Source organism: Rhodopila sp. (genome assembly GCF_965277825.1).
Classification (GTDB): Bacteria; Pseudomonadota; Alphaproteobacteria; order Acetobacterales; family Acetobacteraceae; genus Rhodopila.
In genome coordinates, this window is sequence record NZ_OZ255846.1 from 1,688,260 (window position 1) to 1,799,674 (window position 111,415).

Annotated in this window: 115 protein-coding genes and 1 pseudogene (1 of these 116 cut by a window edge); 47 read left to right on the forward strand and 69 right to left on the reverse strand. The window is 65.0% G+C overall.

Features of this window, described 5'->3' with window-relative positions; all coding sequences use genetic code 11:
• Positions 1–33 precede the first annotated feature (33 nt).
• The 5 genes from rpoD to ACQY4T_RS08540 all read right to left on the reverse strand — a co-directional run bounded on the left by rpoD (position 34) and on the right by ACQY4T_RS08540 (position 5,263).
• A complete protein-coding gene (gene rpoD, locus ACQY4T_RS08520; protein ID WP_428540147.1) occupies positions 34–1,977 on the reverse strand; it encodes an RNA polymerase sigma factor RpoD in 1,944 nt (647 codons plus the stop codon).
• A gap of 61 nt (positions 1,978–2,038) precedes the next feature.
• Positions 2,039–3,859 carry a DNA primase gene (gene dnaG, locus ACQY4T_RS08525; RefSeq protein ID WP_428540150.1) on the reverse strand — a complete coding sequence of 607 codons (1,821 nt, stop codon included), beginning with the start codon at positions 3,857–3,859 and terminating at the stop codon, positions 2,039–2,041.
• Between the two features lie 23 nt (positions 3,860–3,882).
• Positions 3,883–4,341 carry a GatB/YqeY domain-containing protein gene (locus tag ACQY4T_RS08530; RefSeq protein ID WP_428540153.1) on the reverse strand — a complete coding sequence of 153 codons (459 nt, stop codon included), beginning with the start codon at positions 4,339–4,341 and terminating at the stop codon, positions 3,883–3,885.
• Positions 4,342–4,453: 112 nt separating this feature from the next.
• The gene (locus tag ACQY4T_RS08535; protein WP_428540156.1) at positions 4,454–4,708 is read right to left on the reverse strand and encodes a hypothetical protein; all 255 of its coding nucleotides are present in this window, start codon (positions 4,706–4,708) and stop codon (positions 4,454–4,456) included.
• A 69-nt stretch (positions 4,709–4,777) separates the two neighbouring features.
• Positions 4,778–5,263: a GFA family protein gene (locus ACQY4T_RS08540; protein WP_428540158.1), complete on the reverse strand. Its 486-nt coding sequence runs from the start codon at positions 5,261–5,263 to the stop codon at positions 4,778–4,780.
• 106 nt (positions 5,264–5,369) lie between these two features.
• Between ACQY4T_RS08540 and carA the strand changes: the two genes are divergently transcribed.
• Positions 5,370–6,749: a glutamine-hydrolyzing carbamoyl-phosphate synthase small subunit gene (carA, locus tag ACQY4T_RS08545; RefSeq protein ID WP_428540161.1), complete on the forward strand. Its 1,380-nt coding sequence runs from the start codon at positions 5,370–5,372 to the stop codon at positions 6,747–6,749.
• Between the two features lie 35 nt (positions 6,750–6,784).
• On the opposite strand, the gene ACQY4T_RS08550 is transcribed toward carA, so the two are convergent.
• The 6 genes from ACQY4T_RS08550 to ACQY4T_RS08575 form a co-directional block, all read right to left on the reverse strand.
• A complete protein-coding gene (locus ACQY4T_RS08550) occupies positions 6,785–8,503 on the reverse strand; it encodes an N-acyl-D-amino-acid deacylase family protein (protein WP_428540164.1) in 1,719 nt (572 codons plus the stop codon).
• A 203-nt stretch (positions 8,504–8,706) separates the two neighbouring features.
• Positions 8,707–10,254 (reverse strand): efflux transporter outer membrane subunit, encoded by a 1,548-nt coding sequence (locus tag ACQY4T_RS08555; protein ID WP_428540167.1) that lies wholly within the window; start codon positions 10,252–10,254, stop codon positions 8,707–8,709.
• 331 nt (positions 10,255–10,585) lie between these two features.
• Positions 10,586–12,985, reverse strand: coding sequence for a xanthine dehydrogenase family protein molybdopterin-binding subunit (locus ACQY4T_RS08560; protein WP_428540170.1), 2,400 nt, complete (start codon positions 12,983–12,985; stop codon positions 10,586–10,588).
• The gene (locus tag ACQY4T_RS08565; protein WP_428540173.1) at positions 12,982–13,239 is read right to left on the reverse strand and encodes a hypothetical protein; all 258 of its coding nucleotides are present in this window, start codon (positions 13,237–13,239) and stop codon (positions 12,982–12,984) included. The genes ACQY4T_RS08560 and ACQY4T_RS08565 overlap by 4 nt, the downstream gene beginning before the upstream one ends.
• Positions 13,221–13,361 carry an NmrA family NAD(P)-binding protein gene (locus ACQY4T_RS08570; protein ID WP_428540176.1) on the reverse strand — a complete coding sequence of 47 codons (141 nt, stop codon included), beginning with the start codon at positions 13,359–13,361 and terminating at the stop codon, positions 13,221–13,223. Before ACQY4T_RS08570 ends, ACQY4T_RS08565 begins: the two co-directional genes overlap by 19 nt.
• A gap of 45 nt (positions 13,362–13,406) precedes the next feature.
• Positions 13,407–13,817 (reverse strand): DoxX family protein, encoded by a 411-nt coding sequence (locus ACQY4T_RS08575; protein ID WP_428540179.1) that lies wholly within the window; start codon positions 13,815–13,817, stop codon positions 13,407–13,409.
• A gap of 132 nt (positions 13,818–13,949) precedes the next feature.
• Between ACQY4T_RS08575 and ACQY4T_RS08580 the strand changes: the two genes are divergently transcribed.
• Positions 13,950–14,855 carry a LysR family transcriptional regulator gene (locus tag ACQY4T_RS08580; RefSeq protein WP_428540182.1) on the forward strand — a complete coding sequence of 302 codons (906 nt, stop codon included), beginning with the start codon at positions 13,950–13,952 and terminating at the stop codon, positions 14,853–14,855.
• 606 nt (positions 14,856–15,461) lie between these two features.
• Here ACQY4T_RS08580 and ACQY4T_RS08585 read toward each other — a convergent pair.
• Both ACQY4T_RS08585 and ACQY4T_RS08590 read right to left on the reverse strand, forming a co-directional pair.
• Positions 15,462–16,568 carry an OmpA family protein gene (locus ACQY4T_RS08585; RefSeq protein WP_428540185.1) on the reverse strand — a complete coding sequence of 369 codons (1,107 nt, stop codon included), beginning with the start codon at positions 16,566–16,568 and terminating at the stop codon, positions 15,462–15,464.
• 342 nt (positions 16,569–16,910) lie between these two features.
• Positions 16,911–17,807: a ferritin-like domain-containing protein gene (locus tag ACQY4T_RS08590; RefSeq protein WP_428540188.1), complete on the reverse strand. Its 897-nt coding sequence runs from the start codon at positions 17,805–17,807 to the stop codon at positions 16,911–16,913.
• A gap of 492 nt (positions 17,808–18,299) precedes the next feature.
• Between ACQY4T_RS08590 and ACQY4T_RS08595 the strand changes: the two genes are divergently transcribed.
• Positions 18,300–18,533: an FmdB family zinc ribbon protein gene (locus tag ACQY4T_RS08595; protein WP_428540191.1), complete on the forward strand. Its 234-nt coding sequence runs from the start codon at positions 18,300–18,302 to the stop codon at positions 18,531–18,533.
• 108 nt (positions 18,534–18,641) lie between these two features.
• Positions 18,642–20,009 (forward strand): glutathione-disulfide reductase, encoded by a 1,368-nt coding sequence (gorA, locus tag ACQY4T_RS08600; protein ID WP_428540194.1) that lies wholly within the window; start codon positions 18,642–18,644, stop codon positions 20,007–20,009.
• 46 nt (positions 20,010–20,055) lie between these two features.
• Here gorA and ACQY4T_RS08605 read toward each other — a convergent pair whose 3' ends face one another.
• Positions 20,056–21,411: an MFS transporter gene (locus ACQY4T_RS08605; protein ID WP_428540197.1), complete on the reverse strand. Its 1,356-nt coding sequence runs from the start codon at positions 21,409–21,411 to the stop codon at positions 20,056–20,058.
• Positions 21,412–21,943: 532 nt separating this feature from the next.
• Entirely contained in the window at positions 21,944–25,372 is a 3,429-nt protein-coding gene (locus ACQY4T_RS08610; RefSeq protein ID WP_428540200.1) for an indolepyruvate ferredoxin oxidoreductase family protein, read from the reverse strand.
• 142 nt (positions 25,373–25,514) lie between these two features.
• Between ACQY4T_RS08610 and ACQY4T_RS08615 the strand changes: the two genes are divergently transcribed.
• Positions 25,515–25,988 carry an Lrp/AsnC family transcriptional regulator gene (locus ACQY4T_RS08615; protein ID WP_428540203.1) on the forward strand — a complete coding sequence of 158 codons (474 nt, stop codon included), beginning with the start codon at positions 25,515–25,517 and terminating at the stop codon, positions 25,986–25,988.
• A gap of 53 nt (positions 25,989–26,041) precedes the next feature.
• On the opposite strand, the gene ACQY4T_RS08620 is transcribed toward ACQY4T_RS08615, so the two are convergent.
• Positions 26,042–26,821 (reverse strand): inositol monophosphatase family protein, encoded by a 780-nt coding sequence (locus tag ACQY4T_RS08620; RefSeq protein WP_428540206.1) that lies wholly within the window; start codon positions 26,819–26,821, stop codon positions 26,042–26,044.
• A gap of 273 nt (positions 26,822–27,094) precedes the next feature.
• On the opposite strand from ACQY4T_RS08620, the gene ACQY4T_RS08625 reads away from it, so the two are divergent.
• On the forward strand, positions 27,095–27,847 hold the full coding sequence (locus tag ACQY4T_RS08625; protein ID WP_428540209.1) for a 3-deoxy-manno-octulosonate cytidylyltransferase: 753 nt from the start codon (positions 27,095–27,097) through the stop codon (positions 27,845–27,847).
• Positions 27,844–28,695: a prephenate dehydratase gene (locus tag ACQY4T_RS08630; RefSeq protein ID WP_428540212.1), complete on the forward strand. Its 852-nt coding sequence runs from the start codon at positions 27,844–27,846 to the stop codon at positions 28,693–28,695. The genes ACQY4T_RS08625 and ACQY4T_RS08630 overlap by 4 nt, the downstream gene beginning before the upstream one ends.
• Positions 28,696–28,726: 31 nt before the next feature.
• On the opposite strand, the gene ACQY4T_RS08635 is transcribed toward ACQY4T_RS08630, so the two are convergent.
• Complete coding sequence (locus ACQY4T_RS08635; RefSeq protein ID WP_428540215.1) at positions 28,727–28,957, reverse strand: hypothetical protein; 231 nt, start codon at positions 28,955–28,957, stop codon at positions 28,727–28,729.
• Between the two features lie 119 nt (positions 28,958–29,076).
• Here ACQY4T_RS08635 and ACQY4T_RS08640 point away from each other — a divergent pair, with 119 nt between their 5' ends.
• The 4 genes from ACQY4T_RS08640 (at position 29,077) to ACQY4T_RS08655 (ending at position 32,334) form a co-directional block, all read left to right on the forward strand.
• Positions 29,077–29,463, forward strand: coding sequence for a PRC-barrel domain-containing protein (locus ACQY4T_RS08640; RefSeq protein WP_428540217.1), 387 nt, complete (start codon positions 29,077–29,079; stop codon positions 29,461–29,463).
• Positions 29,464–29,644: 181 nt separating this feature from the next.
• Positions 29,645–30,820: a mandelate racemase/muconate lactonizing enzyme family protein gene (locus tag ACQY4T_RS08645; RefSeq protein WP_428540220.1), complete on the forward strand. Its 1,176-nt coding sequence runs from the start codon at positions 29,645–29,647 to the stop codon at positions 30,818–30,820.
• A 28-nt stretch (positions 30,821–30,848) separates the two neighbouring features.
• Positions 30,849–31,895 (forward strand): C-terminal binding protein, encoded by a 1,047-nt coding sequence (locus ACQY4T_RS08650; protein ID WP_428540223.1) that lies wholly within the window; start codon positions 30,849–30,851, stop codon positions 31,893–31,895.
• 202 nt (positions 31,896–32,097) lie between these two features.
• The gene (locus tag ACQY4T_RS08655; RefSeq protein ID WP_428540226.1) at positions 32,098–32,334 is read left to right on the forward strand and encodes a hypothetical protein; all 237 of its coding nucleotides are present in this window, start codon (positions 32,098–32,100) and stop codon (positions 32,332–32,334) included.
• Between the two features lie 195 nt (positions 32,335–32,529).
• On the opposite strand, the gene ACQY4T_RS08660 is transcribed toward ACQY4T_RS08655, so the two are convergent.
• On the reverse strand, positions 32,530–32,925 hold the full coding sequence (locus ACQY4T_RS08660; protein WP_428540228.1) for a nuclear transport factor 2 family protein: 396 nt from the start codon (positions 32,923–32,925) through the stop codon (positions 32,530–32,532).
• A 68-nt stretch (positions 32,926–32,993) separates the two neighbouring features.
• Between ACQY4T_RS08660 and ACQY4T_RS08665 the strand changes: the two genes are divergently transcribed.
• The 8 genes from ACQY4T_RS08665 (at position 32,994) to ACQY4T_RS08700 (ending at position 39,621) form a co-directional block, all read left to right on the forward strand.
• On the forward strand, positions 32,994–33,800 hold the full coding sequence (locus tag ACQY4T_RS08665; RefSeq protein WP_428540231.1) for a hypothetical protein: 807 nt from the start codon (positions 32,994–32,996) through the stop codon (positions 33,798–33,800).
• A 22-nt stretch (positions 33,801–33,822) separates the two neighbouring features.
• Entirely contained in the window at positions 33,823–34,248 is a 426-nt protein-coding gene (locus ACQY4T_RS08670) for a sugar ABC transporter substrate-binding protein (RefSeq protein ID WP_428540234.1), read from the forward strand.
• On the forward strand, positions 34,245–35,855 hold the full coding sequence (locus ACQY4T_RS08675) for a sugar ABC transporter ATP-binding protein (RefSeq protein ID WP_428540237.1): 1,611 nt from the start codon (positions 34,245–34,247) through the stop codon (positions 35,853–35,855). The genes ACQY4T_RS08670 and ACQY4T_RS08675 overlap by 4 nt, the downstream gene beginning before the upstream one ends.
• Positions 35,852–36,052, forward strand: a complete 201-nt coding sequence (locus tag ACQY4T_RS08680) for a hypothetical protein (RefSeq protein WP_428540240.1) — start codon at positions 35,852–35,854, stop codon at positions 36,050–36,052. Before ACQY4T_RS08675 ends, ACQY4T_RS08680 begins: the two co-directional genes overlap by 4 nt.
• Positions 36,053–36,060: 8 nt before the next feature.
• Complete coding sequence (locus ACQY4T_RS08685; RefSeq protein ID WP_428540243.1) at positions 36,061–36,864, forward strand: ABC transporter permease; 804 nt, start codon at positions 36,061–36,063, stop codon at positions 36,862–36,864.
• A gap of 82 nt (positions 36,865–36,946) precedes the next feature.
• Positions 36,947–37,576, forward strand: coding sequence for a pyridoxamine 5'-phosphate oxidase family protein (locus tag ACQY4T_RS08690; RefSeq protein ID WP_428540246.1), 630 nt, complete (start codon positions 36,947–36,949; stop codon positions 37,574–37,576).
• A gap of 115 nt (positions 37,577–37,691) precedes the next feature.
• A complete protein-coding gene (locus ACQY4T_RS08695; protein ID WP_428540249.1) occupies positions 37,692–38,663 on the forward strand; it encodes a 2-hydroxyacid dehydrogenase in 972 nt (323 codons plus the stop codon).
• Position 38,664: 1 nt separating this feature from the next.
• Complete coding sequence (locus ACQY4T_RS08700) at positions 38,665–39,621, forward strand: 2-hydroxyacid dehydrogenase (protein ID WP_428540252.1); 957 nt, start codon at positions 38,665–38,667, stop codon at positions 39,619–39,621.
• A gap of 220 nt (positions 39,622–39,841) precedes the next feature.
• Here the strand turns inward: ACQY4T_RS08700 and ACQY4T_RS08705 are convergent, their stop codons facing one another.
• Positions 39,842–40,261 (reverse strand): hypothetical protein, encoded by a 420-nt coding sequence (locus tag ACQY4T_RS08705; protein ID WP_428540255.1) that lies wholly within the window; start codon positions 40,259–40,261, stop codon positions 39,842–39,844.
• 425 nt (positions 40,262–40,686) lie between these two features.
• Between ACQY4T_RS08705 and ACQY4T_RS08710 the strand changes: the two genes are divergently transcribed.
• Positions 40,687–40,923: a cupin domain-containing protein gene (locus tag ACQY4T_RS08710; RefSeq protein WP_428542768.1), complete on the forward strand. Its 237-nt coding sequence runs from the start codon at positions 40,687–40,689 to the stop codon at positions 40,921–40,923.
• A gap of 120 nt (positions 40,924–41,043) precedes the next feature.
• A complete protein-coding gene (locus ACQY4T_RS08715; RefSeq protein WP_428540258.1) occupies positions 41,044–41,925 on the forward strand; it encodes an arylamine N-acetyltransferase family protein in 882 nt (293 codons plus the stop codon).
• Positions 41,926–42,393: 468 nt separating this feature from the next.
• On the opposite strand, the gene ACQY4T_RS08720 is transcribed toward ACQY4T_RS08715, so the two are convergent.
• On the reverse strand, positions 42,394–42,600 hold the full coding sequence (locus ACQY4T_RS08720; protein WP_428540261.1) for a DUF1272 domain-containing protein: 207 nt from the start codon (positions 42,598–42,600) through the stop codon (positions 42,394–42,396).
• Between the two features lie 36 nt (positions 42,601–42,636).
• Positions 42,637–44,292, reverse strand: a complete 1,656-nt coding sequence (locus tag ACQY4T_RS08725; protein ID WP_428540264.1) for a flavin-containing monooxygenase — start codon at positions 44,290–44,292, stop codon at positions 42,637–42,639.
• Between the two features lie 191 nt (positions 44,293–44,483).
• On the opposite strand from ACQY4T_RS08725, the gene rplM reads away from it, so the two are divergent.
• Together rplM and rpsI are read left to right on the forward strand one after the other, a co-directional pair.
• Entirely contained in the window at positions 44,484–44,951 is a 468-nt protein-coding gene (gene rplM, locus ACQY4T_RS08730; RefSeq protein WP_428540267.1) for a 50S ribosomal protein L13, read from the forward strand.
• Between the two features lie 5 nt (positions 44,952–44,956).
• Positions 44,957–45,493 (forward strand): 30S ribosomal protein S9, encoded by a 537-nt coding sequence (gene rpsI / locus ACQY4T_RS08735; RefSeq protein WP_428540270.1) that lies wholly within the window; start codon positions 44,957–44,959, stop codon positions 45,491–45,493.
• 98 nt (positions 45,494–45,591) lie between these two features.
• Here the strand turns inward: rpsI and ACQY4T_RS08740 are convergent, their stop codons facing one another.
• Positions 45,592–45,945, reverse strand: a complete 354-nt coding sequence (locus tag ACQY4T_RS08740) for a GNAT family N-acetyltransferase (RefSeq protein WP_428540273.1) — start codon at positions 45,943–45,945, stop codon at positions 45,592–45,594.
• A 216-nt stretch (positions 45,946–46,161) separates the two neighbouring features.
• Between ACQY4T_RS08740 and ACQY4T_RS08745 the strand changes: the two genes are divergently transcribed.
• Positions 46,162–46,971: a methyltransferase domain-containing protein gene (locus ACQY4T_RS08745; protein ID WP_428540276.1), complete on the forward strand. Its 810-nt coding sequence runs from the start codon at positions 46,162–46,164 to the stop codon at positions 46,969–46,971.
• 41 nt (positions 46,972–47,012) lie between these two features.
• Here the strand turns inward: ACQY4T_RS08745 and ACQY4T_RS08750 are convergent, their stop codons facing one another.
• Positions 47,013–47,378: a VOC family protein gene (locus ACQY4T_RS08750; protein ID WP_428540279.1), complete on the reverse strand. Its 366-nt coding sequence runs from the start codon at positions 47,376–47,378 to the stop codon at positions 47,013–47,015.
• A gap of 155 nt (positions 47,379–47,533) precedes the next feature.
• On the opposite strand from ACQY4T_RS08750, the gene ACQY4T_RS08755 reads away from it, so the two are divergent.
• Entirely contained in the window at positions 47,534–48,511 is a 978-nt protein-coding gene (locus ACQY4T_RS08755; RefSeq protein ID WP_428540282.1) for a hypothetical protein, read from the forward strand.
• Between the two features lie 111 nt (positions 48,512–48,622).
• Here ACQY4T_RS08755 and ACQY4T_RS08760 read toward each other — a convergent pair whose 3' ends face one another.
• The 9 genes from ACQY4T_RS08760 to ACQY4T_RS08800 form a co-directional block, all read right to left on the reverse strand.
• Complete coding sequence (locus ACQY4T_RS08760; RefSeq protein ID WP_428540285.1) at positions 48,623–49,891, reverse strand: chloride channel protein; 1,269 nt, start codon at positions 49,889–49,891, stop codon at positions 48,623–48,625.
• 212 nt (positions 49,892–50,103) lie between these two features.
• Positions 50,104–51,126, reverse strand: a complete 1,023-nt coding sequence (gene rutA, locus ACQY4T_RS08765; RefSeq protein ID WP_428540288.1) for a pyrimidine utilization protein A — start codon at positions 51,124–51,126, stop codon at positions 50,104–50,106.
• Positions 51,127–51,140: 14 nt separating this feature from the next.
• Positions 51,141–51,719: a hypothetical protein gene (locus ACQY4T_RS08770; protein WP_428540291.1), complete on the reverse strand. Its 579-nt coding sequence runs from the start codon at positions 51,717–51,719 to the stop codon at positions 51,141–51,143.
• On the reverse strand, positions 51,716–52,213 hold the full coding sequence (locus ACQY4T_RS08775; protein WP_428540294.1) for a hypothetical protein: 498 nt from the start codon (positions 52,211–52,213) through the stop codon (positions 51,716–51,718). Before ACQY4T_RS08775 ends, ACQY4T_RS08770 begins: the two co-directional genes overlap by 4 nt.
• Positions 52,214–52,229: 16 nt before the next feature.
• Positions 52,230–52,412, reverse strand: coding sequence for a hypothetical protein (locus tag ACQY4T_RS08780; RefSeq protein ID WP_428540297.1), 183 nt, complete (start codon positions 52,410–52,412; stop codon positions 52,230–52,232).
• Positions 52,413–53,019: 607 nt separating this feature from the next.
• Positions 53,020–53,169 (reverse strand): hypothetical protein, encoded by a 150-nt coding sequence (locus ACQY4T_RS08785; protein ID WP_428540300.1) that lies wholly within the window; start codon positions 53,167–53,169, stop codon positions 53,020–53,022.
• 231 nt (positions 53,170–53,400) lie between these two features.
• Complete coding sequence (locus tag ACQY4T_RS08790; protein ID WP_428540303.1) at positions 53,401–53,553, reverse strand: hypothetical protein; 153 nt, start codon at positions 53,551–53,553, stop codon at positions 53,401–53,403.
• Positions 53,554–53,723: 170 nt separating this feature from the next.
• Complete coding sequence (locus ACQY4T_RS08795) at positions 53,724–54,218, reverse strand: cupin domain-containing protein (RefSeq protein WP_428540305.1); 495 nt, start codon at positions 54,216–54,218, stop codon at positions 53,724–53,726.
• Position 54,219: 1 nt separating this feature from the next.
• Positions 54,220–55,254 carry a ligase-associated DNA damage response exonuclease gene (locus tag ACQY4T_RS08800; RefSeq protein WP_428540308.1) on the reverse strand — a complete coding sequence of 345 codons (1,035 nt, stop codon included), beginning with the start codon at positions 55,252–55,254 and terminating at the stop codon, positions 54,220–54,222.
• A gap of 91 nt (positions 55,255–55,345) precedes the next feature.
• Here ACQY4T_RS08800 and ACQY4T_RS08805 point away from each other — a divergent pair, with 91 nt between their 5' ends.
• From ACQY4T_RS08805 to ACQY4T_RS08825, 5 genes are all read left to right on the forward strand, one after another.
• Positions 55,346–57,868, forward strand: a complete 2,523-nt coding sequence (locus ACQY4T_RS08805; protein ID WP_428540311.1) for a ligase-associated DNA damage response DEXH box helicase — start codon at positions 55,346–55,348, stop codon at positions 57,866–57,868.
• Positions 57,865–58,551, forward strand: coding sequence for a ligase-associated DNA damage response endonuclease PdeM (gene pdeM, locus ACQY4T_RS08810; protein ID WP_428540314.1), 687 nt, complete (start codon positions 57,865–57,867; stop codon positions 58,549–58,551). Before ACQY4T_RS08805 ends, pdeM begins: the two co-directional genes overlap by 4 nt.
• 120 nt (positions 58,552–58,671) lie before the next feature.
• A complete protein-coding gene (locus ACQY4T_RS08815) occupies positions 58,672–59,121 on the forward strand; it encodes a DUF29 domain-containing protein (protein WP_428540317.1) in 450 nt (149 codons plus the stop codon).
• Positions 59,114–59,542: a DUF29 domain-containing protein gene (locus ACQY4T_RS08820; RefSeq protein WP_428540320.1), complete on the forward strand. Its 429-nt coding sequence runs from the start codon at positions 59,114–59,116 to the stop codon at positions 59,540–59,542. Before ACQY4T_RS08815 ends, ACQY4T_RS08820 begins: the two co-directional genes overlap by 8 nt.
• 114 nt (positions 59,543–59,656) lie before the next feature.
• On the forward strand, positions 59,657–59,917 hold the full coding sequence (locus ACQY4T_RS08825; protein ID WP_428540323.1) for a type II toxin-antitoxin system Phd/YefM family antitoxin: 261 nt from the start codon (positions 59,657–59,659) through the stop codon (positions 59,915–59,917).
• A 367-nt stretch (positions 59,918–60,284) separates the two neighbouring features.
• Here ACQY4T_RS08825 and ACQY4T_RS08830 read toward each other — a convergent pair whose 3' ends face one another.
• The 5 genes from ACQY4T_RS08830 to ACQY4T_RS08850 form a co-directional block, all read right to left on the reverse strand.
• Positions 60,285–61,010: a hypothetical protein gene (locus ACQY4T_RS08830; protein ID WP_428540326.1), complete on the reverse strand. Its 726-nt coding sequence runs from the start codon at positions 61,008–61,010 to the stop codon at positions 60,285–60,287.
• Positions 61,011–61,554: 544 nt separating this feature from the next.
• Positions 61,555–62,859: an NAD(P)H-dependent oxidoreductase gene (locus ACQY4T_RS08835; protein ID WP_428540329.1), complete on the reverse strand. Its 1,305-nt coding sequence runs from the start codon at positions 62,857–62,859 to the stop codon at positions 61,555–61,557.
• Positions 62,860–62,928: 69 nt separating this feature from the next.
• On the reverse strand, positions 62,929–63,396 hold the full coding sequence (locus ACQY4T_RS08840; protein ID WP_428540332.1) for a thermonuclease family protein: 468 nt from the start codon (positions 63,394–63,396) through the stop codon (positions 62,929–62,931).
• 171 nt (positions 63,397–63,567) lie between these two features.
• Positions 63,568–65,079 (reverse strand): CHAD domain-containing protein, encoded by a 1,512-nt coding sequence (locus ACQY4T_RS08845; RefSeq protein ID WP_428540335.1) that lies wholly within the window; start codon positions 65,077–65,079, stop codon positions 63,568–63,570.
• On the reverse strand, positions 65,079–65,615 hold the full coding sequence (locus tag ACQY4T_RS08850; protein WP_428540338.1) for a SixA phosphatase family protein: 537 nt from the start codon (positions 65,613–65,615) through the stop codon (positions 65,079–65,081). Before ACQY4T_RS08850 ends, ACQY4T_RS08845 begins: the two co-directional genes overlap by 1 nt.
• A 117-nt stretch (positions 65,616–65,732) precedes the next feature.
• Here ACQY4T_RS08850 and ACQY4T_RS08855 point away from each other — a divergent pair, with 117 nt between their 5' ends.
• Complete coding sequence (locus ACQY4T_RS08855; RefSeq protein ID WP_428540341.1) at positions 65,733–67,286, forward strand: cryptochrome/photolyase family protein; 1,554 nt, start codon at positions 65,733–65,735, stop codon at positions 67,284–67,286.
• A gap of 38 nt (positions 67,287–67,324) precedes the next feature.
• Here the strand turns inward: ACQY4T_RS08855 and ACQY4T_RS08860 are convergent, their stop codons facing one another.
• The 7 genes from ACQY4T_RS08860 to ACQY4T_RS08890 all read right to left on the reverse strand — a co-directional run bounded on the left by ACQY4T_RS08860 (position 67,325) and on the right by ACQY4T_RS08890 (position 74,279).
• A complete protein-coding gene (locus ACQY4T_RS08860) occupies positions 67,325–68,005 on the reverse strand; it encodes a metallophosphoesterase (RefSeq protein ID WP_428540344.1) in 681 nt (226 codons plus the stop codon).
• Between the two features lie 102 nt (positions 68,006–68,107).
• Positions 68,108–69,532, reverse strand: coding sequence for a cryptochrome/photolyase family protein (locus ACQY4T_RS08865; RefSeq protein ID WP_428540347.1), 1,425 nt, complete (start codon positions 69,530–69,532; stop codon positions 68,108–68,110).
• Positions 69,533–69,701: 169 nt separating this feature from the next.
• Positions 69,702–70,889: a cation:proton antiporter gene (locus ACQY4T_RS08870; protein WP_428540350.1), complete on the reverse strand. Its 1,188-nt coding sequence runs from the start codon at positions 70,887–70,889 to the stop codon at positions 69,702–69,704.
• 64 nt (positions 70,890–70,953) lie between these two features.
• Positions 70,954–71,688, reverse strand: a complete 735-nt coding sequence (locus ACQY4T_RS08875; RefSeq protein WP_428540353.1) for an ABC transporter ATP-binding protein — start codon at positions 71,686–71,688, stop codon at positions 70,954–70,956.
• 40 nt (positions 71,689–71,728) lie between these two features.
• Positions 71,729–72,457 (reverse strand): ABC transporter ATP-binding protein, encoded by a 729-nt coding sequence (locus ACQY4T_RS08880; protein WP_428540356.1) that lies wholly within the window; start codon positions 72,455–72,457, stop codon positions 71,729–71,731.
• On the reverse strand, positions 72,447–73,418 hold the full coding sequence (locus ACQY4T_RS08885) for a branched-chain amino acid ABC transporter permease (RefSeq protein ID WP_428540359.1): 972 nt from the start codon (positions 73,416–73,418) through the stop codon (positions 72,447–72,449). The genes ACQY4T_RS08880 and ACQY4T_RS08885 overlap by 11 nt, the downstream gene beginning before the upstream one ends.
• Positions 73,419–73,421: 3 nt before the next feature.
• On the reverse strand, positions 73,422–74,279 hold the full coding sequence (locus ACQY4T_RS08890; protein WP_428540362.1) for a branched-chain amino acid ABC transporter permease: 858 nt from the start codon (positions 74,277–74,279) through the stop codon (positions 73,422–73,424).
• A gap of 321 nt (positions 74,280–74,600) precedes the next feature.
• Between ACQY4T_RS08890 and ACQY4T_RS08895 the strand changes: the two genes are divergently transcribed.
• The 4 genes from ACQY4T_RS08895 (at position 74,601) to ACQY4T_RS08910 (ending at position 78,299) form a co-directional block, all read left to right on the forward strand.
• Entirely contained in the window at positions 74,601–75,359 is a 759-nt protein-coding gene (locus ACQY4T_RS08895) for a hypothetical protein (RefSeq protein ID WP_428540365.1), read from the forward strand.
• 213 nt (positions 75,360–75,572) lie between these two features.
• Positions 75,573–76,523 (forward strand): thiamine-phosphate kinase, encoded by a 951-nt coding sequence (gene thiL / locus ACQY4T_RS08900; RefSeq protein ID WP_428540368.1) that lies wholly within the window; start codon positions 75,573–75,575, stop codon positions 76,521–76,523.
• 36 nt (positions 76,524–76,559) lie between these two features.
• Positions 76,560–77,741, forward strand: a complete 1,182-nt coding sequence (locus tag ACQY4T_RS08905) for an MFS transporter (protein ID WP_428540371.1) — start codon at positions 76,560–76,562, stop codon at positions 77,739–77,741.
• A 96-nt stretch (positions 77,742–77,837) separates the two neighbouring features.
• Positions 77,838–78,299 (forward strand): DUF29 domain-containing protein, encoded by a 462-nt coding sequence (locus ACQY4T_RS08910; protein WP_428540374.1) that lies wholly within the window; start codon positions 77,838–77,840, stop codon positions 78,297–78,299.
• A gap of 393 nt (positions 78,300–78,692) precedes the next feature.
• Here the strand turns inward: ACQY4T_RS08910 and ACQY4T_RS08915 are convergent, their stop codons facing one another.
• The 5 genes from ACQY4T_RS08915 to ACQY4T_RS08935 form a co-directional block, all read right to left on the reverse strand.
• A complete protein-coding gene (locus ACQY4T_RS08915; protein WP_428540377.1) occupies positions 78,693–79,856 on the reverse strand; it encodes a serine hydrolase domain-containing protein in 1,164 nt (387 codons plus the stop codon).
• Between the two features lie 155 nt (positions 79,857–80,011).
• Positions 80,012–81,493: a tetratricopeptide repeat protein gene (locus ACQY4T_RS08920; RefSeq protein ID WP_428540380.1), complete on the reverse strand. Its 1,482-nt coding sequence runs from the start codon at positions 81,491–81,493 to the stop codon at positions 80,012–80,014.
• 21 nt (positions 81,494–81,514) lie between these two features.
• On the reverse strand, positions 81,515–82,465 hold the full coding sequence (locus ACQY4T_RS08925) for a TIGR03619 family F420-dependent LLM class oxidoreductase (protein ID WP_428540383.1): 951 nt from the start codon (positions 82,463–82,465) through the stop codon (positions 81,515–81,517).
• Between the two features lie 58 nt (positions 82,466–82,523).
• Positions 82,524–82,682, reverse strand: a complete 159-nt coding sequence (locus tag ACQY4T_RS08930) for a BrnA antitoxin family protein (protein ID WP_428540386.1) — start codon at positions 82,680–82,682, stop codon at positions 82,524–82,526.
• Positions 82,682–82,840: a hypothetical protein gene (locus ACQY4T_RS08935; protein ID WP_428540389.1), complete on the reverse strand. Its 159-nt coding sequence runs from the start codon at positions 82,838–82,840 to the stop codon at positions 82,682–82,684. The genes ACQY4T_RS08930 and ACQY4T_RS08935 overlap by 1 nt, the downstream gene beginning before the upstream one ends.
• A gap of 378 nt (positions 82,841–83,218) precedes the next feature.
• On the opposite strand from ACQY4T_RS08935, the gene ACQY4T_RS08940 reads away from it, so the two are divergent.
• The 4 genes from ACQY4T_RS08940 to ACQY4T_RS08955 are packed head-to-tail and all read left to right on the forward strand — an operon-like array spanning position 83,219 to position 86,470.
• A complete protein-coding gene (locus ACQY4T_RS08940; protein WP_428540392.1) occupies positions 83,219–84,106 on the forward strand; it encodes an ABC transporter substrate-binding protein in 888 nt (295 codons plus the stop codon).
• 13 nt (positions 84,107–84,119) lie between these two features.
• Positions 84,120–85,082 carry a hydroxymethylglutaryl-CoA lyase gene (locus ACQY4T_RS08945; RefSeq protein WP_428540395.1) on the forward strand — a complete coding sequence of 321 codons (963 nt, stop codon included), beginning with the start codon at positions 84,120–84,122 and terminating at the stop codon, positions 85,080–85,082.
• Positions 85,079–85,852: an enoyl-CoA hydratase/isomerase family protein gene (locus ACQY4T_RS08950; RefSeq protein WP_428540398.1), complete on the forward strand. Its 774-nt coding sequence runs from the start codon at positions 85,079–85,081 to the stop codon at positions 85,850–85,852. The genes ACQY4T_RS08945 and ACQY4T_RS08950 overlap by 4 nt, the downstream gene beginning before the upstream one ends.
• Positions 85,853–85,909: 57 nt before the next feature.
• On the forward strand, positions 85,910–86,470 hold the full coding sequence (locus ACQY4T_RS08955) for a metallophosphoesterase family protein (RefSeq protein WP_428540401.1): 561 nt from the start codon (positions 85,910–85,912) through the stop codon (positions 86,468–86,470).
• Here ACQY4T_RS08955 and ACQY4T_RS08960 read toward each other — a convergent pair.
• Entirely contained in the window at positions 86,419–86,655 is a 237-nt protein-coding gene (locus tag ACQY4T_RS08960) for a hypothetical protein (protein WP_428540404.1), read from the reverse strand. The genes ACQY4T_RS08955 and ACQY4T_RS08960 overlap by 52 nt on opposite strands.
• Before the next feature lie 206 nt (positions 86,656–86,861).
• Between ACQY4T_RS08960 and ACQY4T_RS08965 the strand changes: the two genes are divergently transcribed.
• Complete coding sequence (locus tag ACQY4T_RS08965) at positions 86,862–88,016, forward strand: ISNCY family transposase (RefSeq protein WP_428540407.1); 1,155 nt, start codon at positions 86,862–86,864, stop codon at positions 88,014–88,016.
• A gap of 171 nt (positions 88,017–88,187) precedes the next feature.
• Here the strand turns inward: ACQY4T_RS08965 and ACQY4T_RS08970 are convergent, their stop codons facing one another.
• Positions 88,188–89,708 carry a YifB family Mg chelatase-like AAA ATPase gene (locus ACQY4T_RS08970; RefSeq protein WP_428540410.1) on the reverse strand — a complete coding sequence of 507 codons (1,521 nt, stop codon included), beginning with the start codon at positions 89,706–89,708 and terminating at the stop codon, positions 88,188–88,190.
• 67 nt (positions 89,709–89,775) lie between these two features.
• Here ACQY4T_RS08970 and ACQY4T_RS08975 point away from each other — a divergent pair, with 67 nt between their 5' ends.
• A complete protein-coding gene (locus tag ACQY4T_RS08975; RefSeq protein WP_428540413.1) occupies positions 89,776–90,180 on the forward strand; it encodes a DUF2237 family protein in 405 nt (134 codons plus the stop codon).
• 163 nt (positions 90,181–90,343) lie between these two features.
• Complete coding sequence (locus tag ACQY4T_RS08980; protein ID WP_428540416.1) at positions 90,344–91,276, forward strand: alpha/beta fold hydrolase; 933 nt, start codon at positions 90,344–90,346, stop codon at positions 91,274–91,276.
• Between the two features lie 103 nt (positions 91,277–91,379).
• Here ACQY4T_RS08980 and bfr read toward each other — a convergent pair whose 3' ends face one another.
• The 6 genes from bfr to ACQY4T_RS09010 all read right to left on the reverse strand — a co-directional run bounded on the left by bfr (position 91,380) and on the right by ACQY4T_RS09010 (position 97,998).
• Positions 91,380–91,871: a bacterioferritin gene (bfr, locus tag ACQY4T_RS08985; RefSeq protein WP_428540419.1), complete on the reverse strand. Its 492-nt coding sequence runs from the start codon at positions 91,869–91,871 to the stop codon at positions 91,380–91,382.
• A 71-nt stretch (positions 91,872–91,942) separates the two neighbouring features.
• A complete protein-coding gene (locus ACQY4T_RS08990) occupies positions 91,943–92,137 on the reverse strand; it encodes a (2Fe-2S)-binding protein (RefSeq protein ID WP_428540422.1) in 195 nt (64 codons plus the stop codon).
• Positions 92,138–92,354: 217 nt separating this feature from the next.
• Positions 92,355–93,869, reverse strand: a complete 1,515-nt coding sequence (locus tag ACQY4T_RS08995) for a S41 family peptidase (protein WP_428540425.1) — start codon at positions 93,867–93,869, stop codon at positions 92,355–92,357.
• On the reverse strand, positions 93,869–95,929 hold the full coding sequence (gene rnr, locus ACQY4T_RS09000) for a ribonuclease R (protein WP_428540428.1): 2,061 nt from the start codon (positions 95,927–95,929) through the stop codon (positions 93,869–93,871). Before rnr ends, ACQY4T_RS08995 begins: the two co-directional genes overlap by 1 nt.
• A 439-nt stretch (positions 95,930–96,368) precedes the next feature.
• The gene (locus tag ACQY4T_RS09005; protein WP_428540431.1) at positions 96,369–96,839 is read right to left on the reverse strand and encodes a cupin domain-containing protein; all 471 of its coding nucleotides are present in this window, start codon (positions 96,837–96,839) and stop codon (positions 96,369–96,371) included.
• 133 nt (positions 96,840–96,972) lie between these two features.
• The gene (locus tag ACQY4T_RS09010) at positions 96,973–97,998 is read right to left on the reverse strand and encodes a polyprenyl synthetase family protein (RefSeq protein WP_428542771.1); all 1,026 of its coding nucleotides are present in this window, start codon (positions 97,996–97,998) and stop codon (positions 96,973–96,975) included.
• Positions 97,999–98,053: 55 nt separating this feature from the next.
• Between ACQY4T_RS09010 and ACQY4T_RS09015 the strand changes: the two genes are divergently transcribed.
• Both ACQY4T_RS09015 and ACQY4T_RS09020 read left to right on the forward strand, forming a co-directional pair.
• The gene (locus ACQY4T_RS09015; RefSeq protein WP_428540434.1) at positions 98,054–98,488 is read left to right on the forward strand and encodes a DUF2007 domain-containing protein; all 435 of its coding nucleotides are present in this window, start codon (positions 98,054–98,056) and stop codon (positions 98,486–98,488) included.
• Positions 98,485–99,246, forward strand: a complete 762-nt coding sequence (locus ACQY4T_RS09020; RefSeq protein WP_428540437.1) for a tRNA1(Val) (adenine(37)-N6)-methyltransferase — start codon at positions 98,485–98,487, stop codon at positions 99,244–99,246. Before ACQY4T_RS09015 ends, ACQY4T_RS09020 begins: the two co-directional genes overlap by 4 nt.
• Before the next feature lie 150 nt (positions 99,247–99,396).
• Here ACQY4T_RS09020 and ACQY4T_RS09025 read toward each other — a convergent pair whose 3' ends face one another.
• The 9 genes from ACQY4T_RS09025 to ACQY4T_RS09065 all read right to left on the reverse strand — a co-directional run bounded on the left by ACQY4T_RS09025 (position 99,397) and on the right by ACQY4T_RS09065 (position 106,582).
• The gene (locus tag ACQY4T_RS09025; RefSeq protein WP_428540440.1) at positions 99,397–99,717 is read right to left on the reverse strand and encodes a hypothetical protein; all 321 of its coding nucleotides are present in this window, start codon (positions 99,715–99,717) and stop codon (positions 99,397–99,399) included.
• Between the two features lie 613 nt (positions 99,718–100,330).
• Entirely contained in the window at positions 100,331–100,633 is a 303-nt protein-coding gene (locus tag ACQY4T_RS09030; RefSeq protein WP_428540443.1) for an EthD family reductase, read from the reverse strand.
• Positions 100,630–101,331 (reverse strand): ATP-binding cassette domain-containing protein, encoded by a 702-nt coding sequence (locus ACQY4T_RS09035; RefSeq protein ID WP_428540446.1) that lies wholly within the window; start codon positions 101,329–101,331, stop codon positions 100,630–100,632. The genes ACQY4T_RS09030 and ACQY4T_RS09035 overlap by 4 nt, the downstream gene beginning before the upstream one ends.
• Positions 101,324–102,202 (reverse strand): ABC transporter permease, encoded by an 879-nt coding sequence (locus ACQY4T_RS09040; protein WP_428540449.1) that lies wholly within the window; start codon positions 102,200–102,202, stop codon positions 101,324–101,326. The genes ACQY4T_RS09035 and ACQY4T_RS09040 overlap by 8 nt, the downstream gene beginning before the upstream one ends.
• Positions 102,189–103,157: an ABC transporter substrate-binding protein gene (locus ACQY4T_RS09045; protein ID WP_428542774.1), complete on the reverse strand. Its 969-nt coding sequence runs from the start codon at positions 103,155–103,157 to the stop codon at positions 102,189–102,191. The genes ACQY4T_RS09040 and ACQY4T_RS09045 overlap by 14 nt, the downstream gene beginning before the upstream one ends.
• On the reverse strand, positions 103,157–104,005 hold the full coding sequence (locus ACQY4T_RS09050; RefSeq protein WP_428540452.1) for an ABC transporter permease: 849 nt from the start codon (positions 104,003–104,005) through the stop codon (positions 103,157–103,159). Before ACQY4T_RS09050 ends, ACQY4T_RS09045 begins: the two co-directional genes overlap by 1 nt.
• On the reverse strand, positions 104,002–104,751 hold the full coding sequence (locus ACQY4T_RS09055; protein WP_428540455.1) for an ABC transporter ATP-binding protein: 750 nt from the start codon (positions 104,749–104,751) through the stop codon (positions 104,002–104,004). The genes ACQY4T_RS09050 and ACQY4T_RS09055 overlap by 4 nt, the downstream gene beginning before the upstream one ends.
• Before the next feature lie 180 nt (positions 104,752–104,931).
• Entirely contained in the window at positions 104,932–105,360 is a 429-nt protein-coding gene (locus tag ACQY4T_RS09060) for a GFA family protein (RefSeq protein ID WP_428540458.1), read from the reverse strand.
• Between the two features lie 220 nt (positions 105,361–105,580).
• Complete coding sequence (locus ACQY4T_RS09065) at positions 105,581–106,582, reverse strand: ribonucleotide-diphosphate reductase subunit beta (protein ID WP_428540461.1); 1,002 nt, start codon at positions 106,580–106,582, stop codon at positions 105,581–105,583.
• A gap of 246 nt (positions 106,583–106,828) precedes the next feature.
• Here ACQY4T_RS09065 and ACQY4T_RS09070 point away from each other — a divergent pair.
• Both ACQY4T_RS09070 and ACQY4T_RS09075 read left to right on the forward strand, forming a co-directional pair.
• Positions 106,829–108,469 (forward strand): annotated as a pseudogene (locus ACQY4T_RS09070) (thiamine pyrophosphate-requiring protein); the annotation flags it as partial.
• A gap of 246 nt (positions 108,470–108,715) precedes the next feature.
• The gene (locus tag ACQY4T_RS09075; protein ID WP_428540464.1) at positions 108,716–109,159 is read left to right on the forward strand and encodes a GNAT family N-acetyltransferase; all 444 of its coding nucleotides are present in this window, start codon (positions 108,716–108,718) and stop codon (positions 109,157–109,159) included.
• Positions 109,160–109,213: 54 nt separating this feature from the next.
• On the opposite strand, the gene ACQY4T_RS09080 is transcribed toward ACQY4T_RS09075, so the two are convergent.
• Positions 109,214–109,444, reverse strand: a complete 231-nt coding sequence (locus tag ACQY4T_RS09080) for a hypothetical protein (RefSeq protein ID WP_428540467.1) — start codon at positions 109,442–109,444, stop codon at positions 109,214–109,216.
• Between the two features lie 120 nt (positions 109,445–109,564).
• On the opposite strand from ACQY4T_RS09080, the gene ACQY4T_RS09085 reads away from it, so the two are divergent.
• A complete protein-coding gene (locus ACQY4T_RS09085; protein WP_428540470.1) occupies positions 109,565–110,287 on the forward strand; it encodes a maleate cis-trans isomerase family protein in 723 nt (240 codons plus the stop codon).
• Between the two features lie 81 nt (positions 110,288–110,368).
• Here the strand turns inward: ACQY4T_RS09085 and ACQY4T_RS09090 are convergent, their stop codons facing one another.
• Both ACQY4T_RS09090 and ACQY4T_RS09095 read right to left on the reverse strand, forming a co-directional pair.
• Positions 110,369–110,776, reverse strand: a complete 408-nt coding sequence (locus ACQY4T_RS09090; protein WP_428540473.1) for a chromate transporter — start codon at positions 110,774–110,776, stop codon at positions 110,369–110,371.
• A gap of 118 nt (positions 110,777–110,894) precedes the next feature.
• Positions 110,895–111,415, reverse strand: partial view of a chromate transporter gene (locus tag ACQY4T_RS09095; protein WP_428540476.1) — the 3' portion only. Its footprint extends 58 nt past the window's final position; only the last 521 of its 579 coding nucleotides appear in the window; the start codon falls outside the window, past its right edge — the gene reads right to left on this strand; its stop codon occupies positions 110,895–110,897.

The window sequence follows — 111,415 nt, forward strand, 5'->3', positions numbered from 1 at the left end:
CGACATACCGGTCGGCCGCAACGCCGAGCAGCATCAATCGTCCAGAAAACTCCGCAGCTTCCGGCTCCGGCTCGGGTGCTTCAGCTTGCGCAGCGCCTTGGCCTCGATCTGGCGGATGCGCTCGCGCGTCACATTGAACTGCTGGCCGACCTCTTCCAGCGTGTGGTCGGTGTTCATGCCGATCCCGAACCGCATCCGCAGCACCCGCTCCTCCCGCGGCGTCAGCGACGACAACACCCGCGTCGTCGCCTCCCGCAGGTTCGCCTGGATCGCCGCGTCCAGCGGGATCACCGCGGCCTTGTCCTCGATGAAGTCGCCCAGATGCGAATCTTCCTCGTCGCCGATCGGGGTCTCCAGGCTGATCGGCTCCTTGGCGATCTTCAGCACCTTGCGGACTTTTTCCAGCGGCATACCCAGCTTGTCGGCAAGCTCCTCCGGCGCCGGTTCACGACCGATCTCGTGCAGCATCTGTCGCGATGTCCGCACTAGCTTGTTGATCGTCTCGATCATGTGCACCGGAATCCGGATGGTGCGCGCCTGGTCGGCGATAGACCGAGTGATCGCCTGGCGGATCCACCACGTCGCATAGGTGCTGAACTTGTAGCCGCGGCGATACTCGAACTTGTCCACCGCCTTCATCAGCCCGATGTTGCCCTCTTGGATCAGATCCAGGAACTGTAGGCCGCGATTGGTGTACTTCTTGGCGATCGAGATCACCAGCCGCAGGTTGGCCTCGATCATCTCCTTCTTCGCCCGGGCGCTGTCGCGTTCGCCGCGCGACACGGTCATGTAGACCCGGCGGAACTCGGCGATCGGCAGGCTGGCATCGGTCGCCACCGCCGAGATTTGCCCGCGCAGCTTGCCGATGTCGTCGGGGTGCTTGATGACGAACACCTTCCAGCCCTTGCCCGGCATCCGCCCGACCCGGTCAAGCCAGTTCGGATCAAGCTCAGCGCCGCGATAGTGCTTCAGGAAATCCTCGCGGTTGACCTTGCAGCTTTCCGCCATCCGCATCAGTTGGCCTTCCAGCGTGGTCAGCCGCTGGTTCAGCAGCTTGAGCTGGCTGACCAGCTCCTCGATGCGGTTGTTGTGCAACCGCACTTGGCCGACTTTCTCGACCAGTTCCTCACGGATCTTCTCGTAGCCCTTCTCCGACCGCGTGCTCATTTCCTCGCCGCTGGTGATGGTCTCCAGCCGGCGGTGCTGCATCTTGTGCAGCTTCTTGTATAGGTTCTCGATCTCCTCGAAGTTCGCCAGCACTTCGGGCTTCAGCTTCTCCTCCAGCGCCGACAGCGACATGCTGGGGCCGCCGTCCTCGTCGTCGGCATCGATGTCGTCGTTGGCGGCGAAGTTCTCCGACGCGCCCGCCGAGGCCCCCTCGCCAGCATCCGCCGCCGGCGCCCCGGCGCCATCGGTGGCCTCCAGGTCGACGATGTCGCGCATCAGCATGCGCCCGGCCTTGAGCTGTTCGTGCCAAGTGATGATCGCGGCAAACGTCAGCGGGCTCTCGCACAGCCCGTTGATCATCATGTCACGCCCGGCCTCGATCCGCTTGGCGATGGCGATCTCGCCCTCACGCGACAGCAGCTCGACGCTGCCCATTTCGCGCAGATACATCCGCACCGGGTCGTCGGTGCGGCCAAGGCTCGCCTCGTCGACGTTGCCGGTCTGCTCCTCTTCCTCGGCTTCCTCGGCCTTTTCCGCCTTGGCGGCGGGCAGTTCGCCCTCCTCGTTCTCCTCGCTCTCGACAACCTGGATGCCCATTTCGGAGAAATTGGCCATCACGTCTTCGATCTGTTCGGAGCTGTTCTGATCCGGCGGCAGAATCGCGTTCAACTCGTCGAAGGTGACGTAACCGCGTTCCTTGCCCTTGGCGATCAGCCGCTTGACGCCGGCCGCGGTCACATCCAGCAAGGTTGTCTCGGCATCCTGCTCAGCCGTTGCGGTATCGCCGGCGACCATGGGTTTCGTGGCCATTGCTCAGGGCACTCCTTCGTCCGACGCAGCATGGCTTGCGGGCGCCATCACTCCATCCTGTTCATACATCTACGAATCCGACCCCGTCCGGTTCACCGCTGCGAATCTTATTGAAAGCCTCGCTCAGCGCCAGGAGCCGGCGCTGGGTGTCGGGGGTCAGGTTGCGCGCGGCGTCTGCTTCAGCCAAGGCGACCTCCTCGCGCAAATGTTCCACATTTAGAAAGCCAAAAATATGCCACCAACCAGCTTCCGCCTCGGCTGGCATTGCCTCGGCGGACGCGCAGGCAGGCAATGGCATTTCTGCACCGGCCAGGACGTGCCGCACGTCCTGCTCAAATCCCGATTTCGTGAGGTGGTTCGTCAAGCCGACAGAGTCAAGGGTTTCGCTGGTGGCGGCCCACTGTTCGATGGCCTCGCGCAGCTTCTGCAGCGCGGGTTGCATCGGCAGCGCGGCATAGGCCTGAGCGACGTCGTTCAGCAGAAATGGGTGGCGTAGTAGAATGGCGGTCAGGATCCGTGCCCGTTCGCCGGCGGCGTGGTCCTGATGCAGCAGCGGCCGGGGCGCGCGCGGCCGATCGGCGACGCCGCGCCGGTTCCACTGCTCACCGCCGCGACCGGACCGGGCGCGGAACCGGTTTGCCTTGAACCGAGCCAGCACGGCGTCGCGATATTCCCAGGCCAGCGATTTGTTGCCGATCCGCCCGCAGGCCTCGATCAGGCGGGAGCGCAACGCGGCGCGTTGTTCGGGGGTGGCGTCGCCCGCGTCATCGCGGACCATGTCATACAGCGTGTCGGACGGTGACCGCGCGGCATCGAGCACCGCCTGCAGCGCTGCGGCCCGACCCTTGCGCAGCAGGCTGTCGGGGTCCTCGCCGGCCGGCAGGGTGGCGAAGCGCAGCATCCGTTCCGGCGTCAGCATCGGCAGCGCCAGTTCCATGGCGCGCGAGGCGGCGCGCGCGCCGGCGGTGTCGCCATCGAAGCATAGCACCGGGCTCGGCGACAGGCGCCACAGTTCGTCCAACTGTTCGCTGGTCAGTGCCGTGCCCAGGGGCGCGACGGCGGCGGTAAATCCGGCCTGGGCGGCGGCGATGACATCCATGTATCCCTCCACCATGATCAGCGTTCCGCCATTTCGCACCGCATCCCGTGCCAGACTGAGCCCATAAAGGCTGCGGCGCTTGGAAAATACCGCGCTTTCCGGTCCGTTGAGATATTTCGGCTGGCCGCTGGTCAGGATCCGGCCGCCGAAGCTGATGATCGAACCGCGGCGATCCAGGATCGGAAACATTACACGGTGGGAGAACAATTCGAAACTGCGATCGGTTTCCTCATCGCGGCGAATCAACCCCGCCTCAATCAGCTGCGCGTGATCGACGCCTTCTCGCCCCATTTCGGCGGTCAGCGCGCCGCGATCCCCCGCCCAGCCCAGGCCGAAGCGGGCGATCGTAGCCTCAGTCAGGCCGCGGCTCAGCAGGTAATCCCGAGCGGCGCGACCTTCAGGCAGCGCGAGGCGGCGCTGGTAATGGGTACGCACAGCGGCGAGCACCGCGACGGTATCGAGGCGGCGGCGTTCCGCTTCGATCGCGCCCGGCGCAGCTTGCGGAACGTCAAGTCCGGCCTCGGCGGCGAGTTGGCCGATGGCTTCGATGAACGCCACGCCCTGGGTCTGCATGACAAAACTGATGGCATCGCCGTGCGCGCCGCAGCCGAAGCAGTGATAGCCGTCGTCGTAGACATAGAAGCTGGGGGACTTCTCGTTGTGGAACGGGCAGCAGCCCTTCCACTGCTTGCCGGACCGAACCAGCCGCACACGCCGGCCGATCAGCCCGGACAGCGGAGTGCGGATGCGAAGCTCGTCTAGGAAGCTGGCGGGAAGCGCCATTGGCGATATTGTTGCCTGTTCGGTTAAATTGACAAGCGGGCTTTGACCATCGCCCCGGCCTTCGCCATGTCGAGGCTGGCGGCGTGTCTGGCGCGCAAAACCGCCATCACCTTGCCCATGTCCTTGATCCCGCCCGCGCCGGTTTCCGTCAGTGCGTCGGCCACCGCGCGCTGCATCGCCGCCTCATCCATCTGCGCCGGCAGGAAACTTTCGATCACCGCGATCTCGGCTTCCTCCTTGGCGGCAAGTTCGGGACGATGGCCCTGGCGGTACAACGCCACCGATTCGCGACGCGATTTCACCATGCCGCGCAGCATGGCGATGATTTCCTCGTCGGGTACCTGCTCGATGCCCTTCGGACGCGCCGCGATGTCGGTGTCCTTCAGCTTCGCCATCATCATGCGCAAGGTCGAGGTCCGCGCCGGGGTGCCGGCTTTCATCGACAGCTTCATCTGCTCGGCGAACGATTCTCGCAGGCTCATGGCAGCACTCCTGGGGGCGAACAGTTGTCGCTATACTACAGGGGGCGCCCGCACGTCAGGCTTCCTGACGCCGGCCCATCAGACCCGCACGTATCCGACGAAGCGCCCTGCCTCAGCCCTCCTCCAGTTCGTCCCCGCGCCGCGGCGGCTCACCCCGCTTGCGGCCCATCAGCCGGTCGGACGCCTCCCAGTCAGCGCGACCACGGCGCTCTGCGAAGTAGCTGGCTGTTCGCAGCGCAGCCACCTTCTCGGCCACCGCCGTCGCCACGAACTGATTGAGGCTGGTGCCTTCGAAGGCCGCCAACTTCTCGGCTTCGCTCTTGATCGAGACCGGCAGGCGGAGCGGGTAGGTCGAAGTCCTGGCCATCACAACACTCTCCGAATCACGTCCGCCGGCCCGGTGTCAGACATCGCTGCCCAAAGCCACAACCCGATGTCAACCACGCCCCGTTCGCCCGTTCGCCGTATCATGGTCCGGGTGCTGATGACTGACGATCTCCCGCGCCGCGCTGCTGCTGGCCGAGGTCGGGGTATCCGGCAGCCGGCCGGGCAACAGCCGATCGATCCACGGCAGCCGCGACTCGCTGCCGAAATTCATCGTCGGCGGCACTGCGGCGGCGTCATCCAGGCTGCCGGTAGTGACCTCGATCGCGTCGCCGTCCAGATAGCGAAACGTCAGCGGCGTGCCGCAGGCGGCGCAGAACTGGCGTTCGGCGGCGGAGGAGCTTCGGAAGCTCGACGGCGAGCCCCGGGTCCAATGGAAAGTGGCTGTCTTCACCTTGCAGAACGCCGCGAACGGACCCCCGACCGCCTTTTGGCACATCCGGCAGTGGCACACGGTGGACTCCGGCTTCTCGGACAACGCGTAGCGCATCGCTCCGCACTGGCATCCGCCGGTCATTGTTGCGCCTGTATTATCCATTTTCCGACCCCTTCCGCCGAGGATTGCCGCTGCGTTCGGGAAGAAAATTCCCAAACAAAAAGCCAGCGGTTGCTACGGGAAGATCCCTCCCGTATGATCTCGACCCATGCCGATTTCGATCGACCAGATCATAGAACGCATGGGCGGACCAGACGCTGCCGCCCGGCTGACCGGCGTAGGAACCGAGGCAGTGCGCAAATGGCGCCAATCGCGCGCCATTCCGTCGCGCCATTGGCCGGCGGTCAGCGCCGCGACCGGCCTGAGCATGACCGATCTGCAGGCTCATCCGCCCGAGCAGCCGAATCCCACGACAGCCGGCACCCCGCCGTCAATCCCCGCCGGCGCCACCGCCGTGCTGGTTCTGGCCGACGGCACGCCGTTCTGGGGCCGCGGCTTCGGCGCCCACACCCAGGCGGATGGCCCGGTAGGCGAGGTCTGCTTCAGCACCGGCATGACCGGTTATCAGGAGACCCTGACCGACCCATCCTTCGCCGGCCAGATCATCACGTTCACCTTCCCCCATATCGGCAATGTCGGCACCAACCACGCCGATATCGAAGCCGCCAGCATCGCCGCCAGCGGCCTGGTGGTGAAGCAGGACATCAGCGAACCGTCCAACTGGCGTTCGGCGCAGTCACTGCAAGCCTGGCTCCGCGCGCAGGGCGTCACCGGCATCTCCGGCGTGGACACCAGGGCGCTGACCATCCGCATCCGCGACGCCGGCGCGCCAGCGGGGATCCTGGCGTTTCCCGCCGACGGCGGTTTCGACCTTGCCGCCCTGCAGGCTCGGGCGGCGGCATGGCCGGGGCTGGAGGGCATGGACCTGGCGCGCGAAGTCACCTGCCTGCAATCCTACAGTTGGGATGAGACCACATGGTCATGGCCCGGCGGGTCGGCTCGTCAGCAGTCGCCGAACCATCATGTCGTGGCGGTGGATTACGGCGCCAAGCGCAATATCCTGCGCTGCCTGGCGACCGCCGGCTGCCGGGTCACGGTGGTGCCGGCCACGGCAACGGCCGATGACATTCTGCGCCATCGACCTGACGGGGTGTTCCTGTCGAACGGTCCGGGAGACCCGGCGGCGACCGGGATTTACACCGTCCCGGTGCTGCGCCAAGTACTGGACAGCGGGGTGCCAATTTTCGGTATCTGCCTGGGGCATCAGCTACTGGCACTGGCATTGGGTGCCAGGACCTACAAGCTGACCCGCGGTCATCGCGGCGCCAACCAGCCGGTGCAAGACCTGGCAACCGGCAAGGTCGAAATCACCAGCCAGAACCACGGCTTCGCGGTGGATGCCGAATCGCTGCCGACCGGAGTGAAAGTGACGCATGTCTCCTTGTTCGATGGCTCGAACGAGGGCATCGCCGCGGTCGGCCGGCCGGTGTTCTCAGTGCAATATCATCCGGAGGCCAGCCCAGGGCCTTCGGACAGCCATCACCTATTCCAGCGCTTCGTCGAAATGATGCGCCAGCCGGTGGCATAACGCCCAGGTTGGGCCGCCCCCGCTGCGGCACGCCGTCACGCCTGCGAGCGAACCAGCCTGCCCGGACGCGCCCCGGTGTCCTCGCCGTGCTCGAAAATAGGCACCCCTGCCACCATCGTGGCGGCATAGCCATCCACCCGCTGCACCAGCCGCTTACCGCCCGCCGGCAGGTCGTGCCGCAGTTCGGGGTGGTGCAGCCGCAGGCTATCCAGGTCGACGACATTGACGTCGGCCTTCTTGCCCACCGTCAGCCGCCCGCGATCGTGAAAGCCGAAGAAGTCCGCCGTCTCGCTGGTCAGCCGTTTGACCACGAACTCCAGCGGAAACCGCGGCCCGCGGTGACGGTCGCGCACCCAATGGGTCAGCATGTACGACGGCAATGACGAATCGCAGATCAGCCCGCAATGCGCCCCGCCGTCACCCAGGCCCAGCAAGGTGTGGGGGTCGCGGATCATGTCGTGCACAACGCCATGGTCGCCATGCACATAGTTGGTCACCGGATAGAACAGCATCCGATCGCCGTTTTCGCCGGTCAAGTAGTCGTAGCAGAACTCCTCCGGCGTCAGGTTGGTCCGAGCCGCCATCGCGGCGATGCTGCGGCTCTGATCCGGCTCGTAGTCCGGCGGGTCCCCCAGAACATACTGGCGGTCCCAGCGGGTCGCGATCGGCCGCTGCAGCGGCGGCAGGACCGCCAGCAAGTCCTCCGATGCCGGTTGCGCCAGGATCTGCGCCCGCACCGCCGGATCACGCAGCCGCGCCAGCCGGTCCTTGACCGACAGCGAGGTCAGCGCCGCGAACGCCGGGCGCGCCGCGAACGGGTTCAATGACGTGGTCAATCCCAGGATGATGCCGACCGGGCGCCCCGCCACCTGCGCCGTCACTGACGCCCCATCGGCCCGCGCCCGGCGCACCCCATCCATCAGCCGATGATACCGCTGCGGATCGCTCGACCGGTCGGTCAACAGGAACCACAGCGGCCGCCCGGTGGTCTTGGCCAGCGAACTCATCCAGTCGAACTCGGCGGCCTCGTCGTCGAAGTCACTCAGCATCCCGAACGCGCCGGTCCGCGTTCGCCCGAGCGCCGCACCGATGCCGAACAGTTCCTGGTTCTCGGCGAAGCGGCCCGGGACCAGGTCGCCCTTGGTGGTCTTGTGCTGCTCTGTTCGCGACGTGGTGAAGCCGAACGCCCCCGCCCGCAGCGCCTGCTCGGTCAGCTGGCTCATCGCCTCGATGTCGGCGGCCGAGGCAATCTCGCGCCGCACCGCCCGATCCCCCATCACGTAAACCCGCAACGGATGGTGCGGCACCTGCGCGGCGACATCGATGGTGCGCGGAAACTGCTCCAGCACGTCGAGGTAGTCGGGGAAGCTCTCCCAGTCCCAGCGCAGACCTTCCGCCAGCGCAATGCCGGGAATGTCCTCGACCCCCTCCATCAAGTCTATCAGGCAGTCGCGGTCGGCCTTGCGCACTGGCGCGAAACCGACGCCGCAGTTGCCCATCAATATAGTTGTAGCGCCGTGCCAGGATGATGGTGCCAACACCGGATCCCAGGTCGCCTGGCCGTCGTAGTGGGTGTGGATGTCGACCCAGCCGGGAGTGACCAGTTGGCCGGCGGCGTCGATCTCGCGCTTGCCCGGACCGGCCTTGCCGCCAACCTGGGCGATGCGGTCGCCATCGATCGCGAGGTCTCCGGTGAAGCGGGTGGCGCCCGAACCGTCGACGATGGTTCCGCCTCGGATGACGATATCATGCATTCCGTCTGATTTCCCATAATGCCGCGCCGCAGCATCGCCCGCGGGCCTTCAAGTTTCAAGTCGTGCCGTCCGCCGGCTCGGCAGCCGATGGGCTTATACGGCCGCGAACTGGACCGCCAGGCCGGCCACGCCGCGCCGCGCCCTGGTTACGCCTCGTTGCCTCGCAAAGTCGTTTCTTCATCAACACGGACATGCCGGCTGGTCTAGGATCGCTTGGCCGCCGCGGTCTTGCGCTCCGGCATGTCGGTCTCCCACCCGCCGCCCAAGGCTTTATACAGAGCAACCAGGTTCGACGACACCGTGGTCGTGCTGTCCGCCAGTTGCAGTTGCGCCGCCAGCAGGCTGCGTTCCGCATCCAGCACGGTCAGGAAGTCCGTCACCCCCTGCTGATAGCGGCTTTGCGCCAAGGTCAGGGCGTGCCGGTTATCGGTCACCGCACGCACCAACTCATCCCGTCTGGTCTGCTCCGCCTGATACGCCGTTAGCGCGTTGTCTACGTCATGCCAGGCCTGCAACACGGTCCTCTGGAAGTTGATCGCCGCCTCCTGCTGCTGCGCCTCACGCAACCGCAGCGTCGAGCGCAACTGGCCGCCCTGGAAGATCGGGATGGTCAGCCCTGGGCCCACGGCGTATTGTTTCGAGTTGATGTCGAACACCTTGTGCAACTGCAACGCCTGCAGGCCGAAGCTGCCGGTCAGGCTGACCGACGGATAGAAGTTCGCCTGCGCCACGCCAATATCGGCGGTCGCGGCATGCAACTGCGCCTCCGCCTGACGAATGTCAGGACGCCGGCGCGCCAGTTCCGACGGCAGCCCGACAGGCACCCGCGGTGGCACCGGGGGCACCGGCTTCACCACCTGAAGTTCGGCGCGCAGCGCATTCGGCGGCTGACCCTCAAGCAGGCTCAACGCGTTGATCAGTTGCGCCTCCTCCTGCTTCAGCGTCGGGATCTGCGACAGCGTGCTGCGCAACTGCGCCGACGCATTGGCCACGTCGAGGTCGGTGGTCACGCCCCCGGCGGCGCGCTGCTGGGTCAGATTGAGGCTCTGCTGCGCGGTACGGACGTTGTCGTTGGCAATCTGCAACTGCGCCTGCACGCCTCGAAGCTGGATGTAGTCGCGCGCCACCTCGGCCAGGCTGGATAGCAGGGTGGACCGTCTCGCTTCTTCGGCCGCCTGGCTGCTGGCGGTTGACGATTCGACCGACCGCCGCACCCCGCCCCACAGATCGACCTCCCACGAGGCATCGAACCCGCCCTGCCACAAGTCGAACGGCTGCAGACCGCTGCCGCTGACGCCGCCGGTCGAAAAGCCGGACACGCCGCTTGCTGCGTTCGCACCCACGGCGCTGGGGATTACGGCGAAGATGCCGTTGTTGCTGGCCTGTTGGCGCACATACGACGCATTGCCATTCAGCGTCGGAAACAGCGACGCGCGCGCCACCGCAAGCTGGTCTCGGGATTGGGTCAGGCGCAGCCCGGCAACCTTGACGTCGAGGTTTTCCCCCGCCACTCGCCGTTCCAACCCGGTGAGTACCGGATCGCCGAATAGCGTCCACCAATCTGGATTGATCGGTTCCGTCACGGGGATGCTCGTTGGCCGCCGCACCGCCTCCTTCGGGCCCGAGAACCACGACGCCGGCGAAGCCCAACCCGGCCGGTGGAAGTCGGGACCGACGGTGCAGCCGGCCAGTCCGCCGGCCGCCAGCAACGCGAACGCAAGCAGCGGTATTCGTTTTGAATTGTTGATCATATACCTAATCCAGCAGGCCTGCGGTGCGTCCGCAACCTCAACCATGGTCGCGAGCCGCCCAGCAGGTGCAGATTAGCCGCCGATGGTGCGGGCGTGCCACGGCGAACCCGTGCCGGTCGATCAAGCCACCGGACTTTCTCGGCCGAGGCGCTCGCCAGCCCTGGGATTTCGACCCGGTCGTCGAAATAGTGGCGTAGCCGGCCGTTCCGCTAATCGCGGCCTGGATCGAACGCGCGCAACACGTCATCTATAACTTCAGATCGCCGGAACGACAGCAGCCGGGCAGCCGGTGCTCAGTGCATCCGGACGGCGAGCCATGATCCCTGGGCGACTACTTGCCGCCTGCCTGTATCGCCTCCCACACCCGCAATGGGGTGGCAGGCATGTCGATGTGCTTGATGCCATAGATGGCGAGCGCATCGACCAAGGCATTCATCACCGACGGCAGGGCCCCCGCGCAGCCGGCCTCTCCGCATCCCTTGGACCCAAGCACATTGGTCTTCGCCGGCACCGGATGAGAGGTAAAGTTGAACATCGGCGCGTCGTTCGCCCTGGGCAGCGCATAATCCATGTAGGACCCGGTCATCGGCTGGCCGCTGTCGTCATACACGACATGCTCCAGGAACGCCTGGCCGATGCCCTGGACGATGCCGCCATGCGCCTGGCCCTCGACCAGCATCGGATTCACGATAACGCCGAAATCGTTAACCATGTGGTAGCGGACGACCTCGGTGACGCCGGTTTCGGGATCGACCTCGACCTCCGCAATGTGGCAGCCGTTGGGGTAGGCGAACGGCGGACCCTCGGCGACGTGGGACACCGATAGGGTCTGTGGCATATCCGCCGGCAGGGTAACCGCACCGCTGCGGATCTGATCGGCGAGTTGCATGATACCGATGGCGCGATCAGTTCCAGCGATTCGGAATTGACCGCCGCCCGGATTGGCACCCCCCGAGTTACCACCATTGGGCACGACCTCGAATTCGATATCAGCCTCGGCGGCCTCCAGCACATGGGCGGCGATCTTCTGGCCGGCCTCACGGACTTTCTCGGCGCCCTCGACGATCGCGGTGCCGCTGGCCATCAGCGACTTCGACCCGCCGGTGCCGCCGCCGGCAAGCAGTTCGTCGGAATCGCCCTGCAGCAGGATGATCTTGTCGAACGGAATGCCGAGCCGGGCGGACAGCACCTGGGCAAACGCCGAGGCGTGGCCCTGGCCGTAGTCCAGCGTGCCGGTGATGATGGTGACGGTGCCGTCCGGCTCGAAGCGGATGCCGCCCATTTCCTTCGACGGCGGCCCGGTGACTTCCAGGTACTGGCCGATGCCGCGGCCGCGCAGCCTGCCGCGTTCGGCGCTCTGCCGCTGGCGCGCCGGAAATCCGTCCCAGTCGGCCGCAGCCAGCGCCTTGTCCAGGACGGCGGGGAAATCGCCGCTGTCATAGGTGGTGCCGGCGGGGGTCTTGTACGGCAGCGCGGCCGGCTGGATGTGATTGCGGCGGCGGATCTCGGCCGGATCGATCGCCATCTCACGCGCCGCGGTATCCAGCAGGCGCTCGATATAGTAGTTGCCCTCGGGCCGCCCGGCACCGCGATAGGGGCCGACCGGGCTGGTATTGGTGAACATCGCTTTGGACGTCACCTCCTGCAGCGGCGTGGCGTACACACCGATGGTGTTGCGCACGATGTTGCCGGTGGGCTGCAGCACGGTGCCGTTCGACAGATAGGCGCCGATGTTGCCATAGCCCGTCACCCGCAGGGCGAGGATCTTGCCATTGGCGTCGAGCGCGAGTTCCTGAGCCATGTCGTGGTCGCGGCCATGGCTGTCGGACAGGAAGCTCTCGCCGCGTTCGTCGGTCCATTTCACCGGCCGGCCGAGCAGCCGGGCAGCGTGCAGGATGGCGGGGTACTCGGGATAGAGCGAGGCTTTCATGCCGAACGAGCCGCCGACATTGCCGGTCAGCACGCGGATGCTCTCGATCGGCGCCTTCAGCGGGCCGGTCAGCAACTGACGCATCGGGAATACGCCCTGCGAGCCGACCCGCAGAACCCAGCGATCGGCCTGCTTGTCATATTCGCCGATCGCCGAACGCGGCTCCATCGGACAGACCACGACCCGGCTGTTGCGGATTTGCAGGCGGGTGACGTGGGCGGCGCCGGCGAAGGCGGCGTCCACCTCGGCGGTGTCGCCATGATGGAAATCGAGGATCACGTTGCCGGGCGTGGCATCATGCACCAAAGGCGCGCCGTCGGCAGCCGCGGCTCGAGCTTCGGTCACCGCCGGCAAGGTGTCGATATCGACGAACACCGCCTCGGCGGCGTCCTTGGCCTGCTTGGCGGTCTCCGCCACCACTACCGCGACCGGGTCGCCGACGAAGCGCACCTTGTCGGTGGTCAGAATGGGCTGGGTCGGCTTCGGCATCTCGCTGCCGTCGCGCATCTTGAACACCATGCCCGACGGCATGTTGCCGAACCCGGCGTCGATCAGGTCCTGGCCGGTGAGCACCGCGAGCACGCCGGGTAAGTCCTTGGCCGCGCTGGTGTCGATCGAGCGGATGATGCCGTGCGCGGCATTCGAGCGTACCATCACAGCGTGCGCCTGGCCGGGGCGGTTGAGATCGTCGGAGTAGCGGCCCTCGCCGCGCAGCAGCACCGGGTCTTCCTTGCGTGGGACCGGCTGGCCGACCGCGTATTTCTGGTCGGCGAACTGGGATAGATCGACTGGTGCGTTCATACGGCGGTCCTTGACGGCATGGTGCTTTGCAACATGGCGCCGGTCTTTCGGGTCGGCAACCCGGCCGCTGGCAGGGCGGGACCGGAAATGGCAGAATGCACAGGCCATTCCGTCGTTGCCCTGGTTCGCTCGATCGGGATGCCGAATTGCTCGAACGCTTCCGCCCACCCTGCACGCGGGACTGCAAAGGCTTTCTCGTCGAGCTTCCGGACTTCACCCAATTGCTCCGCGACTTTCACGTCAACCAGCTCCACGCCCTGGTTCGCCCAGCCTTCTGGCGATTGCGGACGAGCGCCCGTACTTCCTTGCCGTGCGCCAACAGATGTTCTGCCGTTGCGCCGCCCACTTTTCCCGTGATTCCCATTACTGAAAACATCCGTTTTCTCTTGATCTTGAGGGACAGAGCACTGCCCCTTTTGGTTCAACGGATGAGCGGTAGAATGGCCCGGATACGGGGATCGCGCGCGTAGAGGCCGCCCCATGTCATCGCGCCCAGAAGCAGGGAAATGATTTCCGGCGGCGACCCAAACTCACCAATGCGGACATGGGCGCAGATGGCACCTCCCAAAAAGCCCGTCACCAGGATCGCGCCGAGGACGGCGGTGGCCGGGAAGGCGTAAAGGATGACGCAGGCGAGGATGATCGGACCCACGATGCGGGTCAGGTCCATCGCGAACCCGGTTTCCTGCAACATGCTCGCGATCTGTGCCGGCGCGAAAAGCTGAATAGTGCCGTCTGCCACCAGAGCGCTAACGACAAACGCGCTCATTATCCGGCCAGCCCACTGGGCGCGATGCAAGGTCATGGTTTCAGGCACCTGATGCAGGTTCATAGTTTCGGACACTTGTCATTCTCCTATGGGGGATCATCGATTTTCGGAACTTACTGTGTCTCTGAGGTATGATAAACACCGAGGAACTGAACTTACTGTTCTCTCTGTGGTGAACAATACCGAGGCACCAGAATGCAGAATCTCGAACCCATCCTCATTTTCATAACGGTAGCGGAAATGGGGAGCTTCACCCACGCAGCCGATAGCCTGGGCATTCAGAAGGGAAGGGCCTCAACGGCGGTCCGCAAGCTGGAAGAAGATGTCGGTGTCAGGCTTCTGCACCGGACGACGCGTAGCGTGCAGTTGACGGAGGACGGACGGGTATTTCATGCCCGTGCCCGCGATCTGCTTGCTGACGTTGATGATCTGCACTCAATCTTCGCAAACGATCGAGTGGCACTTCGCGGGCGCTTACGGGTTGATCTGCCGAGCGAGCTGGCGCGCACCACTATCGTGCCGGCGTTGCCGGCCTTCATGGCGACTTATCCCGAGTTGGAGCTGGAGGTGTCGAGTACGGATCGCCAAGTCGATCTGGTTCAAGAGGGGTTTGACTGCGTATTGCGACTTGGTCCCATCGGGGACGAGACGTTGATTGCCCGCCCGCTGGGCAAGTTACGCATGGTCAACGCCGCCAGCCCTGACTACCTGGCGCGCTATGGTGTGCCTCGATCGCTAGACGATCTGCAGCATCAGAAACATCGGGCAATTCATTTCGTGCGGACGCTCGGCGCAAAATCCTATGGATGGGAGTATCCGCACGGCGACAGCTACGCGACGCTTCAGTTGCGAGGTGCGCTGCACGTCAACAGCGTGCAGACCTACGAAGCCGCTGGTGTCGCCGGCCTTGGCCTGATTCAGGCACCACTTTTGGCGATTGGCCGTTACTTGGAGAGTGGAGCGTTGATAGAGCTTCTACCAGATCTTCAGCACAGGCCGCTCGTCGTCTCCCTGGTGGTAGCGCATCGGCGCAACCTGTCGCGCCGAGTCCGCACATTCATGAAATGGATCGAAAATGTGCTCGCGCCCTACCTAGAATAGCGAAACGAACCGCTTATGCTTGAGCTTTTCTCCTTCTCTGCGGCCTTCACGCATTCACCTTTCTCAGTGCAATCCAATTGCCACGCCGGCTAGACGACGTGGCAATCCGGAGTGTTAGGTGGATGCGGTCAGCCCAGCATCGCAGCATTCGGCAATCGAAGCTTTAGAAAAGGCGCTATAGTTTCGTTACCTCATCGCACGGGCAGGGGAATTGGAACTGGCGGAAGTCTATCTTAACTCACCCGGATCTCTTTCCAACGAACGGAGTCCGCCTCTATGCGGCACGTGGCGCGGTGCAGCATTTGATGCAAGGGGCACTGAGTTTGCTCTGACAACGTCCCGGCGCCTTATCGATGCTTTACCGGAATAGACCCTATATTGCGCAGTCCCAATGACGGGCCGCTGGAGAGTGAAGGACTTTCTCGTCCTCCAGATGGAATTCAGCAGCAGGCCAAGGTCGCCTCGATATCGCCGAAGCGCTTTAACAGTTCGCCGACTCCCTAGACAGCATCGAGTTCGCGGGTGTTGTCACCAAACGTGACGTAAGTCCCCCAACAGTCCGGCGATTGGAGGACCGACCGCCGAACTGTTGTAGCGGTTAGGAGTTTAGTGGAACACGATTTCTACCCGCCTGTTCTGCGGTTCACGGACGCCGGCGCCTGTCTCGACCAACAGATGCGTTTCGCCGAGCCCCTGGATTGAAATAGCACTTTGCGGCACGCCGTCCCGAACGAGTTCGGCCGCAACGGTTCTGGCGCGGCGGACAGACAAGCCCTGGTTGTACTTCGGCGTCCCCGATGTATCGGTGTAGCCATTAACCTCGATGCGGGTCGTCTGCACATGCGTAGAGGCGTCGGCTGCCTCTTTGACAATGGCACGAGCGCGATCTGTCAATGAAGCCTTATCCCAGTCGAAGAACACAAGATAGGAGCGTGCGGGGGCCGGCGCCGGCGCGGCTACGGGCATCGGCGTTTCCGGTGCTGGGGCCGGTGGTGCACCGAAATTGTATCGCAGGCCAATCAGCAAAGAGTGGTTGAAATCGTTGCCGAACTTCAACTTGCCCGGCGTCACCGCGCCCGGCCCGGCGGTAGAGGTGAAGTCATAATCCCGATCTGCCAGCCCGAGAAAGCGATATTCGATCGTCGTTGCAAGGGAAGGCAGGAACTGGAAAGGAATGACCGCGCCGATGATCGCCTGATAAGCGAGGGCGCCCCGCGTATCGTCAGAATCAAAGCGTGGAAAACCGGTTTGTCCGCCGTAGGCATGGGCCTGATCAAAGTGCGCCCACTGATATCCCACACCGACGCCTGCGTAGGGTGCGGCGTAGGGGAAATTGATTAGACCGGTAAGATCATAGACTGCGTTGAACATCGGGCCGTACTTGACCTCGTTGCCGCCGGCAGCGGCGGGAAAGCCGAAGTCGCGTCCTTCAGAAAATCGGTTGGAGCGGTAGTCTCCCTCAAATTCCAGCCGGATCCCGTTGCCAAGGCCATATCCCAACGCCACAACCCCAACACCGCCGATACGTGATCGCAGACTGGCGTTCGATGCCGCGCCCGTGGTTCCCACCAAGTGCTCGTCCATCAGAATATTGCCGCCACCACCGATACTGACATAGAGCCCGGTTACGGGCGGTGGATTCGCAGGCTGAGCTTCGGCACCTAACGGCACCGAAAGGAGTGTCGCGGCTAAAAGTGCGTGCTTGAACTTCATGATCTCACCTTTCGGTTGTTCGCAAAAAGCATAAGGTGCCGAAGACGGGTAAAGGAAGCGGCGTGGCTCATGCGCCCATCTTTTGCACTTCCCCCGTTACTCGGAAGTGACAGTTGATCTCGCGGGTCGGTTGATGCGCGGGTTCAACGCTTCGACGCGCTGCCTTACTCGGAACAGGAGCCTTCGGATATTCGGATAGCAATGCTGCACCTTTCCCTATCAGCAACCCGCGAATTGCCCCGCGGGACAGCGGCGATTACGGGCACACCCCTTAGGCGGTGGCGATCGGGATCTTGGTGACTGCGTCCCAATCAACGGCACGTGCCCAGCAGGCAAGGGACCCTAGGCGATGGCGCCATTTAACCCAGCAGGGAAGAACCCAAAGCCGCCGCTGGCGCCCCCCAGATAGACCACGTTGAGCACCTGAGCAGTTGACCGACTGTAGGCAATCGCATTGCCGTCCCCCAACGAGATGTTGGCGACGCCACCTAAGGTGACGCCCTGGTCATCAGCCGCGCCCGATGCCGCTGCCCGCAAAGCGGAGATCGCCGTGGTGGCGGGGGCCTGACCCATTTGCAACAGCAGCGTGCGCACGGTCGCGGCATGATAAGCTTCGATCGCCAAGATGCCGGCGGCCGCATCGAGATATGTCTTGTTTTGAATTAACGAAGCAGCACCGTGATATGCGGTGACGCCAACATCTTCAAAGATATAAGAGCCGAGCAAGAAGTTTGTCTCGTTCGCGAACGGATTGAACGTCGCGCCCGGCGGAATCAGGCCCGCCGCGACCGCAGCGGTCGTGAAGCTTGTGAAAAGATCAATAGTTGGTTCCGCCACCGCAAAGGGACCCAGAGCGGCGCGCAGAAATCGCACGTGGGCCAACTCGTCGGAGGCAATTTCCGCTGCATATTGCTGGATCGCCGGTGTCGTGAATAATACAGGCGAGCCACCTGTGACGGTGCCGGTTGTGCCGATTCCAGAAGTATCGGCGGGTGACAAACCGGCACCTGTGACCGCGCGCTGATAGAATTCCGCTTCCAGATATTCCAGATTCAAGGCGAAGTTCAGAATGTTGTAATCCGAGGTGGCGGTGCCCGGGCCGGTATCGGGGCGAAAGCCGAGGTCGCTTACCGCATCGGCGTCTGCTTTCTTCGAGGTAATCAAACCCAGCGATGCCGCGGCGCCGAATGCGGCCGCGATCAATCCACTTCGGGTCAGCAGGTGGCGTCTAGTTCCCATAGTGCTTTCCTCTAAATTTGCGTGTGTCGTCCGGCGTTACTGCAACTTATGATAGTTCTTCTGATAACAGCAGCGAAAAAGCAACCGAATTTCAAAAAACCCTATTTGACACCACAAAAATTCTTTATCACATAATTATTAATACGTTATCAAACTGGTTTGGACCTAGAATTTCGCGGCTGGTCACGAAAGCTTTCGTTGCTGATCTGGTCTCGCCGCGACCGCGACTGTGTCTGCCTCAACATCAGCCGCACTGGCCTCAGGTTCCTGCAGACCTATTCGGACGGATTCTGGCGGGACAACCTTTTGGCGCACTCCAGCTTAGGGCGCGGCCTGGACATCCGGATATCAGGACTATCACAGAAACGTAACAGAAGCATGGGCACCATACTGTGTCGGTTTTGCAACATGGTGCCGGTCTTTCAGGTCGGCGACCCGGCCGCTGGCAGGGCGGGATCGAAAATGGCAGAATACGGAAAAAGGAGGGCTTGGATGCCAACGTATGAGTATGAGTGCGCCGATTGCGGGCCGTTCGCCGAGGTTCACCCGATGGCGGAGTTCGATCGCCCGCAGCCGTGCCCGGACTGTGCCACGCCGGCGCCTCGGCTGCTGACCGCGCCGGCGCTGGGTGGCGGCGCGCAGGACGCCTCCGGCCCGGCGGCGCCGGCGCATGCCGGAGGCTGTGCGTGCTGCATGCCGCGGCGGCTGTCGGCCGAGGCGGTCTAGTCCGGGCGATGGTCCATCGGCCGCATCAGCGGTCAATCTTGCGCCTGCATTGCGCAGACCACACATCAGCGGGCCGGGTATTATCCGGCCTCGGAAGGGGATCGCCGCATGGATTTCGATCTGTTTGTCATCGGCGGGGGTTCGGCCGGGGTGCGCTGCGCACGGATCTCCGCCGGATATGGCGCGCGGGTGGCGATCGCCGAGGACCGCCATTGGGGGGGCACCTGCGTCAACATAGGCTGCGTGCCGAAGAAACTACTGGTGCAAGCGGGAGAATATGGCGGCTGGGCCGAGGACGCCGCCGGGTTCGGCTGGACCATCCAAAAGGGGCCGCATGATTGGGCCAAGCTGATCGCGGCAAAGGATCGCGAGATCACCCGATTGGAGGGCATCTATCGCAAGCTGCTGGCCGGCGCGGGGGCAACCGTTTTCGACGGACACGCGACCCTGGCGGATGCGCACACGGTGCAGGTCGCCGGCAAGCAGGTGACCGCGAAGACCATCGTCATCGCCACTGGTGGACATCCCGAACGGCCCGACATCGCAGGAGCCGAACTAGGCATCATCTCCGACGATGCGTTCTACTTGAAGACCATGCCTCGCCACGTCGTCATTGTTGGATCCGGCTATATCGCGGTCGAGTTCGCCGGCATCTTCCGCGCTCTCGGCGCCGAGGTGCACCTGGTCTACCGCCAACCGCTGCCGTTGCGCGGCTTCGACGAGGACATCCGCGACGCGATGCAAGAGGCACTGTCGGTGCAGGGTATCATACTGCATCCGACCCGCCTGCCGGCGAAGCTGGAGGCGGATGGCGAGCGGCGGATGCTGACCCTGGACGACGGTCAGACGCTGGTCACCGACCTGGCGTTTTTTGCCACCGGGCGGCGCGCCAATGTGCGCGGGCTCGGACTGGAACAAATCGGCGTCGAACTGAACGCCAAGGGCGCGGTCCGGGTCGATGACCAACTGCGCACGACCCATTCGCATATCTTTGCCATGGGCGACGTGACCGACCGGGTGAACCTGACACCGGTGGCGACCGCCGAGGGGCACGCGCTGGCGGACACTCTGTTCGGCGGCAAGGCGCGGAAAGTGTCGCTGCGCAACATACCCTCGGCGGTGTTCACCACGCCGCCAGTGGCGACTGTGGGGCTGACCGAGGAACAGGCCTCGGCGATGGGGCCGGTGGATGTCTACCTGACGAAGTTCACGCCGATGCGGCACGCGCTGTCCGGACGCAGGCGCAAGACGACGATGAAGCTGGTGGTGGACAAGCTCACCCAGAAGGTGGTCGGCGCGCACATGCTGGGCGAGGACGCCGCCGAGATCATCCAGGGCATCGCCATCGCCGTGGTGATGGGGGCGACCAAGGCGGATTTCGACCGCACCATCGGCATCCATCCCACCGCGGCCGAGGAATTCGTCACCTTGCGGACGCTAACCAGGACGACGGACCTGGCGAAGGCGGCCGAGTAGTTGGCCGTCGATCGGCAAACGCCGATGCGGTCTCATTCCCCTTCGATCAGGCCGGCGCTTGTCCCGGCATCACCGATTGTTCCGTGGCTTCCAGCGCAACCGGTATATTCATGTCAACGTCACGGGTTTCCGGACCCATCAGCGCCCCAGTGATGACCAGCACGCCGGCGATCACCAGCAGCACCAGCGGCCCGAACACGTACGGCATCACCGTCGCCAGACCCAACAGATAGATGCCGGTGAAGGCCGGGATCACCACCGCGGCGCTGTAACCGATGCCGTAGCCGCTGGCCCGGATATGGGTCGGGAACCGCTCCGAGATATAGGTCGAGACTATTCCCCACGGCGACACGATCAGAATATAGAACGCCATTGTGACGATCACCGTCTCAATCATCGGCGCGCCGGCCAATGCCCGAGCCACCAGCACGTAGTATAATCCGGTGCCTCCGAACAGGATCGCCAGCCCGCTCAAAACGATGGTTCGGCGGCGCCCGATCACCTGGCTGATCATGCCGCAGCCGACAAATCCGAAGAACAGGATGATGCTGCCGACCAGGAAGGTGTCGGAGGTGACACGGGCCGGCAGGTGCAACTGGTTGATCAGGATTCCGGGCAGGATGCTGGCCACCTGGGAGGCGAACCAGAACCCGATCATCATGACGAAAACCTGTAGTAGATTGCGCCGGTGATGGCCGGAAAACACCTCCTTCAACGGCGCGACGCTCTTTTTGCTTTCGATCCACACTGGCGATTCCGGCACGGTGCGATAGAACATCAGGAATGCGAAGGCCAGCAGGCCGCCGAACACGAACGCCAGCCGCCAGCCCCAATCGAGGTATTGCTGATGCGTGGTGACACTGAGCAGGAAACTCGTTACCGCGGAAACCATAGCGAAGCCGATCGGGAAGGCGCCTTGCAGCACGCCGCCGACGAAACCGCGACGGTGCTTCGGCACCATCTCCAGCGCCAGTGTATTGTTGGATGTGTATTCACCCCCCATGAACACGCCATCGACGAAGCGCAATCCGATCAGCAGCACCAGCGACCAGATGCCCAGCGTGGCGTAGCCGGGCAGCAAGGCTATCAGCACGGTGAACAAGCCGAACCCGGCGATGCTGATCATCGTGGTTCGGCGCCGTCCCATCTTGTCGGCCCAGTGACCGAAAATGACCGCCCCGCACGGGCGCCCGAACAACGTGGCGGCGAAAGTGAAAAAGTAGACCGTGGTGCTGGCGGTGGCGGACAGACCCGGGGGCTCGAAATAGCCGATCACCGGAGCGAGCGCGAGCACCGGCAGGTAGATATCGAAGAAGTCGACCGCGAACCCGATGCATCCGGCGAAAACTGTCCGCTTGACCGCCGGCGAAAGGCGCTCGGTTTTTTGGTTTCCCAGTCCCATGTTTGCCTCCCCAGGCCATTACTAAGGCTTTGTATCTATTTGCCCGGACAGCGGGCGCGCCGCAAGTCCGGAGCCAATATCGCTTCATGACCCATGTATGCGGACACGATGAGTCGTGTCGCACCCACCGCGATGTGAAACGAAATTTGCGCCCGCGGGAGGTGGGCACTGACCCTACTTGGCCGCCCGACCTGCGGCATATCCGCACTGCCTCCGCGGTTGTTTTACTGTTGATCGCCCGCTGAACGGAACACGGTTGCTTCGGCAAAATTGGATGGCGTGCGATGAAAGTTTTTGCAACACGGATGCACGCGGATTAACGCTGATGGTACGTTATCCGATCGACCTTCCGCGCTTCACACCTGTGGCGTGCGCGGCGTCATAGTCGCGGAACCAGACACGCACGAACGCGGATTGCGGGCGGCTGCTGAGCTACGACGATACGCTCCGACATGGCGCCGATCGGCCCTTGGGCTGCCTATCGACGAACCGGTGGGCCGCGCGCATCATTCGCCGGCATTCGCGGCTGCCGCTACTCCGCCGCCATCGCATGTGGCGCGACGGCAGGGGCTGCGAATGTCGTCAGCAATTCGGTCCGGCGGATCTCGGCCTTCTCCCGGTTGGCATGCTTGACCGGGCCGAAGCCGCGGATCTGATCGGGCAGATCCGCCAGGGCGATCGCGGTATCGATGTTGTCGCGGGTCAGGCCGGCCATGATGGAGCCGAGGTCGGCGCTATACTGGTCGATCAATGCCTTCTCCTGCCGCCGCTCGGTCTGATAGCCGAACGGGTCCAGCAGCGAACCGCGCACCGCCTTGCCGTGGCGCAGCAGGCGGAAAAGCGGCAGTCCCAGCCAGCCGGGGATGGCGATCTTGCGCCGCCGTCCGGTCGCTTTGTCGATCCCGGGGATCAGCGGCGGCGACATATGGAACTCCGGCTGCTGGCCGTAGCTGGCGGCGGCGTGCAGCCGGGCCACCTCATATTCGTCCTTGTACGCCATGACGCGGAAAAGACCGTCGGCGGCCGCCCTGGACAGCCGTCCGGGGGCACCGGCGACGGCGGTTTCGCGGCCAACGACCTGGCGCACCATTGTTTCGTAGCGGCGGGCATAGCGGCGCGACTGATAGGCGGTCAGCGCCTCGATCCGATGCGCGATCAGCACTTCGAGATCGGCCGGAGGGCCATCATCCACCCCCTCCAGGATCTGCTTCATCAGTCCGGGCTGGTCGGCCAGGATGCGGCCCCACAGGAAGGCGCGCTTGTTCAGCTTGACCGCCGCGCCGTTCAGTTCGATGGCGCGCAGGATCGCCGCTTCGCCCACCGGCACCGCGCCACGCTGCCACGCCATGCCCAGCAGCATGGTGTTCATCGCCTGGGCGTTGCCGAACAGCCGTTCGGCGAGGCGCACCCCATGCAGCCAAATCGATCGGTCGGCGTCGGTGACCTTCTCGATCGTGCGCCGGTGCAGCGCGGCATCGATAGACAGCACGGCGTTGCGTTTGAAGTCGGCCGTGGCGGCAAGGTCCATGTTGCCGATCACCACGGCCGACGGAGCATTGCGCTCCAGCACGCCCACCTGGCAGCCAACCGCCAGATCGGCGGCCAGCATCAGGTCGGCGCTGCCCAGCGGGATGCGCACGACGTCCAGCGCCGCCTCATCAGCGGCGATCTGCACATGCGCGACCACCGCGCCGTTCTTCTGCGCCAGCCCGGTGAAGTCCAACGTCTTCACGGCGCGGCCTTCCAGATGCGCGGCCATCGCCAGGATGGCGCCGGAGGTGACGATGCCGCCGCCGCCGATGCCGGCGAACAGCCCGCGCCACACCCCAAGCGACGGGATCACTGGGGCCGGCAGCGAGGCGCCGAGTTCAGCCTCTTTCCCCTGCCACCTGGTGTCCGCGTCGGGCGCCGCCGGCGGCCCGGCCTGGGTCACGAAACTGGGACAGAAGCCCTTCAGGCAGGACAAATCGACGTTGCAGCTTGTCGGGTTGATGCGCCGCTTGCGGCCCAGCTCGGTCTCGATCGGCTCGATGGCGATGCAGCCGGACTGAACCGAGCAGTCGCCGCAATTCTCGCACACGTCTTGGTTGATCACGACGTGGCGCTGCGGCTGGGCCATCGACCCGCGCTTGCGGCGGCGGCGCTTTTCGGTGGCGCAGACCTGGTCGTAGATCAGCACCGACGGCCCCTCGAAGTCGCGCAGCGCGGTCTGCACCTGCTCCAGTTCGTCGCGGGTGTGGCGGGTGACCCCGGCCGGCAACGCGGAGGCCGGTGGCAGCCGATCCGCCTCGTCGGCCACCACGGCGATGCGCTTGACCCCCTCGGCTGCAAGTTGAGCGGCGATGTTGGGGACCGTCGGGGCCCCCTCGGTGGGCTGGCCGCCGGTCATCGCCACGGCGTCGTTGAACAGCAGCTTGTAGGTGATGCGGGTCTTGGCGGCGACCGCCTGGCGGATCGCCAAGCTGCCGGAGTGCTGATAGGTGCCGTCGCCCAGATTGGCGAAGAAATGCTTCACGTCTGTGAACGTCGACAGGCCGATGAACGGTGCGCCCTCGCCGCCCATCTGGGCGAAGGTGCGGGTGTTCGGGCCGTCGTCCAGCGCCATGAAGTGACAGCCGATGCCGGCGCTGGAAAAGCTGCCGTCCGGCAGCTTGGTCGAAGTGGCGTGTGGGCAGCCGGCGCAGAACGCCGGGGCGCGGCGCAACAGCCCGTCAGGGCGTTCGGCAAGCACAGGTGCGGGCGCGGCCGGCAGGTTCAGCCCGGCGGCGCCCAGGAAGCTGGTCAGGCCGCCGGCGACAGCTTCCGGCGACAGTTCCATCAGCGGCGACAGCAATGCCTCGCCCCGCGGCGTGGTCTTGCCGCTGATCTCCGGGCGCTGGTCGGCCGGCAGGTGATACAACGCGTCGCGGATCTGGCTCTCGACGAAGCTGCGTTTCTCCTCGACGACCAGGATCTGGCGCTTGCCGCGGGCGAACTCGCGCAGGCCCTCGGTCTCCAGCGGCCAGGTCATCGCCACCTTGTAGATCGCCAGTTGCGGATGCGCCTCCAGGCCAAGCCGGCGCAGCGCGTGCATGGTGTCTTCGTGCGCCTTGCCGACGGTGACCACGCCGATGCCGGCGTCCGCTGAACCCGCAACCACCCGGTCGATACCATTGGCCCGCGCCCAGGCGAGCAGCGCCGGCATCCGCTCCTCGATCATCCGGCGTTCCAGTTCGGCGCGGTCGGCCGGGAAATGCATCGTCGGGTCGAAGTTCAGCCCGTGCGCCGGCAGCGCGATGTCGGGGGTGACGAAGCGGCGTGCCGCGGGCACGATGGCGGTGGAGGCCTGTTCCATGGTCTCCGCGGTGGTCTTCAGCGCAACCCAGACGCCGGCGAAACGCGACATCGCCAGCCCGGCCAGCCCGAGGTCGATCACGTCCTGCACCGAGGCCGGGTTAAGCACCGGGATGAAGCAGTTCTGGAAAACGTATTCGGTCTGGTGCGGATAGGTGGAGGAGTGCGCGCCGTGGTCGTCCCCGGCGATCGCCAGCACGCCGCCGTGCTTGTGAGTGCCGGACATGTTGGCGCAATGCAACGCGTCGCCGGACCGATCGACCCCGGGTCCCTTGCCGTACCACATGCCATAGACGCCATCGACAAGCGGGTTCGGGAAGGCGTCGAGCTCCTGCGTGCCGTACAGCATGGTTGCGGCGAGGTCTTCGTTGATCCCAGGCTCGAAGCGGATGCCGTTCGCGGCCATCAGTTTCTTGCGCACCCACAGCTCGCGATCGAGGCCGCCAAGCGGCGAGCCTCGGTAGCCCGACACCAGCGCCGCGGTGTTAAGGCCGGCCGCCTGATCCAGGCGACGCTGTTCCAGCAGCACCCTCAGCAGCGCCTGGATGCCGGTCAGCAGCACCGGGTGATCGAGATCGGCGAAGCGGGATTCCAAGCTGATCTCGGCGGGCGCAAGACCGATATCCATGGGCATTCGTCCCTTCAAGCTGGCTCGATACTACATAGTAGGTATGGCGGTGGGTAAAAGCTTGCCATAGTGGCCGGCGCCGAGCGTTCATTTTAGCAGGAACCGCTAAGATTGGCCGGTTGCGCAGGATTGGGACGGGTGAATGGAGCTGGACCGGCTGGACCTTCTGATACTGGATCATCTGCAGGCCAACGGCCGGGCAACGGCACAGGAATTGAGCGAGGCGGCGCATCTGTCGCCCTCGCCGTCGCACCGGCGGCAGCGGCTGCTGGAGGAAGCCGGCGTAATCACTCGCTACGTCGCACTGCTGGATCAGGACAAGGTGGGACTGCCGGTGAACGTGTTCGTCACGGTGAAGCTGGCCAACCACAAGGACGAGACGCTGCGCGGGTTCGAACGAGCGATCGAGGCCTGCCCCGAGGTGATGGAGATGTACGAGATGACCGGGGCGAGCGACTACCTGCTGCGGGTGGTGGCGTCCGATGTCGCGGCGTATGAGACGTTCCTGCGCGGGCGGCTGACCCACATCCAGGGGGTGCAGTCGTTCGAGTCGGCGCTGGCGCTGAAGCGGCTGGTCTATCGGACCAATCTACCGCTGCGTCAGGGTGGCAGGTAAGGCGGCCCGCGCGGTGCCAGGGATCAACCCAGCGGGGTTCAGCCCGGCAGGGTTCAGTTCAGCGCCTCGATCACCGCGGGCAACAGGGAAGAATCGCCGACCGCGATCACCCGTCCATCGCCATCGAGGCGTGGCGGATTGCCGAACCAGTCGGTCAGCACGCCGCCCGCACCGGCGATCACCGGCAGCAGCGCCGCCCAGTCCCAGGGTTTGAGGTCGCATTCCACGATCACGTCGATCTGGCCCAGCGCCAGCAGGCCATAGGCGTAGCAGTCGCCGCCCCAGGAGTTGCGGCGGACCTGCCCGGCCAGCCGCCGGAAGCGCGTCAGATCGGCGCCGAACATGTCCGGGCTGGTGGCCGACAGTTCGGCCCGCGCCAGGTCTGCACAGACGCGTGTGCCTACACGACCGCCCAGCGGGCCGGAGAAAACGGTCGCGCGGCCAGCGACCCCGATCCAGCGCTCGCTGGTCACCGGCTGGTCGATGATGCCCAGCCACGGCGTGTCGCCATCGAGCAGTGCCACCAAGGTGCCGAACGTCGGCCGCCCGGTGATGAAGGCCCGGGTGCCGTCGATCGGGTCCAGCACCCAGCGCAGCCGCGCCTCGGGCCGGTGCGCGCCGAATTCCTCGCCCAGGATGCCGCACTCGGGGCACAGCCGGATCAGCGTGTCGCGCATCGCCGTTTCGGCATCGCGGTCGGCGGCGGTGACGGGGGACTGATCGGGCTTCAGGTCGGCCACAGGGGAGCCGCGAAACCACCGCCGGATCAGCGGTCCGGCGGCGTCCGCGGCGGCCAGCGCGGCGGCGAGGTAACGGTCGAGGTCGGCGGTCAAGGCGCGGCCATGCGACGAAGCTTTCTCATCCTGTGACAGGCGGCCGGGATCCGGTTGGCTGGGCGAAACCCGCCCAGCCGGCGTTGCACCCGCATGAGCGGGCCCCTAAGCTGGAGCAGGATAAGAGTGTCAAATCATGTCTTCAACCCGCCTGCGAAACGCCCGGCCGGTTCGGCGTGCCGTGGCGGACGCCCCAACGGACGCCCCACTGGACGCAGCGGTTGGCGCCGCGATGGGCGTTGCGGCTGACCTCTCGCGGAAAGCTGGCTTGCCGTGAACCCGATCGTGGTGATTCCCGCGCGCCTTGCCTCGACCCGGCTGCCCGACAAGCCGTTGGCCGATATTGCCGGCAAGCCGATGATCGTGCGTATGCTGGAACGCGGGCGCGAGGCCGGCATTGGGCCCGTGGCGGTGGCCTGCGGCGACCCCGAGATCGCAGCGGCGGTACGCGAAGCCGGCGGCCGCGCGGTGCTGACCGATCCGGCGCTGCCGTCCGGTTCGGACCGGGTACATGCCGCACTGGCGGAACTCGACCCCGACCGCCGGCACGACGTTGTGGTCAACCTGCAGGGCGATTTTCCGACACTGGATCCGGCCGGCCTGCGTCTGGTGATCATGCCGCTGGACGACCCGAGGGTCGATATCGGCACTCTGGTGGTGCCGATCCGCGACGAGATCGAGGCAACAACAGTATCGTTCGTGAAGGCCGCCTGTAGCTTCGCGGACGGACAGACGATCGCCCCGGCGCTGTATTTCTCGCGCCAGGCGATCCCCTGGGGCCTGGGTCCGCGCTGGCACCATGTCGGAATCTACGCGTTCCGGCGGGCGGCACTGGACCGTTACGTGTCGCTGCCGCCCAGCCCGCTGGAGCAGCGTGAGAACCTGGAACAGTTGCGGGCGCTGGAGGACGGCATGCGGATTGGCTGCGCGCGGATGGAGCATGGCCCGTTCGGGGTCGACACCGCCGAGGACCTGGAACGTGCCCGCGCGATTCTGGCGGAACGCGGCGGCACGCGGCGGCAATGACCGGCATGATCTCGTTCCAGGGAGTACCGGGTGCGTATTCCGACCTGGCCTGCCGCAACGCCTATCCGGCGATGACGACGCTGCCCTGCGCGTCGTTCGAGGCGGCGATCGACGCGGTCCGCGATGGCCGCGCCGCTCTCGGCATGTTGCCGTGCGAAAACAGCCTGGCGGGCCGGGTTTCCGACATCCACCAGTTGTTGCCGGACTCCGGGCTCTACATCATCGGCGAGCAGTTCCAGCGGGTGGAGCACTGCCTGCTGGCGGTCAGGGGCGCCCGCATCGACGAGATCCGACGGGCGCACTCGCACAGCGTCGCGCTGGGCCAGGTGCGGCGCATCCTGGCCGAACTGGACCTGACGCCGGTGGTGGAGGCCGACACCGCCGGCGCCGCCGAACTGGTCGCCGGGTGGGGCCGCAAGGAGGATGCGGCGATCGCCTCGGCGCTAGCGGCGGAGATCTATGGTCTGAACATCCTGCGCGCGAACGTCGAGGACGCGGCGCACAACACCACTCGGTTCTACGTGGTGGCACCCCGAGCGGCCGCGGTGGATCCAGCGACGCGGAACCTGATGACCACGTTTGTGTTCCGGGTTCGGAACGTGCCTGCTGCGCTGTACAAGGCGCTGGGGGGGTTTGCGACCAATGGCGTGAACATGACCCGGCTGGAGAGCTACATGATTAACGGCGCGTTCACCGCGACGCAGTTCCTGTGCGATGTGGAAGGCCACCCCGAACATACCTCTGTACGCCGAGCGCTAGAGGAGTTGTCATTTTTTTCGACAGAAATGCGGGTGCTGGGGGCGTATCCGATGGCCGCTTTCCGGGTGGGCCAGGGCGCCGCGGACTGATCGGCGTTGTACGTGAGCGGTGACGCGTGTATCAGTTGGCCGGATAAGCCGGATAGGCTGGCGCGTAGCCGCGATGATGGGTGTAGTCCGGTTCCGCGTTGGAATACTGGTTCGGCGCACCTTGAGGCTCCCCTAGTGAACCGAAGAAGTGATCCATTTGTCGAATCGGGAAGGCCTGATTGACCGGCGCCTCCGGGTTGGAGGTGCAACCGGCGATGCACAGTCCGACGACTGTCAGGAAAATGGTTCGCGATACGTCCACGGCAGCCTCCTGTGGTTGGCCTGCCTGCGTCGACATGGCACGGCAGGCACGCGCCACCATAATCAGTAACTTTCGCGCAGCTTGTGCGTTGCATTGGTGATCAGCGACAGGAGTTGCTCATGGCAAGCCTCGAAGACACTACCAACCCGTCCGGTCACCTGATCGCGGCAAAGCAGGTGCAGGGCACCACGGTCTACAACCCGGCGCTTGAGAAGCTTGGCCTCATCGAGGACGTGATGATCGACAAGTCCAGCGCACGCATCGCTTATGCCATCCTCAGTTTCGGCGGCTTCCTGGGAATCGGAGACCGCTACTACCCGCTGCCGTGGGAGAAGCTTTGCTACAACACCGAGGTGGGCGGTTACGTCGTCGACATCGATCGGGACGTGCTCGAAGGAGCGCCGTCATATACCGATGAAGCAACCGCGGAGTGGAACGATGACGCCTGGGCGCGCGGGGTCTATGCCTACTATGGGGCACATCCGTTCTGGGACATCGCGCCATAACCATGGCCAGCTGAACTTGCCCCGATCCGCCCGGCGTGCTTGGAATCGTCAGGCGGCGTGATAGCGCGATCATCACGCCTCGTTGCAAGGTTTCCCGAGGGTATGCTTTCCCAGGGCAACATCGCCTCGGGGGAAGCTTTCCTCGGGGAGGCGGATTCAGCAACGTTGTCCGGGGGGAACCATGAAAATCACTCGGGTGGACACGTTTCAGGCCGACGCAGCATGGCGCATGTTTTCGTTCCTGAAAATCACCACCAGCGACGGCATCATCGGCTGGTCGGAGTTCAACGAGAGCTTCGGCAGTACAGGCCTTTCCGACGTGATCCGCGGCTTGTCGCCGATGCTGATCGGATGCGATCCGCGCCGGTTCGAGCAAGTGACCCAGCACCTGCACGTGCTGACGCGCCAGTCCAGGGGCGGGTTGAACCAGCAGGCGATCGCGGCGATCGAGAACGCGCTATTGGATATTGCCGGCAAAGCCTATGGCGTGCCGGTGGCGGCACTGTTCGGCGGCCCGATCCGGGAGCGAATCCCGGTGTATTGGTCTCATTTTGGCACCTACCGGGTGCGCAGCGCGGCGCTGATGGGCGTGCCGGAATTGCGATCCTATGACGACCTCGGCCGGCACGCGTGCGAGGTCCGGGATCGCGGATTCCGAGCACTGAAGACGAATATCCTGCCACTGACCGATAGCGGCCTGGGATCGTATTCGCCCGGGTTCGGCCGCGGCGTTGGCTGGCCGGAACTCAACTGGGACAACAAGCTGACCCGCGGCGTGCGCCAGCAGCTTGCTGTGATCCGCGACGCAGTCGGCCCGGAGATGGGCATCCACCTCGACACCAACTTCAACTTCAAGACCGAGGGATTCAAGCGCGTCGCCGAGGCGGTGGCCGACGCCAACCTGACCTGGCTGGAAATCGACACTCATGACGCCCCGGCGCTGGCCGAGATCAAGCGGATGGCGCCCTGTCCGATCGCCTCGTGCGAGACGCTGCACGGGCGACGTGAGTTCAAGCCGTTCCTGGAACGCTACGCCACCGACGTGGCGATCGTCGACGTGGTGTGGAACGGGCTGGTGGAATCGGCGAAGATCGCGGCAATGGCCGACGTGCATGAAATCAACGTAGCGCCGCACAACTTCTATGGTCACCTATGCAGCGCGATCAGCGCGACGTTCAGCGCCATCGTGCCAAATTTCCGGGTCATGGAGATCGACATCGACAGCGCGCCGTGGCGCGACGAGTTCTATACCGTTGTCCCGACAATCGAGAACGGCGAGTTCATCCTGCCCAGCGGTCCCGGCTGGGGCATCGATATCGACGAGAAAGCGGTGCGGGCGCGTCCGCCGCAGCACTGAGAGCGAAACCCCCACGAGGAGATAGACATTGGCAAAGTTCAAGATCGCCACCCCGGCTGGGGCCAGTTTCAGCACCCATGGCGGGGACTACGAATATGAGATGGAACCGCTGGACGGCATCGACGCCGCGATCGTCGAGGGGCCGACCGATGAAGACGGCTTCATCAAGTTCGCGCAGGACGCGGACGCGATTTACGCCAAGGGAATGCGCTTCGGCAAGAAGGTCATCGATGGCCTGCCCCAGCGCTGCCGCGCCATCGTGCTGGGCAGCGTCGGGGTCGACAGCGTCGATGTTGTGGCCGCCACCCAGCGCGGCATGCCGGTGACCAACTGTCCGCATACCTTCATCGAGGAAGTCGCCGATCACGCGATGATGCTGCTGCTGGCGTCGCACCGGCGAACCATCGAGCAGGACCGCATGGTGCGCGAAAGCCGTTGGCGCGAGGGCCGCCCGGCGCTGCTGGAAATCCCCCGGATCATGGGCCTGACCTTGGGGCTGATCGCATTCGGCCACGTCGCCAGGGCGGTGGCGAAACGGGCGAAGCCGTTCGGATTGCGGGTGATCGCCTATGATCCGTTCATCGAGGAGCTGGTGATGGTGGAACATGGCGTGCTGCCCTGCACGCTGGAGGAAGTATTGGCGCAGTCCGATTTCGTTTCGATGCACGCACCCGCCACGCCGGAGGCCGAGGGCATGCTGAAGGAGAAGCATTTCCGCCAGATGAAGAAGACCGCGGTGTTCATCAACACCGGCCGCGGTCCGACGGTTCAGGAATCGGCGCTGATCAAGGCGCTGTCCGAGGGCTGGATCGCCCATGCCGGGCTGGACGTGCTGGAGATCGAACCGCCGGGCAACAACAATCCAATTCTCGGTATGACGAACGTTACTCTGTCGGCACATACAGCATCCGCCTCGGCGCGGTTCGATCCGGCCAGGAAACTCCATGTCGGGCGCGAGCTGGCGTTGATCCTGAACAATCGCTGGCCGATGAGCTGCGTCAACCCGGCGGTGCTGATGAACACCAAGCTGAGGCGCTGGCAGCCGATTTCGATGGAGCGCGGGCCGAACAGCTAGGCTTAGAACCCACTATCCACTTGCGCGTGACGTGAGCGCGGATTTTACGATTATTGTAGACGAGGTGGGCATGTGATGCGGATCCGTATCGTGTGCCGCCCTCTATCGCCGCGGCATCAAACATCCGGTAGTTGAAATTTCCTAGGCAACTAGTCCGGATCGTAAGGTGCTTAGTCGGTATACGTTTGGGCAGGTAAAAAGCATGGACTGGATCCTGGCTCTGGCGATCATCACCTTCGCTCTGGTGATTGCCTTTCTACTCTGGAACCGTGCGTCACTGAAACGACATCAGAGCACAGGGGGCGATGCGCGTGGGGTTGGGGGTCTGAACGACCCGCTTTCCGGAACCACCGAAGGCATGCGCCCACCTGAGGAGATGCGGGCGGATTTGGATGCCGCGTCGTCGCCTAAGGTTCAGGGTGAGCGCGCCAACCGGTAGTCGGGGTCCGGGGTTCGTGTCGCCGCAGGGGGGCGTCGCACGTCGCTCACGCAAGCCCTGCGGAAATTGGACATCGAAGTCGTCGGTCCCAAGTTTGGTCGCGATTCACGTGACGATACCTTCCTGGGCGACAAGCAACACTAGCCTCGCGGTAACGAGGTCGTTTGAGTGGCGACCGCGACACACGCCGCGGGCTCAGCCCTGCCCCGGCGCGATGAAGCGGTCGATGCTGCGGTGCTCGAATAGCCAGCGCCCTTCGAGCTTCACCAGGGAGTCGTGGTAGGCGCCTCCCGAAGCGATCGCCGGACCATCCGGCGTGTTCTGTATCAGTGCCCAGTTCGACCGCGCCGTCGCAGAGTCTCCGTCCACTTCGATCACGATGTTGGTGGTCAGATGCACGCGCTTCGGCCGCGGCCCATTGGCGATGCTGCGCGCCTGCGCGATGATCCCATCTCGGCCGGTACCGGTGCCGAAGGCCGTCTCCCAAACACCGTCCGGGGCGAACAACGCTGCCATCTCCTCAAACCGGTCAGCATCGAGGGCAAAGCAATAGCGCGCCAGCAACTCGCGAATCTCGCCCTTGGCGGACATTTTGCCTCCGTGTCGGTTGTGCTTGTTCCGCGTGAGTATAGCCGTCGCAGAGACGGCGCGACAGCAGCGTGCAGACGACGGATGCGATCAGCCGTGGACCACCTGATCCAGCGCTGAAACAGCACGCTTCGTGCAGACCGAAACGGCATGCTTCGTGCCTATTAACTGCGACGCAGTGGCAGCATGCCGCAGATGGGGAGTGGCTCGATGCGAATTTTCAGCTCGGCTCTGGTTTCGCTGATCATCGGCGTGGCCGTGTGCGCGAGTGGCGCATGGCGCGAGCGGCAACGCCTGATCTAGCAGCCGCCAAGGCGGTAGTGGATCAGCACACCTCGCTGCCGACATTTACCCCTCCCGGCCCGCCGTTCGATGCGGCTAAATGCATGGCGGGGAAGAAGATACTGACGATCCCTGTGTCCAGCGCCAACCCGTTCACCAAGAACATCGCGATCGCAATGACACAAGTGGCGAAGCAGATCGGCTTCCAGGTCGTCGAGTGGGAGAATCAGGCGCGCCCCACGCAATGGGTGCAAGGCATCGAATTCGCCATCAACAACAAGTTCGATGCGATCGACCTGCTTGGCGGCACCAACCCCGCGGTGCTGGGCCCGCAGATTGCGGACGCCCACAAGGCGGGGCTGCAGGTTTTCACCTCCCACCTCTATGAGACGATCCAGAAGCCGGACCCCAGCGTGGATCTCTCACTGGCCATCCCTTACCACTCGGTCGGCGAACTGCTGGCCAATTGGGTGACGTTGAAGACCGACGGCAAGGTCGACGCGCTGATCATCGGCTCCGACGAGATCATCCCGACCGCGCCGTTCGTGAAGGGCATCACCACGACGCTTGAAAAGCGTCTGTGGCCCGCAGTGTAAATACAAGTATATCAACGCACCGGTGCCGGAGTGGTCGACGAAGATCAAGACCAGCGTGCAGTCGGCTTTGATCGCGGATCCCAACATCAACACCATCATCCCGATCTACGACAGCATGTCGCAGTTCGTGATTCCTGCCATTACGATCACCGGCCGAACCGGGAAGGTGAAGATTGCAACCTTCAATGGCACCCCGTTCGTGATCGACGATCTGCAGCGCGGACAGGTCGAGATGGACGTCGGCGAGAGCATGGGCTGGATCGCTCGCTCGATTCTTGACGGCTATATGCGCAAACTGTGCGGGCTCAAGACCTACACGGAACTCTATGTGCCGTTCTACATTTTCGACAGCCACAACGCCAAGGACGCGGGGACGCCAGCGGATTACGTCCATGGTTACGGCGATCAGTTCATCGCCGGCTACAACAAGTTGTGGATGCTGAAGTGAGCTATGTCCCACCGAAGCCGCGCCGGCCTGGAGAACCCCCGGCACTCTCGGTGCGCCATTTCTCCAAGCGCTTCGGCGGGGCGCACGCGCTGAATGACGTCTCGATCGATGTTCTGCCGGGCGAGGTGCTCGGGCTGCTTGGCCAGAATGGCTCCGGCAAATCGACGCTGATCAAGATCCTCTCCGGTTATCATGACCCGGAGGCAGGCGCCCAACTGTTGATCCATGGTGAGCCGGTGCCGCTGCCGGTGCCTGCCGGGACGACCGAGCGGCTGGGCCTCGCCTTCGTCCACCAGCATCTCGGGTTGGTTCCGTCGCTGACCGTGCTGGAAAACCTGCGCATCGGGGCGATCGCCACGCGGACGAAATGGCGGATGAACTGGCGCGAGGAGCGCCGCCTTGCGCGCCAGAGTTTCGCCCGGTTCGGACTGGACATCGACCCGGCGATGCCGATCATGGATCTGCCGCAGGTCGAGCGCGCGCTGGTCGCGATCGTTCGCGCCTTCGAGTCGGTGCAGTCGAGCGAACATGAGCGCCCCGGCATCCTGGTGCTGGACGAGCCGACACCGTTCCTGCCGGCAAGTGGCGTCGAGCAACTGTTCGCGCTGATGCGCGCCATCGTGCGCGACGGCGCCGCGGTGATCTTCGTTTCGCACGACGTGGACGAGATCATGCAGATCACCGACCGCGCGACGGTACTACGGGATGGGGTAGTTGCCGGCACGCTTGCCACGCAAGGGGCGACGCATGAGGACTTCATCGAGCTGATCGTCGGCCGTCGCGTGGACCTGTTCCACGCGGAACATCACGACCTGTCCGGCGCTCCGGTGGTGGCGGCGGTGCGTGAGGTGAGCGGCGGTTCGCTATCGGGCGTCTCGCTCGACATCCGGCGCGGCGAGGTGCTTGGATTTGCCGGGCTGATCGGCTCCGGGTTCGACGATCTGCCCTACCTCCTGCATGGCGCACGGACAGCGCGCAGCGGGACGCTGGCGCTCGCGGGAAAGCCTGACCGAGCGGTGCGCGGCATGACGCCGGATGCGGCAATCACCGAGGGTCTCGTGCTGCTGCCCTCGGACCGGCTGGGCGCAGCCGGCATCGGCGCACTGTCGGTTGCCGACAACGTATCGCTTCCGGTGTTGAACGAGTTCCACGCGCTGCTGCTCGACTGGGGCGGCATTTTCCGGCGCGCCGCCAGGCTCGGGCAGGATTATCAGGTGCGGCCGAACGATCCGGCGATGACCTTGGCCTCGCTCTCGGGCGGCAACCAGCAGAAGGCGCTGATGGCCAAGTGGTTGCAGATCGACCCGAAGCTGCTGATGCTGGACGAGCCGACGCAAGGGGTCGATGTCGGTGCGCGTCAGCACCTGTTCGCCGCGCTCGCCGAGGCTGCCAAGCGCGGCGTCGCGATCATGATCGCCAGCACGGATTTCGGGCAGTTGGCCCAGATGTGTGACCGCGTGCTGATCTTCGCCCGCGGCGCGATTGTGGGCGAGTTGACCGGGGCCGCAATCACCAAGGAACGGATCGCCGCGCTTTGCCTGCGCGGTGGCGCCGCTGGTTCGGCGGTTGCCGCATCGAGCGCACCGCACGGAGTCGCCGCGATATGACCAACACACCGCCGGCCGCGACCATCGCGGTTCCCGACCGCCGGCAGCGCCACTTCAACTGGGTCCGCATCGCGGAGGCCTATGCCCTAAAGGTTGCGCTGCTGGCGCTTGGAGCGGTGTTCGGCATGCTGCGCCCAGAGGCGTTCCTGTCCTGGGCAACATCTCGACCATGCTCGGCTCGCAGGCGGTGCTTGTAGTGCTGACGATGTCGCTTCTCATCCCTCTTACCGCTGGGGATTTCGATCTTTCGGTGGCAAGCATGCTGACGCTGTCGGCGATGATCCTGGCGGTGCTGAATGCGCAGCTCGGGGTCAGCCTGCCGATCGCGATTCTGGCAGCGATGGCGGCGGGCGTCATCGGTGGCGTGATCAACGCGTTCTTCATCCTCTATTTCCGGATTCCCTCGCTGATCGTGACGCTCGGCACCGGCACGTTCATGAATGGCCTCGTGCTCTGGATGAGCGGATCGATGACAGTGAGCGGGCTTGCCGACGCGCTGACCGAATGGATGGTGGGGCGCCGGATATTCGGTATTCCGCTGGCGTTCTACTACGCGCTCGTTCTCACCGCGGTGCTCTGGTATTTCTTTGATTATACCACGCCGGGCCGCCGCCTGCTTTTCGTCGGCCGCGGGCGGGAAGTGGCGCGGCTATCGGGGATCCGTGTCGATCGAGTACGGTTCTACAGCCTGGTCGCGTCCGGAGTGCTGAGCGCAGGGTCGGGTGTGATGTACGCGGGCACGATCGGGGCAGCCGATCCCCTGTCCGGCTTGACCTTCCTGCTGCCTGGCTTCGCGGCGGCGTTCCTCGGCGCGACCTCGATCTCGCCGGGACGGTTCAATGCCTGGGGCTCGTTCGTCGCAGTGTATTTCCTGGTCACCGGGATCACCGGGTTGACGATCCTGGGCATCCAGACGTTCGTGCAAAACCTGTTTTATGGCGGCGCGCTGGTGCTCGCGGTCGCTCTGTCACAACTCGTGCGGCATCGCGAGCCGCAGGATTTCACCTGAAGCTCCTCACCTCCTTGTCGGTTGGCCGTGTTCCAGGCGATCATAGGCGCCGAGGTGATGGTATGACAGCAGAGGGCGAATTATGGATGCGATCAGCGGCGACAACCTGATCCGGGATGAGGCCGCGCTTGCGGCAATCTACGGCGAATCCTCGGCCGGGGCGGTCGCCAAGGAAATCGACTACATTCACCCGCACTACAAGGCGATGATCGAGGCATCACCGTTCCTGGTGCTGGCGACCAGCGGGCCCGAGGGTCTGGATTGCTCGCCAAGGGGCGACCCGGCGGGCTTTGTCGATGTGTTGGACGACAAGACTCTGCTGATCCCCGACCGGCGCGGAAACAACCGGATCGACAGTCTGCACAACATCATCCGCGACGACCGGGTTGCGCTGCTATTTCTGATTCCCGGCGTCGGCGAGACGCTGCGGGTAAACGGGCGAGCCCAGGTGTCGGTGGCACCGGAATTGATCGGCCGTTTTCCCTATCGCGGCACCCTGCCTCGCTCGGTAATCGTGGTGCGGGCTCAAAGCGTCTATTTCCAATGTCCCAAGGCGCTGGTTCGTTCGGAGCTTTGGAACCCGGAACGCCACATCGACCGCAAGCATCTGCCCAGCACCGGCAAGATCCTAGCCGAGGTCACCGCCGGCATGATCAACGGCGAGCAATACGACCGCGACTATCCGGAACGGTTGCGCACGACGATGTATTGACGCTCAATACCCAGACCCTCGCGCCCGCCGGCGCCCCCCAAGCCCGCACCAGGCCCACATCTGGCACGACTGGGGGGCTGGTACGACCGGGTGCCAATCCAACAGGGAGCGCCAAATGAAGCCTCGGCTGGTGCTGGCCTGCCTGACGACCTCCGCCGTGGTAGCCCGCGCGAGGGTCGAGTTCGACGCCTTTATACATCCCGGCCCAGGCGACATGACAGTTGCCGAACTCATCCGGGCAGCGGCGTCGCGGCAGGCCCAGGCCATCCTGTTCACCAACACACTGTCACTGGACGCAGCCGCGATCGCGGCGCTGCCGACCAGCGTGCGGGTCGGTGCCACGATCAGTGTCGGATTCGATCACATCGATGTCGAAGCGGCCTGTGGCCGGCGCATCGCGATGACCAACACGCCGGGCGTGCTGGACGAATGCACCGCCGACCATGCCATGATGCTGCTATTGGCGGCGGCACGGCGCGGCGCGGAGTATGACCGGGTGATGCGCCAGGGCTGGCGCTATCGCATCGGGCAGGGCGAGTTGCTCGGGGTGCGCGTCACCGGCAAGCGGATCGGCATCCTGGGGATGGGCCGGATCGGCCGAGCCATGGCGCGGCGCGCTCGGGGATTTGACATGCAAGTGCTCTACCACGGGCGCCGCCGCCTGCCCCCCGAACACGAGCTTGGCGCGGCATACTACGCGGATTTCCACCAGATGCTGCCGCATTGCGACTTCCTGTCGATCCATGCGCCGGGGGGTGCCGGCACCGACAAGATGATCGACGGACGTGCGCTGTCCCTGCTGCCTGACGGCGCGGTGCTGGTGAACGTCGCGCGCGGCTCGCTGATCGACGAGGACGCGTTGTTCGCGGCGCTGACCTCGGGCAAACTGTTCGCCGCTGGACTTGACGTGTTTCGCCGCGAACCGGACTACGACCTGCGATTCGCCGACCTGGACAACGTAGTGCTGTCGCCGCACATCGCCAGCGCGTCGAGGGAAACCCGGGACGCGATGGGCTTTCGCGCGTTGGACAACATCGCCGCCGTGCTTGCTGACCGGCCGGCGATTGATCCGCTCTGGAAGGACTGAGATGGCAAAACCCGTGCTGTTCGTGACCCGCCGCCTGCCAGCCTCGATCGAGGCGCTGGCCGAGCAGGGGTATGAGGCGCGATTGACGGCGTCCGAGGTGGCGATCCCGGACCTGCTGGCACGCGCGGATGGCGCCGACGCCATCCTGTGCTGCCCCGGCGACCTGCTGGATGCGAAGACCGTGGCCGCGCTGCCTGGATCGGTAAAGGTGATCGGCACCTTCAGCGTCGGCCTCGACCACATCGACCTGGCTGCGGCGAAGGCGCGCGGCATCAAAGTCTGCAACACCCCCGACGTACTGAGCGTCGCCACCGCCGAGTGCGCGATGCTGCTGCTGATGGCTGCTGCCCGGCGCGCCGGCGAAGGCGAGCGGCTGGTTCGCAGCGGCAAATGGGCGGGCTGGGCCCCGACGCAACTGCTTGGGACCGGCCTATCCGGCCAGCGTCTCGGCATCTTCGGCATGGGCCGCATCGGGCGGGAAATTGCCCGGATGGGGCGCGGCTTCGGCATGGAGGTGCACTATCGCGACATGACCCGGATGCCGTCGCAGCTTGAGCTGGGCGCGATCTTCCACGATAACGACGACAGTTTCCTCCCGCTATGCCAGTTCCTGTCGATGAATGCTCCCGGCGGAGATGGCACGATGCATTGGCTGAACCAGGAGCGGATTGCCAAGCTGCCGTTTGGCGCCGTGGTCGCGAACGCCGCACGCGGCACGCTTGTGGACGACACGGCGCTGATCGCGGCGTTGCGGTCCGGGCAAATCGCCGCGGCCGGGCTGGACGTTTACAATGGCGAGCCTCGGCTGAACGCCGAATACCTTACACTGGAAAACGTTGTCCTGTTGCCGCATTTGGGTAGTGCCACCACCACAACCCGCGACGCCATGGGGCAGGTCGTGCTATCGGGAATCGGCGCGGCGCTGGTAGGTGAGACGCCGTCCAATCTGGTGGGTTGAGCATTCCGCTCGTGCCGGGGGCTGGCACCGCGTCCAAGCCATGATGCGCATGACGGCGCCCCGGCGATGTTCATTCCGGCCTGACCGTGGCGGCACCCTGTGCGCCGGGCATCGACGCTGCGCGTCGGGGTGAAGGTTCGGCCAGCGTCTTGCGAACTTGATGACGCTGGCAAAACCCGTTGCAAGGGATTGGTTCAGCCGGTCCTGTTCTGCGCTAACGCTAACCGCCGCCGCCTTCGAGCCCACCCGCGAAGCGTGGAATATTCAGTTCTTTCCCATCGCATGCCGTGCCCGATCCGTTTATCATTGCAACGATATTAGTACCTGCGGCTCGGCCGGAAACCGTGGCAGTTCTGCCGCTGCCGCCGACTTCTTTCGCGTCCATCTTGAATGTTCTGTCCTTCTCGATCATCCCATCCAGCCGAGCCATGTGCTTCATCTGATCCCAGGCAACAAAGCCCATCAACGAGCCGTTCGGTTCGGTCACGATATGCCAGTCCAAGCCAGGGCAGGCACCGCTCGGACCGGTGTGATAGACATACAGACCGCCTTTCGCCTGTTGCGCAACGGCTGGACTGAGTGAGACCGCGGCCGCGAAGGCGATTACCGCTACGTTTTTGAACAGCATGGACTGTTTCATTGGTTTCTTCCTCAATATTTGGCACATCCTGGCGTCAGCGATGAGACAGGTATCGATAGACGATAATCGCTCTGCCCGAAAGCCCGGGCTCGGTAAGCTGAATTATTGAAATGCCCCTTTTCTTCAGAGCAAACGTTGCTGCAATTCAGTCTGCATTAATCTGGAGAAATTTCGGCGGCTTGTCGATTTCGGCCGCCGTTCTATCATCATCGCTTGCCGGTCCACGGTCATCAGGAAAACCCCAATGAAAATCCTTCGCTCCTCTGCTCGGAAGACCAATCGGGCACCGCGGCCAATTTCACCGGCACCGTGTTTTCCGATGAGGTCGTGGTCGGCACAGCGCCGTCACGGATGCGTGGGTCGGTGGTGTCGTTCACGCCCGGAGCGCGCGCACCGCGTGGCACAGCCACCCGGTCGGCCAGACCCTGTTCTGCCTTTCCGGCGCCGGCCGGGTGCAATGCGAGGGCGAGCCGGTGCAGGAAATCCGTGCCGGGGACACGGTGATCATCCCGCCCGACGTGCGGCATTGGCATGGTGCCGCGCCGGACAAGCTGTTTTCCCACCTCGCGATGTCGGAGTTGAACGACAAAGGTGAGGGCACCGCCTGGTTCGAGCACGTTTCCGATGAACATTATAACGCCACGCCCGCCGCAATAACGTAACGATCACGGACCATTCAAGCCGGTCGGATACAGCGTGGAAAAGCATGATCGTGGGAACGGCGGCCGCTGAGGCGCTCGCCAGGATACCCCGCGTCCAGCCGAAGCCGGACTACCAGTGGTGTGCGAGGTTACGATCGTAACTATCGAAGTATTGACCCGACAGAAACAGCGGTTCATTTGCTAACAACTATCCGTGCCAAACAATGGCAGAGTCACTTCATGAAAATCGCTCCCGCGGCTACGCCAATAGCTCGCCATCCCGATCGCCGAAGCTGGTCACCAGTTACCTGCGGCGTTTATCCCACTGTGATCATGGACCTTCCAGCTTATTTCGCCCGCATCGGCTATCAAGGTCCAAGCAAGCCGACGCTCGACCTGCTGTGCGACCTCCATGCCCGGCATCTGGCTCGGATCGCCTTCGAGGGCCTCGATCCGTTTCTAGGCCGTGCCGTGGCGATCGACAGCGAGTCGATCCAGGCCAAGCTGGTGAACCGGCGCCGCGGCGGCTACTGCCACGAGCAGAACCGCCTGTTCCACGATGTGCTGGCCAGCATCGGCTTCGCGGTGACGGCGTTGGGGGGCAAAACGATCTGGATGAGACCCAGCCTGAACGCCCCGACAACCCATCGCCTCACGCTGATAACCGTGGCGGGACAGCAATATATCGCGGATGTCGGGTTCGGGCCGCAGAGCCCGCCAGCGCCCTTGCTGCTCGCGCATGGGGTGGAACAGACCACTTCGCACGGCACCTACCGGATAGAGCCGGACGGCCGGCATCACGAGGTGCAGCTGCGGTCGCCTGAAGGCTGGAGGCCGATGTACGCCTTCACGCTGGCTGTCCCGGCCGATGCGGACTTCGAGATGGCTAATTGGTTCATGTCGACCCATCCCCGCACTCTGTTCGTCCGCAACCTGATCGTGAGCCGGCTGGTGAACGAAAGGCGGGTCAGTCTGCTGAACACGTCACTCACGGTGCGCTACCCGGATGGCAGCCTGGACTAACATACGCTGGCCGACGCGCATGCCCTGGGCGATGTGCTGGAGAACACCATGGAGCTGGCTTTGCCTGTGTCCGCTGCGGCGATCTGGGCCAGGCTCCCGCGGGAAGCCATTCCAGCATGGCCGTGACGCGCCGCTGGTGGTGGCGACGGCTGGCACCATCCTGCCACCCTGTCAGGCCTTGGCCTGGCTTTGCGCCGTGCTGGGTGCAAATCGGTAAGCTCGACCCGGCCGACCTGCCGGTCGCAGTGATGGACAAGGCACTGCCCAGCAACGAGTTGACTCCCGATTGGGTTAGTGAGGAAGCCGCCAAACGCTGACGGGTAGGTATCGGCGATTAAGCAAGCACCGGGAAGTCGGCTGCCTGCCGGATGGCAACCCGGCACTGCTTTGCGAAGACTGGATTTCTGCTGGAAACCCGTCGCACCACGTCCACGCCAAGTGCGTTCCTGGCTTCGCGCGCGGTGCGGATCAGCCTGAATCCGCTTGGCATCCGGCCGGCTTCAGCACCCGTTTAGTGGAGGCCGGGTGACTGGCCAAGCGTACCGGTGGACGCACCGGGCGGCGGACCAACTCGCCACCGCAGTTCGGGCAAATGCCCTTCAGTCTGTTGTCGGTGCAGTTGGCGCAGAACGTGCACTCGTAGGTGCAAATCCGCGCTGGCAGGCGGCAGGTCACGGTCGCAGCATTCGCAGTTTGGGCGCAGCTCGAGCATTACTCGGCTGCGATTGCGACGCCGGCTGGTCCGGACAGCATGAAGCCATCGTAACCATTGGCGGCAATGTCGTCGCACTTCTTCCTGTAGGCGCCGACGCCACCGATATAGGGCATGAACACACGCGGCTTGCCCGGAATGTTGGCGCCCATGTACCAGGAAGCCGCTTGCGGATAAAGCGTGGTGTAGGCGACATCGTTGACGTGCTGGACCCATTCGTCCTCGGCCGCCAGGATAGGCTCGATACGGTCGAGTCGGCGTTCGGTCAGATGCGCCAGACAGTCGCTGATCCAGTCGACGTGCTGCTCGATCGAGACCATCATATTGCTAAGAACCGAAGGACTGCCCGGACCGGTGATCATGAACATGTTCGGGAAGCCGGCGGTCATCAGGCCGAGGTAGGTGCGCGGCCCGGCCTGCCATTTGTCCGCCAGCGCCTGTCCGGCGCGACCGACGATGCCCATGCGGGTCAACGCGCCGGTCATTGCATCGAACCCGGTGGCAAACACGATGGCGTCGAACGCATAGTCTTTGCCGCCGACGCGCAGGCCGTCCGGGGTCACCGCTTCGATCGGCGCGCCGCGCACATCGATCAGATCCACGTTCGGCCGGTTGTAGCTCAGGTAGTAATCGGTATCGACACAGATCCGCTTGGTGCCGATCGGATGACTGCTCGGCGCCAGCAGTTCGGCGCGCGCCGGATCCTTTACCATCTGCCGGATCTTGCCGCGCACGAACTCGGCGGCGGTGTCGTTCGATGCCTGGTTGAAGATCAGGTCGTTGAAGGCGGCCATGAAAGTGGTGCCGCCGCTTTCCCAACGCTGCTCGTAGATCGCGGTGCGTTCCGGCTCCGCGGTATCGATGGCGGGCTGATCGTTTGGATACGCCAGGATGCCATTGCGGCTGGCCCGAGCCTCGGCTCGCCTTGCGGTGTAGTCATCCTTCCAGGACTGCGCATAGGCGTCGGGCATCGGCCCATTGCGCGACGGGATACTGAAATTCGGGGTGCGCTGGAACACCGTGACATGGGCCGCCTGCGCAGCGATCACTGGAATCGACTGGATCGCCGAGGACCCGGTGCCGACCACGCCGACGCGCAGCCCGCTGAAATCGACACCCTGATGCGGCCAGTGGCCGGTGTGATAGGTGTTGCCCTTGAAGCTGGCCAGGCCAGGGAGGTCCGGCATCCGAGCCGCCGACAGGCAGCCAGTCGCCATCACGCAATAGGTCGCTCGGACCACATCGCCCCGATCGGTGCGTACCGTCCAACGACGGGTAGCTGCGTCGAACTCCGCCGCGCTCACCCGGGTTTCGAACCGCATGTCGCGGCGCAGGTCGAGCCGGTCGGCGACATGGTTGGCATAGCGCAGGATCTCCGGCTGGCCGGCGAACACTTCACTCCACTGCCATTCCTGCTGCAGTTGCTCAGAGAACGAGTAGGAGTACTGCATGCTTTCGACATCGCAGCGGGCGCCCGGATAGCGGTTCCAGTACCAGGTGCCCCCTACGCCGGCCGCTGTATCGAACACGATGGCGGATAGGCCGATGCCACGCAGGCAATGCAGCATATACATGCCGCCAAAGCCGGCACCGACGACCACGACGTCGATCTCTTGCGGCACCGCCGCGCGCGGTGTTTCGGTCGCCTGAGGCATGAATGCTCCTTCGGTGCTGCTGTCGGGTATCCGATACCGTGGTATCGGGCGATGTCAACTGGTCGGTAGGGTTTCCGACCGGCGGGTTCCCGTCGCTGTGGTATTGAGTTACCACAGCCGAAAACCGCTTGACCGTACTGGGCCCGGCGGTCATAAACCGCGCCTTCTGAACCACGGACGCTGACAAACACATGTTCAAGAGCACGCCCTCGATCAAGCCGTCGGAAGTGACCAATGGCTGGGTGCTGATCGATGCCGAAGGCGTCGTGCTCGGCCGCCTCGCCGTGATCATCGCCAACCGGCTGCGCGGCAAGCACAAGCCGCAATTTACCCCACACGTCGATTGCGGCGATAACGTCGTGGTGGTCAACGCCGCCAAGGTGCGGGTCACCGGCAACAAGCCCGAGCAGTCAATTTTTTACTACCACACCGGCTATGCCGGCGGCATCAAGGGCCGCTCGATCCGTCAGCGGCTGGAATCCAAGCACCCCGAGCGGGTGCTGGAAAAAGCGGTGGAGCGGATGATCACCCGCGGTCCGCTGCAGCGCCGGCAGATGAAGCACCTGCATATCTACGGCGGACCTGAGCACAAGCATGACGGCCAGCAGCCGAAAAAACTGGACGTGGCCGCGATGAACCCGAAGAACCATAGGGGCTGAGAGCGATGTCAGGCAATCAAACCGGCACCCTGGCCGACCTGAAGGACGCGCTGGCGGCGCGTCAGTCCGCCGCCGAGGCGGAAGCCGACGCCACCGGCGCACCACCTCCGGTATCGGTGTCAACGCAACCGAAGCGGGACCCGAAGCGCGACGAACTGGGGCGTTCCTACGCCACCGGCCGACGCAAGGAGTCCACCGCAAGGGTCTGGATCAAGCCGGGCAAGGGCGACATCGTCGTCAACGACAAGAAGGTGGTGCAGTATTTCGCCCGTCCGGTGCTGCGGATGCTGCTGACGCAGCCGTTCCTGGTGGCCGACCGATACAACCAGTTCGACGTGTTCTGCACCGTCAGCGGCGGCGGCCTGTCCGGCCAGGCCGGCGCGGTGCGCCACGGCATCAGCCGAGCGCTGACCTATTACGAGCCGGATCTGCGCAGTATCCTGAAGGTTGCCGGGTTCCTCACACGCGACTCGCGTGCGGTGGAGCGGAAGAAGTACGGCAAAGCAAAGGCTCGCCGCAGCTTCCAGTTCAGCAAACGCTGATGGGATAACCGATTCGGCTCGGACTCCGGCGGTCCGACGGCGGATCTCGACGCCGCCGCCGCCCGCGAGTGGATGCGGCAAGACGCTACCGGTAGAGTTTATCGACCCGGACCATTCCCATACATACTGCATGTCCGGCTCATTTTCCTGCATGTCCGACTCATTTTCTTCGTCGCGGCCGCCGCTATGGCCCACCGCATGAAAATTTCATAGAAAGCCCTCGCGCCGGCGTTGCGCCGGAACGTGGAAACCCTGACCTGCTTCGGGCCAAGGGCTTTGGCCTTGCCAAGCAGAGCCAGGCCGACGCCGCGTCGTTGCCACCCCGGCAGGACATAGAGATGATCGAGATACTCCCCCCTCGAACAGCATGTATCCGATCGGGCACGCTTCGCAGCGAGCCAACCACCAGGCCTCACCGATCGCAGTCCGGAACCAGGTCCGCGCTTCATCATCTGAAACAGCGCGATACAGGTAAGGCATCGCCGCGGCGCGCGCCGCCAGATGGATCTCCGCCAGCGCCACGGCGTCCGCTTTGCATGCCTGCGCAATCTCGATCGCACCGGTCATCGGATGAGCCAATTCGGGCGATGCACGATTTGTGCATGGGAAGGCGGCCTGCCCATGGTTATGGACATCCAGCAATTGCTACACCAGCCGGATGAATCGAGATGGATGCCAAAGCTATCCTGAAACGAACGATGTGGCGAGCCGCGCAGATGCCCCCGCTGGGCCGGGCATTGATCGGCTATTACGAACTGAAATCGTCCGCCTCGGGCTGGACCCGGGAACACCCCTATGACCGAGCCAACGGCGTGCAAACCAGCGGCTTCATCCCAGGCCGAGTGCTAAGATCCGACGGTTCCAACGCCTACCTGGGCGCCCAACCCAGTATCGTCCGCCGCGCCTTAACCGCGATTCCGGACCCAGCCGATTGCCACTTCCTCGACCTTGGATGCGGCAAAGGCCGAGCCCTGCTCGTTGCCACCGAATTCGGCTTCGCGTCGATCACCGGCGTCGAACTTTCCGCGACACTGTCGGCCATCGCCCGCCGCAACGCCGCTGTTTTCGCGCGCACTCATCCGGACCGCACACCCATCCACGTCGTCACCGGCGACGCATTGACCCACCGCTTGCCCCAGACAAACCTCGTTATCTTCCTGTACAATCCCTTCCACCGGCCGCTGATGTCTCAACTTCTGCTCAACATCGAGGGCTCGATACGCGCGACAGGTCGGGAGATCTATATCGTCTACTACAATCCCACCTGGGCCGACGTGCTGGATGCTTCGTATGCGCTCGAACGGCGTTATGCGGCTCAACTGGCCTATGACCCCGTCGAGATCGGCTACGGTCCGGATCAGTCGGACGCCGTGGTGATCTGGCAGAACCGCGGTAATCCGCAGCCGCATCCGCCCGGCGACCCGACGGTTGCGGTCACCGTCGTCTCGCCCGGCATTCGGGTCGAGATAAACGAGTAGCGCATGGCAACCAGTGTGCCGGATTTGCCTCCGCGTCCTCGTCAATCGCCGCGAAACACCGCCTCGATGTTGTTGCCGTCCGGATCTAGCACGAAAGCGGCGTAGTATCGCGGCCGACGCAAGCCGGGCGGCCCGTTTTCGCTGCCCCCTGCCTTCAGCGCGGCGGCGTGGAAAGCATCGACCTCGGCCCTGCTCCGGGCCGCGAAGGCGGTATGCTGTCTGACCGAGTGCGGGTGGTAGCGATCGATCCAGAACATCGGATGGTCGACGCCGTAGCCGACGCCATCGCTGCCGAGGTTATCGGGCATCTGCATCACACGGCGCAGGCCGAGCGCGCCAAGAGCCTGGTCGTAGAAGGCGGCGGAACGGCTGGCGTCCGCAACGCCGATGCCGGTGTGATCGATCATCAGGGCCCCCCTTCATGCTTCCGAGTTCGCGGCCTCGCTGCGCTCTTCAAAACTGTGTCGCACCCACCCAACCCAGTAAAGCCGGCCGCCAGCATGAACTCAGCGCCGTGCCTCCGACGCGACACCGCTCGTTGCAATTTTAGGTTGAATGTCCCATGCCCGTTCTATACTGGCTCGTTGCCATGACGCATCGCAAACCCCTGCCCCGGCTGCTCGCGGCGACCCTCGGTCTCGGCTTGCCGGTGCTGCCGTGGATCGCCGCACCGGCGATCGGCCGAACCCTGCAGGTCGGGGCCGACCAGGCCTACAAGGCGCCCAGCGCGGCAATCGCCGCGGCCCACGACGGCGACGTGGTCGACGTGGCGCCGGGCCAATATTACGACTGCGCGGTGATCACGCAGAACAACCTGACGGTGCAAGGCACCGGGCCGGGCGCGGTGCTGACCGACAAGACCTGCCAGGGCAAGGCGTTGCTGGTGATCGACGGCGCCAATATCACGATCCGCAACCTGACGCTGCAGCGCGCTCGGGTGCCCGACCAGAACGGCGCCGGCATCCGCGCCGAGGGCGGCAACCTGACGATCGAAAACAGCCGATTCATCAACGACCAGAACGGTATCCTGGGCGCCGACAACCCGCAGGCTGTCATCCACGTCAGCGGCAGCACCTTCGAAGATAACGGGATCTGCGGCGGAAGCTGCTCCCACGCCATCTATGTCGGCCACTTCAAACTGCTTCGGGTCGACCATTCGCATTTCATGCGCACCCATGATGGCCACTCGATCAAGTCCAGGGCATCCCGCACCGAGGTGATCGATAACGACATCGCCGACGGCCCGGACGGCACCTCCAGCTACCTGATCGACATACCGAACGGCGGGTCCGCGCTGATCGACGGCAACCGGCTGGAGAAGGGGCCGCGCACCGGCAACCCCGCGAATGCCATCATGATCGGCGAGGAGGGGGTCGACCAACCGACCGATTCACTGATCGTGCGGGACAACCATTTCACCAACGATCAGGCCCGCTCGACGACCTTTGTCAACAATATCACCGCGACGCCGGTGCAACTGTCTGGGAACGTGTTCCAGGGGCAGGTGCGCCCTTTGGCGGGGGACGGCTTGCCGCGCTGATGCTGGAAACGCGGCGCCGTCTGCATGACGGGTTGCACGAACTGGCGCATTGGGGCAAGCTGGAGCTGCACCGGCTGACATCGGGCTGACCCCGGTAACAAGCACCCATCCCTAATGGTCCCCCTGAAGCTGCAGGAAACGCCGCGCCAGCGCGCCATACAGCGGCCGGCGGCAGACCAGGCGGGAGACCGCGAACGACAGGAACGACGTCGCCATCAGCGGGATCATCAAACTCTGATTGGCGGTCATTTCCATCACGATTACCGCCGAGGTGATCGGCGCCTGCACCACGCCGCAGAAATACGCTGTCATGCCCAACAGAATCATCGCCCCGACCGGGGCACCGGGAACCAGCGGCGCCAGCACCGATCCGAGCGCGGCGCCGATCGACAGCGATGGGGCGAAGATGCCGCCGGGGATGCCGCTGACATAGGACACTACGGTCGCCGCCAGCTTCAGAACCGCATAGACCGCCGGCAGCGTCGAATGCGCCTCGACCATGCCGCGCGCCTGTTGATAGCCGGTACCGTAGGTTTGGCCGCCCGACAGCGTGCCGATGATCGCCAGCAGCAGGCCGCACAACACGGCGAAACCGGCCGGATAGCGGATGATCATCCGCCCGGCCCAGCCCGGCAGCCCTCGAGCCGCAATAATCAGCGCCTGGCTGAACACGCCGCCCGCCAATCCCCCGGTCAGGCTGCACAGAATCACCGCCAGCCAGGCATCTCCGTTGGACAGCACCGCGGCGGTCTGGCCGAAATAGGTGTAGTTGCCGACCAGGCCAAGCGTGGTCGCGCCGGCCACCACCACGGCGGTGAACACAGTGCCGGAGGTGCGCGATTCGAACGAGTGACTGAGTTCCTCGATGGCGAACACGATGCCGGCCAGGGGGGTGTTGAACGCCGCGGCGATCCCCGCCGCCCCGCCCGCCAGGATCAGCGCTCGGCGCAGTTCCAGGCGCGGCAGCCGCAACAGCTTGCCCAGCGCGTGCATGATCGAGGCGCCGACCTGCACGGTGGGACCCTCGCGGCCGATCGAGGCGCCCGAGGCCAGACCCAGCAGGGTCAACAGCACCTTGCCGACGGCGATGCGCGGCGACAGCACCCGGTCGACCAGTTTGGGGTCATGCATATGCAACGCGGCGATGGTCTGCGGAATGCCGCTGCCCTGGGCGCCGGGGAAAACGTGCTGGGTTAGCAGGAAGGCGATCGCCAGGCCGGCGGGCGCGATAACGAAAGGCAGCCAGGGATGCAAGGCGGCGAAATGCAGAAACAGGCCGCCGGCCCAATCCGAGGCCTTCGCGAAGCCGACCGCGACGGCCGCCACCAGCACGGCACCGACCCAGAACACCACACGCCGCCACCACAGCCGTGGCGACATCAGCGGCATCCTGCCCATCCGACGCAGCCGCATGATGGCGCGTCCGCTTCGCCCAATTCGCATGCGGCCCCTGGCAGTCGATCCTGCGGTCATATTAACACAGCCGGCGCGCCGAGGCGACCCGACCTCGGTCAATTCCGGCAGAGGTGTCCTCAGGCCGCCCGCGACGGCAAGCGCCGGCTGCGCATCAACGGCTGGATGCGGGTGCCGAACTACTCCATCCCGATCAGGAAGTCGTCGAACGTCAGCATGACGCCCTGCACGCCCGGAACCTTGGACAGATCATCCAGCATGCCGGCGATGTTGGCGTATGATCCGACCAGCACGCCGCCCTGCGTCGGCAGTTGCTGCATGCCGTAGGTCTTTCGCTTGTTCGGGCCGGCCAGCGGATCGCGGGTCGGGTCATCCTCGGCCTGTCCGTCGCGCCAGGCGATCGCCTGGTGATCGGTGCCGGCGACGTAGTGGTTCCACTTGGCTAGCGCTGCCGTGTCGGTTTCGTCAGCGATGATCATTGTCGATACCAGCGCGCCGCAGCTTCGTCCGGTCGCAGCGGTTGCGCGGACCAGCCGGGCGACGCTGTCGGTGACCGCTGTGGGAGTGTTGACGCCGAAGCTGGTGCAGAAATTGTAGTCGGCATGGCGCGCCGCATAGCGTGTGCCAGCGTCACTTTGCGCGGCGCAGATGATCGGGATGTCGGCGGCGGGCATCGGCAGGCAGCGGCAATCGTCCATCTGGAAGAAGTCGCCGCTGAAGTCGGACCGACCAGTGCGCCAAAGTTCCCGCATGACGGTGACGTATTCGGCGCAATAGTCGTAGCGGCGGTCGTAGTGATCCTTGCCCGGCCAGATGCCCATCTGGGCGTATTCCCGCCGCTGCCAGCCGGAGATGATGTTGACGCCGAACCGGCCGTGCGAGATGGAATCGATCGTCACCGCCATCCTCGCGGCGATTGGCGGCGGCATCGTCAGCACCGCGCATGTGGCGAAAAGCTGGATCCTGCTGGTAACCGCCGCGAGTCCGGCCATCAGGGTGAACGATTCCAGATTGTAGTCCCAAAACTCCGACGGCCCGCCGAAACCGTGCAGCTTGATCATCGACAGGGCGAAATCGAAATCGTAGGTCTCGGCCTTGCACACGACCTCGGCATTGAGGTCGAAACTGGGCCGATACTTCGGCGACGTGGTCGAGATCAGCCAGCCGTTGTTGCCGATCGGGATGAAAACCCCCAGGCGCATGCGCTATCTCCGGGTCATGATGTGATGAATTCGTTCCATTTTCGGGTTAGATAGCGGTCCTCATCCATCACCGAATTCCACACCGCGATGTGGCCCATGCGCTGATCGAAACTGCCGCCATCACGCGACCGGCCGGCTTTCTCGACCAGCTTACCGAACGGATCGACGATATCGGTGGTCGCCGGCTTGCCGCCGTACCAGTAGTCCCATTCCGCCTGAGTGAGGAACTTGCGGGCGTTTTCCGGCTGCGTGGAATAGTACCCCTCGCGCGCCACCACCGCGCCTGGAAAGCCGGCGCAGTACCAGTTGAGGTATTCGTAGAAACAGTCCAGCTTGAGACCGGACACTTGCTTCATCGCACCCATGGTGTAGCCCCAGCCGCGATAGCCTTCCTTCAGCGGCTGGAACACGCAGGGAATGCCCCGGGTGCGCACTGCGGTCACCGCCGGGGACCACATCGACTGGATGACGACCTCGCCCGATGCCATCAGGTTCACCGATTGATCGAAGGTTGACCAGAATGAACGAAATTGGCCCGACTGCTTGATGTCCATCATGGCGGCGACGATGTTATCGATCTCGGCGCGGGTCATGTTGCCCTTGTTGCCGTATTTTGATGTGGCCGTCGGCTTCCATCGCCATGGCGACATCGATCACGCCGGTGGTGGGGCTGTCCTGCCTTGCCCTTGAAGTCGGACGAGATCAGATCGGCCCAACTGGTCACCGGGCGGCCAATGAGATCGGGCCGGATGCCCAGCGTGTCGGCGTTAGTGACGGTGGGAATGACGTTCACCCAATCAGTCGGTTCCTCGGCGAATTTGCTGCCGGACTGATCGGCGGCATACAGGATGGTATAGGGCGCGACGCCCTGCTTGGACGCCTCTTGCCCGTTGGCGTAGATTCCTTTGCTAAACAACGGATTGCTCTGGTCCCACCATTTGAACTTGCCGACCGGGATGGTCTGCAGAGCATTCCGCCCGACCAGATATTTCAGGTAGACGATGGTGATGTCGCAGCAGTCCATCGCGCTGGACTGCGACAGCAGGCGATTGAGCAGATCGGCATTCTCCGCCGCCTGCATCTGCACCGTAAAACCAAGCTCCTTAGTGGCCTGTGCGGCAATGCTGGGGGATGGTGGTGACTGGCGGGCCGGCGTGGCGCAGCACCACGTCCTTGATGTTTTGCGCCCAAATTGTCGGAAATCCGCCGATCGCCCCGCTGCCGATCGCGGTGCCGACAAGTTTCAGCATCGAACGGCGGGTGTTTAGGCTTCTGTTGCGGGTCATCGTGCCAGGCTTTCGAGGGATCGGACCACTGCGTCGCGGCAAGTTCTGAGGCGATCCAGCAAAACCGGTGCCACGTTCCGGGGGTTGTGCCCGATGCATCCGCTGCACGGATGAAATGGCACGCGACTGTATGGATATTTGTCAGCCACCCACGCAGTGCCCAAAACGCAAGCTTTGACCGACCGGTGTTTGGTCAGATGCCTTCAACGCACCCGGCAACCTAAAGTGTGCTTTGCATCACGAGGGCTTTGCGCTTGGCACTTCTGCAATCAAGAAGCTTGGCGCAATCAACACGATCTCCAGAGGGACATCCATGTCCCGGCTGGTGCGGCTGTCCGGCGGTTGTTGGCGTTGTGCCAGGCTAACCTCGGCCCGGTGCAAGCCACCAGCCGTATCGATTGAACCTCGCGGCCCGGACGCTGGCGCCGAACGGAAACCCGGCGTTGCTGGTAATGCGATCTGGGAGAAGGACATCAGCGCCAAGTGCAGGGCCGCGCCGGCTGTCAGCGGCACACCCTCCGTCATTACCACAGCAGGAAGGCCGGGATGTGACCCGGCCTTCCTGCTTACACGTTGGCGACTTTTCAGACGCCGGCGTTGGTCTGGGTTACCTGACCGCGCCCTGACGCTGCATCTGAGTGGCCTCCGAGTCACCGGAAACCGTGCTGTTGTTATGGAAGATCGCAGCATTGGCGACCGGGACCACGGCAGCGCTCAGGGTCAAGGCGGCGAATGCGCCAAGAATCATGGTCTTCATCGTAGTTATCTCCATCATCGACCAGGCGAGGTGTCCGGCTTCGATGCAACGATAGATGGATCAGACGTTGCCATTTGATAATACCGCATTGCAGCATCAGATTTATGCCTGAAACCTGGAAATGCCGCGCAACCTGGCCGGGCGCCCGAAGGCATCGCCGCCCGAATCAGGCAGGCCGGGATGACCCGGCCTGCCGTTGGACGACGAGCGTGATTAAGACGACCCGCGCGGTTATTCGTTGTAGGCGCCCTGCTGCTGCATCTGGGTAGCAGCCGAATCTCCAGCGACGGTGCTGTTGTTATGGAACAGCGCGGCATTCGCGGCGGGCGCGACAGCGGCGGTCAGGCTCAAAGCGGCAACCGCGGCAAGGATCATGTTTTTCATCGGAGTATCTCCATCTTCAGTCGGGCGAGATGTCCGGCTTTGATGCACCGGTAACTGAGACCGCGGTTGCCAAATGATAATGCTGCATCGCAGCATCAGACTTATGCCGCGGCGACGGAGATGCGGTGGTTCCCGTCAGCGTTACCAGAATCGCGGCCTGAGCGGGATGATCAGGACCACAAGCCGGGCAGCGGCCCATCGGCGCCGGCCACCGGATCGGTCGCCGGGCATGGCACGGCGGCGATGGCTGCGGAAGCAGCGGCGTGTTCGCCCGGCTTGCTGCGGCGCAGGTCGGGACCCGGCGCGTTGTCCGGATAGGCCCCGACGATCAGCAAATCGCTCGACTGGTGCTGGTTGCAGTGCGCCACGCCGGCCGGCACCACCACGACATCGCCGGCGTGCAGCGTCAGCGACGCGCCCCTCGGGCCGCCGAACAGCACCGTGGCCTGGCCCCGCGCGACGCCCAGCACCTCGTGCGCGGTGCTATGGAAATGGTGGAACGGATGCACCCCGTCGCGCCATGCCGGTGGCCAGCGGTTGGCGGCAAACCGACGCTCGATCGCGGCCGGATCGGCCGGCACCGCATCGCGGTACACCAGCAGCGGCAGCAGCGAGTTCGGGATCGTGCCGTCGTCGTCGAAACGGAAGCTTAGCGGTGCGTTCATCTCAGGCCTCCTGTTTTACTTCGGGCGGTTCGGCTTCGTCCTCGTCGCCATAGCCCAGCAGGCGCAGGGCTCGCCCGCGGATGCCACGCCTCGCGGCGGCGTGGATCAAGGCCTCCTCGCGTCCGTGGGTGACCCAGACCTCGGGTGCGCCGACCTCATCGAGGGTGTTATTGAGTTCGTTCCAATCAGCGTGGTCGGATATCACCAGCGGCAGTTCGACGCCGCGCGATTTGGCACGTTGACGCACCCGCATCCAGCCCGAGGCGAGCGCCACGACCGGGTCCTCTAGCCGGCGCGCCCAGCGGTCGGCGATCGCACCGGGGGGTGCTAGCACAATGGCGCCGACCAGGTCGGCCTTGGCCGCCACGGTGGCCGGGCGCAGGTCGCCGAGCTCGATGCCGCGCTGGCGATAAACCTCGCACATCGAGACCAGCGCGCCGTGCAGCCAGATCGGGCGGTCCCAGCCGGCCTGGCGCAGCAGCGCGATCAGCCGCTGGCACTTGCCCAGGGCATAGCAGCCGACGACATGGGTTCGCGCGGGGAATAGCGCGACGCTGTCGAGCAGCCGCCCGATTTCGTGGCCGGGGGCTGTATGGATGAACACCGGCAGCGCGAAGGTGGCCTCGGTGACGAAGACGTCGCAGGCTACCGGTTCAAAGCCGGCGCATGTCGGGTCGGCGACGCGTTTGTAGTCGCCGCTGACCACGGCGCGGGAACCCTGATATTCCATCGCCACCTGCGCGCTGCCAAGCACATGCCCGGCGGGGCTGAGCCAGACCCGGACGTCGCCGATGCTGATCGCGTCATGCCATGCCAGCTCTTGCTGCGCCTGCCCCCAGTCGCCCAGTCGGGCGCCGATCACGGCGAGCGTATCGGGGGTGGCCAGGATGGCGCCATGGCCCGGACGAGCGTGATCGGAGTGGCCATGCGTGATCACCGCGCGATCGACCGGGCGCAGCGGGTCGATGAAGAAGCCGCCGGGTTCGCAGAACAGGCCGGCGGGGAGGACTTTCAGCCAGGTTTCGGGGTGTGGCATCAGCAGGGATGTTGGTATTGCCGCGAAGCTTCGCCAGCGCGGCGGCTTAATCCGCCTTGTCGGTTCTCGTCCCCCATGCTTAGCTCCCTCGATGCCAGGAACATTACCGGAACCATTCGCCACCTGGTTTGTCGCCCAGGGTTGGACGCCCCGGCCGCACCAGTTGGCGATGCTCGACGCCGCCCGCGCCGGTGAAAGCGTCCTGCTGATCGCACCGACCGGTGGCGGCAAGACGCTCGCCGGTTTCCTGCCCAGCCTGGTTGACCTCGCCGCCAACCCACGTCTCGGCCTGCACACCCTCTATGTCAGCCCGCTGAAGGCATTGGCCACCGACATCGCCCGCAACCTGACGCGCCCGGTGCACGAAATGGGCCTGGACATCGGCATTGAGGCCCGCACCGGCGACACTCCCGCCAACCGCCGAGCCCGCCAACGCGCCGCCCCGCCGCATATCCTGCTGACCACGCCGGAAAGCCTCGCCGTGCTGATCTCCCTGCCAGACGCGCCGGACTTCTTCGGTTCGCTCGGCTGCATCGTCATGGACGAGGTCCACGCCCTCGCCGGCACCAAGCGCGGCGATCAACTGGCCCTCGGCGTCAGCCGCCTGTGCAGCCTCGCCCCCGGCGCGCGCCGCGTCGGGCTGTCGGCAACCGTCGCCCATCCCGGGCCGATCCAGGCCTATACCGGCGCCCCTCGCCGCATCGAGGTCGCCGACGGCGCGCCGCCCGAACTGCGCATGACGCTGCCCAAGGGCCGACTGTCGTGGTCCGGCCACATGGGATTGGAGGCAGCCCCGCAGGTCATGGACGCCATCCGCGGCGCCGGCATGACCATCGTCTTCGTCAACACCCGCGCCCAGGCCGAGCTGATGTTCCAGGCGCTGTGGAAGCTGAACGAGGCGACCCTGCCGATCGCGCTGCACCACGGCTCGCTGGAGGTCGCACAGCGCCGCAAGGTCGAAGCCGCCATGGCCGCCGGCAGCTTGCGCGCCGTGGTTGCGACGTCGTCGCTCGACCTCGGCATCGACTGGGGCGGGGTCGACCAGGTGATCCAGGTCGGCGCGCCGAAAGGTGTCTCCCGCCTGCTGCAACGGGTCGGCCGCGCCAACCACCGGATGGACGAGGCGTCGAACGCCATCCTGGTGCCGGCCAACCGCTTCGAGGTGCTGGAATGCGAGGCCGCCATCCTGGGCGTCGCCGCACGCGAACTGGACGGCGACCCACCCCGCCCCGGCGGCCTCGACGTGCTGGCGCAACATCTGCTCGGGCTGGCCTGCAGCGCCCCGTTCCACCCCGACGAGGCGTACGCCGAGGTCACCTCCGCCGCACCCTACGCGGCGCTGTCCCGTGGCGATTTCGACGACGTGCTGCGCTTCGTCGAGGACGGCGGCTACGCGCTGCGCGCCTACGACCGCTGGAAAAAACTGTTCCGCGACAGCGAGGGCCGGATGCATGTGCGTAACGCCCGCACCGCCGCGGCGCTCCGGATGAACATCGGCACCATTGTCGAAGCCCCGGTGCTGAAGGTCCGCCTCGCCAGCAAGCGCGGCCCCGGCGCCTCGCTTGGCGAGATCGAGGAGTATTTTGTCAACATGCTGCGTCCCGGCGACACCTTCATGTTCGCCGGCCGCCTGCTGCGCTTCCTCCGCATCCGCGAGATGGCCGCCGAGTGCGTGGAGGGCGGCGACGGCGACCCGATGGTCCCGGCCTATGCCGGCGGCCGCCTGCCGCTGACCACCAACCTCGCCGACCGCGTGCGCGGGCTGCTGCAAGACCCCGAGAAATGGGACCTGTTCCCCGACCAGGTGCGCGACTGGCTTCGGCTGCAGCGCGGCGTCTCCCGCCTGCCCGGCCGCGCCGACCTGCTGATCGAGACTTTCCCGCGCGGCGACCGCTGGTATCTGGTCGCCTACTGCTTCGAGGGCCGCAACGCCCACCAGACGCTGGGCATGCTGCTGACCAAGCGCATGGAGCGCGCCGGCTACGCACCCTTGGGCTTCGTCGCCACCGACTACGTGCTGGGCATCTGGTCGGCCAATCCGCCGCGCAACGTCGCCGCGCTGTTCGACCAGGACATGCTGGGCGACGACCTGGAATCCTGGATGGCCGACAGCTCGATGCTGAAGCGCACGTTCCGAAACGTCGCGGTAATCGGCGGCCTGATCCAGCGCAACCTGCCGGGGGCAGAAAAGAACCGCAGGCAGGTGACGGTGAACAGCGATCTGATCTATGACGTGCTGCGCCGCCACCAGCCGGACCACATCCTGTTGCGCGCCACCCGAGCCGACGCCGCCACCGGGCTGACCGATGTCGGACGCATCGCGGCGATGCTGGCGCGGGTGAAGGGCCACATCGTGCACATGGTGCTGTCGCGGGTCTCGCCGCTGGCGGTGCCGGTGCTGCTGGATATCGGACGGGAAAGCGTGCGCACCGACGACGACGAGGAAGCTCTGCTGGCCGAAGCCGAAGCCATCATCGCCGAGGCCACCGGCCAAGCCGAACCGCCCTATGTGCCGGCGGTGCACCGCGCCAACGTCGCCCGCCGATCCTCCGGCGCGCAGAAGACGCTGGTGCCGCGCCGCGCGGCCGCCCGCCAGTCGGATATGTTCTCGTGACCGCGGCCGCGCCGATCCATCTGGCTGGCGAGCGCCTGATGCTGGACCCGATGGGCGCCCTGTTCTGGCCCGAGCAGCGGCTGCTCGCGGTATCCGACCTGCATCTTGAAAAAGGTTCGTCCTTCGCCCGCCGCGGCATGCTGCTGCCGCCGTGGGACACGCACGCGACGATCGACCGCCTGACCCTGCTGCTGCGCCGCTGGTCGCCTCAGGTCGTCGTGGCGTTGGGGGATTCTTTCCACGACGCAGCGGGATCGGGGCGGCTGCCGGCGACCGAGGTCTCGCGGCTGAACGCCATGACCGGCGCACACCGCTTCATTTGGGTGCAGGGAAACCACGATCCGACGCCGCCCGACGGGCTGGGTGGGGAATGGATCGAGAGTTTCGCAGCCGGCCCGATGGTATTCCGCCACCAGGCGATCACCGGCGCCGACGCCGGTGAGGTGGTCGGCCACCACCATCCGAAGGCGAAGGTTCCGGCACGGTCGGGGTCGGTGTGCCGGCCGTGTTTCGTGTTCGACGGACGGCGGCTGATGATGCCGGCGTTCGGTGCTTACACCGGGGGGTTGGACGTGCGTGACGCGGCGATCAACCGCCTGTTCCCGCGCGGCGGGCGGGTGTTCCTGCTGGGCAGGGACCGGCTGTTCAGTTTTGAGATCGGATGGGGCACCGCACCGCACTGATGTCATCCGCCGACGAATTTGATTTTTTTGCAGGCGAATACGATAGAGATGACACGTGGTAGCCAACTGCAGCGGCTGGGTCATTCTCTAGCCGCGGAGCCGCCCAAGGCAGGAGGGCCGATGAGCGACTATGACGCCGACATCCTGATCTGGTCGGAGCGCCAAAGCGCGCTGCTGCGACGCCTCGCCAGCGGCGAGCGGATCAACGATCAGGTGGATTGGGAAAACGTCATCGAGGAGATCGAGAGCGTGGGCACCCAGCAACGCCACGCCGTCGAGTCACTGCTGGGCCAGGCACTCCGCCACATGCTGAAAGCCGACGCCTGGCCGCAGTCGCGCGATGCGCCGATCTGGCGGGCCGACGCCATCGACTTCCGAGCCCAGGCAGCTAATCGCTTCACGCCGTCAATGCGGCAGCGGATTGACCTCGCCCGGATTTACCGCCAGGCACTGCGGTCAATTCCTGAAACAATGGACGGCCAGCCGCCGCTGCCGCTGCCTGACGTCTGCCCGATGACGTTGGACGACCTGCTAAGCGACGGCCCCCACGTGGGAGAAGCCGATGGGTGACTACGACGCGGACATCCTGATCTGGTCGGAACGCCAGAGCGCCCTGCTGCGTCGGCTCGCCGGCGGCGAGCAGATAAACGACCAAGTCGATTGGGAAAACGTCATCGAGGAGATTGAGAGCGTGGGCAACGAGCAGCTTCACGCTGTCACCTCGCTTCTGGTGCAGGCACTGGTCCACATACTGAAGGCCGAGGCGTGGCCGTTGTCGCGGGAGGTGCCGCACTGGCAATCCGAAGCCCGGCGGTTTCGCGGCGATGCAGCGGACCGCTATGCGCCGTCGATGCGGCAGAGGATCGACCTGCCGCGGCTGTATCGTCGGGCGCTGCATGTCCTGCCCGAGACGATCGACGGCCAGCCGCCATTGCCGGTGGCGGATGTCTGTCCGATGTCGCTGGACGAGCTGTTGCACGACGGGCCGTAGTATTTTGATTAGACTGATACCAACCGCCGCTGAAGCCGACTCTCCCCCTCGCCTGCATACTGAAGCGTGGAGGCTTGCATAGTTGGATAGAGTGTCCGGGAAAAGGATATCCCGATGAAAGTCTCATCGAAAGAGTTTCAGCAGAATGTCGGCCGTTATCAGGATGCAGCTTTGCAGCGGCCGGTCATCATCACCAAACATAACCGTCCGCATACGGTGCTCATGTCCGCGGCCTTGTTCGAGATCGTCATGAAAGGGCGCGCCGCCCGCTTGGTCGAAGACCTGGACAAAGACACGTTGAACGCCATTGGCAATAGCTCGGTGGGACCCGAACACGACCAGCTCGATAAGCTTATGGAAACTTGGAATCCGTGAGTCTGCCGACGCCACAGCCTAGCCTAGTAATTTCATACTCGTATTTGTGGGCACGAGAACACCAAAAAGGGGCACAGGAAGGTCGGAAAACCAAGCCATCCGCAATCGTAGCCGCGCGCCAGATCGTCGGACATCATGAGATAGTTACGGTCGTGCCGGTCACGCACGCGCCGCCAAGCGATCCGGGGGATGCGATTGAAATACCTCCCGCGCTCAAAGCTCATCTTGGGCTTGATGATCTACCGTCCTGGGTCGTGGTGACGGAAACCAATGACTTTCGGTGGCCTGGATCCGACCCGCGGCCAGTGGCGGGCGAACGGCTTCGAGTACGGCATGCTGCCGCGCTTACATTAGGTGCCGGAGCAACCTAAGCGCGAGCAAGAGCCTCCATCGCCCTTTTTACATTTCCCTCGCGCACCGTCACGGGAAAATTAACCGCCATTGCGAGCATAAAGGCTGCGAAGAAAAGGCCGGGAAAGCCATGGAGCCCGAGTCCAAAGTCTGGATAATAAGAGAAGTGGATCATCAGAAAGGCGCACAGTCCAATTGCAATAGCGGCCAGGGTAAACCCAATTCGCTCGCTCATCCTTAAATACCGCCATTTTTGGAGCGTACCCCCAAATGGGACGAACGTCCAATGACCGGACGCCTTATCCAAAATCCCGCAGGCAAGCACCCCGTCTGGATTTTGGTTATAAGAGGAGTAAACAACAGTGACCGCAGAGTTGATAGCATACGAAACATGCTCGTTGCCGTATAAAGTTACAAAAAAACGAGCGCCAGAGTCCTTTTGGAACCACACAGTCGTTCGCCTAAAAAACCTAGTTTTGTCACCATTCAACACCGGAATGTTCTCCGAATGTGCGGCTACGATTGTAGCATCCAACGCGGCCATGTTATAGTTGCAGCCAAATAAGCGCGTGAAGACTTGCCGGTCGGGGGCCGCGATCGGCTCACCCCCGTTCTGAGCCTTTTGATGCCCATCATCCGTGGTAGCAGCGCCGGAATGGAGACTTACCATGTTGATAACGGTCAAACTGCCAACTTGAGAGTTATTAGAATTGTTCCCCGACCGCTGGTTCTGGCGCCACATGACGCCTACTCCCCATCACCGTTCTTTTCGGTCCCGACCTTCAAATTTCCAACTTGTAAATTCGACGAGTAACGGCCTCCTCGCTGTCGCTGGATTAGGATCGGCTGATTGTCTCGCTTACGACCTTTGATCAGGTTAAGCACGAACACAAGAATTGCCGTTCCGAGACCACTAAAACCGGTAAGAAATATCCCTTTGTGACTTTCGACGAAGTCAAACATACTCTGAACATCACTCATCTTCGATGCCTTTTCCGTCGCGTGTGGAAACTGAACAGAACATCATAAACCAATTTTGTCCCGAGCTTGTGGCCGGACGTTTTGCGTCCATGACCCTCTGGCTGTCGCGTTCGGCGAGCAGGTTGTCGCCACTCAAGAAGCTGAGCTTCCACTCTCTCTCGATAGAAGGAAGGGTAGACGAAACGAGATTGCCCAAATTCAACCTGCACTCTTATGGCAAGGCGTTGTCTACTTCGCTTGAATAAACGTGGGTAGAAAGTATAACGGTTCGGCCGCCCGCGAGGGACGGACGCTGCTTAATAACTCTACCCCCCAAACACCCCCTCCATCGCCCGCCGATACCGATAAGCCTCATCCCCCACATCCACCCGCACATCCTCCCACGTCACCGCCTGACCTACCGCCACATCCCGCACCAACGGCACCCGGTTCGCCAACCCGATCGGCAACCCGCCGCGCCGGACACTATCCCCCGCCGTCATCAGCCTGCCCCAAACGCAAGCCCCACCCTCGCCATCCAGCACCTCCCCGGCCCGCAGATCCCGCTTCGCCGTCGAAACCACATCGCCGCGGAACCCGGTCGGCGCCCCCGTCGCCTCCTTGCGCAACGCCGCAGACAGGATCGAAACATTCAGCTCCAGCCCGATCAAGTGAAACGGCCGGTACAACGCCGAATGCCGCCCCGACGCATCCGTCACCACGCCATACTCCGCAAAGCACCGCCGCGCATACTCGTTCGGAGCCTCGAACACCACGAACACCCCCCAGCGCAGGTCGTTCTTCACCGCACCCCCATCGCGATGCACGCTGGAGATCACCTCCACCTGCCCGGCATGGTGCAACCCCCCTTCGTTGCCCGGCCGCAGCCGCTCCGCCATCTCGTGCGTGCCCACCGCCGGAAACGCCAACCCGTCCGGCGCCGGCGTCAGCCCCGACGCGTTCGCCACCGCCGCCATCTCGATCGCCGATTTCGTGCCATCAAGAAACGAGTTGAACATCTGCGGGTTCATCCCGCCAAGCTTCGCCTGCTCCGCCGTCAGCCCGTAATACGGCCACACCGTCTCCGGGGTCGAGGCATGATACTCCGGCAAATACTTCGTCCCCTTTCCCGCGGCAATCACCGGAAACCCGCAAGCCCGCGCCCAATCCACCAGCTCGCAGATCAACGCCGGCTGATCGCCATACGCCAGGCTATACACCACGCCGGCAGCCTCGGCCTCGCGCGCCAGCAGCGGCCCGGCCAGCACGTCCGCCTCGACGTTCACCATCACGATATGCTTGCCCTCGCGGATCGCCCGCCGGGCATGGGCAATACCGGCCGGAGCATGCCCGGTCGCCTCCACCACTACCTCCACATCCGGTGCCGCGATCATCGCCCCGGCGTCGTCAACGAACCGCGTCGCAGCGATCCGATCCTCGGTCCAGCCCACCCTACGGCACGCCGCGCGGGCGCGATCGGGCGAAAGATCTGCGATCGCCGCGACCTCCAGCCCAGGCGTGGTCGGCACCTGAGACAGGAACATCGACCCGAACTTGCCGGCACCGATCAGCCCGACGCGCACCGGCTTGCCGGTCGCGACACGCTTTTGCAGCAAACGATAAAGGTTCATGGCGGTGCTCCATCGGGCAGTTGATGCACCAGTTCTACCCGCCGGCGGCCGCGATGCGAACCGCCCTGATCAGGAACCGTTCCGCCACATCCCCCGACCCGCCACCCGAGCCTCAGCCTCCGCCTCGCGCAACTCAGCGGCCTCGGCGCGAGCCCAGCCAGCGCGCACCAGCGCCCGGTTCAGCCGAGTGCCGCCGGCAAAACAGTCCCCCAATAGACGGTCGTGCCCGCGGATCGTGCAGTCCACCGCGTTGCCTCGCAGCAGCGCAGCCAGCGCGTTCGCCGCCGCCGCGCCGCAATCAGCCGCCGCCCTATCGTCGCCCGGGCACGGCGAACCACGGGCGGGCGCGGTGATCCCTTCCAGTTGCACCACACGATCGCCGATCCGCAACGTCTCGCCGTCCAGCACCGCCAGCCGTTCGGTCGTAGCCGAGACATGACGGCTCGGAAGTGCCATCGCCGGCGACAGCGACGGCCCGACGAACAGCCACGCCACCACAACCAGCGTCGCCATCCCGCCGGCGAGCGCAAGCAGCACGCCTACAAGCCTCCAATCGCGCCTCTCAATGCGCCAAGGGCTGGCTCGGAAGATCCGTCGCTTGTGATTGAGTGACACGGCCCCTCCCCCGATTGCTTCGGCGCGGCTACCCGATCGGTAGGCGATTCGCCACCGATAACTTGCCGCCATGCCAAACCCCGATGCCGAGCGTCAGGCCCAGTAAGCCGGCTGACGGCGGAATCGCTCGAACGCATCGACGATACGAGGTCGCATCCGCACCGCGCGCGCCGCCAGGAAGCCGGTGACCAGCCCAACCGCGTAGCCGTGCCGTCCAGCCGGACCACCAAGCTGCAGCAGCAGATGGCTCGCCGCGGCGCCGTCGTTCAACACCCCGAGTCGCTCCTGCAACGCGCTAAGCCGGCGGATGAAACGATGCGACGCCTTGCCCTGATGCAGCGTCGAGAACATCTCCGCGGCATAGCGGGCCCGCTTCGCCCGCAGCCGCACCCCATGCAAAGCGGCGATGTCCAGGTCATCGATCTGCTTGCCTAACGACACCAACTTCTTCCAGCGCTGCTGCAACACCGGCCCAGCAAATTCCGCCAAGGTAGCGGCGCCAGTAGCAGCGCTGGCAGCCGAACCAGTCGCGGCGTCGGGCGCCCGGTCATTCACCGCCTCATCGCCCGCCACCTCCGAAGCAACGTGCCAGAACCGGGCGGCGACAAACCATGCGACCTCGATGCCAAGCAAGCGGAATGCGGCACTCTCCAAATACGCCGCCAGTGCGCCCTGCGACTCCCGCCGCCGTCGTTCGGCCGCCGCGATCAGCCGCCTTAGGCGGTCATCCTCCGGCAGCGCCTGCTGGATCGCCGGAATGGTCTCCTCGGCGAACACATCCCAGTCCCGCGTCGGACCCAACCGCGAACCAAGGTCCTTCAGCGCATCGTTGACCGCGTCCAGCGCGCCGCCTGGGAACGCCGCCTGAAAGATCGACATCGCTGATCGGGCCCGGCGAACCGCGACGCGCATCTGGTGCACCGCCTCGGTCGCATCGCCATCGCGGCGCACCGCGGGCGGAGCGTTCACCAGCACCACGTCCATCAGGTGACCCAGTATGTGCATCAGGGCATCCGCCACGCTCAACGGCCCGGCCGGCAACTCCGGCGCGCCGGCATGCCGAGCCGCGGCCGCTCGCCCGGTCGCCAGCGCCACCCCGTCCGCCGCCAATGACGTCAGCGGCACGCCGACCGGCACCGCGCCGGCGATCATCCGGGCGATGGCCCGCACCCCCTGTTCCTCACCGCTCAGCCAGATCCGTGCCGCCGGCCGTTCCGCCGTCACCGACCGCAAGATCCCCCTCGCCACTGTCACCGTGACCGCCTGACCGCCGGACTGGTGCACGCTGGCGGTCTGCCGTCCCTCGAACGCCGCCAGCGGAGCCAGCGGCGATGGCAGTGCGGCCAGATCTGGCGCTTCGGCCACCACCGGCACCGGCTGACCCGGCAGCCACGTCGCCGCCCCCGGATAGACTCGCTCGAGACGCTGCACGCCCCGGTGTTCGGCTAGAATCATGCCGTCGGCCAGCAAGCCGCGCTCCGGGCTGTCATGCCAGACGATCTTCAGAGACTGACTACGCGGCCGGCCGTCACGGCACGCCGAAAGCGGCTTCAGCCGCGACAGCGTGGCGACCGCGTCCGCCTCGGTGGCAAGCTCCAGCTCCATCAGGATGAACCGGTGCCCTCCAGCATCTGCGGCGTCAGGAACCGCACCAGCCGCCCACCGCCCTCGCGTAGGTCCCACCATGACCCGGCAACGACGAACTCGGCCAGCGCTCCGGTCGGGAACCCAGCCGCCAAGGCGCGCTCATGCTCGCCACCGCCGCGCATCGCCCGCGGCCCGGCCAGGGTCACCGCCAGGTCGTGCATGCCGGGATTGTGACCGATCAGCAGCACGCTGCGCACCGTTTCGGCCACCCCGTGCAATGCCGCGGTAAGCTGAATCGGATCGGCCAGGTAGAGGCTGTCCATCGGCTCCACCAGCGGCGTGTCGTCCCACGGCTCCAGCGCTTCCAGCGTCTCGATCGTGCGCCGGGCGGTGGACACCAGCACGACGTCGGGCGCCAGCCCAAGGTCGCGCATGGCATGGCGCATCGCCACCACCGCTCGCCGGCCGCGGGCGTTCAGCGGACGCTCCCGGTCGGGCATCGAGGCGTCGTTCCACGACGACTTCGCGTGGCGCAAAAGCAGGAGTTGCCGCATGACAGAACCCATCCTGCCATGCTCGCTGCGTCTTGTCCTCCCCCTCTGTTGTGGCCGCCCTGGCATGTTCAAACCCGTCATCGGCGCCATCTGCGAGCGATAACCAAAGGGCAGGACATGGCGGTCGATACTCTACGTGTGGTGCTGGGCGATCAGCTTTCAGCCTCACTGTCGGCGTTGTCCGATCTCGATCCGGCGGCCGATAGGGTGCTGATGGCCGAGGTCATGGGCGAATGCACCCACACGCCATACCATTTGAAGAAGCTGGTGCTGGTGCTGTCGGCGATGCGCCATTTCGCCCAGGCCTTGACCGAACGCGGCGTCCAGGTGCGCTACGTCCGGCTGGACGATCCCGACAACACCCAGACGCTGCGCACCGAGGTCGGCCGCGCGGTCGGCGCCCTGAAGCCGCGCCAGGTGGTCGTCACCGAACCGGGCGCTCACCGGGTGGTCACCGACATGGCCAACTGGACCGAACGCCTGGAGATCCGCCCCGACACCCGGTTCCTCTGCTCGATCGCGCAATTCCGCCATTGGGCCGCCGGACGCAACGGCTTGCGCATGGAGTTCTTCTATCGCGAGATGCGCCGCCGCAGCGGATTGCTGATGACCCCGGACGGCCCCGAGGGAACCCGCTGGAACTTCGATGCCGACAACCGCAAGCGCTTGCCGCCTGGGTTGCAGGTCCCGGCCGTCGCCGAATTTCCCCCCGACGCCATAACCCGCGAGGTGATCGCCCTGGTGCGTCGTCGTTTCACCACCGGCTTCGCCGACACTGACGGCTTTGCTTTCCCGGTCACCGCCCAAGACGCCGAGGCCGCGCTCGACGACTTCATCGCCCACCGGCTGCCCGGCTTCGGCGACTGGCAGGATGCAATGCGCAGCGGGACTCCCACGCTATTCCATGCGGTTATCTCGCCGGCCCTTAACCTCGGCCTGCTCGATCCGCTGGCGGTCTGTCGGGCGGTCGAGGCGGCCTACCGGCGCGGCACCGTGGCACTGAACGCCGCCGAGGGATTCATCCGCCAGATCATCGGATGGCGCGAATTCGTGCGCGGGATCTACTGGCTGAAAATGCCGGAATACGCGACGCTGAACGCATTGCAGGCTACCCGCCCGCTGCCCGATTTCTACTGGAACGGCGAGACCAAAATGGCATGCATCAGCCAGGTGGTGCGCCAGACCCGCCGCCATGCCTATGCCCACCACATCCAGCGCCTGATGGTCACCGGCAATTTCGCGCTGCTGGCCGGATTGCACCCCGATGCGGTCGATGAATGGTACATGGCGGTCTATGCCGACGCCTACCAATGGGTGGAAATGCCTAACACAAGGGGCATGGCACTGTTCGGCGACGGCGGCATCGTCGGCTCGAAGCCGTATGCCGCTTCCGGTGCCTACATCAACCGCATGAGCGACTATTGCGCCGGCTGTGCCTATGACGTGAAGCAGGCGACTGGACCCACCGCCTGCCCGTTCAATTTCCTGTACTGGGACTTTATCGCCCGACACGCAAAGCGGTTTGCCTCGAATCCCCGGATGGCGATGCCGCTGCGCAATTGGCAACGCATGGCGCCGCAACGTCGCGACACGATCCGCGACCAGGCCGCGGCGTTCCTCGCTCGGTTGGACCACCCGCAAACCCCGCAAGCCCGATCGCAAGCCCCGTAAGGCCACCCAGGCCGGGCAACTCGGTCAGGCCACTCAGGTCAGGCCAGATCGATCCACGACAGATGGCCGCCCTTGCCGGCGCCGGTGTCCAGGAACACCGCGATCCCGCCAAGCGCGCCATGCCGCACATACGGCCGCCCGTCGCTGCTGCGGCGATCGTGGCCGCAATACACTGTCATTCCATCCGGAATACGGTCCACCCAGCGCAGGCTGCGCTCAGGGTAGCCATCGGCCTGCATGCGACCCGTCGGCTCCCCATACAAGGCCCGAGCCAGCGGCCCGTGCGGCCGCTCCAGGCCGTGTTCCGGCGATGGCTGCTGCAGCATCTCGGTATGGAAGCCGCCATGCACGAATAACGCCGAACGGTCACGCACCCAGGCCGGAGCCTCGGCGACCAGGCGCACTGTTTGCGCCTTCAAGGCGTCGTCGAGCTGGGCGATGGTGGCCTGCACCACCGGATCGGTGCGCACGTTGTCGCCGGACAGCGCACGCGCCAGCTTCAGATCGTGGTTGCCCAACAGAAACAAGCCGTGGCCGTGTTCCACCAGCGCGAACATCATGCGCAAGGTCGCCGCGCTGTTCGGGCCGTGGTCCGCCAGATCACCAAGCTGCACGATGAACCGATCGGTGGCGATGGCGTAGGCGAACCCGGTGGCGTCGCCGTGCACGTCGCCGACGACTCGGACAGGCGCACCAGCAGGGATGGCGGGAGTGGTCATCGAACTATCATGAAGATAGATCGAAATGGCACATCATCCAGGCAATTGGTCGCGACCGTCAATCTAGACTAATTGGGGTCGCAACCGTCGACCTCAGACGCCTCAGCCCGATGAACGAATATCGGCGTATGCACTCAGCGCCCGCTCCCGCCCCGCCGCCAGATCGACGATCGGGTTGGGATAGGTTTCACCCAGACGCACGCCGGCTGCCTCAAGCGCGTCCGCCGGCGCCTGCCAGGGGGCATGCAGATGGCGGCTGTCCAACCGGGCCAACTCGGGCACGAATTGGCGAACGTAGTCGCCGTCGGCGTCGAATTTGCAGCCCTGCAGCACCGGATTGAAAATGCGGAAATATGGCGCCGCGTCGGCACCGCAGCCGGCGACCCACTGCCAGTTGCCGGAGTTGCTGGCCAGGTCGGCGTCCACCAGCGTGTCCCAGAACCACGCCTCCCCCTCCTGCCACGGGATCATCAGGTGCTTGATCAGAAAACTGGCGACGATCATGCGCACCCTGTTGTGCATCCAGCCGATCCGCCAAAGCTGGCGCATCCCGGCATCGACGATCGGCACTCCGGTCCGGCCCTGCTGCCAGGCGGCCAACGCCGGCTTGTCGTCGCGCCACGGCATATTGGCGAATTCGCGCTTCAGCGGCGCCTCCGGCAGGTCGGGATGGTGCCAAAGCAGATTGGCGCAAAACTCCCGCCATAGCAGTTCGCGGATGAAGATCTCGCGGCCTTTGCCGCCGCTCCCCCGATGCGCCATGTGCCACAGTTGAACGGCGGAGATTTCGCCGAAATGCAGGTGCGGCGACAGCATTGACGTGCCGTCCCCCGCCGGCCGATCGCGCGCCGCGGCGTAACCCCGCATGGCGTGCTCCAGGAACGCCTCGGCCCGTTCCATCGCGCCCGTCTCACCGGGCGTCCAGGTGTCGCGCAGACCGCCGGCCCAGTCCGGCTTCCTCGGCAGCAGGTCCCAGTCTTCCAGCCGCTCAGAGCGTGGCGGCTTCGCGGCGCGGATCTCGGTGGGCGCCGGCAGCGGCGGCTTCGGCCCACCCAGCGCCAGACACGCATTAGCGAACGGCGTGTAAACGCCATACGCGCCGCCGCCCTTGGTGCGCACCAGATCCGGATGGAACAGCGTGGAGGTGCGCATGCGCGCCACCTTGCCGCCGAACCCGTCGGCCACCGCCTGTTCCACCCGCCGCGCCCACGGATCGGCGCTGCCGCCAGTGAACAGCTCGGCCGCACCCGTCTGGCCGGCGATCTCGGTCATGATCGCGACGCTGTCGCCGCGGCGCAGCGTCAGATGGCCGCCACGCTCGGCCAGCGACTGGCGTAAGGACGTCAGACTGTGGTGCAGCCACCAGCGCGACGCCCCGCCCATCGCCCAGCGATCGGGGGCGGCTTCATCAAGGATGAACAGCGGCAGCAGCGGACGCCCCGCCTCGATGGCGGCATTCAGCGCGGCATGATCGGCCAGCCGCAGGTCATTGCGGAACCACACGATAGCAGGAGCGTTTGTCGACATCGATCGGATGTAGGGACGCTACAGCGCGCGTCCATGTCTGGACGTCCATATCCTGACTTCCGCGTGTGAACGTCCAAGTCCGGGCGCCGGCATGTCGGGGTGTCCGCATCTTGGCGTCCAGTCCGCCCCTGCGATCCGTGGCCGACCTCCGCGACCCCATGCCGCCCGCTCACATCGCTCGCAGCAGACCCAACCGGCGGATCAGCCACGGCATCGTCAGACCCTGGACGAAAATGGAAAACGCCACCACCGCGAACGATACCACCAGAATCTCCTGCCGCTCCGCCACATTCAGCGGCAGCGCCAACGCCAACGCCAACGCCAACGCCCCGCGCAGCCCACCCCAGACCAGAACATGCTGATAGCGGGCATCAATCCTGGTGCGCGTGCCGGAGAACAGCGCGGCAAGCGGGTAGACCGCCAGCGCCCGACCCAGCAGCACCAGCGCCACCGCGACGGCGGCCGCTCCGGCCAGTGGGACGATCGGCTGACGCGCCTCGTGGCTGCCGATCAGAATGAACACCAGGGAATTCACCAGAAATGCGGCATATTCCCAGAACGCCAGGATGTGGGTCCGCCCGGATTCGGACAATGCGCGCATCCAGCCGAGATTGCCGATCACCAGCCCGGCGGTGAGTGACGCCAGCACACCCGACATATGGAAGTGCTCAGCAATCAGAAACGATCCATAGGCGGCGATGGTGGTCAGCGTGATCTCCACCATATGGTCCTCGGTTCGCCAGGCCATGAGCAGAACCAGGGTGGCGACCGCCACGCCCGACATGATACCCCCGGCAACCGTCCACAGCAGCGAACCGGCGATTGCCATCGGAGTCATCGCCGCTCCGGCGGCGATCGCGGCGACCAGCGAGAAGCCGACCGCGGCTGCGCCGTCGTTCAATAAACTTTCGGATTCGACGATCATGCTGAGCCGCGGTGCCACCTTCATCTCCCGGAACGACGCGATCACCGACACCGGGTCGGTTGCGGCGATCAGCACACCGAACAGCGCCGAGCCGATCCAGCTCCAGCCGATGGCGAAATGCATGCCGACGGCAACGAAGGCCGCCGCAATCACAACACCGGGAAACGCCAGACCCAGGGTCAACGGAAGGTTCCAGCGGAACGCCCCCCATTCCAGTTGCAGTGCCGCTTCGAACACCAGCGGCGGCAGGAAAATGTTGAAGATCAAATCGCGCGTCAGCGGCAATTCCACCGTCTTCGGCAGCAGCGCCAAGCCGATGCCGGCGATCACCAGCCCGACGCTGTATGGCAGCCTGAGACGGCGCGAAACCATGGCGACCACTGTTGCGATCAGCAGCAGCAGCCCCAGACTGTAGATCGAAAAATGTGGCAAGCGACCCTCCGGCTGGCGGTCACATCCTATCGGCTGAATCGGCCCGCTGTCTGCGCCCCACCGGTCACGCCCGCCCTTCGGTCTCCAGTCCCAGGTAGATCCGCTGCACGTCCTTGTCTTCGGCCAGGGCGGCGGCTGGTCCGTCCAGCACGGTGCGGCCGGTCTGCAGCACATAAGCGTAGTCCGCCACCTCCAGCGCAAGCTCGACCGTCTGCTCGGCCAGCAACAGCGTCAGGCCTTCCTGCCGCAGCCGAGCCAGCGTCTGATACATCGACTCGACCACCGCGGGCGCCAGCCCAAGGCTCGGTTCGTCCAGCATCAAAAGCTTCGGGTCGCTCATCAGCGCGCGCCCGGTCGCCAGCATCTGGCGCTCGCCGCCCGACAGCGTTCCGGCGCGCTGCCGGCGCCGTTCTGCGAGCCGCGGAAACAGCGTGAACACCCGGTCCAGCAATGCCGGGACGCGCCGCTTGTCGGCCAGCACGGTGGCCCCCAGCCGCAGATTCTGCTCCACGGTCTGCTGCACGAACAGCCGCCAGCCCTCGGGCGCCAGCGCCAGGCCGGAAGCGACGATGGCGAACGCTGGGGCGCCGGTGATTGCCCGCCCCTGCCAGGTCACGGTGCCCCCGGCCGGAGGCACCAATCCTGCGATCGCATTCAGCGTGGTGGTCTTTCCCGCCCCGTTCGACCCCAGCAGGGCAACAACGGCGCCCGCGGGCACCGCCAGCGACACGTCGCCGACCCCGACAAGATCGCCATACCGGACCTGCAGCCCGGACACGCTGAGCAAGGGCAGGGTCATCGGGCTCGCGCTCCGGCGGAGGTTGGCTTCGGGCAAAACATCACATCCGCACCCGCTTCATATGGTGGCCAAGATAGGCGGTCACCACCGCGGGATCATCCACCACCGCCCGCGGCTTGCCCTGGGCGATGACCTTGCCTTGGTGAAACACCACCGCCCGTTCCGCCAGCGACAGGATCACCTCCATGATGTGCTCGACGATGACGATGGTGATCCCCAGCCCCTGGATCCGGCGCACGAGTTCGATCGCCAGCCGCACCTCGGCCGGGGTCAACCCGGCCAGCGCCTCGTCCAGCAGCAGCAGCCGAGGTTCGGTTGCCAGCGCCCGCGCGATCTCCAGCCGCTTGCGCCCCGGAGTGCCCAGCGACCGGGCCGGCGATCCGGCCGAGGCCGCCAGACCGGTGAACGCCAGCACCTCCTGGGCCTTGCGCACCGCTTCGGCACGCCGCGGATGGCGCAGGAAGGCGCCCACCATGACGTTCTCCACCACTGTCATGTCCTCGAACGTCACCGGCACCTGGAACGTCCTGGCCATGCCCAGCCTGGCGTGCGCCTCGGGGCTGGTTCGGGTGACGTCTTGATCCAGGAAGCGGATGGTCCCGGCGGTGGGTTCGGCGTCGCCGGCCAGGCAGTTGAAGAACGTACTCTTGCCGGCCCCGTTCGGCCCGATCAACCCGACGATCTCGCCCTCGGCGACATCCAGGTCGGCCGCGTCCACCGCGCGGAACGCACCGAACGCCTTGACGATGCCGCGCGCTTCAAGGAACACGCGCCACCCCCCTGGAAATACGACGCGCCGTCAGCGCGTCCCACACCGCCGCCACCCCACCCGGCTGGAACCGCGCCACCAGCAGGATGATCGCGCCATACACGATGAAGGTGATGCCGGTGCCGCCGCCGCCGAACATCGCGTTGGTGGTCTCTTCCAGCGGGATCAGGATCACCGCGCCGACCAGCGGCCCGAACAGCGTCCCCGCCCCACCCAGTGCCGCGATGATCACCATCTTGATCGAGACCAGAAGACCCAGCGCGCTATCCGGATCGATGAAGCCGACCATAACCGCATAGAGCGACCCCGCGACCGAGGTGAACCCCGCCGACAACAGCAGCGCATACAGTTTGTAGCGCAACACCGGCACCCCCAGGCTGCTCGCCGCTCGGTCGCCGCCGCGGATCGCCGCCAGGTAATACCCCATCCGGCTACGCTGCATCTGCCGCGTCAGTGCCAGCAGCACCACCAGAACCGCCAGAAACAAATAGTGGTAGGGAATCGGGCTGATGAACGACAGGTCCCACCACCCGCGCGGCACCGGCGGCCCCATCAGCCCCACCGCCGCCCCGGTCAGCGGCCAGTTGGCCACCAGGATGTGAAACAACTCGGCCGCCGCGATCGTCGCCATCGAGAAATAATGCCCGCGCAGCCGGAACGTCGGCGTGCCCACCAGTGCCGAGATCGCCATCGACACCACCACCCCGATCGGCGCCCCCGCGATCGGTGGCCACCCCAGCTTTGTATAGACAACCAGCGATGCATAGGCGCCGGCACCGAAGTAAACCGCGTGGCCGACCGAGACCTGCCCGGCATAACCGCCCAGCAGGTTCCAAGCCGAGGCCGAGATCGCCGCCAGCAACACCAGCGCCCCGACGCGCTGCAGGAACACGTCCTGCACCAGCAGCGGCCACGCCGCGATGGCCAGGAAACCGATGACGATCAGCGGCCAGTTCCGCATCGCTCAGTTGGTCCCCAGCAGGCCCTGCGGGCGCACCCACAGCACCAGCAGGAACAGCGCATAGACCACCACGTCCTGATAGACCGCCCCGATCAGGTAGGCCGACAGTGCCTCGATCACGCCGATGCCCAGCCCGGCGATCAGCGCCCCCGGCACGCTGCCGAAGCCACCCAGGCAGACCACGACGAAGGCAATCAGCGACAGCGATTCACCCACCGTGGGGGAGATATAGAAGAACAGCGCGATCAGCGCACCGGCGACCCCGGTCGAGGCCGCGCCGATGCCCCAGGCGATGGCCTGCATGCGGTCCGGCCGGATGCCCATCAGCATGGCCGCGCTGCGGTCCTCGGCCACCGCCAGCAGGCGGCTGCCCAATGCGGTCCGGGTCAGCACCAGATGCATGCCGGCGGTAATCACAAGCGCCAATACGCCGGCCAACAGCCGCGACGCCTCGATCCGCAGGCCGCCGATCGCGAACGTGCCGCCAACCAGATTGTCCGGCAGCGAGACGAAATTGGCGGTGAACGCCCAGAATGCGGCATAGCGCAGCACCAGCGCCAGACCGAACGTGCCAAGGATCTGCGCCAGCATCGGGCCCCTGGCGACATGGCGGATCAGCCCGAGATAGACCACGACTCCCAGCACGAACAGCAGCACTGCCGCGCCGGGAACGAAGAAGATCGGCCCCAGCTTCAATAAAGTGAAAGCGAAGAACGCCGCATACATCGCCAGCATGACAAAGTCGCCATGGGCGAAGTTGACCACGTTCATCATGCCCCAGATCAGCGTCAGTCCCGAGGAAAACAGAGCGTAAACCGATCCCATCAGCAGGCCGCTGACCACCACCTGCAGCAGTATCACTCTGTCACGCTCCTTCTGGTTCAGTCGTGTTAGTGTTCGTGGCGGCTTAGTGTTCGTAGCAGCGCTCGCGGATCGGCCGGTTCGCTCAGATCAGCGATCCTGGCGGATCGCCCGGCGGCCCGCAAGCAACAACAAGGCGGCCAAAGTTGTTGCGATCAGCATCCGAGTTGGGCTGGAGTCTTCCGCCGTATTGCGAAGCTTCATCCAGCCGTATTGCGAAGCTTCATCCAATCGTCTTATCGCGGCGCTTGTCGCGAACGCATTGGCGCAATACGGCTTGGCAAAATGGATGAAATGTCAAATTGCGGCAGGAAACCCCTGATGCAAGAACCGCAACAGCCGGCTGCGCGCCTGCTGACCGATGGCAGCCGGCAAGCCAGGCGCGCGATGGACACCACTCCGGCTTTTTGGTTTTCGATGTTTGCCGCCAGCGCGCTGGGCACCAACCTGGGTGATTTCTGCGTTGACGGACTGTCGCTCGACCGCTGGACCAGCTTCGCCGCACTTGCCGCGCTTGCCGGCCTGTCGATCCTGGCGGATCGCGGCGCGGCACGGCGGACCGATGCCGGCTACTGGGTGGCAATCGTGACGCTGCGGGCAGCAGCGACCAATGTCGCGGACTTCCTGACCCACGATCGGAAGCTTGGCTATGTGACGATATCCATCGTGCTAGGCGTTGCCACGCTGCTCGCAGGGCGGTTCACCCGTATCGACAAAACGAACAACGGCAGTCCTACAGTAGACGAGCGCTACTGGGGGACGATGTTGATCGCCGGTATCTTCGGGACGACGGTCGGTGACATGACGTCGCATACGTTCGGTCTCTACGCCGCGGCCGGATCGTTCTGCCTGGCGCTGGCCATCTTCATCGCGCTGCGCGGGCGGTTCGCCGCGACATCCGCCACCGCCTATTGGTGTGTGGTTCTCGCGGAGCGCGCCGCCGGCACCCCTGTCGGTGACGCGCTGGCATCCAGCCGCGCGGTTGGTCTTGGGCTGCCGATTGCGATGGCATGCACACTGGCATTGTTGCTCGCGGGATTGACGGCCTACCGACTGACGCCGCGTTCGGCGCGGCGGTGACCTAACACCGCTAGTTGGCAATCGTCGCGCCGGGGATCAGTTTACCCGTCCCCTGGCAAAGCAAGACAGCCACGGATCGACCGCCGGGCCGCACCGCGCGCGCCATCAGCGACCTTGAATGGGCTGCACCGATTTGCGGTTGACGCGATTCCGCGCCACATCATCGCCGCTCGGCGCAGGCGAATGCGCTAGTCCGCTCAGAGGAATGGCGCCATGGTCCTGCCCGCCGAATTCTCCCTGATCGCCCGCCACTTCCGTCCGCTGGCCGGCCCCGGCGCGCTGGACCTGCAAGACGATGCGGCGATACTGACACCGCCGTCCGGACGCGACCTGGTGCTGACCGCCGACGCCATGGTGGGCGGCGTGCATTTCCTCTCCGACGATCCTGCCGACCTGGTCGGGCGCAAGCTGCTGCGCGTGAACCTGTCCGACCTCGCCGCCAAGGGCGCGGTGCCGCTGGGCTACCTGATGACCGTCTCGACCCCCAAGGATACCCCCGATGCGTGGTTCGCCGCCTTCGCCGCCGGGCTGGCCCAGGATCAGGCGCATTACGGAGTCACCCTGCTCGGGGGCGATACCACCTCGACGCCCGGGCCGATTTCGCTGTCGCTGACCATCATCGGCCACGTCGCGCCGGGCGAGGCGATCCACCGCTCCGGCGCATCGGCCGGCGACGAAATCTGGGTAACCGGCACGATCGGTGACGGCGCCCTGGGACTGGCCGCGGCGCACCGCCGCCTCGCCGACCCAACGGGATTTCTGCTGCACCGCTATCGCCTGCCGCAACCGCGGATCGGGTTGGCGCTGCACGGCATCGCCGCGGCCGCGATGGATGTCTCCGACGGGCTGGTGCAGGACCTCGGACACCTCTGCCGCGCCAACCACCTGGCGGCCGTAATGATCGCCGATCACGTGCCGCTATCCGAGGCAGCCCGCGCCGCCGGGCCGGATTGGCTGGAAGCCTGCCTCACCGGGGGGGACGATTACGAACTGCTGCTGGCGGTTCCGCCAGACCGCGCCGACCCACTGAAAGCGGCGGCGGCATCGCGCGGTATCCCGCTCACCCGGATCGGCCACTTCCATTCCGGCCCGGCCGAGGTCATGGTGCGCGACGCAGGCGGAGAACCGCTTGCTCTGAAACAGCGGGGCTGGAGCCACTTCTAGCCGCAACCGCGCGTCCAAGAGGTTAGACCGCCTGCAATGAACAAGAATGTCTGGCTGCTGTTCACCTGTCAGGCGCTGACAAATGCGGTGATGTCGGGACAGACGGTGATGGCTTCGCTGATCGGCTACAAACTGTCGGGCACCGCGCTGAACACCCTGCCGATGGCGATCCAGATGGTCGCGGTGATGGCCGCTTCCTTGCTCGCCGGCTACGCCTTCCCCCGGTTCGGCCGGCGCGGCGGCTTCTGGCTGGGCTGCGCGATCATGATGTGCGGCAGCCTGACCTTCGCGCTTGGCATCTACAGCGGCAATTTCGTCATCTACTGCCTGGGTGCGATCCCGGCTGGCTTGGGCTTCGGCATCGCCCAGCATCTGCGCTTCGCCGCCGCCGAGGTGGCCGATCCGCACGCCAAGGCCCGCGCCGTCTCCCTGGTGCTGGCCGGCGGCGTGGTTGCGGCCATCATCGGGCCCGAGATGGTGAAGCGCACAAATGCGCTGATCCCCGACTACGTATTCCTGGCCACCTATCTGTACTTGCCGCTGCTGCCGGTGATCACCGCGATCCTGCTGAGCTTCGTGCAGGTGCCCCCGGCGCAGAAGCGAACCGGCGTCCCGGTGCCGCTTCGCACCATCTTCGCTCGGCCCGACTTCATCACCGCGGTGGTCAGTTCGCTGGTCGGTTACGGAACGATGAACCTGGTCATGGCCTCCACCCCGCTGCAGATGCTGATGTGCGGCTTCGGCGTGGCCGCCAGCGCCGACGTGATCCGAGCCCACTCGATCGCGATGTACGCGCCTGGCTTTTTCACCGGCCGGCTGATCCAGAAATTCGGCGTGCACCAGATCATCATGGCCGGCGGCCTGCTGGTGCTGGGCTGCGTCGCGGTCAACGTCTACCGGCCGCCGCTGTTCAACACTTTCATGCTGGCTTTGGCGCTGCTGGGCGTCGGGTGGAATTTCATGTTCGTCGGCGGCACCACCATTCTCACCACGGCCTATGCGCCCGAGGAACGGGTGCGGGTGCAGGCAACCCACGACTTCATCGTATTCGGCAGCGTCGCGGGCACCGCGCTGACCTCGGGTGCGGTGCAGGTGACCGAGGGCTGGACAGTGCTGAACCTAACCGTCGTGCCCCCGGTGCTGATCGCCTTCGCCGTGGTCGGCTGGCACTGGGTGGTGCGATCCCGTCCGGCAGTGCTGCGTCCCTCGACGTTCTGATCAGGCCAGACACCGCGGCCCCGGCCACACACCGTGGCCAGTTGTTCCGTGTTCGGTTTGCGCCTAATTTTACCGCTCGAATACCCAAGGCGAAACATGAACCCTTACGATGCTGACATCGTGGTCTGGTCAGAGCGCCAAGGCGAGTTGCTGCGCCGCCGGGCGGCCGGCGACCTGGTCAATGAGACGGAACTGGATTGGGTCAATATTGCCGAGGAGATCGAATCGTCGGGTCGCACCGAGCGCTCCGCCCTGCGGAGCCATATCGCCACCGTGCTCGAGCACCTGATCAAGCTGCAAGCGTCAGCCGCCACCGACCCGCGCAATGGCTGCAAGGAAACGATCAATCGCGCTCGGGACGATATCGACCGCGCCCTGATCGACAGCCCCAGCATGCGGCGCCTCGTCGCGGGCATCATAGCCGCGGAGACCCCGCGCTCTGCCCGGCAGGTCACACGTTCGCTTGCGCTGCATGGCGAACAATCCGTCGTGGACGTTGCCAGCCTGACGTTCACCGAGGATCAGGTGCTGGCGGATTGGTTCCCGGCATCCGCCTAGCCGACCCGCGATCCGACGCGGGTCACCGGGTCAGGCCAGGAACTGCGTCAGCGCGACGTAGGCGCCGAGCAGGCCTACGATGGTGGCGACAACCTCGAGATAGATCCGCATCTGAAGCCTCCGTCTGACATGCCGGCGATGCTATCGTCGGTCGGCCTGCCGGTTCTGTGACCTACGCCACAGCACAGAGGTACCCCTGCCTGATGTCGGAATCTGGGGCAGCCAGCGGTATGATTGAGGCGGAACGCCACACCAAGGCCGTGTTTCCCCCAGCCCGTCGTCGGCTAGAACGCTTTTAAGGTGACCGTAAACGGTCACCGCGTTCTGGATCTTTGCTTGAGCGAGCGACTTTATCAGCCTGAATTTCCAGTCAGGCTGATGTTGCGCTAGCAGTCAGCCGCCAAGTGCGGCGTACACCGCGGTCTCGAAACCCTCGAACCCCCGCACCGCTTTCGCATCGTAGAACGGCAGCACCTGGGTCGCGTAAACCCCCGCCACCCCGCGTTTCGGATCGATCCAATAATAGCAGTTGGCCAGCCCCGCCCAGGCCAGGCTGCCGGCCGACCGCCCGGTCGGCAATGGCTCCGGGTTGATCAGGAAACTCAGGCCCCACTGCATGCCGGCAACGAAATCGACGTCGTTGGTCGCCGCCGGGACCGCGGTCTTCATCGGATTGCACACAATCCGGTCCATCGCGTTCACCGACATCGCCGCCACGGTCTCGGGCCGCAGGATCCGGGCACCACTCAAGCGGCCGCCGTGCAGGATCATTTGCGCAAATTTCAGGTAGTCCCCCGCGGTCGAATACAATCCTCCGCCGCCCATGTGGAATTCCGGCTCCTGCGGGATTTCAATATCCGTCGACACCAGCCCCTCCGCGGTCCTGGCGTGGATCTTCGCCAGCCGCCGGCGCTGTGCCTCGCTTATCTTGAAGCCGGTGTCGGTCATGCCCAGCGGAGTGAAGATGTGGTCTCGCATGTATTGCGACAGGGTTTGCCCCGATACCGCCTCGACCGCCTTGCCGGCGAAGTCGATGCCGATGCCGTATTCCCATTTCTCGCCCGGATCGGCCGTCAGCGGCAGCGCCAATGCCGCGTTCCGGCAGGTGGTAATGCCGGGGGTTCCGGTCGCCTGCATGTAGCGCACGATCCCGGCGTTCCACATGTCATAGGCGTGGCCCGAGGTATGCGTCAGCAGATGGCGCAGCGTAATCGCCCGCTTCGGCGCCCGCAGCCGAGGCGCGCCCTGCGCGTCAAATCCGTCCAGCACCTGAACCCGGCCGAGTTCCGGCAGCACGCCCGCGATATCGTCGTCAAGCGACAGCCGGTCCTGCTCGACCAACTGCATCGCACAAGCCGCGGTGATCGCCTTCGTCATCGAGGCAATCCATACAACCGTATCGGTGGTCATCGGCTCGCCGGTCGCCAGGTCGCGAGTGCCGAACGCAGCCTCGAACATCATCCCATCGGCGTTGGCCGCCGCCGCGACCACCCCCGGCACGTCACCAGCGTCGGCTGCCTGGCGCAGCGGGGCAGCGATCCTGCTGGTATCGACCATGGTTACCTCCGATTTTTGCTAGCCGCGCGCGACAGACAGACGGCGGCCCGAGGACGCTCTTGCTTCTAATAGCGTAGACCGGTCTGCCACCGAACGCCAAGCAACCGACCCCAGCGCCGGCGCAACCCAACGGGCGCACGAGACTTGGTGAACCGTCAGCCCACCCCCGACGCCCAATCCCGCAGCGCGTCCCTGACCCGCTGAATGACACAATCCCAATCGCCCGGTACGGTCTGACGGAACTGCCGCATGCTGGGATACCAGGGGCTATCATCGCGGTGCATCAGCCAGCGCCAGCAGGAATCGAACCGGTTCAGCATCCACACCGGCTTGCCCAACGCTCCAGCCAGATGAACAACGGCGGTATCCACCGCGATCACCAGATCGAGGCCCGCGATCAAATCGGCGGTGTCGCTCCAATCGTTCAGCCGACCCGAAACGTCTTGCAGGTGCAGCCCCTCGGGCAGCCAATGCATCTGCGCCGCCGGGGGTCCAAGCTGCAACGATACGAAGCTGCAGCCCTCGACCTCCAGCAGCGGCACCATGTCGGTCAGGCGCATCGACCGGCGTTGGTCGACCGCCACCGCTTGAGGCTGTGCGGTCCGCGATTTGCCGGCCCAAACCAGGCCGACCTTCAGCCCCGGACAGCCAGCCAGGAATTCGCCCCAATCGCTTGGATCGGCGTCCAGGTAGGATCGCGGCGCGGGAACCGTCTGCAGCGTGGTGCCGAACGCGGCCGGCAGACTCAGCAGCGGGCTGTGATAGTCGAACGCCGGAAGCAGCAGATCATCCTCGCATCGCACTTCGGCCACCCCGTCCAGCGCCGTCATCAGCCGGCGCAGCGGCTTCGGCACCACCAGCACGACGCGGCCACCCGCCGCCGCGACCATCGGAGCGTAGCGGCAGAACTGCAGCGTATCGCCGAACCCTTGCTCCGCATACAGCAGGACCGTCTCGCCATTCAGCGCCTGGCCAGTCCAGCGCGGTTGGTGCAGCACTGGCGCCGGCCCGCCCATCGCCGCGCCCTCCCAGCGGGCTTCGTATTCCCGCCAGCCCTCTTCCATCCGGCCCATCAGCAGCAACGCCAGCGCCAGATTGGCCCGCGCCTCCGGGTTTCCGGGACACACCGCCAGCGCTTCGCGGCAGCACCGTTCCGCCTCCTCGGGGCGCATCCGCTGCAGCAGCGCCAGCGCCAGGTTGCTGTTGCCCCGCGCCAGGTCCACACCCAGCCCCAACGCGCGACGGAACAACGCCTCCGCCTGCTCCAGATCGTTCAGGATATGCCGGGTCGAGCCCAGGTTCAGCATGGCATTGGGATGCTTCGCGCGCAGCCGCAGCGAAGCCCGGAAGCAATTCTCCGCCTCCGCGACATGCCCCATGGCGTAATGCGCCATGCCCAGGTTGTTGTGCGCATCGGCACAATCGGGATCGAGCCGCAGCGCCTGGCGCTGGCACGACAGCGCTTCCTCCGGCCGCCCCTGCGTCAGCGCCGCAAGCCCCAGATTGACCCAAGCCTCCTTGAACGCCGGATCGAGCGCCACGGCTCGGTGGTAGAACGGCTCCGCTTCCCGCACCCGGTTATGCAGGTGCAGATGGAATCCGTGATTGTGTTCGGCTTGTGCGGCAGCGTTGATCATACCACCGCAAGTTGTGGGGACTTAAATCCTAGACAAGACCTCGTGATGGAATTTTTTCATGTCGGCGGCGGATTTCGTCGCATCCCGGCCTTCAAAGTCGAAATCCAGAGCGGTGACGCCGATTGCGTGCACCGCGGCAATGTCCTCGATCGTATCGGCCACCGAACTGGTGAACAGCTTGCGGCATCCATCGGTCGCCGCCGGAGCCGGCTGGCCATGCCGCTTGACGCGATAGACGACGCCCATGGCGGCGGGATCGCGCCCGGCCGCGCGGGTGAGCTCGCGGATGCGTCCGATGCCGGCGGTCAGCCGCGGCATCGTGTCCAGCAGATGGGCGTTGTTGCTGCCGATCGGATACCAGGCTTCGCCAATCCGCGCCGCACGGCGCATCGACGGGCCGCTCTCACCACCCACCCAAATCGGTGGATGCGGCTTCTGCACCGGCTTGGGGTCGGTCAGCAACCCATCGATATGGACATATTTGCCGTGAAACACCGGGCGGTCCTGGGTCCAGATGACGCGCATCGCGTCCAGATATTCGTCCGTCACCGCGCCACGTTCGGCAAACGGAGTCGTCGATACCGCATCCAGCTCCGGCTTCAGCCATCCGGCCCCGACACCCACCACCAGGCGGCCGCCGGACAGCACGTCGATCGTCGCCAGCATCTTCGAGGTAACCACCGCCGGCCGGTGCGGCACCACCATCACCGCCAGCACGATGCGGATCTTACTGGTCTTGGCCGCCACCCAGGCGGCAGTGGTCAGTTGCTCGACCCGGTGGCCGGGATCGGGTGTGTAGAACTCTCCAGTCGGGGAATACGGATAGCCCGGCGTGCTGGTGTCGGGCAGCGCGATGTGATCGGTCAGTGTCAGGTAGTCGAAGCCCAGCGATTCACCAAGTTGGGCGATATTGGCGATGACCTCGGCCGATGCCATCGGGCCGCTGACCGGCAGGTTGAAGCCGATTTGCATGATGGTTTCCTTTCTGTCGATTGCATTCGCCGTTGGTGTCGGCGCATCGCTTGCGAGTTCAGAACACACCCTTGGCCAGCGCCTCGCGCAGCACCTTTTCGACCCGGGCGTTGTAGCCTTTGCCGGATGCCCGTATCCCGTTGACCACGTCGGCCGCTAGCCGCAAGCCGATATGCACCTTCGGCGACGCAATCCGTGGCCGTCCCCCCTGGCGCATCAGGGATTCGTTCTGGTTGGGAAAGACCTCTTGAACGGCCGCCCTCGCGCGAAGTCCTCTTCCGCCAGCTCGGGATTTTCGTGGTCGTCGATCGACAGGTCCGATTGGTCACGATGATTGGTCGGCTTGGCCTGTTCGATCGGCTTGGCGTTTGCCATTGCGCCTGTTCTTCATCGAGTTAGCCTTGCGCAGGGAGATCACCCGCAGCGTTTAGCCGCGCATGGTGAATGCCATCACGTGCAACACACCATCGATCAGCCCCAGGCGCGGAAACGATCTTCGCCATACGCCACCCCTAAATCAGGCGAAACCGTGTCGTTGTCCGGTTCCATGAGTGCCGCGGCAGCCAGCGAAATCCGATGTTTGCGGTGGTTGATCGAGTCTTTGGCAGGGTCGAACTCGATTTCCCCTCCCTGGCAGTAGCAACAAAGCTTGGTATGGTCCAGGTTTCTGTGGCAACAACTGGCCCTCACCGCCGCGATCCGCGCCCCTGGGCGCCAGTTGCGCCATCACGCCGGATCGGCAGGATGCACCCGATGACCTACCCGATCGCCCTGCGCGCCGCCATCGCGGACTATCCCCATGTCCGGGCGATCAAACATGGGTCGGTGGCATCCGAACGCGTCCGCTTCGACTTCGAGGACGTCCCCCACATCACCCGCGCCTTCCGCCGCATGGTCCGAACGCTCGATTTCGACCTGTGCGAGATCGCCCTGACCACCGTGGCGCAGGCCCACGCCTTCGGCAAACCGATCAGGGCGCTGCCGATCGTCGTGATGCGCGGCTTTCATCACGCCGCCCTGGTCTGCCCGGCGGAGTCGACGATCCGCCGGCCGGCCGATCTGCCCGGCAAGCGGATCGGCGTGCGGGCGTGGTCGCAGACCACCGGCGTCTGGGTGCGCGGCATCCTGCTCGACGATTACGGCGTCGATCACCGCGATATCACCTGGCTGACCGAGGAAGACGCCCACGTCCAGGAATACAACGACCCGCCCAACGTGCACCGCATCGCCCCCGGCGCCGACCTGACGGCGATGCTGCAAGCCGGAGAAATCGATGCCGCGATTGCCCTGCCCGGCCTGGATCCGGCGGCGGTGAGGCCAGTGATCGCGGACCCAATGGCGGCGGCATCGATCTGGTTCCGCCGGACCGGGGCCTATCCGGTCAACCATCTGCTGTGCCTGCGCGCCGATCTGATCCGCGCGCATCCCTGGCTGCCGGACGAACTGATGCGGCTATTCACCGCCGCAAAGGCCGCAGCCACCGAACCCAGCGCCGAGGCTCGGTTCCATACAATCGTCCGGCCAGACGTTCTGCCATACGGGATCGCGGAAAACCGGACAGCTATCGACCTGTGCATCCGTTACGCTGAACAACAAAAACTGCTGCCGCGAAGCTACCGGATCGCGGAGCTTTTCGCATGACTGGAACACAATCATGACCGACCTGCCGAAACGCATCCAGATCCACGAAGAAGGCCCGCGCGAGGGTTTCCAGATCGAGCCCGGACCGATTGCGACAGCCGATAAGGTCCGCTTCTGCGAGGCCTTGGCCGGAACCGGCCTGCGCGACGTACAGTGCGTTTCCTTCGTCGATCCGCGCCGCGTCCCCGGCATGGCCGACGCGGTCGACGTCGCGCAGTCGATCCGTCGCCGTCCCGACGTGGCCTTTAGCGCCATCGCGCTGAACTTGCGTGGCTACGAACGCGCCATCCAGACCCCGCTGCACATCGCCGGCGACCTGCAAATGAGCGCCTCGAACACGTTTTCGATCCGTAACACCAACAAGGACAACGCCGAAACTCTGGTTGAGCAGCGCCGCCAGTTGGAATTCTTCCGCGACCGCCGGATCCCGGTCGAATCAGCCATCGTGATGACCGCGTTCGGCTGCAACTTCGAAGGCACCATCGCACCTGAAACCGTGCGCGACTGTGTCGCCTCGTTGCTCGCGCTAGCCGAGGATTTCGGCATCACCCTCGACCGCGTGCGCCTCGCTGATACCGTCGGTTGGGCCTCGCCGGCATCGATCGAACGCGTCGTCGGCATGGTCCGCGACCGCTTTCCGTCACTGCGCCTGGCGCTGCATCTGCACGACACCCGCGGCACCGGCCTGGCCAACGCGCTGACCGGCCTGCGCATGGGCATCGACAGCTTCGACAGTTCCTGTGCCGGCTTCGGCGGCTGCCCGTTCGCCGGCCACAAGGGCGCCGCCGGCAACATCTGCACCGAGGACCTGGTGTTCATGTGCGAGGAAATGGGCATCGAAACCGGCATCGACCTCGACGCCCTGATCGAGTGCGCCCGCCTCGCCGAAGACATCGTCGGCCATCCGCTGCCCGGCAAGATCATGCACGGCGGCAGCCTGACCAAATACCGCAACCACCAGGGACCAGGCGCATGAATGATGTGCTGATCGAAAGGCGCGGCAGCGTGCAGTGGATCACCATCGATCGCGAGGCCCGCCGCAACGCAATGAACGACGCCGTCACCGACGCCATCGCCGCCGGCCTCGGCCAGGCGTCGGCCGATCCGGAGGTGCGCGCGGTGGTGCTGACCGGCGCCGGCGACAAGGCGTTCTGCGCCGGAGCCGACCTGTCCGCCGGGTCGGGTTCGTTCAAGTATGATTACTCGAAAGTCGGGCAGTCGTTCGTCAGACTAATGAAGCAGGCCCGCGACCTCACCCTGCCGCTGATCGCCAGGGTCAACGGTCACGCCATGGCCGGAGGCCTGGGCCTGATCGGCATGTGCGACATGGCGATCGGCGTCGAGACCGCCCGCTTCGGCCTGCCGGAGGTCAAGATCGGCATCTTTCCGATGCAGATCATGGCGGTTCTGCAACGCCTGATCCCGCCTCGCAAACTATACGAAATGGCGTTGACGGGGGAACCGATCAGCGCCGCCGAGGCGCTGCATATCGGCCTGCTGAACTACGTCGTTGCAACCGCCGAACTCGATGCCAAACTGGACTGGCTGCTGTCCCGGCTGCTCGACAAAAGCCCCACCGCGATCCGTCGCGGCAAATCCGCGATGCGCGTGACCGAGCAGTTGAATTTCGACCAATCCGCCGCATTCATGGAATCGCAGATCGGCACTCTGGCACTGACCGAGGACGCCGCCGAGGGACGCGCCGCATTCATCGAAAAACGCATCCCGATTTGGCCGGGACGATGATGACTGCAACCTGACAGCTTATGAGCCGATGTTCGGCGGTCAGAGGCGCCCGCGCTGATGGCGGTCTGGTTCACCGCCGATACCCACTTCGGCCACGCCGGCGCTTTGTCGCTTTATCGTCGGCCGTTCGCATCGGTTGCCGAAATGAACGCGCAGATGATCGCGCGCTGGAACCAAACCGTTCAGCCGGCTGATGACGTTTGGCACCTGGGCGATTTCGCACTGCGCACCGGTGTCGAGGCCGCGGCCGTTCTGCTGCGCCAGTTGCACGGCCAAAAGCACCTGGTCACCGGCAACAACGACCCACCCGAGATCATCGCCCTGCCGGACTGGGCCAGCGTCCAGGCTTGTGCCGAGCTCACCATCGGTGGCCAAAGGCTGGTGCTATGCCATTACGCCTTCCGCACTTGGAACGGCATGGCAAAAGGCGCTTTGAATCTGCACGGCCATAGCCACGGAAAGCTGAAATCGCTACCTCGACAAACCGACGTCGGTGTCGACTGCTGGGATTTCCGCCCGATCACGGTGCATCAAATGCGCGGTGCGCCGCCTAGCGCTATCGCACCCTACTCGCAGGGACAGCCGTCGGTCGGGCCGGTCGCCCGGCGCACCAGATGATGGTCGATCCATTCGGCGACCAGGCGCCTAGCTTCGTTGATCGACGCTTCGGGATGGTGGATCCGATACAACGCGGTGCAGGCCTGGAACGCTGACATGTCATCGGACCCGATCTCACGCAGTTCGCTGTAGGCGGTCACCACGGCACGTTCACACCGCCGCGCGATGAGGCTTTCCTGCGCCATAACTGGGATGTGCTCCTTAATTGCGAACCATTCGCATTCGTAGGTCAGCATAGTGATAACCGAATCGAACGGCAAGGGCAGGCGTCCGCTCACTGTTGGGAGCGCGTGATCTGTCCGTGTTTGTTAGCGCGTGAAATGTCCGGAATGTTCGCCGCCTGTTCGAGAGGTAGGACATGCGGCGACAACGGGCTTTGTGGGGTGTTTTCGTGAGCCGGTTCGAGGCCGCGCTGGAGCGCTTTTGCCATCGGCGTCTGAGCGCCGATCAGGCCGGGGACCTGCTTGGTGTATCGGGTCGGCAGTTCCGCCGTATGTGCGTCCGGTTTGACGACGAAGGCGTCGAGGGACTGCGCGACCGGGGCCTAGGGACGGCGTCGCCGCGGCGTGCTGACACCACGGAGATCGGTCGGATGTGCGCGCTGTATCGTGACCGATATCGGGATTTCTCGGTCAAGCACTTCCACGAGACAGCGCGCCGCGAGCACAACTACAAGCTCTGTTACACGGTCACCCGGCTGGCGCTGCAATCGGCTGGACTGGTGCAAAAGGCGACGCTGCGGGGCAAGCACCGCAAGAAGCGCGAGCGGCGGCCGCTGCCTGGCATGCTGCTGTTCCAGGACGGCTCGACGCATTGCTGGCTACCCGGCACCGCCGCCCAGCAGGACCTGATCGTCACCCTCGATGATGCCACCGGGCACATCACCTCGATCTTCCTGACCGAGCAAGAAGGCACCATGTCGAGCCTGCGGGGACTGGCTGAAACGATCCAGCGGCACGGGCTTTTCGGGGCGTTCTACACCGATCGCGGCTCGCATTATTTCCTGACGCCGGAGGCCAGTGGCAAAGTCGACAAACAGAACCTCACCCAGGTCGGCCGCGCCCTGGCACAGCTCGGCATCCGCCACATCCCGTCCTATTCGCCCGAAGCGCGCGGTCGCATGGAGCGGGCTTTCGGCACGCTGCAAGGTCGTCTTCCTCAGCAACTGCGGATCCGCGGGCTGGCCAGCGCCGAGGTTGCGAACGTGTATCTACGAGAGGTCTTCATGCCCGACTTCAATGCCCGCTTCGGCGTCGCGGCATCCGAGGCAGGATCCGCCTTTGTCGCCTATGTCGGCGCTCCGTTGGCGGATACGCTGTGCCTGCAAGAGGATCGCCGTGTCGGGCGGGACAACTGCGTGTCATGGCGCGGCAAAACGCTGCAGATCCCCGAGCAGACACACCGCCACCACTACGTCCGGGCGACGATCCGGGTGCATGAATACCCTGATGGCGGTCTGGCGATCTTCGATGGGCCGCGCTGCTTGGGCCGCTATGACCGCGACGCCGTAGCCATCCAACCAACCGTTCCGAGGGCCGCCGCATGACCATGCCATTCAACACTCCGGCGCATCAAAAACCACCGAGATGGACATTTGATTTGTTTTATCAGGCGGACATCTTCACTCGTCACGGACAGGGCAGGCGTCCGCTCACCCATCAATGGGCGGGACCGCCCCGCCATCAGCTTCGCAACGTCTCAGCCTGGTCAACGGTTGCTACCGCCCCGGCCCGCGATGACGAAACGCCAGCGCCTCGGCGATATGGGCCCGCGCAACCATCTCGGCGCCCGCCAGATCGGCGATGGTGCGCCCCACACGCATCGCCCGGGTATAACCGCGAGGCGACAGACGCAGCCGCTCCATCGCCTGTTCCAGCAGGGTCTGCGCCTCCGGCAACAACCGGATCAGCTTGCCGTCCGCCTCGGCATTGCACACCGCCCCACCCGCCCCGTAGCGCGCGGCCTGCACCTGGCGCGCCATCGCAACCCGCAGCGCGATCGCGGCACTCGCCTCGCCCGGCGTCCCACGCGCCAGATCCGCCGCCGTCGCCGGCTGCACGTCCACCGCAAGATCGATGCGGTCCAGCACCGGACCGCTGACCCGGTTCTGGTAATCCTCGCCACAGCGTGGCACACGACCGCACTCTCGGCCGGCATCGCTCAGATAGCCGCAGCGGCACGGGTTCATCGCGGCAACCAATTGAAACCGCGCCGGATAGGTGATGTGGGCCGCAGCGCGCGACACCGTGGTGCGTCCCGACTCCATCGGCTGGCGCAGCGACTCCAGCGCCTGGCGGGGGAATTCCGGCAATTCGTCCAGGAACAGCACCCCGCGATGTGCCAGGCTGACCTCGCCAGGCCGAGCGCGCAGCCCGCCACCGGTCAACGCCGCTTGCGAGGCGGAATGGTGCGGCTCACGAAATGGCGGCCGCATCACTAGTCGCCCGCCCGCGAGTAGCCCGGCGACGCTATGGATCATGCTGACTTCCAGCGCCAGCCGCGGCTCCAGATCCGGCAGCAATCCCGGCAGCCGCGCCGCGAGCATCGACTTGCCCGCCCCCGGAGGCCCCACCAGCAGCAGGTTGTGGCCGCCGGCGGCCGCGATCTCCACCGCCCGCTTCGCGGTCTCCATCCCGCGTACGTCGCTCATGTCGGGCGACGCCGTGACCTCGGCGACGCCGGCGGTGTCGGGTGGGGTCAGCACCTGAGTGCCACGAAAATGATTGATCAGGCTCAGCAGGTCAGGGGGCGCCAGTACCTCGATCCGCCCCGCCCAGGCGGCCTCGCCGCCCTGGCTCGCCGGACAGATCAGCCCCAGATCACGCGCCGAGGCGGCGATCGCCGCCGGCAGGATGCCCGCCACCGGATTCAGCGAGCCATCCAGCGACAGCTCGCCGAGCGCGGCATAGCCGGCGATCTCGTCACGCGGCAGCACGTCCATCGCCGCCAGCAGCCCAAGCGCCAGCGGCAGGTCGAAGTGGCTGCCTTCCTTCAGCAGATCGGCCGGTTTCAGGTTGATCAGCACCCGCTTCAGCGGCAGCGACAGCCCGATCGCGGCGAACGCGGCCCGCACTCGCTCGCGCGCCTCGCCAACCGCCTTGTCAGGCAGCCCGACTAGCACCAGGCCGGGCGAGCCCGGCGCAATCTGCACCTGCACCTCGACCGGCACCGCCTCGATGCCGCTGAATGCAAACGTATTGGCGATCGCCATGGTGGAGGATTGAATGCGCGCGGCCATGGCGGCATTGTCGCCACCATTGGTAAACAAACTCGTAAGCACACCCCGTAAGCACCAAGGAATCAGCATGCCGTTCGATGAAACCGGGCGCCGCCCGGGCCGCCGCCCTTCACGCAATGTGCTGGGCGGCCCGGTCGGAGTTTGCTCCAACGATCCGATGACCGGCTTCTTCCGCAACGGATGCTGCGAGACCAGCCCCGAGGACCTCGGCAGCCACACCGTCTGCGCGGTAATGACGGCGACTTTCCTGGCGTTCAGCAAAGCGCAAGGCAACGACCTTTCGACACCGCGTCCGGAGTTCGGATTCGCCGGACTGAAGCCGGGCGATCGCTGGTGCCTGTGCGCGCCACGCTGGCAGGAAGCTTTCGAGGCCGGAGCCGCACCCCAAGTGGTGTTGCACTCCACCGAGGAAGGTGCGCTACGCCATTGCCGGCTGGCTGATCTGACACGGTTTGCCGTCGATCTGGCCTAGCGCAATACCAGCCCAACGGGATAAGCCAGGGTGGTGAAGTTGCTCGCTCAAACAAGAACTCGGGCGGGCGTGTCATCGCTGTCTGGGTCCAAGAGCGCGGCACGGAAAGTAAAGTGGACACCGAAGCCGGTTTCGGCGGACCGGTGAGTGACCGAGTGACGCAATGAGATTGCTCCCCGCACTTCCTCTGCTCGCCGCCATAGGACTTATGGGCGGGATTATGTTGCTATACACCCCGGATAAACCCCGCAGCGTGCTGGAGGCAGAATATGCCCAGCCTCCATCCGAATTTCTGCCTGTCGCGGGGTTTCGCATGCACGTACGCGACACCGGGCCGAGAACCGCGCCGGTGGTGATTTTGCTGCACGGCCTCGGCTCCAGCCTGCATACCTGGGAACCTTGGGCGCAGGCGCTGTCGCTCCACATGCGGGTGATCCGGTTCGATTTGCCGGGCTTCGGACTGACCGGCCCAGATCCGACGGGCGACTACTCGGACGCCCGCGCCATGACCGTGCTAGCCGCGTTGATGGACTCGTTGTCGATTCCCCACGCTTCGTTGATTGGCAACTCGCTGGGTGGCAAGCTCGCCTGGCAATTCGCCGCCGCATACCCGCAACGTGTCGACAAGCTGGTGCTGATCTCCCCCGACGGCTTCGCCAGCCCCGGCTTCGAGTATGGGCGTCAGGCAGAGGTTCCGACGCTCGCCAGACTGCTGCCCTACACGATGCCAACCTGGATGCTGCGGATGAATCTGGCCCCGGCCTACGGCGATCAGTCGCGGCTCACCGACGACGTCGTCGCGCGTTACCGCGATATGATGCTTGCTCCCGGCGTCCGGCGCGCGCTGTTGGCGCGGACGGCGCAAGTGCGACTGGAACCTCCCGAACCTCTATTAAAACAAATCAAGGCGCCCACCCTGTTGCTCTGGGGCGAGCGTGATGCGCTGATCCCAATCAGCAACGCACAGGACTATCTGAAAGCAATTCCCAACTGCCGCCTGATCTCCTTTCCCGAACTCGGACACGTCCCACAGGAGGAGGCGCCGGCAAGGTCACTGGTGCCAGTGGCGCAGTTCTTGTCGGGGGAAGGGTCTTGATCTCCTCGTGTCCCGACGCGACGAGATCGAGGTCGGCGGGCGGCATCCATGGGTCGAACCCATGGGCTCAGCCCCCCACGCCGCCGACCGGCGAACCCGCCGTTCAGCCGTCCTGTTCGGATGCCGCCCCGGAATTCAGCAGCACGTAGCGCTCGATACCGATCTGCTTGATCAGGTCGAACTGGCGTTCGAGGAAATCGACATGGTGCTCCTCGCTGTCGAGAATCCGCAACAGCAAGTCGCGCGAAACGAAGTCGCGCACGCTCTCGCAGTAGGCGATGCCGTCGCGCAGATCGCCCAGCGCCTTTTCCTCCAACGCCAGATCGGCTTTAAGGATTTGCCCGACATCCTCCCCCACCCGGATCGGATTGAGCCGCTGCACATTCGGCAGTCCATCCAGGAACAGGATGCGCTTGATCAGCTCGTCGGCGTGTTTCATCTCATCGATGGATTCGGCGTATTCATGGGCACCAAGCTTGGTCACGCCCCAATGCTGCAGGGTGCGCGCGTGCAGGAAATATTGATTGACCGCGGTCAGTTCGTTGGTGAGTTGAGTGTTCAGAAATTCAATCACCTTTGGGTCACGCAGCATCACTATCCCCGCCGTCCGTTTCGCGGCGACGACCTAGCCGCTAACCAAACCCACTTGCAAGCAAGCTATCGCGTTCAATCCACGCCCTGCAGGTCGGCCAGCATGCCATCCTCACCCCGCAACAGCGCGACCATTGCCCTGACGCATTGCCCGCATTGAGCACGGCAGCCACAGGCGGCGTACACCCCGCTCGGGTTGGTGGTGCCGGCGGTCGCAGCGGCCTGCTTTACCTGACGATCGGTCAACGCGTTGCAGAGACAGATATACACGCGATCGTATCCTCGCTGTGGTGAGGAGCCCGGTCCGAAACGCTACTTCCGAAACACCAAGTCTGCCTCACTCTTGCCCATGCGATCTGGCCGATGCGCACATGCGAATTAATCGCAACTCTGGTGCCCAGAGTCATCTGACAATAGCGTTATCGGCAAAACCTTTCCTGTCTTAGCGGCAGTTTGGCGATGGCCGGGGGCCAAAGCGCCACCACGATTACTGCTCCTCAAACGGCTGCAACAGCGCCGCCGCGTAGGCCGCCGGGTCGGCGATCAGTTGACGAGCCGCCGCCAGGTCCCGCTCCCGCCCCTCCGAGGCCGGGCACGGCGTGCGAAGTTCCAGCACCACTGGCGCCGGCAGCGGCAACCGCGCGGCTCGCGACCGCCGGATCGCCTCGGCCATCGGTTGAAAGCCGTCGGAAAGCGCCGCCATTTGCCGGTCCAAGGCCTCCGGTCCCAGGCTGGTGCAAACCTGCGGCATCACCCCCAGCCCCTGGATCGGCCAGCCCAGCGGCGCCAGCGTCTGACTCCAGGTGACAAACAGCTCGCCGCCGTCCGGCAGCGGGTCGATCGTCTGCACCATCCCCTTGCCCACCGTCCCGCTGCCGACCACCACGGCGCGTCCCCTGTCGGCTAGCGCCGCCGCCAGGATCTCCGCCGCACTCGCGGTATGGCCGTCGACCAGAATAACCAGAGGTACATCCTCGGCCAATTCGCCCTCGACCGAGCGCCAGACGTTCATCGAGTCCGGATCGCGCCCGACGGTGGTCGCCACAACCCCGGCCGGAAGGAAGGCATCCGCCGCCGTCACCGCCTGGCGCAGCAGCCCGCCGCGGTTGTTGCGCAGGTCCAGCACGATGCCATCGACCGGATGCGCTCCGGTCACCGCGTCCTGCACCGACAGCGCCAGATGCGACGCCGTGCTGTTACTGAAACCGGTGATCCGCAGCACCAGGACATCGGCAAACCGCTGCGCGAAAACGGTCTCGGGGGGCACCATCACCCGCACCAGAGTGGCCTCGCGGCCATGCCCGTCGCGGCCATGCCAAGTCAGCGAAACGGAGGATCCCTCGGGCCCGGACAGCAACGCCGCGATCGTCGCCGGATCCTGGTCCCGCGTCCGCTGCCCGTCGATCGCCGTCAGGATGTCCCCCGCCCGGATGCCGGCAATCGCCGCCGGGCTGTCGCGCACCACCGAACTCACCTCGATCGAGGCGCCGCGCAAATCGACCACCACCCCCAGCCCCGCTCGGCCGCCCCGCCTGGCCCGATCCTCACCCGCCTCCGCCGGCGGCACATAGCGCGAATAGGGGTCCAGACGACCGAACATCTGGCTGAAGAAAGCTTGCACCACCGCCTGGGTCCCAGCTCGCCTGACTGGCGGCGAAATCCCAAACCCCGCCGACGTCAAGGAAGCGGCAGCGGTGGCCCACGCCGCCGGCGCCTGGTCGCCGGGCGCGGCGATATCGAGTACCAGTTGGTCCGCCCTGAACAGCCGCAGCCGCCCATCTGTCGCCACCACCCGCAGCTCGGGATCCAGCGTGCTTAGCCCCTGCAAACCCCATAGCGTCAGTTGCGGAACGTCAACCGGGTCCAGAATCCGTGGCGCGACGAAACTCAACGCCTCAGTGTAAACTGCGGCCACCCGCTGCTGATCGAACATCGCCGCGGCCGGCGGCTCGGCATGCGCACGGCCGACAACGAACAGCACCAGAAGGACGCCAATTCGCATCACCAGCCGGCGGACCGCTTTCCCGAACCGCGCTTTCCTGAACCGCGCTTTCCCGAACCAGGCGCCCCAGAACCCACCGCCGCCCCTGGCGGATTAGCTTTCGCCCGGGTCTGACCGGGCGCTCGGCCCGAACGCGGCTTCCCACCCCCGGCGCCACCGGAGCCCGCGCCCAGAACATGAAACACCATCCCGCCGGTCACCGGATTGGCTTCCGACAGCAGCACCTCCACCTCTTCCGCCAGCCGGAACACCTGTTGCGTGCGCCGACCGGTCAGCGTCTGCTGGCGTTCGTCATACTGCCAATAGTCGTCCGGCAAAGAGGCGAACGGCACGATGCCGGTAGCTCCGGTCTCGGTGACGGTCACGAACAGCCCAAAACGAGTCACTCCGGAGATGCGCGCCGCGAAATGGCCGCCGATCCGCCCGGACATGAACGCCGCCAGATAACGGTCGATCGCGTCCCGCTCCGCCTGCTGCGCCCGCCGCTCCGTCGCGGTGATGCGGTCGCCGAGTTCGGCGAACTCCGCCACCTGATCGTCGCTGAGTCCGTCGCGCCCAAGCCGTAGACCCCGGATCAAGGCGCGATGCACCAACAGATCGGCATACCGACGGATCGGGCTGGTGAAGTGTGCGTAACGCGGCAGTGCGAGGCCAAAATGACCAATGTTGTCCAGGCTATATGCCGCCTGCGACTGACTGCGCAACATCACCTCGCTGATCAGTTGCGATTCCGCGGTGCCCGCGTAACGCCGCAAAACCCGGTCGAAATCGCCGGGATGCAGTTGGTTGCCCGCCGGCAGCGAAATCCCCAGAGTCGCCAGAAACCCGCGCAGCGAGTCCAGCTTGTCATCCGACGGCGGCGCATGCACGCGATACATGCACGGCATATGCAGCGCTTCCAGTTGCTCGGCCGCCGCGACGTTGGCCAGCACCATGAATTCCTCGATCAACCGGTGGCTGTCCAGCCGAGGCCGCGGCGCCACGCTGGCCACCCGGCCCTGGTCGTCGAGCACCACCGCGCGTTCGGGCAGATCAAGGTCCAGCGTGCCACGCTGCATCCTGGCACCCAATAGCGCTCGGTACGCGGCGTACAGATGGACCAGCGGCGGACCCGAGTCACGCCCCTCGTTCGCCGCCGCCTGAACCTGCTCGTAGGTCATCCGGGCGGCACTGCGCATCAGTCCGCGACCGAACCGATGCCCGATCTTGCGGCCGCCGCGATCGATCCGCATCTCGACGAACAGGCAGCCGCGATCCTGCTTCGGGCGCAGGCTGCACCAGCCATTGGACAACTCCTCCGGCAACATCTGCACGACACGGTCGGGGAAGTAAACGCTGTTGCCGCGCGCGGCGGCGGACACGTCCAGCGCCGAAGCGGGCTTCACGTAATGCGCCACGTCAGCGATCGCCACCAGCAGGCGAAAGCCGCCGGCAGTGTCAGGGTCCGGTTCGGCGAATACGGCGTCGTCGAAGTCACGCGCATCCGCCCCGTCGATGGTGATCAGCGGCACCTCGCGCAGGTCGGTGCGGCTGCCTAGGCGGACCGCCCGCGCCCGCTTGGCCTCGTCTAGCGCCGCATCGGAAAACGCCTGCGGGATGTCGTGACTGTGGATCGCTATCAGGCTGATCGAGCGGGCGTCGCCCAGCTTGCCCAATCGCTGCAATACCCGAGCCGGCTTCAGCCCCAGATGCTGCTGCCGGGCGAGTGGTTCGGCCAGCACGATCTCGTCGGCCTGAGCGCCCGCGTCCTGCCCCGGCGGCACGATCCACTCGGCCTTTGACCGCCGATCGGTCGGTTCGATCCGATTGTCGCGCCCGCGTCTGAACACACCAAGGATGCGGCCCGGGGCCGCGTCGATGCGCCGCAATGTCCGACCCTCGTAGCGCCCTGGCCCGATCGGGGTCAGCCGCGCCAGAACCCGTTCTCCAGGCGCCAGCGCCGGCGTGCCAGGGCGTTCGGGCTGCATCAGCACCATCGGCGCCGGCCCGGCCGAACGTTGCCAGTCCGCCGGGCGCCCAACCGCGTCACCATCGGGGTCAGTGCCGGTGATCTGAACCACCGCGGTATCAGGGAGTCTGGCGTTGCCGCCTTGCCTCGACGAGCGTTGCCAAGACGGCACACCGTCCCGAGGGACAGGCTTGCCTCGAGGTCTGGTTCGTTTGGCCACTGAATTCACGACCGCCAATCTGACCAGGACACAGTGCCACAACGCCCGGGCCAGTGCCATGACAGCTTGACTGGTGTCCTTGCCCGATCGTCATCACGGGCTGCTGCGGATCGAGGCCCGGTTCCGGCCACCGCCTGAGATCGGCCGCCGCGCCGCCCATCCCGGTCTCAACTGCGCCGGCCGCTGCAAGCGCAGCGCAATTTCCAATACCTCTGCGCGGAGAGATTGACGGGTTGCACGCAGGCTCTGCGCAATCCCTGGGCCGTGGGTCTGATACCGTTTTGATAACGGATCGACCTTACGTAACTTTTGCGGGCCGCTGCACGCTCCATCAATCGAACCGAAGGTCCTCCGCCGTAAGTGCCGCAGCAATTCCCGGCATCTTCGCTTCAAAACCAGCCGGCGTGTTTAGACTGATGAAGCCCACTTCCACCGTGCCTCTGTTCGCAAAATCGTGGGGGGTGCCTCCCGGGATGACGGCGTAACCGCCTGCGTCCAAAATGGACCACCGTCCATCGACAGCTAAGCTGAGCGACCCTTCGATCACATAAAAGATATGGTCGTCGCTATGAGCATGAACGCCTGGGCCTCTTGTGCGCGGTTCCAGCCACCACTCGGATATTGAGTAGCGACCCGCCGTCTCATCTCGGTCCGCTTTGAAAATGGCCCGCATCCGCCCCATCTCATAAGCACGACCATTCTTCGCGGGAATGACAACCGGCTGCCTGACGGGCTCAGTCAAAGCGACCTCCTCTCTGTCACGAATGCCCCATTGCTCGTTGTAATAACGATAATGGGTCAAATGGAGCCAGCCGAACCCTTGGCTGGCAGACTAGACAATTTCCAGCCTGACTACACAGGCCGCAAATGCTCAAGCTCTTTGTTTGTCGCATGATTACGCCGCCTGACCGCTCCGCCTAAGCAGCGATCATGCTCTATCGCAACCGTTGCACCGTATAGTCCGCGACATCGGCCAGTGCGCGGCGGATCGCACTGTCGGGAAACACCAAAAGCGCTGCCTTCGCCTCCTGCACGAACCATTGCGCCCGCTCCAGCGTGGCTCGGATCGCGCCGTGCCCGGCGATCAGGTGCATCGCATGATCCAGGTCGGCGTCGGTCTGCTGCATCGCCTCGATGGTGCGTTGCCAGAATGCTCGCTCGCGTTCATCGCCGGCCACGAACGCCACCAGCACCGGCAGGGTTATCTTGCCCTCGCGGAAGTCGTCGCCGATCGTTTTGCCCAGCGTCGCCTGGTCGGCAACGTAGTCCAGTGCGTCGTCGACCAACTGAAAGGCGATCCCCAGCTTCATGCCATAGGCTGCCAGCGCCGTTTCCTCGCGTTCCGAGCGATCGGCAACCACGGCACCGATCTGGCAGGCGGCAGCGAACAGCGCCGCGGTTTTGCCCTGGATGACCTCCAGGTAGCGGGCTTCGGTGGTAGTCAGGTCGTTCTGCGTCACCAGTTGCAGCACTTCGCCTTCGGCAATGGTCGCCGCGGCGGCCGACAAGATCGCCAGCACCTTCAGTGAGCCATCCTCGACCATCAGTTGAAATGCCCGCGCGAACAGGAAGTCGCCGACCAGCACCGACGCCTTGTTGCCGAACACCGCGTTGGCCGACGCCAGGCCGCGGCGCAACTGGCTCTCGTCCACCACGTCGTCGTGCAGCAGGGTAGCGGTGTGGATGAACTCGACGCAGGCCGCCAGCTCGACGTGACGCGCGCCGCCGTCGCGGTCCGGGTAGCCGCACAGACGCGCCGCCGCCAGCGTCAGCAACGGTCGCAGCCGCTTGCCTCCGGCCGCGACGATATGCGCCGCCAGTTGCGGTATCAGCGTAACCGGGCTGTCCATCCGCCCGACGATGACGTGGTTGCAGGCTTCCAGGTCCGCCTCGACCAGGTTGACCAGGGCCGACAGCGCATCCTCGCTCGTGTGTTCGGTTGAACCGGACACGAGCGCCACGCCTGGATCGAGGGGGCTGGCGACGTCGCCCAATTTGTTCTCCCGACTTGCCCAAATGGGCGTGTTGCTTTGGAGCGCAACCTTCATATCGGTGGGCATCAAATCGGGTCAAGCCAGCCCCCCGCGAGCGATGCGCCGCGAAGTTCCTGCCGCCGCGCCGCCACCCCTCCCCGCCGCAAACCAGGATTGTGCAGCCAAATCAACGCCCCTGGCGGCGTACACCCGGCCGCCAACGCTCGCCATCGCGGTTGCACCCGAGTCTCATCCGGCCCACCATTGCGCCATGCGAGTGGTCGTCACCTCGAATAATATGATCAGGCTATCGTTTCTGACCGTGCTTCTGGCCGATGCCGGGATCGAGGCCGTCTTGCTCGACACCCACACCAGCGTGCTCGAGGGCAGCGCCGGCGCCATCCAGCGCCGGCTGGCGGTCAGCACCGAGGACTATGCTCAGGCCTGCCGAATTTTGCAGGAAGCCAACGAAGGGTGACCGCCGACGCTCGCTTGCTGGGCGGTCGGGTCATCTACCACCAGCCGCCAACCGGCTTTCGCAGCGGCATTGAGCCGGTGTTGCTCGCCGCTTCGGTTCCGGCGCGACCGAACCAGCAGGTGCTGGAGGCGGGCACCGGTGCCGGCGCAGGCCTGCTGTGCCTGAACGCCCGCGTTCCGCATCTGCTGTCTACCGGCGTCGAGGTTGACGCCGCACTCGCCGCGCTGGCGGCTGAGAACGCCCGCGCCAACGGCTTCACCGGCATCGGGATCCTGGCTGACCCTATCGAAACCGCCTCGTTGCCGCAACTGTTCGACCATGCGTTCGCCAACCCGCCGTACCACGCAGCCGACGGCACCGCCTCCCCGGACCCCGCCCGCGATACCGCGAAGCGAGGCTCCGACATGCTGATCGCTGGCTGGATCGACCGACTTAGCCGCTCTCTGCGCGACCGCGGCAGCCTGACCTTGATTGTCCCGGCCGCAAGGTGCCCGGCCTGCCTGACGGCGATGGCCGTCAGCTCCTGCCCCTGCTCAGTGCTGTTTCCGCTCTGGCCGAAGCCAGGACGCAGCGCCAAGCTGGTTATGCTGCGCGGCATCAAGAACGCACGGGGCACGATGCGGCTGGCTGCAGGACTTGTCCTGCACGCCCCCGATGGTGGTTTTACCCAGGTTACTCAGGCGATTCTGGCAGGCGGCGAGGCACTGACCCTGGGCCACGGGACCGGACGTGGCCCCGCCAGCGAAAACAATGTCTGAAAGGAAACGGCGCGCGCACCATTTGGCTCGATCGTCCGGATCGATGGTTACCCCGCGGGCTAGATAACCTCAGTGGAGAATCCCAGTGGAACGTTGGCTTGGAATTTAGGCTTGGAACGCTGGCCCGCAGCGCCGGCGCTGGCCGGCCGCCTAGACCTCATCCACGTTGGGATGACGCAAATGCCATAGCCGCTCGTGCGCAGCGATCAGGCTCTCCATGTTGCGCCGCCTGGTTCCGTCCGGCGTCAGCGGGCGGCGGGTCAACATCATCTCCAGGATATGGAGAAGCTGCTCCGCAACCTCGAAATCCGCCTGATCGCAGGCATGGTGGAACGCGATCAGGATCTTGTCTGACAATCGCCGACTGTAACGAGGAGCCGCCCCTCCGCCGGTCTCCCGACCGATATCGTCACCAATCTGGCTCACGCCCGACCCTGACATGCCCGACCCTGACATGATGGTATTCACCATCGAAACCTCCAACCCGTGCAACTCTGCACCCTCCTTCTACGAAACGCTTCGGACCATGCCTCACGCGGCGCGGGCCACAGGCCAAATCATGCACGTCGGAGAAGCGAGGCACGTTAAAATCTCGTTAACTGTGGCGCGAACATCGTCAAAAACGCAGTCGGGCCAAAAATAATTGGCACTTATGATACGATATTCGCGCGTTTCGACTCGATACACCGGATCTACTGCGCACAAAACCCTGCCGCCGTCGGTCCAATTGCCGACAAAGCGAAGGTCCTGACAAGGTTTTTTTGCCCCGGGGTCGCCGCACCGAGTCGCGGGATCAATCGCCGGCCGTGCAGTTCGGCATCCGCGTCCACTACCCCGCACCGTTACAATGGCTCCCTGGCCAGAACGTCAAACGCAAACCCTCGGCCGAAGCAGCCAGATCATCACTGGGCGGATTTCGTTGCGTTCGCCCGGGTCAGGAACATCGATCCGGTCAACGAGAACCCTACAGGTGTAATAGCGCTGGGTGGTAGCGCTCTCAACCGCGGCGAACGATCTGGCCCGTCAGTTGATGACTGGCATCGGGGCGGCGAATCCAAGCATAACCAACGTTCGAAGCGGGACCCTAGATCAGTTCATTGAACTGTATCGACGGCTGTGCATCGGTGAAGTTGGCGATATCACCCATCAGCTTGCCGCCGTTCTGTTCCATCGCCGCCGCGAATTCCGCCAGCGAATCGAACTCCAGCAGCGCGATCAGCTCGGCCGACGGCGCCCCGCTCGGCGCGCCGGTGCCATGCAGAAACTGTGTCCGCTTCAGACCGTGTGGCCCCAGCAGCGAGTTCACCAGCGGCACGTGCGACTTCACGTAGTAGTCCAGATCGAATTTCTGGCCGGCAGCAAGGTGATAAATTACCGATACGATCATGTCTGCTCTCCCGTTGTCCTGTGCACGCCCGTCAAGAAACCGAATTGCCCCACCAGCCTGGCATACAGCGCGCCATCACCGCCATCTGGCACCGCGACATCCGCGCGCAGCGTCGCCGGCACGCCGTCCAGGATCAACAGCCGCGAGGCCGCTTGCATCACCTGCGCCAGATCATGAGTGGCGGCAATCACCGCCGCCCCGGTGTCGCGCGCCCAGCGCGCCAGGCCGTCCGCCAACGCCGCTCCCAGCCTGGCATCCAGCGACGCAAACGGTTCATCCAGCACCAGCAGGTCCGGTGCCACCGCCAGCGCCCGAGCCAGCGCCACCCGCCGCGCCATGCCGACCGACAATTGCCCGGGGCGCAGCGCGCCGGCCCCGCCAAGCTGCACGCCATCTAGCAGGCCGTCGATGTCGGGCGGCTTCGCCGCAGCGGGCACCACCAAGCGGATATTCTCCGCCACCGTCAGCCACGGCAGCAGCCTGGGCTCCTGGAACACCACGCCGACGCTTCGCCAGTCGCGCCGGACGCGGCCTTCATAGCCGTCGTCGAGTCCGAGCAGAATCCGCAGCAGCGTGGTCTTCCCCACCCCCGAGGGTCCCAGCAAGGCAACCACCTCGGCACGCCGGATCGAGAACGCAACATCCTGCAGCACGGTGCGCCCGGCGGACTGCTTGCGGATGATACCAACCTCAAGCATTGCAGCGCCACGCGGTCGCGCGCCGCTCCAGCGGTTGCAGCAATGCGCTCTCGACCAGCAGCATCAATCCGGCGAACGCCAGGCCATAGGCCAGGATCCCGGTCACGTTGAAATCCTGGAAAAACAAATTCAGCTCGTAACCAACGCCACTCGGTCGGCCCAACAGTTCCACCAGCAACACGATCTTCCAGGTGATCGACAAGCCGCTGCGCCCAGCCGCGGCCAGATAGGGCAGCATCTGCGGCAACACCACGAAGCGCAGCCGACGCCCCGCCGGCAGGCGGAACGCCCGCGCCATCTCCGCCAGCCCCGAATCCAGCGCCCTCGCCCCCTCGCGCACCGTCACCACTACCGTCGGAGCCTTGGCCAGCACCACCGCCAGGATCGCCGCGGCGTCGTTCAGCCCGACCCAGACATAGGCCAGCACGACGATGACCAGCACCGGCAGATTGAGCGCGATCACCACCCAAGGGTCGACCCAGGCATTGACCCGCCCCGAACAGCCAGCGACGTAGCCCAGGACACCGCCGCCGATCATGGCAATGACGAAAGCGATCACCACCCGCGCCAGCGTGGCGACGAACGCCGCCGGCAGCGCACCGGTGACGCAGGCATGCCAGGCGAACATCGCGACCCGCCCCGGCCCCGGCAGCAACCCAGGCGAGGTGGCCAGATGCGCCCCAGCCCACCAGATCGCAACGAATCCGGCCAGCGACAGCAGCCGATCGCGGCTGATCGCGGACGGTGCGCGGACCTCGCGGGGCGCCATCCGGGTTCCGGCAGCCGCCATCCGGGTGCCGGCCGCCATCTCGGCCCCGGGCCGCGCCATCCGGGTTCCGCCGCGCGCCGCCTCGGTCTCAGCCCGTGCCATCTGTGTCCGGCCAGAACACCCCGGGCGGCAGCGTCTCGACACCTCCCGTCGCCGCCGCGCCGCCGGTCCGCCGCAGCACCACCAACAACCTCGCCGCGCCCCGCGCCTGCTCGGCCGCATCCGCCCTGCTCATGCCGGCAACGAAACCATCGCGCAGCCGGCCGAACAGCGCATCGTTATCGGCCCGCATCAGCGGACGCACCGCATCCCACTCCGCCCGCGAACCCGCCAGCTTCCGTTCCGCATCGCCTACCGCCGCCAGGAAGCCGTCGATCGCCGCCCGGTTGGCGTCCGCCCAGTCCTGGTGGAACACGAACCCCACCATGCTAATCCGCGACGAGACCCCCAGCGCGTTGACGCAGTCGGCAACCGAGACCGCCTGGCGAAATCCGTCGGCCTGCAACATGGCGACAAAATTCCAGTAGGTCAGCACCGCATCGAGTTCACCCTGCCTCAGCTTGGCCCCGAGCAGCGGCGGCGCGCCGTAAACGCAACGAGCGCTGGCCGCAAGGTCCACGCCATCCCTCGCCTTGCCCGCTGCCCGCACCACCAGCCAGGACTTGTCGGCCGGTCCGCCGGCCACGCCCAGCTTGCGTCCGGCCAGGTCGGCCAAGTCACGGATCGGCGAATCCTGGGCGGTCACGACCCCGCCGCTGGCGCTGGAGAACCCGGCAAAGCAAAGCTTGCTGCCCGCCGCCCGCTGCGCCGTGACGAACGGCCAGTCCGACAGGATGACATCGCTCGCCCCCGCCATCAGCGAGATGCGGCCGGCATCGGTGTTCGCCAGCAGCGTGCCCCGCAGCGAGAAGCCGTGCCGGGTATCCAGGTCGTGGCGCCGGATCACGTCGGCCACCCACTGCACGGTGCCGAACTGCAGGATGCCCAGCCGTACGATGGCCGGCGCACCGCCAACCAGCGTCGCCGCGCCCGCCATCAGGCCGCGCCGCCCGATCATCACGCCGGCCCCCCGCCGCGCCGCATCAACAGGCCTCGCGCCGGATCGTAGGCCAGGATCGCCCCGGTCATGAACACCACCGTCACCGAAACGACCACGATCAGCGCGGTGACATCCAGCTTGCCGTACAGCGTGAACCGGATCAGCTCCACCCCATAGGTGAACGGATTCAGTCGGCAGACGAAATACACCACCGGGCTGGACTGCTGCAGTAGCCACAGCGGATACAGCGCCGAGGACGCGAAGAACATCGGGAAAATAACGAAGTTCATCACCCCAGCGAAATTTTCCAGTTGCTTGATCAGCGACGACAGCAGCATCCCAAGCGCTCCCAGCATCAGCCCGCACAGCACCAGCGCCGGCAGCACCGTCAGGAACGACCACGGCGGCAGATCCACCCCCCACAGCGTCGCAACCAGCAGAAACGCCGCCACCTGCAGGATCGATACCGCGGTGCTCGCCAGCAACTTGGAAAGCAGCAGGAACCAGCGCGGGAACGGACTGACCAGCAGCATGCGCATGTTGCCCATCTCGCGGTCGTAAACCATCGACAACGACGACTGCATGCCGTTGAACAACTGGATCATCGCGATCAGGCCCGGCGTGACGTAGACCTCGTACAGCACGTAGGTGTCGTACGGCGGGATGATCGACACGCCAAGGATCTGGCGGAAGCCGGCGGCGAAGATGAACAGCCACACCAGCGGCCGAACCAGTGCCGAAACAAAACGCTCGCGCTGGTGCACGAAGCGCAACGCCTCGCGCCACATGATGCCGCGCAGGCAAATCAGGTATTGCCCGGCGGTGAAGCCGCGACGCTGGGCGATTTCTTGCGCAAGCTCGCTCATGCCGCCTCGGTCAGACCGGCGAACGCCGCGCGCAGCGTCTCGGCACCCGAGGCGGCGATCACCTCGGCCGCCACCCCTTGCGCCAGAGCGTGCCCTTGGTGCAAAATCAGAACGTAATCCGAAGACTCGATCTCGTCCAGTAGATGCGTGGTCCACAGCACACCCACGCCACGCTCCCGCACCAGCCGGCGGACATGGCTGACGATGCCCTGACGTGACGCGATATCCAGCCCGACGGTCGGTTCGTCCAGCACCAGCACCCGAGGTTCGTGCAACAGCGCGCGGGCGATCTCCACCCGCCGCATCTGCCCGCCCGACAGGTTGCGCGCCTTGTCGCGCGCCTGCTTCGACAGATCGACATCGGCCAGCGCGACATCGGCGCGCCGGCGGGCCTCGCGACGCCCGATGCCGTGCAGCGCGGCGTGGAACAACAGGTTGTCCATCACCGACAGATCCAGATCCAGCGTGCGCGCCTGGAACACCACCCCCAGCCGGCGCAACGCCTCACCCGGCGCTCGGTCGATCCGATGGCCGAACACGCTGATGCTGCCACTTTGCGTGTCGAACAACCGAGTGATCAGCGACAGAAGCGTGGTCTTGCCGGCGCCGTTCAATCCCAGCACCGCGGTGAACTGGCCTTGCGCGACCGCCAGCGAAACCCCGTGCAACGCCCGGCGAGTGCCATAGGCGTGGCTAACCCCCTCGACCGACAAAGCTGCTGGCCTGACGCTGGAAATGACGTTCATGCCGACCGGTTGGCCCCAGCCGCAGTCAGCCGAAAACCGCCAGGACAGCGGTTCGGCCGAATCCAGGGACTATTCATTTCAAAATTGCATCCTCCCTCCGCGCAGAGGCCTCGAACCCGCGCCCTGCCGACCCCAAAAGTCGCCGCGCCGCAGCCCGGCCGCCGCAGTTCCGCGCCGCCGCTACTCCGCGACGAGGTCGCCCGAGCCGCCGAATTCCTTCGGAAAATCCTTCATCTTGGGAAGCCCGTCCTTCATCGGCAGGACCGTCTCGGCATAGTTCACGTGCACGCCAGGGGCGAACGCCAGCGTCGGCAAAGTCGCTGCAAACACATCGACCAGCCCCAGCGTGGGATGGTTGGCCATCACGTGGCCGCCGCACTTGCTGCAGTACTTGCGCTGGCTCATCTCGGTCTTCTCGAACGTCGCGATGTTCTCGCCCCCGGAAACCACCCGCACCGCGTCGGGCTTCCACAGGCTGAACGCATTTACCGGACCACCCGACCAGGACCGGCACGACCGGCAGTGGCAATACCCCATGCCCTCAGGCTCGCCCGAGGCCTCGATCCGGACCGAGCCGCAAAAACATTCGCCCGCATATGATGCAGCCATGATGGAGGTCCCCTCAAACGCCACCTTGAAGTGGCCGGATTATTGCCGCCACGATGAAGCTGCCCGCGCCGTGCCGCCCAGTGAACCAACCAGCAAGGCACATCGGCAAACTCCATCGGCACGACAACATCAGCGCGACCGCCGGGCGAATGTCAATCGGCCGATCGTTACGCCCGCATCATCCACCCCCAGCCCCTCGGCCGGGCCGCTCCGCCGCCGGTTAGGTCCAGGCTTCCTCCCAGGTGCCGGAGGTCGAGGCCTTGCTGTATTCGGTCGCCCGATTCTCGAAAAAATTCGCATGCTCGACCGCGTTGAGCATTTCGTCCAACCAGGGCAGCGGATTCTTCGCCACATGGAACAGTTCGTTCAAGCCCAGCTCGATCAGCCGCCGGTCGGCGATGAAGCGGATGTACTGCTTGACCTCGCGCGGCGTCAGCCCATCGACCGGCCCCTGCTCGAACGCCAGGTCGATGAACGCATCCTCATGCGAAACGATAGTGGCGCAGGTCAGGTAGATCTCGCGCCGCAGTTCCTCGGTCCACAGATCCGGGTTTTCCTGGATGAAGGTGCGGAATAGCTTGATCACCGAGGCGCAGTGCAGGCTCTCGTCGCGCACCGACCAGGTGACGATCTGCCCCATCCCCTTCATTTTCCCGAACCGCGGAAAATTCAGCAGGATGGCGAATGACGCGAACAGTTGCAGTCCCTCGGTGAAGGCACCGAACGCGGCTAGCGTCTTGGCGATTTCGAACCGCGAATCGACGCGGAAACCGTGCATGTAGTCGTACTTGTCTTTCATCTCCTTGTATTTCAGGAACGCGGTATACTCGATCTCCGGCATCCCGATGGTATCCAGCAGGTGGCTGTAAGCCGCGATGTGCACCGTCTCCATGTTGGAAAACGCCGACAGCATCATCAGCACCTCGGTGGGTTTGAACACCTGGCTGTAGTGCTTCATATAACAGTTGTTCACCTCGACATCGGCCTGGGTGAAAAAGCGGAAGATCTGAGTCAGCAGGTTGCGCTCGCCATCGGTCAGGTTGCGGTGCCAGTCCTTGACGTCGTCGGCCAACGGCACTTCCTCGGGCAGCCAGTGTACCCGCTGCTGCGTCAGCCACGCCTCATACGCCCACGGATAGCGGAACGGCTTGTACACCGGGTTCTCGGTCAGCAGGTCGAATCGGATCGGATGCTCATCCGGCCCCCGGGTTAGCCCATCCATGTCGATCCCTTCCTGAAACCCTGTGCGGCACCGAATCGTCGCGGCTGCCGCTCCTACCCATTGTGGTGAGATGACCCGATCGGCGCAACCGCTAGTATCAAACGCCCCACTATTCATCGGCCACTCCACAACCCGATCTGATGTGGTGACGCCGCCGCCCGCCGCCAACGTTGCCAGACGGACTGCCCGGTCCTACCGTCCCCCAGATTAAGCGACAGACAACCAGCGACAGACAACCAACGACAAACAGGAGACGGCTCAATGAAGCTCGGTCAGGCAGTGGCGGAAATCATGAAGCGCGAGGGCATCGAGATCCTCTGCGGCTATCCGGTCAACCACCTGCTGGAGTTCGCCGCCGCAGCCGACATCCGCCCCGTCATCGTGCGCCAGGAGCGCATCGGACTGCACATGGCGGACGCGATTTCGCGCGTCACCTCGGGCCGCAAGATCGGCGCGTTCTGCATGCAGCACGGCCCGGGCACCGAGAACGCCTATGGCGGCGTGGCACAGGCATTCTCAGAATCGGTGCCGATGCTGGTCATCCCGCAAGGCTATCCGCGCCGCATCGCCCATATCGACCCGAACTACAACGCGGTGCGCGAAATGCGCGGCATCTCCAAGCTGGCCGAACCGGTCGGCCTGCCATCCGAGGTTGCCCACGTCATGCGCCGCGCCTTCAGCGCCATCCGTAACGGCCGCAGCGGACCCGCTATCGTCGAAATCCCCACCGACATCTGGAACGATGAGGTCGGCGAACTCGACTACGCTTCGGTCGGCGTGCACAAATACGCCCCCGACCCGATCGATATCCGCAAGGCAGCCGCGGCCATCCTGCAGGCCAAGCGCCCTGTGATCTACGCCGGCACCGGCGTGCAATGGGCCGAGGCCTGGGGCGAGTTGCGCGCCTTCGCCGAACTGCTGGGCGCGCCGGTCACCACCAGCCTGGGCGGCAAGAGCTCGTTCCCCGAAAACCACCCGCTGTCGCTAGGCTCCGGCGGCAATGCGGTGCCCAAGCCGGTGCATTACTTCATCCACAACGCCGACCTGATCATCGGCATCGGCTGCTCGTTCACCGAAACGAATTTCGGCATCAAATTCCCCAAGGGCAAGACCTTCATCCATGCCACGCTCGATCCGAACCATCTGAACAAGGATGTGGTCAGCTCGATCGGCCTGGTCGGCGACGCCAAGCTCACGCTCGCCGCGCTGATCGGCGAACTGGGCCAGACCATCAAGTCGAACCGCGATGCCAAACCGGTGGTGGCCGAGATCACCAAGGTACGCGAGGAATGGATGGAACAGTGGCGCCCGCTGCTGAACTCGAATGACGCTCCGCTCAGCCCCTACCGGGTGATCTGGGAACTGATGAACACGGTGGACCTGAAAAACACCATCATCACCCACGACGCCGGCAGCCCACGCGACCAGATCTCGCCGTTCTGGGTGTCCACCGAACCGCTGTCCTACATCGGCTGGGGCAAGACCACCCAGTTAGGCATGGGTCTCGGCCTGGCGATGGGCGCCAAACTCGCCAAGCCGGACAAGCTGTGCATCAATCTCTGGGGCGACGCCGCGATCGGCTTTACCGGCATGGATTTCGAGACCTGCGTGCGCGAGCGCATCCCCATCCTGTCGATCCTACTGAACAACTTCTCCATGGCGATCGAACTGAAGGTGATGCCGATCTCCACCGAGAAATACCGCTCCACCGACATCTCCGGCGATTACGCCGCGATGGCCCGAGCGTTCGGCGGCTACGGCGAACGGGTCACCCAGCCCAACGACATCAAGGCCGCGATCCAGCGCGGCATCGAGCAGACCCAGGCCGGCAAGCCCGCCCTGCTCGAGTTCATCACCTCCAAGGAGACCCGCGTTTCCAAGTTCTGACCACCCTTTCGTGATCGGACCTGGCCCAACACCACGGAACCGGGCCTGGTCCACTCCCACGTGGCGAGCAGCCGCAGCCAGCCATCGCGTCATGCCTGATTTGTCATGACCGGGCTTGGCTCACCTGGCGTGCCATGACCGGGCTCGGGCCGCCCCGCGCGCAATGAACTAGCTTGGCCAGTTCACCCACTTACCGGCACCGACCACAAACCCGCCGATCGGATCCTCGCCCAAAAGGCCACCAGCATGAAAATCCGCCCGGCTGACGCGTCCGACCTGCAGGCAATCACCCGGATCATCGCCGCCGCCTACCACAAATACATCGAAAGAATCGGCAAACCCCCTGGACCGATGATCGACGACTATGCCAACCACATTCGGCACCACACCGTCTGGGTCGCCGAAACCAAGCGCTCCGTTCTCGGCCTGATCGTGCTGATCCCGGAACACGACCATCTCGCCCTCGACAACGTAGCCGTCGATCCGGCGCAGCACGGGCAGGGAGTCGGACGCAGCCTCATGACCTTCGCCGAACAGGAGGCCGCACGGCGCGGCTACACGGAACTGCGCCTCTACACCCACGAGAAGATGACCGAAAACCTGGCAATGTATCCCGCACTCGGCTGGCAGGAGACCGGCCGCAGCGAACAAGCCGGCTATCAGCGTGTGTTCTTTCGAAAAGCGATCTAAACGCCGATCCGTCTGAACCGCCGCCCCTCTGCCCTCGATCGCCGCCCTAAAGGCTCACCGCTTCGGCTTTGGCTTTTCCTCATGCTCCCACTGATGCGCGGTCTCGGTCGCATGCCGATCGGAGGTCGGCATTCCGGTTGGCTGCTCCTCGATGTCGCGCTGGTGCGACGGCTTGTCCGGCTTCTCAGCGCCGGTCGTGCCGGAATTAGCCGGCGCGTCACTGGCCGGAAAACTGTCCTTTAGCGCTTTGTCCCGCTTCCACTCGGCTTTCTCAGGCGTTGCCATCGGATTCCTTTCATCCGGCGCACATGCCGGACTATCCGCTGAAACTTGCGACGCACCCCCCGGGTTTGCCGTCACACCATTCGCCTTCACGCCGCGGGCCCGCCATGCGAAACTGCCTAAATGACCCGCCCCATCCGCCTCGGCATGCTGACGCCATCTTCCAACACGACCCTGGAACCCGTCACAACCGCGATGCTGGCCGCTCTGCCCACGGTGTCAGTGCATTTCTCCCGCTTTCGGGTAACCGAGATCGCACTGACTGGCGACGCCATGGCGCAATTCGACGACCGGCCGATCCTGGCAGCGGCCGAGCTTCTGGCGCACGCCAAAGTTGACGTCATCGCCTGGAACGGCACCTCGTCCGGCTGGCTCGGCTTCGATGCCGACACAAGCCTGTGTGAACGAATCCAGGCCGCCACCGGCATCCGCGCCACCACCTCGATGCTGGCGCTGAATCAGGTCCTCGCCGAGACCGGCGTGCGCCGCTTCGGCCTGGTGACCCCCTATATCGATGCCGTGCAGCAGCGCATCGTTGCCAACTATGCCGTGCTGGGCATCACCTGCGACCCGGAGCGCCATCTCGGCATCCAGGACAATTTTGCCTTCTGCGAAACCTCCGCCGACACCATCGCCGGCATGGTCCGCGCCGTGGCGGCCGCGAAGCCGGATGCGATCGGCATCATCTGCACCAACCTGAACGCCGCCCCTCTGGTCGCCGCGTTGGAACGGCAGACCGGGATCCCGATCTATGACACCATCGCCACGGTGGTCTGGAAAAGCCTGAAGCTCGCCGGAATCGACCCTGCCCGGGTCACCGGCTGGGGCCGCCTATTCAGCCTCTAATCAGCGCCGCCGGGAACCCGCGGTAAAGCCCGGCGAATCCACCTCCGGCGCAGACTTCCGGCGCAGGCCATAGTCTGGCGTTCAGAGGTGCGGCGCGACCACGTTCACCAACGTCGCGCCAGCCAGCGCCCAGAGTGGGTTGCACGCACTGACCTTGACGAACCCGGCGGTCGCCAGGCTGATCGCCACCGTCAGCATATCGTGGTCCGCGGTCCGCATCATCGCCACCCCGCTCGCCAGCATCAGGCCAAGCGCCACCGGAACCAGCGCGCGCTTCAGCAACTCGATGCGCCAATGCCCCGACCAGCGCCCGATCATGCGCGCGGTCACCGACGCCAGCGTGCAGGACGGCAGCATGATGGCGAGTGTCGCAACCGCCAACCCGGCCAGACCCGCGAGCTGCCAGCCGATCAGGCTGACCATGATGATGTTGGGTCCCGGCGCGGCATGGGAAATGGCGAACACGTTGGCAAACGCCGTGTCACCCATCCAACCATGCACATCACCACCTGTCGCCTGATCTCCGGCAACACCGCATTGGCGCCACCGATCGAGACCAGCGAAAGCGTTGAGAATACCCGCGCGATCTGCGTCAGCAACCCGACGTTCATGCCCGTCGCTCCCGCGCCGCCGCGGCGATCGACAACGGCACCAGCACGGCAACGACCGGCACCAGGGGCCATGCCCGTAACCCGACGCTGACGAATGCCGCACCAGTGGTCAGCAGCGCCCGCGGCGTTGGCCGGATCTTGCGCGCCATCTTGACAGCCGTGCCCATCACTAGCCCGGCAGCGCCGGCCGCCGCACCGACCAGCGCGGCATTGACCTCGGGAACGCTGCTGACCCGCTCATAACCCACCGCCAGGCTGGTCACGATGACCAGCGGTACCGCCATCTGCCCGCACAGGCACAACAGCACGCCGGCCACACCTTGGAACCGGTCGCCGATGATGACGGCGGCGTTCATCGTGTTCGGGCCCGGCAGGATCTGACCGATGCCCAGGATCGCCGCGAACTCTTGCTCCGTCAGCCAGCGCCGCTCCTCGATGATTACGTGGCGGGCCCACGGCGCGATGCCGCCGAAGCCCAGCATGCCGATCTTGAGGAAGCCCAGGAACAGCTCGGTCT

Excerpts from the sequence above, each read along its gene's own strand:
- ACQY4T_RS08640 (WP_428540217.1), top strand. The coding sequence starts at position 29,077 with ATGGCAAGCCTCGAAGACACTACCAACCCGTCCGGTCACCTGATCGCG.
- ACQY4T_RS08910 (WP_428540374.1), top strand. The coding sequence starts at position 77,838 with ATGAACCCTTACGATGCTGACATCGTGGTCTGGTCAGAGCGCCAAGGC.
- ACQY4T_RS08950 (WP_428540398.1), top strand. The coding sequence starts at position 85,079 with ATGAATGATGTGCTGATCGAAAGGCGCGGCAGCGTGCAGTGGATCACC.
- ACQY4T_RS08790 (WP_428540303.1), bottom strand. The coding sequence starts at position 53,553 with ATGAAAAACATGATCCTTGCCGCGGTTGCCGCTTTGAGCCTGACCGCC.
- dnaG (WP_428540150.1), bottom strand. The coding sequence starts at position 3,859 with ATGGCGCTTCCCGCCAGCTTCCTAGACGAGCTTCGCATCCGCACTCCG.
- gorA (WP_428540194.1), top strand. The coding sequence starts at position 18,642 with ATGGATTTCGATCTGTTTGTCATCGGCGGGGGTTCGGCCGGGGTGCGC.
- ACQY4T_RS08725 (WP_428540264.1), bottom strand. The coding sequence starts at position 44,292 with ATGCCTCAGGCGACCGAAACACCGCGCGCGGCGGTGCCGCAAGAGATC.
- ACQY4T_RS08575 (WP_428540179.1), bottom strand. The coding sequence starts at position 13,817 with ATGAACCTGCATCAGGTGCCTGAAACCATGACCTTGCATCGCGCCCAG.
- ACQY4T_RS08540 (WP_428540158.1), bottom strand. The coding sequence starts at position 5,263 with ATGGATAATACAGGCGCAACAATGACCGGCGGATGCCAGTGCGGAGCG.
- ACQY4T_RS09030 (WP_428540443.1), bottom strand. The coding sequence starts at position 100,633 with ATGATCGTATCGGTAATTTATCACCTTGCTGCCGGCCAGAAATTCGAT.
- ACQY4T_RS08915 (WP_428540377.1), bottom strand. The coding sequence starts at position 79,856 with ATGGTCGATACCAGCAGGATCGCTGCCCCGCTGCGCCAGGCAGCCGAC.
- ACQY4T_RS08560 (WP_428540170.1), bottom strand. The coding sequence starts at position 12,985 with ATGAACGCACCAGTCGATCTATCCCAGTTCGCCGACCAGAAATACGCG.
- ACQY4T_RS08945 (WP_428540395.1), top strand. The coding sequence starts at position 84,120 with ATGACCGACCTGCCGAAACGCATCCAGATCCACGAAGAAGGCCCGCGC.
- ACQY4T_RS08660 (WP_428540228.1), bottom strand. The coding sequence starts at position 32,925 with ATGTCCGCCAAGGGCGAGATTCGCGAGTTGCTGGCGCGCTATTGCTTT.
- ACQY4T_RS08875 (WP_428540353.1), bottom strand. The coding sequence starts at position 71,688 with ATGACCCTGCCCTTGCTCAGCGTGTCCGGGCTGCAGGTCCGGTATGGC.
- ACQY4T_RS09015 (WP_428540434.1), top strand. The coding sequence starts at position 98,054 with ATGGGCGTGTTGCTTTGGAGCGCAACCTTCATATCGGTGGGCATCAAA.
- ACQY4T_RS08595 (WP_428540191.1), top strand. The coding sequence starts at position 18,300 with ATGCCAACGTATGAGTATGAGTGCGCCGATTGCGGGCCGTTCGCCGAG.
- ACQY4T_RS08655 (WP_428540226.1), top strand. The coding sequence starts at position 32,098 with ATGGACTGGATCCTGGCTCTGGCGATCATCACCTTCGCTCTGGTGATT.
- ACQY4T_RS09060 (WP_428540458.1), bottom strand. The coding sequence starts at position 105,360 with ATGGCTGCATCATATGCGGGCGAATGTTTTTGCGGCTCGGTCCGGATC.
- ACQY4T_RS08815 (WP_428540317.1), top strand. The coding sequence starts at position 58,672 with ATGAGCGACTATGACGCCGACATCCTGATCTGGTCGGAGCGCCAAAGC.
- ACQY4T_RS08825 (WP_428540323.1), top strand. The coding sequence starts at position 59,657 with ATGAAAGTCTCATCGAAAGAGTTTCAGCAGAATGTCGGCCGTTATCAG.
- ACQY4T_RS08850 (WP_428540338.1), bottom strand. The coding sequence starts at position 65,615 with ATGCGGCAACTCCTGCTTTTGCGCCACGCGAAGTCGTCGTGGAACGAC.
- ACQY4T_RS09040 (WP_428540449.1), bottom strand. The coding sequence starts at position 102,202 with ATGGCACGGGCTGAGACCGAGGCGGCGCGCGGCGGAACCCGGATGGCG.
- ACQY4T_RS08680 (WP_428540240.1), top strand. The coding sequence starts at position 35,852 with ATGACCAACACACCGCCGGCCGCGACCATCGCGGTTCCCGACCGCCGG.
- ACQY4T_RS08585 (WP_428540185.1), bottom strand. The coding sequence starts at position 16,568 with ATGAAGTTCAAGCACGCACTTTTAGCCGCGACACTCCTTTCGGTGCCG.
- ACQY4T_RS08530 (WP_428540153.1), bottom strand. The coding sequence starts at position 4,341 with ATGAGCCTGCGAGAATCGTTCGCCGAGCAGATGAAGCTGTCGATGAAA.
- ACQY4T_RS08970 (WP_428540410.1), bottom strand. The coding sequence starts at position 89,708 with ATGGCCGCGCGCATTCAATCCTCCACCATGGCGATCGCCAATACGTTT.
- carA (WP_428540161.1), top strand. The coding sequence starts at position 5,370 with ATGCCGATTTCGATCGACCAGATCATAGAACGCATGGGCGGACCAGAC.
- ACQY4T_RS08830 (WP_428540326.1), bottom strand. The coding sequence starts at position 61,010 with ATGTGGCGCCAGAACCAGCGGTCGGGGAACAATTCTAATAACTCTCAA.
- ACQY4T_RS09035 (WP_428540446.1), bottom strand. The coding sequence starts at position 101,331 with ATGCTTGAGGTTGGTATCATCCGCAAGCAGTCCGCCGGGCGCACCGTG.
- ACQY4T_RS09080 (WP_428540467.1), bottom strand. The coding sequence starts at position 109,444 with ATGGCAACGCCTGAGAAAGCCGAGTGGAAGCGGGACAAAGCGCTAAAG.
- ACQY4T_RS08820 (WP_428540320.1), top strand. The coding sequence starts at position 59,114 with ATGGGTGACTACGACGCGGACATCCTGATCTGGTCGGAACGCCAGAGC.
- ACQY4T_RS08795 (WP_428540305.1), bottom strand. The coding sequence starts at position 54,218 with ATGAACGCACCGCTAAGCTTCCGTTTCGACGACGACGGCACGATCCCG.
- ACQY4T_RS08785 (WP_428540300.1), bottom strand. The coding sequence starts at position 53,169 with ATGAAGACCATGATTCTTGGCGCATTCGCCGCCTTGACCCTGAGCGCT.
- ACQY4T_RS08570 (WP_428540176.1), bottom strand. The coding sequence starts at position 13,361 with ATGTTTTCAGTAATGGGAATCACGGGAAAAGTGGGCGGCGCAACGGCA.
- ACQY4T_RS08800 (WP_428540308.1), bottom strand. The coding sequence starts at position 55,254 with ATGCCACACCCCGAAACCTGGCTGAAAGTCCTCCCCGCCGGCCTGTTC.
- ACQY4T_RS08930 (WP_428540386.1), bottom strand. The coding sequence starts at position 82,682 with ATGCGCCAGGGGGGACGGCCACGGATTGCGTCGCCGAAGGTGCATATC.
- ACQY4T_RS08755 (WP_428540282.1), top strand. The coding sequence starts at position 47,534 with ATGCCCGTTCTATACTGGCTCGTTGCCATGACGCATCGCAAACCCCTG.
- ACQY4T_RS08555 (WP_428540167.1), bottom strand. The coding sequence starts at position 10,254 with ATGATCAACAATTCAAAACGAATACCGCTGCTTGCGTTCGCGTTGCTG.
- rpoD (WP_428540147.1), bottom strand. The coding sequence starts at position 1,977 with ATGGCCACGAAACCCATGGTCGCCGGCGATACCGCAACGGCTGAGCAG.
- ACQY4T_RS08960 (WP_428540404.1), bottom strand. The coding sequence starts at position 86,655 with ATGGCGCAGGAAAGCCTCATCGCGCGGCGGTGTGAACGTGCCGTGGTG.
- ACQY4T_RS08685 (WP_428540243.1), top strand. The coding sequence starts at position 36,061 with ATGTCGCTTCTCATCCCTCTTACCGCTGGGGATTTCGATCTTTCGGTG.
- ACQY4T_RS08865 (WP_428540347.1), bottom strand. The coding sequence starts at position 69,532 with ATGTCGACAAACGCTCCTGCTATCGTGTGGTTCCGCAATGACCTGCGG.
- ACQY4T_RS08705 (WP_428540255.1), bottom strand. The coding sequence starts at position 40,261 with ATGAAACAGTCCATGCTGTTCAAAAACGTAGCGGTAATCGCCTTCGCG.
- ACQY4T_RS08980 (WP_428540416.1), top strand. The coding sequence starts at position 90,344 with ATGAGATTGCTCCCCGCACTTCCTCTGCTCGCCGCCATAGGACTTATG.
- ACQY4T_RS08925 (WP_428540383.1), bottom strand. The coding sequence starts at position 82,465 with ATGCAAATCGGCTTCAACCTGCCGGTCAGCGGCCCGATGGCATCGGCC.
- rutA (WP_428540288.1), bottom strand. The coding sequence starts at position 51,126 with ATGCGCCTGGGGGTTTTCATCCCGATCGGCAACAACGGCTGGCTGATC.
- ACQY4T_RS08805 (WP_428540311.1), top strand. The coding sequence starts at position 55,346 with ATGCCAGGAACATTACCGGAACCATTCGCCACCTGGTTTGTCGCCCAG.
- ACQY4T_RS08770 (WP_428540291.1), bottom strand. The coding sequence starts at position 51,719 with ATGACCCGCGCCGAGATCGATAACATCGTCGCCGCCATGATGGACATC.
- thiL (WP_428540368.1), top strand. The coding sequence starts at position 75,573 with ATGGTCCTGCCCGCCGAATTCTCCCTGATCGCCCGCCACTTCCGTCCG.
- ACQY4T_RS08940 (WP_428540392.1), top strand. The coding sequence starts at position 83,219 with ATGACCTACCCGATCGCCCTGCGCGCCGCCATCGCGGACTATCCCCAT.
- ACQY4T_RS09045 (WP_428542774.1), bottom strand. The coding sequence starts at position 103,157 with ATGATCGGGCGGCGCGGCCTGATGGCGGGCGCGGCGACGCTGGTTGGC.
- ACQY4T_RS08835 (WP_428540329.1), bottom strand. The coding sequence starts at position 62,859 with ATGAACCTTTATCGTTTGCTGCAAAAGCGTGTCGCGACCGGCAAGCCG.
- ACQY4T_RS08690 (WP_428540246.1), top strand. The coding sequence starts at position 36,947 with ATGGATGCGATCAGCGGCGACAACCTGATCCGGGATGAGGCCGCGCTT.
- ACQY4T_RS08550 (WP_428540164.1), bottom strand. The coding sequence starts at position 8,503 with ATGCATGATATCGTCATCCGAGGCGGAACCATCGTCGACGGTTCGGGC.
- ACQY4T_RS09065 (WP_428540461.1), bottom strand. The coding sequence starts at position 106,582 with ATGGATGGGCTAACCCGGGGGCCGGATGAGCATCCGATCCGATTCGAC.
- ACQY4T_RS09090 (WP_428540473.1), bottom strand. The coding sequence starts at position 110,776 with ATGGGTGACACGGCGTTTGCCAACGTGTTCGCCATTTCCCATGCCGCG.
- ACQY4T_RS08905 (WP_428540371.1), top strand. The coding sequence starts at position 76,560 with ATGAACAAGAATGTCTGGCTGCTGTTCACCTGTCAGGCGCTGACAAAT.
- ACQY4T_RS08855 (WP_428540341.1), top strand. The coding sequence starts at position 65,733 with ATGGCGGTCGATACTCTACGTGTGGTGCTGGGCGATCAGCTTTCAGCC.
- ACQY4T_RS08605 (WP_428540197.1), bottom strand. The coding sequence starts at position 21,411 with ATGGGACTGGGAAACCAAAAAACCGAGCGCCTTTCGCCGGCGGTCAAG.
- ACQY4T_RS08760 (WP_428540285.1), bottom strand. The coding sequence starts at position 49,891 with ATGTCGCCACGGCTGTGGTGGCGGCGTGTGGTGTTCTGGGTCGGTGCC.
- ACQY4T_RS08845 (WP_428540335.1), bottom strand. The coding sequence starts at position 65,079 with ATGGAGCTGGAGCTTGCCACCGAGGCGGACGCGGTCGCCACGCTGTCG.
- ACQY4T_RS08580 (WP_428540182.1), top strand. The coding sequence starts at position 13,950 with ATGCAGAATCTCGAACCCATCCTCATTTTCATAACGGTAGCGGAAATG.
- ACQY4T_RS08745 (WP_428540276.1), top strand. The coding sequence starts at position 46,162 with ATGGATGCCAAAGCTATCCTGAAACGAACGATGTGGCGAGCCGCGCAG.
- ACQY4T_RS09055 (WP_428540455.1), bottom strand. The coding sequence starts at position 104,751 with ATGAACGTCATTTCCAGCGTCAGGCCAGCAGCTTTGTCGGTCGAGGGG.
- ACQY4T_RS08695 (WP_428540249.1), top strand. The coding sequence starts at position 37,692 with ATGAAGCCTCGGCTGGTGCTGGCCTGCCTGACGACCTCCGCCGTGGTA.
- ACQY4T_RS08615 (WP_428540203.1), top strand. The coding sequence starts at position 25,515 with ATGGAGCTGGACCGGCTGGACCTTCTGATACTGGATCATCTGCAGGCC.
- ACQY4T_RS09075 (WP_428540464.1), top strand. The coding sequence starts at position 108,716 with ATGAAAATCCGCCCGGCTGACGCGTCCGACCTGCAGGCAATCACCCGG.
- ACQY4T_RS08955 (WP_428540401.1), top strand. The coding sequence starts at position 85,910 with ATGGCGGTCTGGTTCACCGCCGATACCCACTTCGGCCACGCCGGCGCT.
- ACQY4T_RS08885 (WP_428540359.1), bottom strand. The coding sequence starts at position 73,418 with ATGCGGAACTGGCCGCTGATCGTCATCGGTTTCCTGGCCATCGCGGCG.
- ACQY4T_RS09085 (WP_428540470.1), top strand. The coding sequence starts at position 109,565 with ATGACCCGCCCCATCCGCCTCGGCATGCTGACGCCATCTTCCAACACG.
- ACQY4T_RS08750 (WP_428540279.1), bottom strand. The coding sequence starts at position 47,378 with ATGATCGATCACACCGGCATCGGCGTTGCGGACGCCAGCCGTTCCGCC.
- rplM (WP_428540267.1), top strand. The coding sequence starts at position 44,484 with ATGTTCAAGAGCACGCCCTCGATCAAGCCGTCGGAAGTGACCAATGGC.
- rpsI (WP_428540270.1), top strand. The coding sequence starts at position 44,957 with ATGTCAGGCAATCAAACCGGCACCCTGGCCGACCTGAAGGACGCGCTG.
- ACQY4T_RS08920 (WP_428540380.1), bottom strand. The coding sequence starts at position 81,493 with ATGATCAACGCTGCCGCACAAGCCGAACACAATCACGGATTCCATCTG.
- ACQY4T_RS08935 (WP_428540389.1), bottom strand. The coding sequence starts at position 82,840 with ATGGCAAACGCCAAGCCGATCGAACAGGCCAAGCCGACCAATCATCGT.
- ACQY4T_RS08610 (WP_428540200.1), bottom strand. The coding sequence starts at position 25,372 with ATGGATATCGGTCTTGCGCCCGCCGAGATCAGCTTGGAATCCCGCTTC.
- ACQY4T_RS08995 (WP_428540425.1), bottom strand. The coding sequence starts at position 93,869 with ATGCGAATTGGCGTCCTTCTGGTGCTGTTCGTTGTCGGCCGTGCGCAT.
- ACQY4T_RS08860 (WP_428540344.1), bottom strand. The coding sequence starts at position 68,005 with ATGACCACTCCCGCCATCCCTGCTGGTGCGCCTGTCCGAGTCGTCGGC.
- ACQY4T_RS08895 (WP_428540365.1), top strand. The coding sequence starts at position 74,601 with ATGCAAGAACCGCAACAGCCGGCTGCGCGCCTGCTGACCGATGGCAGC.
- ACQY4T_RS08630 (WP_428540212.1), top strand. The coding sequence starts at position 27,844 with ATGACCGGCATGATCTCGTTCCAGGGAGTACCGGGTGCGTATTCCGAC.
- ACQY4T_RS08535 (WP_428540156.1), bottom strand. The coding sequence starts at position 4,708 with ATGGCCAGGACTTCGACCTACCCGCTCCGCCTGCCGGTCTCGATCAAG.
- ACQY4T_RS08975 (WP_428540413.1), top strand. The coding sequence starts at position 89,776 with ATGCCGTTCGATGAAACCGGGCGCCGCCCGGGCCGCCGCCCTTCACGC.
- ACQY4T_RS08590 (WP_428540188.1), bottom strand. The coding sequence starts at position 17,807 with ATGGGAACTAGACGCCACCTGCTGACCCGAAGTGGATTGATCGCGGCC.
- ACQY4T_RS08780 (WP_428540297.1), bottom strand. The coding sequence starts at position 52,412 with ATGACCCGCAACAGAAGCCTAAACACCCGCCGTTCGATGCTGAAACTT.
- ACQY4T_RS08700 (WP_428540252.1), top strand. The coding sequence starts at position 38,665 with ATGGCAAAACCCGTGCTGTTCGTGACCCGCCGCCTGCCAGCCTCGATC.
- ACQY4T_RS09050 (WP_428540452.1), bottom strand. The coding sequence starts at position 104,005 with ATGAGCGAGCTTGCGCAAGAAATCGCCCAGCGTCGCGGCTTCACCGCC.
- ACQY4T_RS08645 (WP_428540220.1), top strand. The coding sequence starts at position 29,645 with ATGAAAATCACTCGGGTGGACACGTTTCAGGCCGACGCAGCATGGCGC.
- ACQY4T_RS08740 (WP_428540273.1), bottom strand. The coding sequence starts at position 45,945 with ATGATGAAGCGCGGACCTGGTTCCGGACTGCGATCGGTGAGGCCTGGT.
- ACQY4T_RS09025 (WP_428540440.1), bottom strand. The coding sequence starts at position 99,717 with ATGGTGAATACCATCATGTCAGGGTCGGGCATGTCAGGGTCGGGCGTG.